Source organism: Pseudoalteromonas sp. ABV4_021, assembly GCF_056159365.1.
In genome coordinates this window covers 1,814,177-1,929,519 of sequence record NZ_JBSWVB010000001.1, presented here as the reverse complement: position 1 = coordinate 1,929,519, position 115,343 = coordinate 1,814,177, and the positions used below count along the sequence as shown (strand labels likewise).

Below are 115,343 nucleotides of genomic sequence, written 5' to 3'. Positions count from 1 at the left end.
CTCTAATGGGTCTATTAGGTACTGTTGTAGGTATGATCGAAACATTCCAGCAAATCACGTTATTCGGTACAGGTGATCCGAAGATCATGGCTGGTTCAATCTCAATGGCACTAGTAACTACAGCTCTAGGTCTAATTGCGGCACTACCGCTAATCCTAGTTCACGCTATCGTTGCAAGCCGTTCTAAGTCTGTACTACACATCCTAGATGAGCAAAGCGCTGGTATTATTGCTGCTCACGCGGAGAAGGAGAAAGCCTAATGCTAGTCCTGATGGAGATCTGGGAATCTGTCAGGGATTTTGTGGCTACAGGCGGCCAGGTACTATATGTGGTCGCAATAGCACTCTTTCTTATGTGGGTATTAATGATTGAGCGCTATTGGTTCCTGACCAGCGTGTTTCCTAAAATGAAAAAGGGAATCATCGCTAACTGGGACGCCCGCCAGGACACTACGTCTTGGTATGCACACAGAATCCGTGAAGCATGGATTTCTGAAGCGTCTGAGAAATTAGATGAGCGTATGTTGTTGATCAAAACATTAGTAGCTGTATGTCCACTTATCGGCTTATTAGGTACTGTTACGGGTATGATCGCGGTTTTCGAAACCATGGCTACCCAAGGTACTGGTAACGCACGCTTAATGGCATCAGGTATTTCAATGGCGACGATCCCAACAATGGCTGGAATGGTTGCAGCACTATCAGGTGTATTCTTTAGCACACGTCTAGAAGCGAAAGCGAAGATGGCTAAGAATAAACTTATCGATAGCTTGCCGCATCACTAGAGAGAGATTTGAATATGGCACGTAATAAACGTATTCGTGAAGAAGATGACGCAGCGGTAGATATGACACCGATGCTCGACATCGTTTTCATCATGCTTATCTTCTTTATCGTAACAACGTCATTCGTTAAAGAAGCCGGTATTGAAGTTAACAAACCAAAAGCAGCACAAGCTACCAAGAAGAAAAATGCAAATATCTTTATTGCAATTCGTGGTAACGGTGAAGTTTGGATGGATAAGCGCCAAGTAGATGTAGAACGTGTATCTGCGAACATCGAGCGTCTATTAGCTGAACAACCTACTGAAGTCGTGATTATCCAAGCGGATAAAGAAGCGAAGCACGGTGTGGTTATGAAAGTTATGGACCAGATCAAGGCTACTGGTGACTATCTGAAGATTTCAATCGCTGGAGAAAAGTAATGATTCGTTTTCTGTTTTCACTGATTGCAGGTGGGGCAGTTACTTTCGGCTTATTTTATTTCATGGCGTTCTTGATTTCTGGCGGCGATAAACGCGCCGCCAATGACCAAGAGCAGATTGTAGTCGAAATTATGACGAATCCGCCTGAATCAAAGGTGCAGGAGAGGAAGCGTGTACCGCCTCCGCCTCCGCCGCCACCTAAGCAGCCGCCTAAACCGCAGCCGCCACAACCTGATAACTCGAGTAATAACAACTCTGGGTTACAGTTTAATATGCCATCAATTGATGTTGGTGGTACGGCAGGTGGTCTAGATGGCCCAGGCGCATTTGGCCGAGATGGTGATGCTACACCAATCGTTCGAATTGAGCCTAAATATCCGCCACAAGCTGCACGTGATGGTAAAGAAGGTTGGGTACAACTTCGCTTTACAATCGATGAAGTAGGTGGTGTAACTGATATTGAAGTTATTAACGCTGAACCAAGACGTATTTTCGACCGTGAAGCAAAGCGTGCTCTACGTAAATGGAAATACAAGCCTAAGATTGTTGATGGTAAACCACAACGTCAAGCAGGCATCGAAGTTCAACTTGATTTCAAACTTGACCAAGGTTAGGAGGCAGTATGAAAACTTTATCTAAAGTGACCGCGCTTGCCTTATTAATTTCACTTGGTGGTGCAGTTTATTCTGCACCAACTTTGGCTAAAGCAGATCCTGCGAAGATTGAAGAGCGCAAGAAACGTAAAACCAAAGTTATGGGTGAACGCACTGGTAAAAAAGTTGTTAAAGCATTTGATGTTTACAATGGCGACCAGGAAAAAGGAATCGAGGGCGATGTAGCTGGTGCGCTTCAAATGATGAAGGAAATAGAGCCTTCAGACGAGTTTGATAGAGCACAAGTTAACTACTACATGGCGCAAATGAGCTACCAGCTTGAAAAGTTTGACGACGCAATTCGTCTTGCTAAAGCGGCAGCTAAGCCAGATGTTCTTAACTTTAAAGACCAAGCAACTGTAATGAAGCTTATTGCAGACTTACAGCGTCAAGAAAAACAGTATAAAGATGCTCGTGATTCTTACTACGCTTGGATGGACTTTACGGGTGAAGAAGATGCAAAAGTTTATTTAGCAATTGCATCTATTTACTACGAAACAAAAGAGTATAAGAATATTCTTGGTCCAGCTGACCGTGCAATTGAGCTATCTAAAAAAGAGCCTATAAAAAGTGCTTACGACTTAAAAGTTGGTGCGTACGTAGAGCTTAAGCAGTTCAATAATGCGGTTAAAACAAGTGAAGAGCAAATTAAGATTTGGCCAAAAGAGTACAAACTTTGGACTCGTTTAGCTTCTTTCTACATGACAGTTGAAGACTATAAAAAAGGTCTTGCAGCTGCGAAAGTAGCAGAGCGTAACAATGCGTTAGAAACAGCTAACCATTTTAAATTCCTTGCAAGTTTGTATTCACTTAACGAAATGCCTTACCAAGCAGGTGTTACACTTGAAAAAGCGGTAAAAGCAAAGAAAGTTAAGAAAGACAAATCTACGGTTTCGACACTAGGTGCATATTTCCATAATGCTAAGCATTATAACAAAGCAGCGAAGTTCTACATTGAAGCAGCTGATTTCGATAATGACTCTGAGTTATATCGTAAAGCAGGTTCAATGTTTGTAACGAGCGAAGATTATGCACTAGCGGTTAAAAACCTTAGCAAAGCACTTGAGCTTGGCAATAAAAAGAAAGGTCAGATCCACTTAGACCTTGCAGAAGCATACCTTCAGCAAGAAAAGTACAAGCTGGCTTATCAAAATGTTCGTAAAGCGATAGATTATCCGCAAACGAAGAAATTTGCTAAGAGCTGGTCTCAGTATATTAAAGACAAAGCGATCCGTAAGGGCGTTAAAATTTAATAGCTGAACGCGCACAAAAAGCCCCAACAGGGGCTTTTTTAATGCCTAAAATTTATCGTTTATTTTCGGCAATTAATTAGGGTCTGTTGACCTTTTAAGTTCGTTTTTGCTGTAGTTTGATTAGGTCTCATACAAGACATAGGCTGCGTGGCATACTTATTCTATGTGAGTCAGCCGATAACACAGTAGAAAACCCAATCAAGCGCTGCCGAACGGTTCTTTTGAGCGCAATCGGATTAATTCACATACTCGCCACATAAGATGCATCAGCCGCAGCAGCTTTAGTCGAATATCGACATCAATATCACACTTGTTCGCTACAACACGGCGCTCAGCGCTAAATCTACTCACTACAAAGTAGCGATGGTGCTACTCTCAAAATGCTGTTTTAAATGTTAGTGAATGGTATATGTTTCTAGTTGATACGCATTTACGCCATTTTGTTCTGCATAATGAAGGGCGGTGATTGTTTTTTCAAAAATCGCGCCGGGTTCAATAGTAAGCTCTGGCTTTACGTTTACCGCACCAATGCTTAAATTGCAGTGCAATAAGCCCAGCTTTTCTTGCTCTAATAACGCGTTTTGAATGCGCGAAACAATCACTTTAGTGCCTTCGGTATCGAGCCCAAATAGCCCCATTGCAAAGCAGTGTTCGTTAAAGCGACACGTAATATCGGTGCTGCGTAGTGTTTGCTCGGTCAGAATATTACCTACTTGAATTAGTTTTGCTTTTTCAGTCTCAGAAGTGGTTCTGATATGTGGATTAAATAACAGAATAGACAAACTATCGTTATCACGTATTAACCTATGCCATTCGCGGTTAAAAATTTCCATAAAGTATGCTTGGTTGTATAATCCAGTTTCCGTATCGCGAAATGAGGCGTTTTGAAAAGAAAAAATCATAAGCGCTCTCCAGATTACCATCTCTTTTAAGGTTAGATTAAATTGATTAAATTTACGCAATTATTACTACCAATTAGTTTCGCTTTTTTATTATTTGGCTGCGATGACGCCTCAAATAATCGCTCAGAGGCCGAGTTAGTAACGTCTTTAAAGCAGCTTAATACATTACTTTACGCGTCACAGAGCGAATCTAACGACCTTTTGTGGCCTATGAGTGACCGATATTTAACGCAAAGAGATAGCCTATTTAAACAATTATTGCGAGCATCGGAAAAACCTAGCCCAGAAGCTCAACTGTTAGCGATAGAGCAGCGCTTTACCGAACGTTTCTTTCCTTGGCCGTATAATGCTAATCCGGTATTAAACTACTTACAGAGCGCGTCTCATGTTGAAGATGCCGACCTCGCGGACTTTATTGCCTTTAGTCAGCAAAAAATGAGTAATGCCTATCAAGACAAAGTTCGCCTCAGTCGCTTTGAGCTAACCGCGCTGTTACGCCAAATAGCTAACGTAAAACAACAGCTAGAGACATTCACAGCAGCAAAAGCCGCATTGACTGAGTTTGAAAGTTATTTAAAAGATTACTCACCACGTAGAAGCCCAGGCGTTGGGGCCTTACCTAATGGTAAAGATTGGTATCAAGCACGTTTAAACTATTTTACTAATGCAGCGCAAAAACCGGCGGATGTATTAAATCGCTTGTTAATAATCAAGCAAAGTGTAAACAGTGAACCACAATTTATGATTTGTCTCACAAGCGCAAAATGCGCAAATAACTCAGGCTTAGATTGGCGTACCAAATACAGTGATCGCCGCGCGGAATTTGCAGTCGTTCCGTTTGGTAGAGAACAAGCGGTAATTGCAGAAGTTGATTTCGGTATTCATGCGCAGTCATGGAGTAGTGAGCATGCACTTACAGTGCTAACCAAGCAGTTAGGTATTGATGAAGAACGCGCTAATCGTGTACTAGCTAAAATATTACAAGAGCCAGCGCTTGCGATGGTAAATATCCCATTAGGCTAACGCCTAATGGGAACATGCTTTACAGCGTTGTGTTGCTGGGTCGTTATCGAGTAACTCTAATTCAATAGGTTCTTCACAGTCTGCACAATAGCCATATTGGCCAATTTCAAATTGTGCAATTGCCGCCTCCAACTGAATTAAACGACTCAGTTTAGGTTCATGATTTAATAGAAAGTGCTGTTCCAGAAAATCTGGCCAATCGCTATAGTTAATAGCATGTAAGTCATTAACAATTGCGGGCTGAACTTGTCCATAATGTTCAATTACCTCTTTGCGTAACGCTTCCAATTCTACTTCAAGCCTACGTTTGAATAACTCAAGTGACACGGTCATTCTCATTCCCCTTTTTATTCCTAGCACCTAAGGGTGCAATATTGAATTATAGGGACTTGATAAACGCGCGATATGATATGAATCAACAAGTAGTAACTTTGTTACTCGCCTGTAAAATTTTATCGAGCACTTCTTGACTCGATTTAAGGCGTTTTATTTCTTCAAAAAAGAGGTTTGCTTCGGTGTATTGCAGTTTTAAATAGCCAAGCCACTGTTTTGTGCGACTGGCGAAGTAACGTTCACTGTTACCGCCATCACAATGCATTGATGAGTCAATTATATGATGTAGTATTTGCTGCCACGATAATGCAGTGTAATGTTCGCCATTGCGCTTGCTGACAATTTCAGCTGCTAAATCGGGCTTTGCTAACGCACCACGACCTAGCATCACATCATCACAGCCACTGCGTTGTTGGCACAATATGTAATGTTCAAAATTCCATACCTCACCGTTGGCAACTACATTGATATCAGAGGTGACTTTGAGTGGTTTTATTTTTTCCCAATAGGCAGGTGGACGATAGCCGTCACGTTTTGTTCTTGCATGAATCGCGATGCTTGAGGCGCCGGCACTGCAAACAGCATCAAAAATTTCTTGGCTTTGAGAACAGTCATCAAAACCAAGGCGAACCTTAGCTGATACCTCATCATCCACAGGCACAGCATCTCGCACAGCTTTTACAATTTGATAAATCTGCTCGGGTTCTTTGAGTAATACTGCGCCGCCTTTACTTTTATTGACTGTTTTTGCGGGGCAGCCAAAATTCAAGTCAATACCGTGAGAACCAAGCTCAACCGCACGCTGTGCATTTTCTGCAAGCACATTTGCGTGTTGTCCAAGTAATTGAATACGCACAGGGGTGCCAGATTGGGTTTTTCCCTGATTGTTTAACTCAGGGCAGTATCGATGAAATACACGAGCAGGTAATAATGCATCAACTACACGGATAAACTCAGTAACACACAGGTCAAAGCCACCAATATCGGTGAGCAATTGTCGCATATGGAAGTCAACAACACCTTCCATCGGTGCCAAAATTAGTTTCATTGTAACCCGTGTAATAGCTATCTCGGCGGCGATTTTAACGAGCTTATGAGCTAAACACTATTATTTTTTTTATTACAAGGCTAAACTGATATTGCTCAATGGGTTAGCTGTACCATAATGAGATTTACAAAACGAATTGATCAAAAAATTTAAATTTGTTTGAAAGAATATTTTTAAAAGCTAGGTCATTTTAAACAATCAAGTAAACGTAAAACGAGACAACTATGAAAACACTTAATAAAAATTCAGTAGCTTTAACAGTAGGTGCAGCAGTAATTGGTGCATCAAGCCTAGTTTCTACAGCGGCAAACGCTAACCCTTTCCAAGTTACCGCAATGCAATCTGGCTATATGCTTGACGCTGGCGAAGGTAAATGTGGTGAAGGTAAATGCGGCGGCGACAAAAAAGCTGAAAAAGAAGGCAAGTGTGGCGAAGGCAAATGCGGCGGCGACAAAAAAGCCAAAAAAGAAGGCAAGTGTGGCGAAGGTAAATGCGGCGGCGACAAAAAAGCTAAAAAAGAAGGCAAGTGTGGCGAAGGTAAATGCGGCGGCGACAAAAAAGCTAAAAAAGAAGGTAAGTGCGGCGAAGGCAAATGCGGCGGCGACCACAAAGCTAAAAAAGAAGGCAAGTGTGGCGAAGGCAAATGCGGCGGCGACCACAAAGCTAAAAAAGAAGGCAAGTGCGGCGAAGGCAAATGTGGCGGCGACAAAAAAGCTAAAAAAGAAGGCAAGTGTGGCGAAGGCAAATGCGGTGGTCACAAGTAATTAGTTAACCCTATTTCAGGCTAACTAGTCAAAAGGCCAGCTTAGCTGGCCTTTTAGTTAATTAAAGAATAAATATGTTTGGAGGGGCGGTGAATAAACACAATTTTGGAATGGTAGGGCTTGGTCTAAGACGTGAAATGCTTGACCCATTAATCGAGGACTACCCAAAGCAAATCGATTTTTTAGAAGTCGCGCCTGAAAATTGGTTAATCTTAGGTGGCGCATTAGGCAAAAAGTTTAAGCAATTAACCGAACAACATAATTTTGTGTGCCACGGGTTATCTCTTTCAATCGGTTCACCTGAACCACTTGATATTGATTTTGTTAAAGATCTTAAAGTGTTCTTCAAACAACATAATATTAAAGCCTACAGCGAACACTTAAGTTATTGCTCGGGTACAGGGCATATGTACGACCTTATGCCAATTCCATTTAGTGAAGAAGCAGCACGTTATGTCGCAGAGCGCATTCGCACAGTGCAAGATATTCTTGAAATGCCTATCGCGATGGAAAACGTATCGTATTACGCAGCTCCAGGGCAGCAAATGTCAGAGCTAGACTTCACAAACTTGGTTTTAGAAGAGGCCAACTGCGAGTTATTACTCGATGTAAACAATATTTATGTTAACGCCGTTAATCATGGTTACAGTGCTAGCGAATTTTTAAAAGGACTTCCTACCAAACGCATTAGCTACGGTCATATCGCCGGGCACTATAATGAAGCGGATGATTTAATTGTTGATACCCATGGTGCCGATGTAATAGACCCTGTGTGGCAATTGCTACGTGAGGCATACCAAATTCATGGTGTATTCCCAACCTTGTTAGAGCGTGATTTTAATATTCCGGCGATGCCCGAATTATTAGGTGAAGTTGATACCATTGCCGCAATTCAGTCAGAGAACATTAAGCGAGAAACAGCTTAATGAGTTTTCAAGCTACCCAAAATGCCTTTATGCAGCATATTCGCGACCCTGAAAATCACCAGTTTCCTGATATCGAAGATCGCCGCTTAGCAATTTACCGAGAGCTTTTCTTTAACAATGTTGAAGGCTTTGTCAGTTCTGCGTTTCCAGTACTTCAGTCGCTTTATAGTGAACAAGATTGGCTTGTTTTAGTGCGAAAATTTTTTAGCCAACATGATTGTAAATCACCTTACTTTTTGCAAATTTCTGAAGAGTTTTTGGCGTTTATATCAAATGAATATACGCGTACAGCGGCCGACCCAGAATACATGCTGGAACTTGCACACTACGAGTGGGTCGAATTGGCACTTTCAATTGCAGATCAAGATCCAAATGAAAGGGCTGTTTCCGATATTCAAACGCAGCCACTTTATTTTTCATCGCTTGCGTGGCGCGTAAGTTATGCTTACCCGGTGCAATTCGCATCAAGCGAGAATTCTGAGCTATCAACGCTTGAAGAAGGTAATCATTTGGTTATTTATCGCGACGGTGATGATGATATTCAGTTTGTTGCCATCAATGCGATAACTGCGCACTTAGTACAGTTAATAGAGTCAACGCCAAGCATTAAATTTAGTGCAGTACGCGATACAATGCAGCAAATGTTGCCCCAGTTTGATCCAGCAACATTAGAAACGGGTTTAATTACGACACTTAACGATTTAGCGCAAAAAGCGGTATTGGTCACAAAATAACACTTTTGATCTAGATCAACTTCTACTATTATATGCGGCGATTTTTCGTGCTTAAGATGTAGAGGTAATGATGGCGCACAAAGGTGATTTTAAAGACCCGTTCAATGCAAAATACTTTATTGGTTTCCTAGTTGTATTTGCAGGCATTGGTTGTTTAAATGCAATTCTAGGTTGGGCGACGCTACTAAGCGCTTAATACCATACCTTCCACATAATTTGTGATTTTAGGCCGATTTATCGGCCTTTGTTGTTTCTGCAATACCCTGTTGTGCAATAGATAATCGAAAGGGCTCGATTAATTATGCGAAGCGGAGGTTTTTTGTTTCAAACTTTGTATAATGACCTGTAATTAAAATATTGGGGAAAACCATGACTTTGTCAGTTTCAGACCTAGAACTAGTAAAAAATAGCATTGCGACTGTGCCAGATTATCCAAAACCAGGCATTATGTTTCGCGATATTACTAGCTTATTAGCTGAGCCTAAAGCGTTCCAAACCGTGCAAAAAGCACTGGTAGAAAAATACAAAAACCAAGAATTTGATGTAATTATTGGTACTGAATCTCGCGGCTTTATTTTTGGTGCACCGCTTGCACTAGAATTAGGCATTCCATTTGTCCCTGTGCGTAAGCCGGGCAAATTGCCACGCGAAACGGTATCGCAGTCGTATCAACTTGAATACGGTGAAGATACCCTTGAAATTCATAAAGATGCAATTAAAGCGGGCGATAAAGTATTGCTAGTAGACGACTTATTAGCAACAGGCGGCACTATCGAAGCAACCGTTAAATTGGTTGAAAAACTTGGTGGTAACGCAACCGACGCAGCATTTGTTATTTCATTGCCAGAACTTGGCGGTGAAGCCCGTCTAGACGGCTTAGGTTTAAACATACTTAAATTAGTTGAGTTTGAAGGCGAGTAAATGAGCTATCAAGTTCTGGCAAGAAAGTGGCGTCCACAAAACTTTCATCAGTTAGTTGGGCAGCAACACGTTAAACAAGCATTAGTAAACGCGCTTGATCAAAACCGTTTGCACCATGCTTACTTATTTACCGGTACACGTGGTGTAGGTAAAACCACTATTGCCAGAATTTTTGCAAAAAGCTTAAACTGCGAATCAGGCATTACAAGTCAGCCTTGTGGCAGCTGTAATGCCTGCGTTGATATCGAACAGGGCCGTTTTATCGACCTAATTGAAATCGATGCAGCGTCGCGCACCAAAGTCGAAGATACGCGCGAAATTCTCGATAACGTGCAATACGCGCCCACTCGCGGCCGTTATAAAGTGTACCTTATTGATGAAGTGCACATGCTCTCTAAACACAGCTTTAATGCATTGTTAAAAACACTAGAAGAGCCACCAGAGCACGTTAAGTTTTTACTTGCTACGACCGATCCGCAAAAATTACCCGTCACTATTTTGTCGCGTTGTTTGCAATTTAATTTGGCTGCATTGTCGGAAAATGAAATTGAAACACAACTAACGCATATTTTGCAGCAAGAGCAACTGGGTTTTGAACCAGAAGCGCTTAAGCAACTGGCACAAAGTGCCAAAGGCAGTATGCGCGATGCACTGAGTTTAACTGACCAAGCCATCGCTCAAACCAATGGTAATATTAGCCACCAAGCAACCAAACAAATGCTTGGTTTAATGGATATTACTTGGGCACAAAGTTTATTGATTGCGGCCATGGCCAGCGATGGTGATAGCCTATTAGAGCTAAGCGCTAAATTGGGCTTACAAAATGGTAATTATGGTGCGGTACTCGATGACTTAATTAAGCTATGTCATTTAATACTAGTGTCTAAGTTGGTGCCAAGTGCTGCGCAACTGAGCGACCAATATGCCGATTTTATTAGTGAACTGGCAAATGAAGCAGATACCCGTGAAATTCAGGTGTACTATCAGCTACTGCTAAACGGTAAAAAAGATTTAATGCTTGCGCCAACCGAGCAACTTGGCTTTGAAATGGTGATGTTAAAGTTACTGGCGTTTGAACCTGCACAAATGCAGGCACAAGCACCGGCGCAGCAAAACCAAGCTGCGCAAACACAGCCACAAGCTCAACAAGCAACACCAAGCGCACGTGTTTCGTTAAAAGAGCAATTAAAAAAACAAAAAGAAGCACTCGATAATAAACAGGTAACGCAGCAACAACCTGAGCCTGTTCAACCTGTGGTAGAAAAACCAGCACCGCTTGTTCCTGTAACAGAAGCTCCTGCAACAGAAGCTCCCGCGCCGCAAGTGCAGGCTGCACCCGTGCAATCTCAAGAGCAGCCATCTCAAGAACAATTAGAGCAGCAAGTAAATCAGCAAATGGACGACGTACTTGCACAAGCTGAGCAGTTGACATCACAATCGCCAGCGCCTGAAATGTTTGAGCAACAGCAACAGCAACAGCAACAGCAACAGCAACAGCAACAGCAACAGCAACAGCAACAGCAACAGCAACAGTTCGATAGCGCACTAGAGCCACAGCAAATGCCTGAGCAGGTGGTAAATGAGCAGCCGCCAGCGGAAGAATCGCCTCAGCCAAGCTTCGAGCAAAACTTCAATAACGAAGCAGAAGCAATCGCGAAAATTTTAGCGCGTCGCAATGTATCGGGCTCGGGGTCACTTATTCAACCGGACGGTAGCGAAACGTCAATAAAAAAGACTGAACCCCAGCAAAGGGGCGAAAACTTTGCAAAACCAAAACAAAGCCCACTTGAAAAATACCGTGGTGAAACTCAGCATGTGGCGCCGGAATTAATTGAACAATTAACGCCAGAACCAAAGCAAGAGGCAGCATCTGCCCCTGAGCCGCAAGTTATTGAAGGCTTTGAAAGCCCAATTTCACAAGAACGTTTTGCTCATCAGCAAGACGATTGGGCAAATAAAATAGAAACCATGGGCCTAGGTGGTCGCGTGCGTCAATTTGCTCTGCACAGCATTTATCAGCAAAATGGTTCAGAAGTGAGCTTGCTGGTTGATAGTGAGCAAAGACACCTTGACTCACCTATGTTGCGTGAACAGTTGCAACAAGCGCTGTCACATTTACTGAATATGCACGTTGAATTACTTATTAATTTTAACGATGTAGTAGAACAAACACCGTTTAAAATTCAGCAAAAAATTGATGCGTTTCGTCATCAACAAGCGGTGCACACCATTAAAAACGACCCAATTATCACTCAGCTCATGACACACTTTGACGCAGAGCTAGATGAAGGTACAATAAAGGCATTATAATTCTGTTGGTAGCCTAGCTGCCATGCATTAAAAGAGAGAAAAATTATGTTTAAAGGCGGAATGGGTAACATGATGAAGCAAGCGCAGCAAATGCAAGAGCGCATGCAAAAAGCCCAAGAAGAAATTAAAAATATGGAAGTAGTTGGTGAAGCGGGCGCAGGCCTTGTGAAAGTAACTATGCTAGGTAGCCACAATGTGCGTCGCATCGACATTGATGAGTCATTAATGGAAGACGACAAAGAAATGATCGAAGATCTAGTTGCAGCTGCAATCAACGATGCAGTACGTCGCGTTGAAGAAGGCTCAGCTGAGAAAATGGCTTCTGTAACTGGCGGTATGCAAATGCCTCCTGGCTTCAAAATGCCGTTCTAATTTAAAACGCATTTTATGTTTTAAAAATAGCGCCTTTTGGCGCTATTTTTTTGTCTGAAATTTAGGGATACCAAATAGTATGATCAATGCCATCACCTGCGGACGTCACTCCATATGGGTTTCCATTGATATCAACACTCCCACACATAGGTGAACCATCAACATTTACGGATTGTTCGCTGGAATTACTTGCATCACTATCACCGAACAAAAAACTAAAAACCCCCATATCCAAGTTCCTTAAACTATTGTTTCTCAGTGACAAATGTTAATAATTCTGATAGGTTTTGAAAGAACTTTCGTTGGCGTTAGTCCCCTAAAGTTCTTAAGTGTGATTTTAGATAATTAATCACAGAAAAATAAGAATTCACACAAGAAGCAATAGGGAAATTAGCTCGTTAATTATTAAAATCTAATCATTTTCCACGCATCTGCTTGTGAATGTAATGGATAATTCAAGGTGTGTACGTGAGTCCTAAAAATTCTAAGTCAAAAAGGAATAGCAAATGCTTTCAATAGAAGGGAAGTCAGATTCGAATGTACATATTTTTGACGAAAATAAATTCACTTCTTTAGAGTTGAGACAAGAAGAATTTGAGAGTATTAAAAATTTATTAATAGCTTCACTACCAGATTATTATGTTGACCCACAATCAATAGCTGGAACTTTGGCACGTTTAGGTAAAAATGCAGCTGCTCAAAAGCTTTTAACTAAAATCCCTGAAGTTAAAAAGATTCGCTCAGGTGATTTAGGTGAAGTAATAACTACTGATTATATTGAAGAGTCTACGAATTACACAGTGCCCATTCGTAAACTACGTTGGCGAGATCATCGCAATATGGCAATGCGCGGTGACGATGTTATTGGTATTGCTGTTGATCTACAAAGGCAATCTATTAAATTTCTTAAAGCTGAAGCTAAAGCAAATAAGGCATTGAGTAGAAAAGTATTACAAGAAGCTCGCGCGGAACTAGATTTAAATGAAGGATTGCCAGCCCCACATGCTCTAGAGTTTGTTGCTGAAAGGCTAAGAGAGACTGGTAATCAGCCACTCGCTGATTTGATTGAGAAAGTTCAGTTAGTTGACGGTATTAGAACGAATCAAGTCGAACATTTACTATTTACATTTACTGCATCTAACCCTGCTACTTTGCAAAAAGAAGCTTTTGATAATTATGATGGAAATATAAAACAAAGTTCTGTTGGTTTTAGGGTTGTTAATCATCAAGAGTTAATTGAAGGTGTGTATCAAGGAGTGATAGATGGCCTCAACAATTGAAGAAATAGAATCGCTGATCAATGAAGCTATAACCTTAGGCTTTCGGGGGCGTTTATCAGAACGAGGCTTAGCGCGTTCAATGATTTGGAAAGAAGGAATATTACCTGAAGGTGCTCCTGGCTTTTCTGAAAAATTATCATATGACCTTTTATCTTACGGCTACTCGCTATTGTCACTAGCAATTCGTTTACGAGAACTTGGAGGTGATGAACAGTTATGCCGTGCTGCTTTCGAAAAGTCAGCCTCAGCAATATCAGATGTTATACATAATGGTAATCCTGAAGGTCCTGAAAGGGGATTTCATAGGGTATTAGCATCATCAGCTTTTCATTTGGGAAGATATTCTGCGAAGGCATACTCATTAATAAGCAGTAATTTAGAGCAACTTAATCTTAGCAATATAGAACGATTGCTTTCATTGTTAATGTTAAGGCAGTTTAATCAAATTGAAGCAATAGTATTGCAATGGAAAGAATCTGGCGAAGGTTCAGATGAGCAACTTGCTGATAGATTGGAAACAGAAATTAATCAAATAAGCCAGATGGTTAACACGGAAGATGAGCCAGAAGATTATGGTATCTCTTCTATTGAGTTACCCATTATTCAGCAAGCAATTACTGATAATTATTATTCATCTATTTTTGAGTTTTTATTTGCACTCGAAACAGGAAATTCAAATTTAATAGAACGTGCTATAAGTCGAATTGATGTGAGCTTGACAGTATGTGGAGAATTAAACTTATTGCCTCAGTGGTGGGTATTAAGAATAACAAAGCATTTACTAAAAGAACTCTGGGATTCTAGTTTTCATCAAATACTGCCTGGCCCACAAAATGATGGGCATGATACAGACTGGAATTTATTGCGCTGGCTATTTATAACGTCACTATTTAAAAGAAATAAAGCAGAAATTGATCTATGGCCTTCGCAAATAGAGGGTGCGAAAAGAGCGGTAGATGATAGCGATCATCTTGTTGTGTCGTTACCGACGAGTGCGGGTAAAACAAGGGTTGCAGAGCTATCAATTCTTCGATGTTTAGCTATTGGAAAGCGAGTATTATTCATTACCCCACTAAGGGCGCTTTCAGCGCAAACTGAAGCATCTCTTAGAAGAACATTTTTACCTTTAGGTAAAACAATCTCATCATTGTACGGGAGTATTGGGACTAGTGACTTCGAACAAGATGTTCTGCGAACACAAGATATTGTCGTAGGTACGCCAGAAAAGCTTGATTTTGCTTTAAGGAATGATGCATCACTAATTGATGATGTTGGGCTTGTGATTTTAGATGAAGGCCACATGATTGGCTTAAATGAGAGAGAGATAAATTACGAAGTTCAGATTCAGAGGCTACTTAAACGTCAAGATAGCAATGAGCGAAGAATAGTCTGCCTTTCTGCAATTTTACCTAGTGGCGACCAATTTGAAGACTTTGTGGGCTGGCTTAGGCAAGACAGTGAAGGTGATGCTATACAATCCAACTGGCGACCAACTGATCTAAGGTTTGGTGAAATAGTTTGGCGAGAGAACTCGGCACGGATTGACTTTACAATTGGAGGTGAGCAACCTTTCATTCCAAGTTTTATTACTCCTATCGTACCCCCTTTACCCAACCCTGGGTATAGACAAAGAGAATTTCCTAAAAATGCTCAAGAGTTAACTTTGGCCTCAGCTTGGAAGTTGGCTGAAGATAATCACACAGTCTTGATTTATTGTCCTCAGAGAAATTCTGTAGATGGATTTGCCGAAGCGATTGTAGATTTAAATAAACGAGGAGCCTTGGAGTCTGTTTTAAGTGTCCCTGAGTCAAAAATAGAGCTAGCTGATACACTGGGAAGTGAATGGCTAGGTGAAAACCATCCTATATTGGAATGCTTAAAAATTGGCGTTGCAGTTCATCATGGAGCACTGCCGACACCTTTTAGAAAGGAAATGGAAAACCTCCTGAGAGAGGGAGTCCTTAAAATAACCGTTTCATCACCTACGCTAGCTCAAGGATTGAATCTCGCAGCTACAGCGGTAATCGTTCATTCATTGTATCGAAGTGGAAAATTAATAGATGCTTCTGAATTTAAAAATGTGATTGGAAGAGCTGGCCGAGCATTTGTTGATACGCATGGAATCGTTCTTCACCCTGTTTTTGATCGACATGATTGGAGAAAACGAAAATGGAGGTCATTAGCTGGAAGTGCAACTGACCGAAACATGGAAAGTGGGCTATTTAGGTTGATAGCTTCCTTTATAGTTAGGATAGCCAGTAGTTTGCAAACTCAGTCCATTGAGGAAGTTACCGAATATTTGATGAATAATACAAGTGTTTGGGATTTTCCAGCTGTAATAAATGAGTCAGAAGAGCAAATTGACGAAAATAGAAATGCATGGAATAGGCACTTGGTCAATTTAGACACTGCATTATTAAGTATGCTTGGAAATGAAGAAGTAACGATTGAAGAAATTCCTGCTGTACTTGATGATCTGCTAGGTTCTTCTTTGTTACAAAGGAGACTTGCGAGACAAGAAAGTGAATTACAAGGGTTGTTTAAAGATTTTTTAGCTCAAAGAGGCAAGCATATTTGGAGTAATACTACTCCTCTACAAAGAAAAGGATATTTTCTAGCTGGTGTAGGTTTAGCTACTGGTCAAAAGCTAGATGAAATAGCGCCGCAAGCAAATGCGCTATTGGTAGAAGCCAATGCATATATTCTTGAAGGAAATGCTGAGGAAGCGGCGTCGGCAATAACTTCATTAGCTAGATTATTATTTGAAGTACCTCCTTTCACACCAAATATTTTACCAAATGATTGGCCTGCAATACTTGAAGCTTGGTTAAAAGGTGAAGCACTTAGAGATCGTGGCTTTGAAGATATTGATAATACTCTTAGCTTTATTGAAGATGGGCTGGTCTATCGTTTGCCTTGGGGATTAGAAGCTCTGAGGGTACGGGCAATTGCTAATAACGACATTATTTATGACGAAATGACAATTGAGGATTTCGAAGTAGGTTTAATTGTTCCCGCTGTTGAAAATGGAAGTTTGAATAGAAGTGCTGCGATGTTGATGCAAGCAGGTTTTAGTTCGAGACTAGAAGCTATAAATGCTATCCAAGTGACCAATGCATCTTTTTCGAACAGCCGTGAGTTAAAACAATGGCTTTCGTCTGATGGACTTAAAGCATACATATCAACAATAGAATTAATTAGTGAAAACACAGCCAAACTTTGGAAAGTATTTATTGGTGAATTCAAACCGAAATCCGATATTATTTGGAAAGGAACTGCTGTTAATATTTCAGTAAATTGGGAACAAGGCTCAACAGTTAATATTGGAGATTTAGTGAAGTTACACAATGAAGGTGTTGGTAACACGAAGGTACTAAATAGTGAAGGGGATATTATAGGCTCGCTTCGTGAACGGTACGTCTTGTTAGAGACTGGAGTTTATAGAACTGAAGTTAGAGACAATAACTTTTTACAAGTGACTTTTTGGGGAGCAGGTACATCGCCATTTGATAAAGAAGCTAATTAAGTCAGTTCATATGCTTAACTAGTGATATAAACTGAACCGATACTTTTGTATATTAACTAATGTACTAGATACCAAATAGATACCAAAAAATTAGAAATATGGGGTATTTATTAGTTATGAAAATTGTAAATTAATTGAAAGAATGCCGCTTTCATAACACATTAGCACTTATAAGCAGGCTATGGTCATTAGGCTTCAAAATGCCGTTCTAATTTAAAACGCATTTTATGTTTTAAAAATAGCGCCTTTTGGCGCTATTTTTATATGTATCAGAATTCAAAACTACTTTTGATATAGGGTAACAACCACAGCGCCACCTAAGCCAACATTATGCTGTAACGCAAGCCTTGCGCCCTCAACTTGCCTTTTGCCTGCTTGGCCGCGTAAATGCCAGCTTAATTCAACACATTGCGCTATGCCTGTTGCACCAATAGGATGACCTTTTGACATCAAACCACCGGATGGTCCAATAACAAACTTACCGCCGTAAGTATTATCACCGTCTGAAATCAGCTTAATTGCTTCGCCTTCTTCACATAATCCTAGCGCTTCATAATTAATTACTTCATTGGTGGTAAAGCAGTCATGTAATTCCACTACGTCAACATCTTTAGGTGAAACACCCGCGAGGTTAAAGGCTTTATTGGCAGCGCGTTTGGTCATATCGGCACCTACCGAAAGAATAGGGTCCTGCCATGACTCTTCAGTGTCGGTTGCCATTGCTTGGCCAATAATTTTCACCCCATGTGTAATTTTGTGTTTTTTAGCAAAAGCGTCGCTACACAGAATTGCGGCGGCAGCGCCACAGGTAGGCGGGCATGCCATAGTGCGCGTCATATAATCATCAAAAATTATTCTGTCATTAAGCACACTTTCTATGGTGAGTGGCGCAGAAAATAATGAATAAGGGTTGTGTATGGCGTGGCTTCGTGATTTTACGGCGACTTTTGCATAAAGCTCGCTGCTTACATTATATTTCTCCATATAATGTTTACCGGCTGCACCAAATGCGCGAAGAGCAATAGGCGCTTTTGCAGTACCAAATTTATCATACACCGCGTTTGCTCTATCAAATGGGTTTTCTCTGTCAGACCAATGTGACCCTAACGCACCGGGTTGCATTTCCTCAAAGCCAAACGCAACAACACATTCAACCTCGCCAGATAAAATAGCTTGCCTTGCAGCATAAAGCGCCGTAGACCCACTAGAGCAATTATTATTAACATTAATAATAGGAATACCGGTTTGCGCGACATCATAAAATGCATGTTGACCACAGGTACTATCGCCATAAATATAAGCTGCATAGCCTTGTTCTATTTGGCTTACATTAATTCCAGCGTCTGTGAGCGCCAACCGAATAGCGTTTGCAGCCATTACGCGATACGGCTCTTGTTGGCCCGGTTTACAAAATTGTGTCATACCGACGCCAGCAATAATTACATTTTTCATTTTCAGCCTATTGTTTTTATTTTCTGAAATTTAATACCAGTTAAGAGGTGATTTAAACCTTAACGCGAAAGCCCAGCTTTTAACACTTTGTTTGTGTAATACAACACATAAACGATAAAAATAACGCACTTGAAGGAATATAAAACCATGTTCTCGTCATTTGTTGAGGTACATAGCAAAACCCAAAAGCGCTAGTCTGCGTTGGCACATTCCTTGACTCATTAATAAATAGCTTATTAAAACGTTCAAAGGATGCATTAATATGGTGCAAGCACTCTCAGCCAAGTTTCTGACTAAATTTATAGAAAAACACTCGCTTTCTCAGGAAGTTAAAAAAACCATTAAAACTTGGTATGCACCAATCGCAGAGCAAATTGCACTGCACCAAAATAGAACAAAGCAAACATTAGTAATTGGTATTAACGGTTGTCAGGGATCAGGAAAAAGCACGCTAACGGATTTCTTGAATCAATATTTACGCATGTATTTTGGCTTAAATGTAGTGTCGATTTCGCTCGATGATTATTACTTATCAGCATCTGAGCGCGAAGAACTGGCAACAAACACTCATCCATTACTTGGTACACGTGGTGTTCCTGGTACCCACAAAATAGATCAGCTAGATCACGACTTAGCAGCGCTTACGGGCAAAACGCTTAAGCGCCCATTATTTATTCGCCGATTTAATAAAGCCACAGATAACCCATTCCCAGCCGACAAATGGACAAAAATTTCATCGCCGCCCGATGTGATTATTTTAGAAGGGTGGTGCGTAGGGCTTAACGCAGAGCCACTAAGCGCGCTTTTAACACCCATAAATCAGCTCGAACATACTGAAGACCAAAACGGTACATGGCGAAATTACGTTAATAATCAGCTAAGTGGCCCGTATCAAAAAGTATTCCAGCGAATAGACCGCGGGATTATGCTAAAGGCTCCAAGTTTTGATGTGGTGGCCAAATGGCGTAAAGAGCAAGAAACCAAACTACGCCAATCCCAAACCGCACTCGCAAACAATAAAATAATGAGCGAACAAGAAATTGATCGCTTCGTACTGTTTTTTGAAAGGCTTACACGCGTTGGTTTCGCAGAGTTTAGTGAAAATACAGATATTACCCTGCACCTAAATGAAGAGCGAAAAATTGTTGACGTAACCGGGCGTTTTAAGCAGTTATGTTTTCCTGAAAAGCTCGCAATATTTACCGATCTTGATGGTACCTTGCTCGACCATTACAGCTATGAATTTCAACCTGCAAAAGTCAGTGTGTTTTTGTGCCATGAGCTCGATTTTCCAATTATTCCATGCACCAGTAAAACCTATAAAGAAACAGTGGCTATTCGTGGTCAATTGGGGCTGGCTACCCCCTTTGTTGTGGAAAATGGCGCAGCGATATTTTTGCCAAAAAAATGGTTAAAAGAGAACATGATCACACCAACGAACTTGGTTGAGTTTGGTGAGTTTTACATAAAAGAGTTTGGCCAACCACGTAGCTTTTGGTTAAGCCAACTTAAACAGCATGCCAGCGACTTTTCACACCTTTACAAAGGTTTTTCGCAAATGAGCGATAGCCAATTAGCCGAGCTTACAGGCCTAAGCGAAAAAGACGCTGAAAAAGCCAAACTGCGTCACTACTCAGAGCCACTTCATTGGCTTGGTGATGCCTGTCAAAAAAAGGCATTTATAAAACGCATGCGCGAAAACGGCGCAACCATTATTGAAGGCGGGCGCTTTTTGCATGTGTGTGGCGACGAAAGCAAAGGCGTTGCATTGAATTGGTTGTTTAACCAAATAAAGCACGAACTGCCCGGAGACTGGCTGAGTGTGGCACTTGGCGACAGCGAAAACGACAGCGCCATGCTAGAGCAAGCCGACATTGCTGTGCAAATAAAATCAATGACACACCCATTTATTCAGCTACAGCGTGAAAAAGGGGTGATGCGCTCATCTATGCCAGGACCCACTGGCTGGCACGAAGTAATGATGCAGCTAATAAGCGAACTAGATAACCACCACATAGAACGTATTAAATCCATTCGCAATACCGCTCTAAAGGAGAAACACTATGGCTGATTTTTACCAAAATGGCATTGTAACAACCTTGCATAATCTAACGAACCGAGGAGTGGATGAGTTAGAAAGCGAACTTGTTGAGTTTTCTAAAACGCGGCCAATGGGTTTAATTTTACCGTCACTTTACAGCGAGTTAGAAGGCCAAGCGTTGCCTAAAATTGTTGAGCATTTAAGTGAGGTGCCATACCTATCGCAAATAATTATTGGCCTAGATAGAGCTAATGAAGCCGAATTTTGTAAAGCCATTGAGTTTTTTAAATACCTCGGCCAACCTCATCAAATTATGTGGCACGACGGCCCGCGTTTAAAACAATTAGATGCCGAATTACAAGCGCTTGGTGTTGCGCCAACCGAAATGGGTAAAGGGCGCAATGTGTGGTACTGCATGGGGTATGCACTTGCGACTAAAGAGGCGGAATCAATCGCATTGCACGATTGCGATATTTTAACCTACGACCGCAGCTTACTAGCGCGCTTAATTTACCCAGTAGCACACCCGCAATTTAACTATGAGTTTTGTAAAGGTTATTACGCCCGCTATTCTGACGGCAAACTCAATGGCCGAGTGGCACGCTTACTGGTTACGCCGCTTCTTAAGGCGTTAAAGCGTGTGATGGGCCATAACGACTACCTAGATTATATGGATAGCTACCGTTATTCACTTTCGGGCGAGTTTTCATTTAGGCAAGATGTGCTAAATGATATTCGCATTCCCAGTGATTGGGGGTTAGAAATTGGTGTGTTGTCTGAAATGCAGCGCAACTATGCCGCTAATCGCTTATGCCAAGTAGACATTGCCAACGTGTACGACCATAAACACCAAGACTTATCGCTACATAATAGCGAGGGCGGCTTGTCTAAAATGTCGATAGACATTACCAAAGCATTCTTCAGAAAACTTGCCACCCAAGGCTACACCCTAAACACCGAAACCATGCGCACCATAAAAGCCACGTATTTTCGTATCGCGCTCGATTACATCGAAACCTATAAAAATGATGCCATTATTAACGGCTTACAAGTGGATATTCACACTGAAGAAAAGTCAGTAGAAATGTTCGCTAAAAACATTATGGCAGCTGGGCAATCGTTTTTAGAAAAGCCTATGGAAACACCGTTTATTCCGTCTTGGAACCGCGTTATTAGCGCCATGCCAGATGTATTAACACGTTTAGAGCAAGCGGTAGAAGAAGACTTTTTAGAATACTCTGAAAAGTTGCGTAAAAAGGTAAGCTAATGACATACCCACTGACAGATAAACTGGTTATGCAACTGCAAGTGATATACCAAGGCATAACCTTAAAAACGCCGTTAGAGCAAATTGCCAGCAGGCTAATTGCAAAAATGGGGTTAGCTGAAAATACACACGGCCCCAAGCCGTTTCAAAATCGTTGGAACGAATCTGACATTGTGATGATCACCTACGGCGATAGCATAGTGAAAGACGGTGAAAAGCCACTTGTAACCTTAAAACACTTTATTGATACGCATTTAAGCGACGAACTAAGCGCGGTGCATATTTTACCGTTTTTTCCGTACAGCTCAGACGATGGCTTTTCAGTGCTTGATTACTCCAGTGTGAACGAGTCACTAGGCGATTGGTGCGACATTAGCGCAATTAGCAAAGAGTATAAATTAATGGCTGATTTAGTGATCAATCATTGCTCAGCGCGCTCTATTTGGTTTGAAAATTTTATTAAAGGCGAGGGCACAGGCCATGATTATTTTTATACCGCTTTGCCAAACGATCCGCTTGATAAAGTTGTGAGGCCACGCACTTCGCCGTTATTAAAGCCAGTAACAAGCCAAAATGGCGAGCAATTTGTATGGTGTACCTTTAGCCACGATCAGGTTGATTTAGACTTTTCAAATCCAGAGGTACTGATTACGTTTGTGGGCATTATTAAGCAATACCTTGATGCGGGGGTGCGTATTTTTCGCTTAGATGCCATTGCATTTTTATGGAAAGAAATAGGCACTAGCTGTATCAATTTACCACAAACCCATGAAGTGGTTAGGTTGCTTCGTACATTAATTGAATGCGCAAACGAAAACGCCATTATTATTACTGAAACCAACATACCCAATACGCAGAATCTGGCCTACTTTGGCAATGCTAACGAAGCGCATGCAATTTATAACTTTTCATTACCGCCTTTACTTATTTACAGCTTAATTTCGGGCGATTGTCAGGCGTTAAAAAACTGGTTAATGCGCATGCCGCCAGCGCAAAATGGCACATGCTATTTTAACTTTATTGCATCGCACGATGGCATAGGGCTGCGCCCGGCAGAAGGGCTATTAAGTGATGAAAACATTGCGAAAATGGTAAAAACAATGCAACAGTTTGGTGGCCTTATTTCGTGGCGCACCAGTGAAGATGGCAGCCAAAAACCATACGAGATGAACATTGCCCTGTTTGACGCGCTAAAAGGCACGGTTAATGGGCCCGATAAATATCAGTTTCAGCGATTTCTATGTGCTCATAGCATTATGATGAGCCTTGAAGGCATACCCGGAATTTATATTCACAGTTTATTGGCCACCGAGAATGACTATGAAAAATACGACAACACCCATCATAACCGGGCAATTAACCGCCACCGTTGGCAAAGCGAGTTACTAACAACACAACTAAACAATATTTACAGTCATCACAGTAAAGTATTAGGTGCACTTAAACGCTTACTTCAAATTAGAAAAGCACAGCCCGCTTTTCACCCAAATGCCACCCAATTTGTATTGCAACTTGGCCCCGAGTTATTTGGCGTTTGGCGACAATGCATTAATCGCAGTCAAAGTATTTTTAGTATTGCTAATATTACCAATACGCCAACGTCACTTAGACTTAATGAACTTAATTTAATTGAAACAGAAAATTGGTATGACTTACTTACAGGCCAGCATATAACCGATATAAATAGCGAACTTGCGTTGCTGCCGTATCAAACTATTTGGCTTACCAATAAAAATAAGGGAATATAAAATGAAAAAAGTAACCAAAGCAGTGATCCCTGTTGCAGGGTTAGGAACCCGCATGTTGCCGGCAACCAAAGCCATTCCCAAAGAAATGCTTACCTTAGTAGATAAGCCGCTAATTCAATACGTGGTAGAAGAAGCCGCAGCGGCGGGTATTAAAGAAATTGTACTGGTAACTCATGCCAGTAAAAACTCCATCGAAAACCATTTTGACACCAGTTTTGAACTAGAAGCCCAGCTAGAATCGCGAGTTAAGCGCTCGCTGTTGCAAGAGGTTAAAAGCATAAACCCCAAAGGCATAACCATGATTTCAGTGCGCCAAGCTGAGGCTAAAGGGTTAGGGCACGCCATTTTATGTGCACGCTCAGTGATTGGCGACGAACCATTTGCAGTAATATTGCCCGATGTAATTATTGATAAATACCACTCAGATTTAGGTGTAGAAAACCTCGCACAAATGGTTAACAACTATAACGAACACGGCATTAACCAAATAATGGTAAACCCGGTAGAGATGGCGCAAGTGCAAAGCTATGGCGTGGTTGATTTAGACAACCAAACCCTGTGTGCGGGCGAAACCGCTAAAATCATCGGCATGGTAGAAAAACCGCCACGCGAAGAAGCCCCTTCAAACCTTGCTATTACCGGACGCTATGTACTCTCAGAAAGTATTTGGCCAATTTTAGCCAAAACGCCACCGGGTGCAGGGGACGAAATTCAACTCACCGATGCGCTTTATACGTTATTAGACCAAACAGGATTAGAGGCGTACCAGCTGGTGGGTAAAACGCACGACTGCGGCAACAAACTGGGCTTTATAAAGGCCAATATTGAATACGCCATTCAACGAGCAGAGTTTAAAGGCGAGCTCACTCAATATATTGACGAAGTACTCGCTGAAAACCGTTATTGATATTAAATTCAGCTTATTTTAAAAATTAAATGACGCACTTTGGCAGTCAAGACTTTAGTATTTGCCGAGTGCTTCTATACATCACAAAGTTTGTTTAACTTCTTGCAAAAAGCGTTACTTACACACTATGCGTAACACAAGCTAGGTGCTGGCGCTTTTAGCTTTGTAAAAATCCCAATCTAAAAGCTGTGTTTATTGTCACACCGAATGTCACCGTAAAGCAAAAACAGTTTGGTGAGTGGCTATGTAATTTAGGTAATCATCTGTTATTTATGAATAAACTCTGGTAAATTTCGTTATAACTTGCGCCAGGCAATTAAGGAAGTAACGTCTGTGAGTCACCAAAATATCCAATACTATAATGCGCACGCAAAAGCGTTCTTTGATTCAACGATTAATGTTGATATGCAGCCTTTATATCAACTATTTTTACCTCATGTGAAAGTAGGTGGCCACATATTGGATGCAGGTTGTGGCAGTGGCAGAGATAGCAAAGCATTTGCCGCACAAGGTTTTATTGTAAGCGCAATGGACGCTAGCGAAGAACTCGTTAAACAAGCTAGCGAATTTTTAGGGTTTGCTGTAGAACATAAAACTTTCCAACAAATTAATGAACAAAACTGCTACGATGCAATTTGGTGTTGCGCAAGCTTATTACACGTCCCCTTTGTTGAGTTGAGTGATGTATTTTCCCGTTTAACTACCGCGTTAAAATCAGGCGGTGTAATGTATGTATCATTCAAACATGGTGAACCAAACTTAGCTCCAAGAGAGCACAACGGCCGAGCATTTACCGACTTCAATGAACAAGCACTACAAACTCTTCTAGCTGCCAACGCACAGCTCAAAATTACAAACACATGGATAACTGGTGATAGACGAGCAGGGCGCGAAAACGAGCAGTGGTTTAACGCCATTCTTACTAGAGTAGATTTAAATGAGTAAGGTGGATGGTGGAGTTCAATTATCAGCACAAAAATTGTTTGTTGGTGATGATGATCCGTTATTACCTCAGCTAGTTTATGCTATAAATCATGCAAGTGAAATTGAAATAGCTGTATCATTTATCCAACCTAGCGGTATAAATTTGCTTTTTAATCCATTATTGGAAGCCTTAGTAAGTGGTGCGTCAGTTACTATATTAACGTCAGACTATTTAGATATAACGCATCCAATCGCACTGAGACATTTAATGATACTTGCAGAGCAAGGAGCAAAAATTCTTATTTATTGCTCTAAGTCCCAGCAAAGTTTTCATTTAAAGTCATATATCTTTGTAAAAACAAATGATCAAAGCCAAGTTCAAGCTGGTTGTGCATTTATTGGTTCAAGCAATATAAGCAGGAGTGCGTTAACAAATGGTCACGAATGGAATGTCAGAGTTGATTATAGTGAAGCGTCGGTAAAAGAATTTGGGACTATTCGGAAAGCATTTGAAAAAATTATAAATCATTGTTTGGTAGAACCTTTAACACATAATTGGATCGACGAATACATAAAACGAAGAATGCCGCAAACCGTAGTTGGTATAAATGGAGAAACAACTGCTGAAGACGCTGAAATTACCCCTCGTAAAGAACAAATCGAAGCACTCGAAGCGTTAAATAAAACCAGAAAAAGTGGGTTCAAAAGGGGCTTGGTTGTACTTGCAACTGGCATGGGTAAAACGTGGCTTAGTGCGTTTGATGTGAAACAAATAGAAGCGAAGCGCGTATTGTTTGTTGCACATCGAGAGGAGATTTTAATACAAGCACAGTCTACCTACTCACAACTTTTACCACTTGAAACAGGTTATTACTCGGGCAAAATAAAAAATTACGAGGCAGATTGTATATTTGCCTCTGTGCAGACATTAGGGCGCCCTGAACACTTAGCTAAATTTAGTAAAAGACACTTCGATTATATTGTAATTGATGAGTTTCATCATGCCAGTTCACCTATGTATCGTAATTTATTATCGCACTTTGAGCCCCAGTTTTTATTGGGTCTTACTGCAACCCCTGAAAGAACAGACCAAGCTGATATTTTAAGCTTATGCGATAATAATTTAGTTTTTGAAAGAAATTTAGTGCAAGGGATCGATCAGGAAACTCTAGTGCCTTTTCACTATTACGGAATTTGGGATAGTAACGTTAACTATCAAGCTATCCCTTGGCGCAATGGACGGTTTGACCCCGCATCATTAGAAAATAAATTTGCTACTGAAAAACGAGCCAAGCATGCAATTGAGCATTGGCAAAAATATAAGCAGTCAAAAACGCTCGCATTTTGTATTTCAAAAAAACACGCAGACTTTATGGCTCATACGTTTAACATGAACGGTATAAATGCGTTATCAGTACATAGCGAATCATCTGTGCGCCGTAATGAAGCGCTTACTATGCTAGAAAATGGTCAAGTAGACGTTTTATTCTCTGTAGATTTGTTTAACGAAGGCACGGACTTACCCTGTATCGACACTATTTTATTTTTACGCCCTAGTGAATCGAAAATATTATTTCTCCAACAGTTAGGTCGAGGTCTTAGATTAAATGAAGGTAAAACTCATTTAGTTGTGCTTGATTTTATTGGCAACCACCATAGCTTTTTAAATAAACCTTTTGCCCTATTTAATGAGAGTACAGCTAAAGGTGTTGTAAATCAGTTAGGTGATCCAAACCTACCTGAAGGTTGTTTTATTAATATCGACCTTGAAGTAAGCGATTTTTGGCATAAGTTGGCTAGGATGCAGCGTACAACAGCGAGCGAAGATCTAGTGTGCTTAGCTGAGCAATTAGGGCACTTGCCGACAGTCACTGAGTTTTATTATCACTATGGCGACTTAAAAAAGGTTAACAAACAACATACAGGTTGGTTTGAATTAATTGCAAGTACATCAGACTTTGATGAAGAGGCGAGTGCTCAAGCGCTTACGCTTAAATCTTACTTTGAATTTTTGAAAGTTAGCATTCAAACAACCAGTATGACTAAAAGCTTCAAAGCAATTTTATTGCAAGCATTTGTCGCTTTAAATGGATTTGTTAACCCACCTAGCATAAAGCAATTATCGATTAGAAGTGGCGAAATATTAAAGCGTTATCCTAATTTAAGAGCCTATGATTTAAGTGATTCAGATAGAAATCAGAGTAGTGAGTCTGAGGCTTGGTTTAAATACTGGAGTAAAAATCCGATTAGAGCTTTTATAACGCCAAATAAACGTGGTGATGTATGGTTTAAACTTGAAAACGAAAAGTTTGTTGCAGATTTCGATGTACCCTCCGAAATTGTAGATAATTTAAATACTGCGGTTTTAGATCTTACGGATTATTTACTTGCGCAATATACAAAACGCATTAGACAATCGAAAGTAGATGAATTGACCATTAGTGAGCAAAATAGGCTACCCGTATCAAGCAGCGACCGCTTTGAAAAAGTAGCAGTGTTGCCATATTTCCCAAACTTAAAGATTGCATGTGGTCATTTCAAAAATGGTGATGAAAGTGATGTGGAGTATATGGAAATGCCAATGGGGTTTGGCAAGTTAGATCCTGAAAGACATTTTCTAGCACGTGCAAGTGGTAACTCGATGAATGGCGGTAAGTCACCGATAATTGATGAACAGTTGTTATTACTTGAGTGGGTCACTCCGACAAGTGCAGGCTCACTGCAACATGCAACTGTTGCGATAGAACGTCAAGATGGTGCCGGAGATAGTCAATATTTACTTCGAGACGTAAAAAAACAGATTAATGAGTATGGCGACGCGCAGTATGTACTTATGGCTAAAAACCCAGAATATGAACCAATGGTTGCAAATGAATACATGCGGTCTTTTGCAAAGCTAAAAGGAATTGTGGAGTAAGTAACGCGTGAATAAAGGGATTTTAACGTTTGTTTTATATTTTGTGGTTTGTGTGAGTTTCGCTAGTGAGCAATACAGTGAAGGCACCTGCATTTTATTGAAAAACCAAGTGAGAGAGTACAGTGCATATCCGCAATCCAATCAATACAAAACGGCAAAACGCTCTGTTGACAGGCACTGTGTTAACCCCGTCACGCTAACTAAGGCTAATCAAACAAATACTACAGCAACAAGCCCTGAAAAACTGACCCCGATTTATACAACTAAAAAGTTACACTCACAAAACCTTACAGAGTCAGCAAATCAAGCCGTTGTAACGAAACCACATCAAGCCAAAACATCAGTTCCAGTCAATAATATGCTTAGCTTAGTGCTTAAAATAGGTGCTTTGGTGTTAGTCATTATGTTTGTTTTAGCTGTTGTCAAAGCACTCATTCTAATGTTTGCCAAACGTGCCGCTAAATCATTACTTAATAAAGTATCGGGACGTATTGAACCTGTAGTGAGTAAGTTGCCTATACGAAAAGAGGAAAGGGAAGTCATTCACTTAAGGCGAGATGAAATTAAATTGAATACTGATACAAACGTTTCAGATAAGTCTTCCTCTGTACTAAAAGATACCATAGCCGAAATTGTTGCTAATGATGCAAACAGCTCAAGTGGCCTTCAAGGGGAGGCTATTGTAAATAATCTAATTGAAAAGGTTATTACCAACAAAGTGTTATCGGCGATGAGTAATGTGAGTCACTATACGAGTGTGCTGTTAACGAACGATAATGATGAGCTTACTGAAATTGATCATTTAATTGTTTCACCAGTTGGCGTATTTGTAATTGAGAGCAAAAATTACAGTGGTTATATATTCGGTAGTCAGCACCAAGCGAAATGGACGCAGACTCTAACAGGGCGTAAAACACAATTTATGAACCCACTAAGACAAAATTATAAGCATTGCTTAGCGGTTAGTCGGTTACTTGGTGTTGTTGACGGTGTCGAATCGTTAGTGCTGTTTCATGATAAAGCGAGTTTTAAAACAAAACTTCCACCGAATGTACGTTATGTTAGTGAGATGGAAGTGTTTTTATCTGGCTTTACCCACGTTAAATTTACCGATAGCCAGCTTGAAGAATTTAACACACGACTCACTAAAGTGATTTCGGTTACAACAAGTGAAGATTTTAAGCAGCACATTAACGAAGTTAAGGCGAAGCAATGCGATATATAGAGATTTGCACTGCTAAAATCTTAGTCAAATATTTTTACCTAACTCGCATTTGAGGCAACTATTTCACTTTTCACCTTTGAAAATTCTAGTCCTTTCTTTCAGAAATGATGAATATCTCGCTTTTTTAAATCGTTACTTTGCCGGTTTTGGGTTATTTTTGCGCGTATTGTCCCTACTTTTATTACAGATATTAGTCAAAACGTTTACTTAATTGTGAAAATTCGTAAATGCGCTAGAACATAAAGGTATATGTTAAATTGATTTGGTTATAAGTAAGTGGTCACGGCTCTTAAGCGGTTATAAATTAAATTTACTTGTAATTTACAAATGTACCCATTAGGGGTTCCTAATGATTCTGTCCTAGTTTGTTTTTCCTAGTAATAAGGTGTTTGTTTTTATTTAACTCATTGTAAATATTGATTTAATTGTCTTTTTGGTATTGTTTTCTAGTGTTGTTGCTCTAATTTCACTAATTGTTAATCATGTGTTATCTCTAAATGGTCGAATGACGTTAGCTAAATTCCATTAGGGGGAAGTATGAGTAACAAATTAATGGGCAAGCGCTTATTCAAAATGAGTGTGTTGTCGTTAGCTGTATCAGGGTGGGCAGCCCATGCAGCAGTGGACTGTACAAATATTGCCGAATGGCAATCAGGCGTGGCTTACACTGGCGGGCAGCAAGTGCAAAAAGCCAATATTGCTTATGAGGCGAAGTGGTGGACACAAGCCGATCCGGTAACCCATTCAGGTCAATACCAAGAATGGAAGAGTTTAGGCCAGTGCGGTAACGGTCAAGTAAATGAATTACCTTTAGCCGAAGTTTTATCACCTATGAGTGGTAGTTCTTTTACTGAGGGTGACAGCGTTGTCATTGAGGCGCAAGCTTCTGACAATGACGGTTCAGTCGTAAAAGTGGAAGTACTTGTTGATGGTGTTGCAATTGCAACGCTGAGTTCAGCGCCATATTCAACTACTTGGCCAGCGGTAAAAGGGCAGCATCAAATTTCTGTGCGTGCAACCGATGATAAAGGCGGTGAAGCCATCTCAGTTGCAAACAGCGTGACGGTGGCAGAAGTAGTGCCAGATAACTATGCGCCAACAGCAACGCTTACAAGTAACGCTAGTTCGAATACCTTGAATTTAAATGACAGCGTTGTCTTAAATTTTAGCGGAAGCGATCAAGATGGCACAGTAACAAGTCTTGAACTGTTTCAAGATGGCGCGTCTGTAGCGCAAATTTCTGGCGCAACAGGCAGTTTTAATTTTACCGCAACAAGCGCTGGTAATACGCAATTTAGCCTTGTTGCAACCGACGACAAAGGCGCAACGTCCGATGCGCAAACATTAAGTTTCCGCATTGTCGATGGCTCTACACAGCCGGGTGACCGCGATGCCTGTAAACCGGAAGGTTTATATCAAACTCCGGGCGTAAACACGCCGTATTGTACTATTTACGATACCGATGGCCGTGAAGATATGGGTGCCGATCACCCACGCCGTGTCATTGGTTATTTCACCAGTTGGCGTAATGGCGCTAATGGCCAGCCGTCTTACCTCGTTGATGATATTCCATGGGATAAAATCACTCATATTAACTACGCATTTGCCCATGTTGATGCCAATAACAAGGTTTCAATTGGCGATCCAAGTGCGGCGGGTAACCCTGCAACCAACATGGAATGGCCAGGTGTTGCAGGTGCTGAAATGGACCCAACACTGCCGTACACAGGTCACTTCAACCTATTGAATAAATATAAAAAACTACATCCAGACGTTAAAACACTGATTTCTGTTGGTGGTTGGGCTGAAACTGGCGGTTACTTTGACGCAAACGGCAACCGTGTTGCAAGCGGTGGTTTTTACACCATGACAACCAACGCAGACGGCTCAGTAAACACTGCGGGCATTAATGCATTTGCCAAAAGCGCGGTTGAGTTTATTGAAACGTACGGTTTCGATGGGGTAGATATTGACTATGAATACCCATCATCAATGAATGATTCGGGTCACCCTGATGATTTCCCAATTTCAAATGCACGCCGTGCGGGGCTAAATGCTTCTTACCAAGTGTTAATGAAAACCCTACGTGAAGAGCTTGATAAAGCGGGTGAATTAGCAGGTAAACACTACATGCTTACAATCGCATCGCCGTCATCAGGTTACTTATTACGTGGTATGGAAACCTTCCAAACAACTAAGTACCTCGATTATGTAAACATCATGTCTTACGACTTGCACGGTGCTTGGAACGATCACGTTGGTCATAACGCAGCTCTTTACGATACAGGGCTAGATTCAGAGCTTGCGCAGTGGAATGTGTATGGCACCAAAGAGTTTGAAGGCATTGGCTATTTAAATACCGACTGGGCAGTTACTTATTTCCGTGGTGGTTTAAGTGCAGGCCGCATTAACATTGGTGTGCCTTACTATACTCGTGGCTTTAAAGATGTATCGGGTGGCGAAAACGGTTTGTGGGGGCGTGCGGCGTTACCTAATCAAGCTGATTGTGCTAAAGGTACGGGCGTAGGCGAGAAAAACAAATGTGGTAACGGCGCGGTTGGCATCGACAACATGTGGCATGATCTTGACGAAAACGGTAACGAAATGCCAGCAGGTAGTAACCCGTTATGGCATGTTAAAAACCTACAAAACGGTATTTTGCCAAGCTACCTTGCAGATTACGGCTTAGATCCGGCGAATGATCCAACCGATCAACTTACCGGCACGTACACTCGTCATTACGACTCAGTAGCAGTAGCGCCTTGGCTTTGGAATGCCGACAAAAATGTGTTCTTGTCGATTGAAGATGAAGAGTCAATGGGCACTAAGCTCGATTACGTAATCAACAAAGGCCTTGGCGGTATTATGTTCTGGGAACTCGCTGGCGACTTTGACTACGACAGTGCGAAAAAAGAGTACTTTATGGGTTCTACCATGACCACGCTTGCCTACAACAAGTTTGCACAAGCGGGTTCTAAGTACGACATCAACAAAGGTGAAAAAACTCACCAAGTACCAGCAGAAGCAGTAGACGTAAGCTTTGAAGTGAAAGACTTCCCAATTGGTGACGACAACTACCCAATTGCGCCAACCTTTAGTTTTACCAATAACTCAAACATTGATTTGAGCGGTGCAAAAGTATCGTTTGATGTACCCGTGGCTACGTCGGCTATTTTTAAATCAAACTGGAATGCGCAAGAAAAACTCGGCATGGCCGTTGAGGTAAATCGTTCAAATGCTGCTGGCAACAACATTGGCGGATTTGAGAACGAGTTCCACCGTTTCTCAATTACTTTTGTTAATGAGTGGGGCGGCGCAGCTAAATCGTTCGCGCCGGGCGAAACCATTAATGCACAAGTGATGTACTACATGCCAATTACTGGGCCGGTAAACCTTGTGTTTGAAAAAGACGGTAAGCAATACGCCGCTAAATTTGAATACCCACATCTACCAGATGCAACCGCCGGTAACGGTGGTGGCAATGATGGCGGCGGCAACACCGACACATGTGAAGGTGTTGCAGTAGCTGACATTCCAGTTTATCCAAACTTCCCACAAACAGATTGGGCAGGCAACCCGTCACACGCTGCAGGCGGTGACTTAATGGTTGATGGCGCATCTACGGCGGTTTACAAAGCCAAGTGGTGGACCTCAACCGAGCCTGGCACCTCTGCCGACTGGGATAGTGTGTGTACTTTATAACGCAACCTAGGTGAGGCCTTGTGCCTCACAGTTTGGAGAAAATTATGAATACCAAATTTAACATCAGCGTGCTCTCTGGTTCAGTGCTACTAGCATGTATTGCAGCGCCGTTTAATGCCAGCGCACACGGCTATATGGATAGCCCTAAAGCACGACAAGCAATCTGCCAAGCGCAAGGTGGGTATTGGTGGCCAGAAGACGGCAGCAATATTCCAAACTTGGCATGTCGCGCAGCGTTTTTAGAATCGGGCCATGTGCAGTTTATTCAAGAACACGAATTCGCAGTTAATACGCCCGATTATTTAAACCAAGCAGCGGTTGAAGCAAATGTGCCCGACGGTACTTTGTGTGCAGGTGGCAGCCACGAAAAACGTGGTATGAATTTACCGTCAGCACATTGGCAAAAAACCGTGGTTACGCCAAACGCTAATGGTGAAATTCAAGTGCGTTATCGCGCAACCACACCGCACAACCCAAGCTTTTGGCAGTTTTATTTGACCAAGCCGGGTTTTAACCCTGCAACCGACACGTTAACTTGGCAAAATATTGAGCTTATTCAAAGCCACGACAATATTGAGTTTGTAAAAGATCCCGATGGTAAGCGTTACTACGAAATGAACGTCGCTATTCCTGCTGAGCGCAGCGGTGAAGCCGTGCTTTATAGCCGTTGGCAGCGTGTTGATGTGGTGGGTGAAGGCTTTTACAACTGTAGCGATATTATTATCGAGCGCGACACTGTTACACCAGTTGACTGGTTCCCACTAGGTTATTTTATTCGCCAAGGTCAAAGTGCCAATGTTGGCGACACAGTTCAAGTGCGTTTGTTTGACGCAACGGGTCTTGAAGTGGTTAATCAGTTGTTTGCGGTTAACGCTAGCAATCAAGCAACTTGGCAAAGTGAACTAGCAGCAAAGCTTAACTTAGATTACGCATCTGAATTGCAAATTGGTGTTAAAAACGCCAGTGGCGATATTGTGTTTGACGAGGCGAATTTAGCGTCGAATCAAGTGTATGCAACATCCAGTGACTACAGTTTTGCGCTGTCGGTTATTGCTGCATCAGAAAATACCGCGCCGAATGTTAATCCAGTAGCAGATGTGGTGATGGACGAAGGCTCACAAACTTTGGTGCATGTGCATGCTTTTGATGATGAAAATGATCCACTGAGCTATCAATTCACTGTGCCTAATGAGTTCACCTACAGTGTAGACGGACCAAACCTTACCCTTGATGCGCCTGAGGTTTCAGCGAACGTAAACTTTGTGATTCAGGTGTCAGTATCTGATGGCAAGTTAAGCACGCCAGCAAGTTTTACGGTAACGGTTAACGATACCGCAACGAACCCTGATGTACCTGCGTGGGATGCCGCCAAAGCATACAACGCTGGCGATAAAGTTACCTACCTAGGTACGGTTTATAAAGCCAAATGGTGGGTGCAAGGCGAAAAACCCAATAGCAGCGATGCGTGGCAATCGCTTTCACAGTCAACTGGCGATGCGTGGCTAAGCACCAAAGCGTATTCGGCGGGCGATATTGTTACCCATAACTCGCAAAAATACCAAGCACGCTGGTGGACCAAAGGCGAAGAGCCAGGTACTGCCTCAGTGTGGCAAACCCTTTAATTTAATCGGCTAAAGCGAGCCATAAGTTTGTTTTAGCTACTTTAGTTACCCCTTGCCGCAACGGCGGCTTGGTTTTGCGACGTTGCGGGTTTTTATAATTTAAAGAGAAACATTATGATTAAAAAATTATCTCTAGCAGTGGCAGTTGCACTTTGTTCTGGGCATGTAATTGCAGCGCCTTCTGAACCTAGTTTAAGTTGGGAAGACCAAAAATATTCATTTGTTGATGTAAATATTGATGGTCAAGGTTCGTATAAGTCATTAGTTACACGCAAAGATGTGGTTGATATTGCTATCAAATGGAATGCGTGGAGCGGTGAAGGTGGCGATAGCTACAAAGTAAAATTTGACGGTGTAGTTGTAAACGAAGGCACACTTGCTGCTGGCACTAAGTCGGGCACAATTACCTTTCCATACACGCAATCGGGCCGTCATCAGTTAACGGTTGAACTGTGCCAAGGCACAGTATGTGCGGCAAGCGCGCCAAAACCAATTGTAATTGCTGATACAGACGGTGGTCACCTAGATCCGTTACCAATGAATGTTGATCCAAATAACGGTAACTATGGCACCTCACCAGACACCGTTGTAGGTGCTTATTTTGTTGAGTGGGGCATTTATGGTCGCGACTTTGATGTAACCAAAGTGCCGGGTCAAAACCTAACGCACATTCTGTACGGTTTTATTCCAATTTGTGGTGCAAACGAATCACTGAAAGAAATTGAAAATGGTAACAGTTGGCGCGCATTACAAAAAGCGTGTGGCGACTCACAAGATTATGAAGTGGTGATTCACGACCCGTGGGCAGCGATTCAAAAGTCACTGCCGGGTGTAGATGCAAAAGACCCAATTCGCGGTACTTACTCACAGTTAATGGCGCTTAAGCAGCGTTACCCAGATTTAAAAATCTTACCATCGGTAGGTGGTTGGACACTGTCAGACCCATTCCATGGCTTTACTGAAAAAGCGAATCGCGATGTATTCGTAGCATCAATGAAAGACTTCTTAAAAACATGGAAATTCTACGATGGTGTAGATATTGACTGGGAATTTCCTGGTGGCGGCGGTCCAAACCCAAATCTTGGTGATCCAGCAAAAGACGGTCAAGCTTACATTGACCTGATGCGTGAATTGCGCGCCATGCTAGATGAGTTAGAAGCTGAAATTGGCAAACCGTACCAACTTACTTCTGCAATTGGCATGGGCTATGACAAAATTGAAGACGTTAACTATCCGCAAGCAGCGCAATATATGGATTACATCTTCGCCATGACGTATGACTTCTACGGCGGTTGGAACAATGTTACCGGTCACCAAACAGCGCTTTACTGTGGTAGTCATATGAGTACAGATGAGTGTAATGGTACAGGTCTTGATGATAAAGGCGAGCCGCGTAAAGGCCCTGCGTACACCACAGATAATGGTATTCAATTGTTGTTACAGCAAGGTTTAGATCCGGCGAAAATTGTATTAGGTACGGCGATGTATGGTCGTGGTTGGGAAGGTGTATACCCAGCAAATACAACAGACGGCGCAAACCCAATGACAGCACCGGGTAACGGTAAACTTACCGGCACTACTGCGCAAGGTGTGTGGGAAGCAGGCGTAATTGATTACAAAGGCATTAAAGCTCATATGATTGGCGCGGCAGAAACCGGCATTAACGGTTTTGAGGTTGGCTATGATGACGTGGCTGAAGGTGCCTATGTTTGGAATAAATCAAACGGTAAATTAATTACATACGATAGCCCGCGTTCAGTAAAAGCGAAAGGTCAGTATGTTCGCAACTTAGGCCTTGCTGGTTTATTTGCATGGGAAATTGATGCTGACAACGGCGATATTTTAAATGCAATGCACGAAGGCCTAGGCGTTGTGGGTGGTAACACTAAACCTGTGGTTTCTGTACCGGGTGTTACAACGGTTAAATCAGGTGAAAGTACTTCACTTTTCGCAACAGCCAGTGATCGTGATAACGACCCACTAACATACAGCTGGACAGGCGATGCAGCCTTAACGCTCTCAGGTGTAAACACAGATACGGTATCAATTACGGCACCAACGGTAACGCAAGATACTGATTACACAGTAACCGTTGCTGTATCAGACGGCACTGACACTGTAACTAAATCCGCGATTATTCGCGTGGTATCAGATACGGTAGTGATTAACGAACCGCCTGTGGTTTCGCCAATTGCAAATGTTAGCGTGGAAGAGGGTAAATCAGCTTCTGTCAGCGTTACCGCATCAGATGCGGATGGCGATACACTAAGCTATAGCTGGAATGTACCTGCGGGCTTAACACTTTCTGGCAGTGGCGCAAGTGTGACGCTTACAGCAGGCGAAGTTGCAACAGATACGAACTTGAGCGTATCAGTAACGGTATCAGACGGTACTGATGCTGTAACAGAAAGCTTCACAGTAACGGTAACTAATGTAGATGGCGGTGGCAGCACAACGTGGAATGCTGATGCAATTTACACCGGTGGCGATACGGTGCTTTACAATGGTGTGGAGTATAAAGCGAAGTGGTGGACTCAAGGCGACCGTCCAGATCTTGGCGGCCCGTGGGAAGAAGTTATTCCAAACGACGGTCAAGTTCGCGCATGGCGTGCTGACCTTGTTTACAACACAGGTGACAAGGTGACTCACAACAATGACACTTACACAGCAAAATGGTGGACTAAAGGCGAAGAGCCGGGCGTTGCCGATGTGTGGGCGAAATAAGTTTTCATTCTAGTTCAAAAGGCAGCTACCGCTGCCTTTTTTTGTATTTGTACTTTTCTGTTTTGGTAATAGTACAGCTCTTCGTGTAACCCCAATACGTAATCAATATAAAAGAGGAGGGGTTACCTTTTCTATTAAGTGTTCATGAAAATATCTTCAAAAATCAACAGGTCTTAATATTTAACGTCTATTATTGTTGTTAATAACTTTAAGTTTTGAAAGTGACATGAACCTGAGATTATCCGTATTTGTTATCTGGTTAGTATTCGCATTACTCGCACTTAGCGCGACTAATGCCTTGGCTAATGGGCAATCGTCGTCGCTAATTAACGAGTATGCGATTAAAAAACTGGGCACTGAAGATGGTTTTGTGTCTTCAGAAATTTATTCAATTGTTCAAGATAATCAGGGGTTTTTATGGTTTGGTACCGCTGAAAATGGGGTGATGCGATTTGATGGTCGCAAGGTTGTATTGTTTGAATTTAATAAAATGAACGAAAACGGCTTATCACATAATGATGCGGGAAATTTAATGCTCGATAACGACGGCAGAATTTGGATTGGCACGTGGGGCGGCGGCGCTAATCTGTACGACCCTAAAATTGGGCGATTTGAAAACTTTCTACACAGTGCATCGCAAGCAAACTCGGTATCTTCTAATCGCATTCAATCATTATTGCACGACCAAACAGGCATTATTTGGCTTGGCAGCTACGATGGTGGGCTAAATAAATATCTGGGCAATGGTCAATTTGAGCACATTACAAAAACCGGTGACTCGGAGCCGAGTTTATCTCACAACCGTATTTGGGATATTGCAGACAAAGACGACAATTTTCTGTGGGTAGCGACCAGCTATGGCTTAAACCTATTTAACAAAAACACTCAGCAGTTTAAGCACTTCTTTCCAAACCCAAATAATAAAACTCCAACTGGGGCCAACGAAATTAGAAGTATGCTAATAACCAAAAGCGGAACATTTTATGTCGCTACTCAACATGGTCCGTTTTTGTTTGAGCCAAATAGCGGTAGCTTCACCGCTATTTTAAATAGTGATCAGCAAGCACTTGGCCAAGTAAATTCGATGATTGAAGACCAAGACGGGTTTGTTTGGTTTGTTACAGCAACAGGCATTTATCGCTATGACAACGATATAGAGCAAATTGAACGGCTAGATTTAGGTTACAACAATGGTTTTCGCATTATTTTTGAGGACTCTTTTGGTGTTATTTGGATTACAAACGAAGTGCACGGCATTTTTAAACTGACACCACAGCGTAAATTTAAATCGATTAATAGCTCGCAACTAAGCGCGCCAAACGGCATAACAGTTGATGAAAACGGCGATGTGGTTATTGCTGCTTCCTCTTCTGCCTTATTTAAATGGCAAGTACGGGCGAAAAGCTTAGAACGTATTTCAGGTCCTCTTTTTACTAAAGAAAATGGCTTGGTGAATAGTGGTGCAGTAGAAAAACCCATTGTATTAAAACAAGGCACCAATTTACTTTGGGTTGCACAAGATCAAGGGCTTGCCAAATACAATCTAATAACTGGGCAAGTGGAAATAATTCGCTACCCTAAAACCGCTGAAAATTACCAAGAATTTAGAGAGCTAAGGGCGTTAGCGCTCGATGAACACGGCAACTTATGGATTGGTACCTACAAAAATGGTGTATACGTATACAACACAACGCATAAAACCTTTACACATCTAGACGAAAACAACGGCTTATCGCATCCTGAAGTACTAAAAATAATGCGCGATAACGACAACAACATGTGGGTTGGCACCGGCAATGGCGCAAACTTGTGGTTGGCCGATAAACAGCGTTTTCGCGTTTACAAAATGGATGAAGCCGACGAGCAAACTTTATTAGGTAGTATCGTACAAGATATTTACCAAGCCAAAAATGGCGCGATTTGGGTAGCAACGCAAAAAGGTCTCAACTTATATCAACCCAATAGCCAAAGCTTTAAGCATTACAGCGTGTTAAATGGCCTTGCTACATCGTTAATTCGTGCTGTGGTAGATGATCAAAACGGCAACTTATGGCTCACCACTAATAAGGGTATCTCTAGTTTAAACCCAAGTACTGATGAAGTCGTTAACTATGATGGCACTGAAGGGATTTTAGGGGCAAATTATTACGCAAACAGCTTGGTTGTGGGTGCCAACAATACGTTATTCACTAGCAGCCAACGTGGGGTTGAATACTTCAATACTGATGTTGAAGAAAACGAAGTTAAATCACCTAATGTGGTACTGACTGGGTTTAGCAAAATGGGCGAGCAGAAAAAGCTCGAAAAACCGTATTCTTATGTCAAAGAAATCGACTTATCGTACCAAGATTACTTTATTTCATTTGAGTTCTCGGTGTTAGATTTTACTGCACCCAGTAAAAATCAGTATGCCTATCGCCTTGAAGGGTACGATAATAACTGGATAGAGCTCGGTAACAATAATATTGCGTCATTTACCAATTTGGATGGCGGCAGCTACACCTTGCAAGTTAAAGCAACTAACAGCGCAGGCAAATGGAGTAACGAGCTGCTTTCAATCGACTTAAATGTGGCGCCTTCGCCTTTCAAAAGCTGGTGGGCTTATACGCTTTACACTTTATTTGCCGGTGCACTGGTTGTTTTAATGATATATCTGCGCACTCGCTTACAACAAGGTGAGATATCTCGGCAAAAGCAATTTGTAGTTGCGTTAGAAGAGCAAGTTGCTGAAAAAACGGCGTCGCTTGAGCAACAAGCCAAAGAGCTCAAACTCGCCGTACAAAAAGCAGAAACTGCAACGAAGTTAAAGTCTGAATTTTTAGCCAATATGAGTCATGAAATCCGCACGCCAATGAATGGCGTAATTGGTATGCTGCAACTGTTAAAAGACAGCAGACTATCAGACGAACAAGCGCACCGCGTGAGTATTGCCAGTTCAAGTGCAAAGTCGTTATTGACGCTGATTAACGATATTCTGGATTTTTCAAAAATAGAAGCAGATCGCATTGAGCTTGAATACATTGATTTTGACCTGCGTAACTTACTCGAAAAACTCGCAGAGTCTGTGGCCCTTGATGCACAGTTGAAAAATGTTGAGGTTATTTTAGACATCAACGCGATTTCGGTCAGTCATGTGAACTCTGATCCTGGGCGAATTCGCCAAATACTCACCAATATTTTAAGTAATGCCGTTAAGTTTACCGAGTCAGGTCAAATTGTGATCCGTGCGGAGCTTTGTGACTCTGAAAGAATTGGATTTAGTCAGTTTAATTGCGAGATTCAAGATACCGGCATTGGTATTGCCAAAGATAAAGTAACTTCGCTATTTGATGCATTCAGTCAAGGTGATGCATCGACCACACGAAAATACGGTGGCACTGGGCTTGGCCTCAGCATTACACGAAAACTCTGTAATCTGCTGCACGGCGATGTAACGGTTACAAGTAAATTAGGCGAGGGCAGCTGTTTTAACGTCACCTGCACCGTTAAAAACATCGCACAGCCAAGCAAGGTAAACGATGGCCTAACATTTAAGTTTTTAACGGTGCTGATTGCAGACGCTAATAAAACTAATTGCCAAGTGATAAAACAGATTTTAGAGAGCGGTTCAGCAAACACAATCGTTGCCAATTCAGCTGAGCAGGTAACGGCACATGTAAGCAATGATTTAGCAAATATCGACTTGATTTTAATGGATGCTAAGTTGTATGAAAATGGCCTATTAAAACAGCAATTAACGCGCTTAACGGAAACGAATAAAACACAGCTAGTTATGATGGCGCCAATTAATAAACAATTCGATAGTGATGCGTGTGAAGCGGGTAATATTAGCGCGATTTTAGCGAAGCCCGTAACACCAAAAGGCCTTATTAAAGTCCTTAAAAATACGCTGCAAAATTCATCTGAACACACTGATGATGCAAGTGAGCAGTCGACGAATTTAAATGATATAGACACCACTATGTTTAATGGCGTACATGTATTGCTAGTTGAGGACAACCCGGTAAATCAGATGGTCGCGTTGAGTGTTTTGAAAAACTTAGGGGTGAGTGCAGATGTTGCCTCAAATGGCTACGATGCGTTAGCAGCTCTTAAAGCCATGGATAAACCAAGCCAATATGCAGCAATTATTATGGACTGCCAAATGCCGGAAATGGACGGTTATGAAACTGCATCTAAAATTAAGTCGGGCGAGGCAGGGAAAAGTGCAGCAAACATTCCCATAATTGCGATGACCGCTAATGCAATGCAAGGTGATGAGCAGAAATGTTTGGCAGCTGGTATGGATGACTACATGACAAAACCGATTGAGAAGGAAACGGTATATCGTAAGTTAAAGCACTGGGTTGGTATAACAAAATTAATATAAAGTAGAGTGTATTCTGAACAAATAATCACTTTCTGGCATGCCACAATAGCAATGTATCAGATACTTAACTAGGCTCACTTACCTTGAATATTATTAGCATATTTGGTTCGGGCAAAGAAGCAGATGGATACATACGTTTGAGCGCTTTCATCTGCTTAAATCAACCACAGATTCTAATTAGTCACGTTTATTGCGAACTTATTTTTAGCAAATTAGCAGACCCTTAAGCTCATTCAGTTAAGGGATGCGAAGCGTAAATTTACGATGGCTTTATACATTAAAAAATCGTATGAAGTCGTTTTTAAAAATCTAGTTCTACACTTAATAAAAAAGGCCGCATGTGCGGCCTTTTGTTGTCTTCAGAGAGTTTTCTAAGGTCTGTATTGAGCGTCTACGGTTACGCCAGAGTATGCTCTGTAACCATATGCGCCAATGTGCCATGTACCTGCACCTGGGTTGTTAATAGTACAGGTTTCTGTGTTGCCGTCGTTCCATGAACGACAGTCGTATGATGACGTGTTTGGCTGGCTACCGTTGCGAATATAAAGATCCGCATCACCTGTGCCACCGGAAAGCGTTACTGTGAACGTTGACATACCTGCTGGTACGTCAATTGTGTAACGGCTCCAAGCGCCACGACTTGCTGATACGTTATCAACTGAACCGCCGCCACCATTTGTGCCACCTGTTGTTGATGATGTGATATCACCAGTTAGTGACGCGCCAGAGAACGCTGAGTACGCGTTTAGCATTACGTGATAAGTACCTGCTGTTGGGTTATCAATAGAACAGGTTTCACCGTTACCTGAGTTCCAAGAACGGCACTCATAGCTTGAGGTAGTTGGCTTGCTGCCAGCGCGTACGTAAAGGTCTGCATCACCCGAGCCACCTGCTAACGTGAAAGTTACGTTAGTTGCGCCAGATGGTACTTCCATGGTGAAGAACGACTGTGCGTTTTTAGCGCCAGCAAGACCAGTTTTAGCAACCTTATCTTCTAACACGTTATCGTCTGTTGGTGGTGTAGTAGTGTCGCCAGATGCCGCATTTACAGCAGCAAGTGCATCAACAATACCGGTACCACAGTTGTTACATGTAGCAGGGAATGAACGCGTTGTTGATTTTAGGATCTGTTCAATTTCATCAGGTGTAGCAGACGGTTTTGCTTGTTTGATTAACGCAGCAACACCGGCAACATGTGGCGCTGCCATTGATGTACCTTGCGAGTATGCATAACTGTCGCTACCTGGACCTGTTGAACCTGAGTTGTAAGTTGAAAGAACGCCTTCAGGATCGTTTGCAAAGCTCTGTGCGCCACCTGGTGCTGCAACATCAATATTTGCACCATAGTTTGAATAGTATGCACGGCCACCGTTACGACCAACTGATGCAACGTTTACTACGCCTGAACAGTTACCAGGGTTGTAGTTCGCAGAGTTATCGTTATCGTTACCTGCTGCAATAACAACTACCGCGCCATTTGCACGGGCGGTGTTAATTGCCGCTTGTGTAGTCGCGCTACATGCACCTGAACCACCTAAGCTCATATTAATAACAGATGCTGGGTTTGCATTCGTTGTGGTGCCAGAAACTGAGCCACCAGATGCCCAAATAATACCGTCAGCGATATCTGACGTTAAACCACCACATTTACCAAGTACACGCACTGGTACAACTTTTGCGTCGTATGCAACACCTGCAACACCTTCGCCGTTGTTTGCTACTGCTGCAACCGTACCCGCTACGTGAGTACCGTGCCAGCTTGAGCTTTGATCTGAACGTGGTACTGGTTGACCTGAGCTATCTGTACCACATTCACCCGTTGTAGTTGCATCACCAGGATCGCGAGCATCGTTATCACGACCACCGCCATCGTTTGCTACGAAAGTGTTTGAAATCATATCGTAACCAGGCAGTAGGTTTGCATTTAAATCTGCGTGTGGACGGTAACCAGTATCAAGTACCGCAACAGTTACGCCAGCACCTGTTGCTTTATCCCATGCGCTCGGTAAGTTAAGACCACCGTTTGCTTCATAGTAGTGCCACTGATCTGAATATTGCGGATCATTAGGCGTAGCAAATGGTTGTAACATTTGGTCGATTTCAATGTATTCAATATCACCAGATGCAATCATGTCTTGCATATATTGCTGTGTTTCTTGTGCAGATAGCTTGCCGTCTACTTTTACTACGTGAAGGCCTTGCATCGCCATAGGGCGCACGTAGCGAGATTGCTTTTTAAGCTTTGATTTGAAGTTTGATACAAACGACTGTGCTGAAGCGCGCGGTGCAAAAGATTGCGTATCTGCAGTATGTGCAAATTTTGCAGCGGTTTTCGTTTTGTATTTAATAATGAATTGTGTAGAAAGCTGAGCTTGACCCACTAATTTAGCTTGTACTTCAGCAAGTTGTGAAGGTTCGCTTAATGTATTTGCATTCGCGCTGATTGCGAGCGGTACTAGCGTTGCTAATAAGCTCTTTTTTAGTAATTTATTATTATTCATAGTATTCCCTAGAATTATTGTGATGTTGCCATTTTGGACCCAAATGAGGATCTATTGTTAATTTAATGTGAAACAAAAACTAATAAATTACTAAAAAGCTATAAGTTAATAGTAAATGGTTATAAGCAAGGTGATTGCTTGTCTGCCACCTAGGTTAGCTATGTAAATGGATGTTAATAGCTATATTTCAATGATTTACAATTATCATGACAGGACATTTGTCTGGTTTTTATGAAATTAATACAAAACCATGAGATCAAAAATGTGAATTATATTTGTTAATTTTTGCCCTAAATGCAATAGTAGGTGGTTTTTACGAAAATAGTCGTATTTATAGTGGGTGGTAACCAAACCAATTTGGTTTGATTGTTTGGCGCTCGCCTGAATAGCTTAATTTGATATAAAAACCATCAATTAAGTCGACAGATAACAAATCATCCACCGCCATTAAACGGTCTTTATGTGGTTTAGATAAATTGTTCGGCACACGCGAAAGCGCGATTTGTTTTGCTTGTTCGGGTGATTGCGCCACGATCAATTCAAAACTGTGTTGCTCCATAATGTGATCAGGGTAATACGCACCTAAGTTAACAAAAAACAGGGTGTGTTGATTTGGCTCTGGGTGCTCTAATAGCGAAATTTCAAAGCCGTCAATGTGTTTTATTTCACAGTAGCTGTCCATATGCACCTTGGCTTTATCGCCACACCATTGTTGCTTCAGCGCGTTAAACGTTTGTTCTATGGTGTCGCCTACGACAAAACGAATATCATGCATTTCGATATTGCAGCCGCTTACTTTACCGCCTAAACACACCATAAATAGTCGTTTCACAGTTAACCCCTTTGTTAGTTTTTAAAGGCTTTAGTCACGCATAAACGATACGCGTTTAATTAAACCGTCTTCAATTTGGTAGCTCGCAATCACCACTACATCGGTATCAATAATATTTGGGTCTTGTGATGCGCTAGAGGCACGCTCTTTATCGACTAAAAAACTACCATTCACAATACGGTTTAACGACGTGGCATTTAAATACACTAGCGAGGCAAATTTAGCACCATAACGTTTAATTAATTCGTCTTTGCCCTGATACTGCAATCCGCCAGGAAATGCATAAATTTCTACGTCATCGTGGTAGGTCGCGGAAAACGCATCAATATCACGGTTATTGTAGGCATCAAGTTGCTTATCAACGATGGCAATGGTTTGTTGTTCTATCTCTGAATAGGTCATTGTAAATTGCTTGTATTAGCTCAAAGAGCGCGATTGTAGTAAAGTTTTATCTTTCGCAACATGATTTTGCGATAAACTTGTACTTGCCAGCCCATTATTATTTTTCAGTGAGCCCAAATGAATCAAACACAGTTACAGCAAGCGCTAAAACACCACTTTAACTTTGATGCTTTTCGCGAAGGACAAGGACAAACCATTTCGCAGCTTTTAGCAGGCCATTCAAGCCTTGCTGTATTTCCAACCGGCTCAGGCAAGTCTTTGTGTTACCAACTTACCGCGCTGTTGTTACCGCATTTAACCTTAGTGGTATCGCCCTTGCTTGCACTGATGAAAGATCAGGTGGACTTTCTCAATAGCAAAGGCATTGCAGCCGCAAGTTTAGATTCTAGCCTTGATAAAGATAGTTACTTTGATGTTGTTAATCGCGTAAGGCAGGGCGAAATTAAAATTCTTATGGTGTCGGTAGAGCGCTTTAAAAACGAACGGTTTAGGCAGTTTATTAACTCGGTTGCGATTTCTATGCTGGTGGTCGATGAAGCCCACTGTATTTCGGAATGGGGTCACAATTTTAGACCTGATTACCTGAAGTTGCCGCAGTACCGTGAAGCATTGAATATTCCGCTGGTATTACTGTTAACGGCAACCGCAACAAAAAAAGTTAAACAGGATATGGCGGCTAAATTTCAAATCCAGCAACAGCATATAGTGCAAACGGGTTTTTATCGTCATAACCTCGATTTATCGGTGATCCCAGCAGTAGCGGGGCAAAAAACACAGCAACTATTTGATGTTGTAAAGTCACAACAGGGTTGTGGCATTGTGTATGTGACGTTGCAGCAAACCGCAGAGTCTGTGGCAACTATGCTTGCTAATCAGGGGATTAATGCGGTTGCGTATCATGCAGGCCTTGGTGCTGAGCAACGTCAAATGATTCAAAACCAATTTATGCAAAGCAACAATCAAGTGGTTGTTGCAACCATTGCCTTTGGTATGGGTATTGATAAAAGCGACATTCGCTTTGTGGTGCATTATGATTTACCGAAATCAATCGAAAACTATTCGCAAGAAATTGGCCGCGCGGGGCGTGACGGTAAGCCATCTAATTGCTTCGTATTGGGCAATCTAGATGATGTAACTACGCTTGAAAACTTTGTCTACGGCGATACGCCAGAAGCCACAAGTTTGCAGCGATTTTTTAACGACATTCGCGAGCAAAGCCAAGATAATTTATGGCAGTGCCAAATTTATTCACTGTCGCAGACGACCAATATTCGTCAGTTAACGTTAAAAACGGTGCTGGTGCAATGTGAGTTGTTAGGGTTACTAACCGCCAAGTACAGTTATTTTGCTGAGTACCGCTATTTTTTCAAATTGGATAAAGCAAGCGTATTAGCTAAATTTAATCCTGAGCGACAAGCATTTTTAAACCAGTTATTTGATGCAACTGACTTTAAGAAAAAGTGGGGCAGCATAGATGTTAGCGAGTTTGCGATGCAATCAGGGCTTGACCGCTCGCGGGTGTTGTCGGCACTTGAGTATTTACATGAGCAGGGCGATATTGAGCTGGAAAGCAAACAGCTTGTTGATGTTTATGCGGTTAATTCTAGTTTATTAGATAATAATGAGTTGCTTAGTCAGCTAACAGATTATTTTGCGAGTAATGAAAAAAGCGAAGTGGCGCGTATCAACACCATGTTGCGCTATTTTCAGTTAGACACGTGTTTAAGTTACAATTTGGCGCGCTATTTTGATGACCAAGGTGCACCAAACACCTGCGGGCACTGCAGTGTGTGCCGTGGGCAGACAGCTAAATTGAATTACATCGATACGCAAAAGCAGCTCGTAGAAAATCAAATTAACGATTATCTAGCACCGTTAGATATTGCCTTAAATGGGCAAGGGTTTGAATTAAGCGATACGTTAGCCGCACGATTCTTAACAGGCTTAACACAACCTGTGTTCACTAAAGTAAAAGCGTCGAAAATGGCAGGGTATGCGGTATACGATACCCTGCCATTTGAATTGGTGAAAAGCGCAGTAGCGCGAAATCGCTAGCCTACTTTTTCAATGTATTCTAGCGCCGTCATTTGGTGATAAATGACATCGCTATGTAATACATGAGCGGGATTGGGGTCAACTATTTCAATTGGAATAGCATTTTGACGTGCCACTTCGAGCGCCATTTGTGTAATGTTGACACTAAACGAGGTGCCGATAAACACCATTTTATCGGCGTTATACATGCGGTTTTGCGCCTCAGTGATTTGGTATAAATCGGTATAAAACTCATCAAACAGTAAAACATAAGGTTTTAGTGACACATCGAGCTCTGGCCCGTGTTTCGAAATCTTAAAAATATCGAGTAACGACGCTTTAAGATTTTGCTCGTCTACGTCATGCCATGGCGCGTTAAAACGTTCAACAACAGGCCCTTGTTCATGATAAAGCGTAACGTGATCAATGCGTCCATGAATTGAAATGTAATTTTGATTGCCCGCTTTACCATCAAGGCCGTCAATATTTTGCGTGATTAGGTTTTTGTCAGCTAGCCAATAGTGTGCCTTGTTAGGGCCGTGGTTGCGGTAAGTTACAAAACGCGTGTAATACCAAGCTAAAAATTCCGCCGGATTATGTTGATACATGGCGCGGGTTGCCATCTCTTGTGGCGTGTAATTATTACTGCCAATGGTCCAAAAACCGTCTTCGCCCCGAAAGGTCGGTATACCACTGGCACTGCTAACCCCTGCTCCTGTGATATATAAAGTATTAGTCATATCGCAACGCGCTTCTTTTTTTGCTTTTAAGTAGTTTATCGCCAAATTGAAATAAACCAAGACCAGTGACAATAATCACCGCGCCAATAATTAATGACAGGGACAGAGGTTCATTGTTTAACAGTGTACCCAGTGCAATGGCAAATCCCGGTGTAATAAGTGTGATCAAGGCAACCGTGCTGGCTTCTAACTTTTGTAACACATGAAAATACGCCAAAAAGCCAAGTAGCGAACCAAATACACCTAAATATAAAATTGAGGCGATGGCACGATGACTCCAGCTGCTTGGCGCAAAGGTACCATCCACCAGTAACCAAGTGATAAAAAATAAAGGCGTTGCAATAATAAGTGCGCCGAAGGTGGTTGCCATTGGATGAATAGCCAGTTTTACGGTTTTTACCATCACACCGCTTAAGCTAAAGAAACACACCGCAGCGAGTACACACAAAAGACCCACATTAAATACCGAACCGCCAGCGAGTTGACCTTTACACACTAAGGCTAAACCAAACACCGACAACATTAAGGCAATCATTTTTACTTTGCTAAACTTGGCTTCATTTAAAATACGCTGCGCCAGCAAGCCCGATAAAATCGGAGCAAGGCCAAACACCAGTGAGATAACACCAGAAGGCACTGACTGCGCTGCAAAGTAACTGAGCATCATGCCGCCATAAATGCCAAGTGCTGAATAGGCGTATAACTTTATCGCTCTGCCATGCCAGGGTAAGCGAATATTCGCAATCGCCATAACAAATGCACCGAGTACTAGGGCGATTAACATGCGCAAAAATACCGCCATGGTGGGTGGAATAGAATCACTGCTCCATACAATGCCAAGCGGTGTGGTTGACCAAATTAGCACGACAAAAAAATACGATACCTTAACAGGCATAATAGCGTTCCTAAATTTGGCAGATAAAAGAAGTGAGGGGGAGTGACTAACCGCTTTTACCTGCGGTTAAATCATTTAACCGCGTTAAGTACGACGTAGCAGGGCATTGACCGTGTTGGCCTGCCATGTATTCCATACTAGATGCGAGTTAAAGAGTGTCATTTGTTTTCAATGTAAGTATTCGTTTAAGAAGTTATAGAGTCGTTTGGAATGGGTATGAAGTCAAGCAGAAAAAAGGGTAATTAAATTACCCTTTATAAAACAAATGTAACAAGCTATGTAAGCGTTTAACTAAAACTTAGTTAATTGGCGCTAATAACGTCGGATTGGTTACTAACTGACGCACGCCATGCGCGTGATCTTCTTCAAATACATTCGCTTCACACCATTTACCTATAGTGTTGATGTTCAGCTTTGCACATTGTGGACGCACATTCCAAGTAACTTGAAGTGGTGAACATGACTTTTCGCTAAAGCTTGGGCCTGTAGTTGAACCTAAAAACTCAACTGGCGCACCCGTGTTATGTGGAATATGTTTAGCTTGGTGATAACCGTTAACGACATTGCCGTCGTAGCTTAAGTCGTTAAAATCTAGTGCATCGTCATCATTTACTAAGGTAAATACTTGAGTTTCTACGCGTAGGTCTGGGTTTGCACATTTTTCACTTAAACATGAACCTAAACCTTTACCCGGTTTAACATCACATGAGGTGTGTACCCAGTGCACTTCAATGGTGTCACCCGGTTTTAAGCCTTTACAAATTTTACCTTTTGGCGCTTTTAATTCAGCGGCACTAAGTGATTTTGATACATTACATTGGTAACCACCATATTTACCGTCTCCTGCAAATAAAGAAAAATCTTTTGCTTTGTGTTCGGCATTTTTATGGAAGTGGATATTACATAAGTTAAGCTGTTCTTTAGCTGGTGCTTTGCTGAAAATCACTTTATTTTCGCCAGCTAGGTTATCAATATCGCGTGGTGTTTGCGGACCAAAGCCCTCACAGGTATCGGCAAGTGTTGTCGTGGCGAAGCTTAATGCGATGGCTGAAAAAAGTGCTTTTTTTATCATTATGGTTTCCCTTAAAAAGTTGTGTCGGCATACGTAACGCACTTATACCGCTGCAAAAGCATTGGCTTTTGGCAAATAGGCGGTGGTGGCAACGTATGGTTCTTTTTCAGGGGAGCGCGAGTGTAGCACGGCGTTTATGGCTTTTTGTGAATTTAATGATTTTTTTAATTGTTTTTTATTTAACATTATCGCAACAATAAAAGCTTGATAAGAGGTTGCTTATTGACTTATGGAAGCTTATAATCCTCACCATATTTTTAGTCGTGCACTGCGTGACTAATTAAGTAGTCATTGGCGCGGGATGGAGCAGCCTGGTAGCTCGTCGGGCTCATAACCCGAAGGTCGTCGGTTCAAATCCGGCTCCCGCAACCAACTACCTGTTACTTTTGTAACTTGCGCGCATTACTTAATGCGCGTTTTGCGTTTAGGCAAAGAGTATTTGCCTAATTTGGTTTTCGACCCGCACCAAGCTTGGCCAACGGCCACACAGATTAGTTTTTGATGTGACGCCCCGCTTGGTTCGGGGCGTTGTTGTATCTGAAACGCTAGAAGTTGGGGCATATGCCCTTTTTTTGTTTGTACGGAGAGATGTTGTGACTAAACTCGAACAAGATTTAATAGCGATGTTTGAGCCTACCATTGAAGATATGGGCTTTGAATTATTGGGCTTAGAGTTGGCGCAAGCGGGCCGCAATTCGACGCTGCGCGTGTATATCGATCATGAAAACGGCGTAAATGTAGATAACTGTGCCGATGTCAGCAGACAAATTAGCGCTATCTTAGACGTTGAAGATCCGATAACGAATGAATTTAACTTGGAAGTATCTTCGCCAGGCATTGACAGACCATTATTTAAACCAGAACACTTTGTTAAAGCCACAGGTGAAGAAGTGCGCTTACGCACTAAGCTTCCACAAGACGGTCGCCGCAATTTTAAAGGCGACTTAACCCAGGTTAATGGCGATATGATTACGCTTAACATCGACGGTACGGATTGTATGATCATGTTATCGAATGTTGAAAAAGCGAACATCATCGCTAAGTTTTAATCGTGCGAAAGGAATAGGGCAAGCGAGGCAAGAAGATGGCAAAAGAAATACTTTTGGTGGCAGAAGCTGTTTCGAATGAAAAAGCAGTACCACGAGATAAAATTTTTGAAGCACTAGAGTTCGCACTAGCGACAGCGACAAAGAAAAAGCACGAAGGTGATATTGACGTACGTGTAAGTATCGACCAAAAAACAGGTGAATACGATACGTTCCGTCGTTGGATGGTGGTAGAGCCACAAGAAGACGGCAGTTTAGAGAATCCTTTCCGCGAGATTACGTTTGAAGCTGCGCAGGTTGATGAACCTGAAATCCAGCTTGGCGATTTTGTTGAAGAACAAATTGAATCAGTTAAGTTTGACCGTATTACAACACAAACAGCGAAGCAAGTAATCGTACAGAAAGTACGTGAAGCTGAGCGCGCACTAGTTGTTGAAGCATACAAAGATCAAGAAGGTGAGATGATCACCGGTGTTGTTAAAAAAGCAACGCGTGATGCAATCGTACTTGATTTAGGTAATAACGCGGAAGCGGTAATTTACCGTGATGACATGTTACCACGTGAAAACCACCGTCCGGGCGACCGTGTACGTGGTTTACTTTATGCAGTTAAGCCAGAAGCACGCGGCGCACAATTATTTGTAACGCGTTCTAAGCCTGACATGCTTATTGAACTTTTCCGCATCGAAGTGCCAGAAATTGGCGAAGAGATGATTGAAATTAAATCTGCAGCGCGCGATCCAGGTTCACGTGCCAAGATTGCGGTTAAGTCAAACGACAAGCGTATTGATCCAGTAGGTGCGTGTGTGGGTATGCGTGGTGCACGTGTACAAGCCGTCTCAACTGAGCTATCAAACGAACGAATTGATATTGTGCTTTATGATGATAACCCAGCGCAATACGTAATTAACGCAATGGCACCTGCAGAGGTAGCGTCAATTGTTGTTGATGAAGATTCGCGTTCAATGGATATCGCAGTAGAAGCCGATAATCTAGCGCAAGCGATTGGCCGTAATGGTCAAAACGTACGTTTAGCAAGCCAATTAACTGGCTGGGAACTAAACGTAATGACAGTTGAAGATATGCAGAAGAAAAATGAAGAAGAGTCAGACAAGCTGATCTCATTATTCACTGAAGGTCTGGATATCGATGATGATTTCGCACAGTTCTTAATTCAAGAAGGCTTCTCTTCACTTGAAGAAGTAGCGTATGTGCCAGTAGCTGAATTCCTTGAAATCCAAGGTTTAGATGAAGCAACGGTTGAAGAACTTCGTGAGCGCGCAAAGGCTGCGTTAACTACGCAAGCACTTAAAACAGAAGAGTCTCTAGAAGGTTCAGAGCCGGCAGAAGACTTATTGGGCTTAGAAGGCCTAGATCGTCACCTCGCATTCGTAATGGCGAGCAAAGGTGTAGTTACCCTTGAAGATCTTGCAGAGCAAGGTGTGGACGAACTTGTAGACATTACTGAACTAAGCGAAGAACAAGCGGGTGAGCTAATCATGGCTGCACGTAATATTTGCTGGTTTGGCGACGAATAATTATTGACGGAGGTAAAGTAAATAATGGCAGAAGTAAGTATTGATAAACTCGCCAGCGACATAGGTACAACTGTTGATAAACTAGTGCAACAGTTTAAAGACGCTGGAATTGAGAAATCTCCGTCAGATCAAGTTACTGAAGATGAAAAGAATCAGTTGCTAGATCATTTAAGCCGCGCACATGGTGGTGAAGGTACAAGTGCACCAACGCGCATGACGTTACAGCGTAAGAGCAAAAGTACATTAAGTGTGCCAAGTGGCTCAGGTAAAGCAAAGTCAGTGCAAGTAGAAGTACGTAAAAAGCGCACTTATGTTAAGAAGAGTGCACTAGAAGAGCAGGCGGCTGAGCAAGCAGCAGAGCAGGCACGTATCGAAGCTGAGCAACAAGCACAGCAAGAAGCAGAGTTAAAAGCAAAGCAAGAGGCTGAATTGAAAGCGAAGCAAGAAGCAGAACGCAAAGCAAAAGAAGAAGCTGAGCGTAAAGCAAAAGCAGAAGCGAATGCTGAGCCAAAAGCAAAAGCACCTGAAGCACCTAAGATGACCGCTGAAGAAAAAGCGGAAGAAGAGCGTCTTCAACGCGAAGCTGAAGAAGCGGCGAAGCGTAAAGTTGAAGAAGAAGCAAAGCGTGCTGAAGAAGAAGCAAAGCGTTTAGCAGAAGAAAACGAAGCGCGCTGGAAAGCGGAAGAAGAAGAGCGTAAACGTCGTGAAGAAACGGCGGATTACCACAGCACTTCATCTGAAGCAGCGCGTCTTGCTGAAGATGAGTCTGACATGAAAGAAGAGCAGACTGCACGTCGTTCAGGCAAGAAGAAAAAGAAAAAAGAAGATGCACCTGCACCACGTGGTAAAGGTAAAGCAGGTAAAAAAGGCAAGCTTAAAGCACCTCAGTCACTGCAGCACGGTTTCCAAAAGCCAACGCAAGAAGTAACGCGTGACGTTCGCATCAGCGAAACAATCACAGTAGCAGAACTTGCTTCTCGTATGGCGGTTAAAGGTACTGAAGTTATCAAGACCATGATGAAGATGGGCGAAATGGTAACAATTAACCAAGTACTAGACCAAGAAACAGCATCGCTTGTTGCTGAAGAAATGGGTCATAAAGTGGTATTGGTTAAAGAAAACGAACTGGAAGAAAAAGTACTTTCAGATCGTGGTGCAGACGGCGAACAAGCGCCACGTGCACCAGTTGTTACTGTTATGGGTCACGTTGACCATGGTAAAACATCAACACTTGACTACATCCGTTCTAAGAACGTAGTAGACGGTGAAGCCGGTGGTATTACACAGCACATTGGTGCATACCACGTTGAAACTGACAACGGCATGATCACCTTCCTAGATACTCCGGGTCACGCAGCGTTTACCTCAATGCGTGCACGTGGTGCGAAAGCAACGGATATCGTAGTACTTGTAGTTGCAGCAGACGATGGCGTAATGCCACAAACAATCGAAGCGGTACAGCACGCGAAAGCAGCTGAAGTACCACTGATTGTTGCAGTGAACAAAATCGATAAAGAAGGCGCTGATCCAGATCGCGTTAAAAATGAGCTTTCACAGCACGATGTAATCCCTGAAGACTGGGGTGGTGATGTACAGTTTGTTCATATCTCTGCGAAAGTAGGTACTGGTGTTGATGATTTATTAGAAGCAATTCTAATGCAATCAGAGCTACTTGAGCTAACAGCTGTTCATGAAGGCATGGCATCGGGTGTGGTGATTGAATCACGTCTAGATAAAGGTCGTGGTCCTGTTGCTTCTGTACTTGTTCAAGCGGGTACGCTTAAGCAAGGCGATATCGTACTGTGTGGTTTAGAGTACGGCCGTGTTCGTGCAATGCGCGACGAAGATGGTAAAGAAATTAAAGAAGCGGGTCCGTCAATCCCTGTTGAGATTTTAGGTCTTTCAGGTGTGCCAGCGGCTGGTGATGAAGCAACAGTTGTTAAAGACGAGCGTAAAGCACGTGAAGTTGCACTTTACCGTCAAGGTAAATTCCGTGATGTGAAACTTGCACGTCAGCAGAAAGCGAAGCTTGAAAACATGTTCTCTAACATGACCGAAGGTGATGTGTCTGAAGTGAACGTCGTACTTAAAGCAGACGTACAAGGTTCTGTAGAAGCAATCTCTGATGCACTTGTTAAGCTTTCTACAGATGAAGTTAAAGTGAAGATTGTTGGTACCGGTGTTGGTGGTATCACTGAAACTGATGCAACACTTGCAGCAGCGTCAAACGCAATCGTTGTTGGCTTTAACGTACGTGCCGATGTATCAGCACGTAAAGTAATCGATAGCGAAAACCTAGACTTACGTTACTACAGCGTAATCTATGACCTTATCGATGAAGTTAAGCAAGCAATGTCAGGTATGCTTGCACCAGAATTCAAGCAAGAGATCATTGGTCTTGCAGAAGTACGTGACGTGTTTAAGTCACCGAAAATTGGTGCAATCGCTGGTTGTATGGTTACTGAAGGTCTTGTTAAGCGCAATAACCCAATTCGTGTTCTACGTGATAACGTTGTTATCTACGAAGGTGAACTTGAATCACTACGCCGCTTTAAAGATGACGTTCAAGAAGTTCGTAACGGTATGGAATGTGGTATCGGTGTTAAGAACTACAACGACGTTAAAGTTGGTGACCAAATCGAAGTATTTGAAGTTGTTGAAGTTCAGCGTAGCCTGTAACTTTCACTTCAATAATTAGATAATTCTTTGGGGGCTTTATGCCCCCTTTATGCTATTTTCTCAAATAGTATTTAAGAGGAATAAGAAAAGTTTATGAGAGAATTTTCTCGTACAGATAGAGTGGGTCAACAGATCCAAAAAGAAGTGGCACTTATTTTACAACGTGAAATTAAAGATCCACGTCTTGGTATGATCACTGTGAGCGCAGTAGAAGTATCACGTGATTTATCGTACGCCAAAGTGTTTGTTACAACGCTTAATGATCACGACGAAGAAAAGTCAAAATTGATCATGAAAATTTTAGGCGAAGCACAGGGCTTTGTACGTTCATTACTTGGTAAACGTATTCGCGCACGTATTGTGCCTGAAATTAAGTTCGTAATGGATACTTCATTATTAGAAGGTATGCGCATTTCGAATTTAGTTGATCAAGTAATTCGCGACGACAACGAAAAGCGTGGCGATGAACCGCAAGAAGGTCAAGAAGACTAATGGGGCGTAGGCAAAAAGGTCGTGCTATTGACGGCATTTTACTGTTAAACAAACCAACTGGCATCTCATCAAGTAAAGCACTGCAAATTGCCAAGGGCATTTACTTTGCGCAAAAAGCAGGACATACCGGTGCACTTGATCCACTGGCAACAGGCATGTTGCCAATTTGTTTTGGTGAAGCGACCAAGTTTTCACAGTTTTTGTTAGACACTGACAAAACCTATGTAGTGCGTGCTAAGTTGGGCGAACGCACTGACACCTCAGACTCAGATGGCGAAATTGTTGAAACTAAGCCAGTTAATATCACTAAGCAGCAGTTAGTTGATGCGGTGAAATCGTTTGAAGGCGAATCAGACCAATACCCATCGATGTACTCGGCGCTGAAATATGAAGGCAAACCTTTATATTACTACGCAAGACAAGGCATCGAGGTTCCGCGTAAATGCCGTAAAATCAACGTGTTTAGTTTAGCCCTAGACGAAGTTGATTTTGACAATAATGAAATTCAAATGACCGCGCATGTGAGTAAAGGCACTTACATTCGCACTATTGTTGACGATTTAGGTGAAAAGCTTGGCTGTGGCGCACACGTTATTATGCTGCATCGCAGTGCCGTGGGTCATTATCCGGCTGAACAAATGATGACGCTTGACGAATTGCAGGCGATTCTTGATGACGCCAAAGCAAATGACATCACACCAAGCGAAAAGCTTGATCCATTATTGTTACCAATGGATACCGCATTACATGGTATGACAGAAGTGATGGTAACCGATGGTCAGGCGAAAGCGTTTAGTCATGGTCAAGCGGCAACTATGCCAAACCTACCCGACGGTGAGTTTAAAGTCATCCGTCAAAGCGACAACCGCTTTATGGGCATTGGTGAACGCAATAGTGACGGCCAACTTAAGTCTAAGCGTGGATTATCTAACGCTTAGCAATAAAGTATTTACTGCTACTTGTAGTAATTTTAAATGCTGGTAGAATACGCCAGCTTAAACGCTTTGGCTGAATTAGTGATCGGCTAAAGTAAATTCAATTAACTCACTAAATTTTGGAGTCTAACAATGCTAAGCATTCAAGAAAAAGCTGAAATCGTTGCTAAATTTGCACGCGCTGAAGGCGATACTGGTTCACCAGAAGTACAAGTTGCACTTTTAACTTTCGATATTAACAAGCTTCAAGGTCACTTCGCTGATCATAAGCACGATTTCCACTCACGTCGTGGTCTTCTTCGCAAAGTAAGTCAACGTCGTAACCTTCTTGACTACCTAAAGCGTAAAGACGTTGAGCGTTATTCAGCGCTAATCAAAGAGCTTGGCCTACGTCGCTAATCACTTTGATGCCAAAAAAGCAGCTTCGGCTGCTTTTTTTGTGTCTGAAATTCGTGTTTATACGTTTTAAAATAAAGCTTCATTCAAAGAAGTAAGAGTAGTGCTTGTAAGTCAACGTACTTTCATAAACCCGCTTCTTGACACCCTAAAGCGTAAAGACGTCCGGCGTTATTCAGCGCTAATCAAAGAGCTTGGCCTACGTCGCTAATCACTTTGATGCCAAAAAAGCAGCTTCGGCTGCTTTTTTTGTGTCTGAAATTTAACAATATATAAGATTAACGCCTTGCCATTTGGCATAAAAAAGCATGACATAGGCTGCTTTTTTACGCTGCGACACTACCATCTTTCGCGCTATGCAGTATACTAGCGCACAAGTGAAATGCTTGGTGCTAAACAACGCTAAATCATTCACTTAATAAACTGATGCCAATTGTAGTAGTTAATCGATTTTGCTCGCTTAATTTATCGTCAAATACGATTAACTACTGTAATTGGTGTTATTCAAATAGCTATACAAAATAAAGGATTTTTTAATGCAACCAATTATTAAAAAATTTCAGTTTGGTCAACATGAAGTGACCTTAGAGACGGGCGCAGTTGCTCGTCAGGCAGATGCAGCAGTTATCGCGAGCATCGGTGATACAGCAGTACTTGTATCAGTAGTAGGTAAGCGCGAAGCGGCACCTGGTCAAGATTTCTTCCCACTAACAGTTAACTACCAAGAGCGTATGTACGCTGCTGGTCGTATCCCTGGTGGTTTCCTTAAGCGTGAAGGTCGTCCGAGCGATGGCGAAACACTTACAGCACGTCTAATTGACCGTCCAATCCGTCCACTTTTCCCAGACGGTTTCGTAAACGAAGTACAAGTAATTGCAACGGTTGTTTCAATTGACCCAGAAATCAAGCCTGACATCGTAACGTTAATCGGTACTTCGGCAGCGCTAGCTATTTCAGGTATTCCATTCAATGGTCCACTTGGTGCAGCGCGCGTTGGTTATATCAATGACCAGTACGTACTTAACCCATCAGCAACTGAGCTAGTTGAAAGTAAACTAGACCTAGTTGTTGCAGGTACTGAAAACGCAGTGCTTATGGTTGAATCAGAAGCTGAAGTGCTTTCTGAAGACGTGATGCTTGGCGCGGTTGTTTACGGCCACGAGCAATCACAAGCGGCGATTCAAGCTATCAAAGAATTCCAAGCTGAAGCGGGTAAGCCAGCATGGGATTGGACAGCACCAGAGAAGAACGTAACACTTGCTGATAAGATTGCAGCAATTGCAGAAGAAAAAGTAGGTGCAGCTTACTTAATCACTGACAAAGTAGCGCGTAAAGAAGCGATTTCAGCTGCTAAAGCTGAAGTAGTTGAAAAATTAACTGCAGAATTAGCTGAAGACGAATCACTAGACGAACAAGAAGTTGGTAAACTATTCGGTTCTCTAGAGAAGAAAATCGTACGTGGCCGCATCATTGCTGGCGAAAAGCGTATCGATGGTCGTGAACCAGACATGGTTCGTGCACTAGACGTAATGACGGGTGTACTTCCACGTACTCACGGTTCAGCCATCTTCACTCGTGGTGAAACGCAAGCACTTGTAACAGCAACACTTGGTACAGAGCGTGACGCACAAATGATCGACGACCTAACAGGTACTAAGACTGATCGTTTCATGCTTCACTATAACTTCCCTCCATACTGTGTTGGTGAAACGGGTTTTGTAGGTTCTCCTAAGCGTCGTGAAATCGGTCACGGTAACCTAGCTAAGCGTGGTATTGCAGCAGTAATGCCAAGCCTTGAAGAATTCCCGTACTCAGTTCGTGTGGTTTCAGAAATCACTGAATCAAATGGTTCTTCTTCAATGGCATCAGTGTGTGGTACTTCACTTGCGCTTATGAATGCAGGTGTACCAACTAAAGCGTCTGTAGCTGGTATCGCAATGGGTCTAGTGAAAGAAGGCGACGACTTTGTTGTTCTTTCAGACATCTTAGGTGATGAAGATCACTTAGGTGATATGGACTTTAAAGTTGCGGGTTCATCAGAAGGTGTAACTGCACTACAAATGGATATCAAGATTGAAGGTATCAACAAAGAAATCATGCAAATCGCGCTTAACCAAGCAAAAGCGGCTCGTATGCACATTCTTTCTGTAATGGACCAAGCAATCGACAAGCCAAGCGAAGAACTTTCTGAGTTTGCACCGCGTATCTACGTTGTAAACATTCCGCCTAAGAAAATTGCTGATGTTATCGGTAAAGGTGGCGCAACAATCCGTGCACTTACTGAAGAAACGGGTACAACAATCGAAATCGAAGATGACGGTACAGTTAAAATTGCTGCAACGAATGGCGAAAGCGCACGCGCTGCAATTGCACGTGTTGAGCAATTAACTGCTGAACTAGAAGTAGGTACTATCTACTCTGGTAAAGTTGTTCGTATCGTGGACTTCGGTGCATTTGTTAATGTACTACCAGGTAAAGATGGACTAGTTCACATTTCACAAATCAGTGAAGAGCGTGTAAACAACGTTGCTGATCACCTAAAAGTAGGCGATGAAGTACAAGTTAAAGTACTTGAAGTTGACCGCCAAGGCCGTGTTCGTCTAAGCATTAAAGAAGCGCTTAAGAAAGACGATGCACCAGCTGAAGCAAACGCTGAAGAAAAAGCATCAGAAGAATAAGTCGACTAAATAAGACTTAGCGATAAAAAAGGGGCTGAATAGCCCCTTTTTTTATGCTCTAATAGCAGAGCAGTTAATTTTAAGGATAGATTTTAGTGAATAAATTGAAACGGCTTCTTGCAACTTTAGCGATAGGCGCGAGCCTAGTCGGCTGTCAGGCGACAAATGATGTTGAACAGGGCGACCACCCGGTTGTGAATGTGCCTTTTGCTGGTCCATTACAACACGACTTCCGTAAAGAGTTGGAAATTGCACGTATTAATCAAGCGCTAAATAGCCCTGAAATTACCACCGAGCAACGTGCTGCACTGCACCATAAACGCGGTGCACTCTACGATAGCGTTGGCTTATCAACACTTGCTCGCCTTGATTTTAACTATGCCTTAAAGCTAAAGCCTGATTTTGCTGAAGTGTATAATTTTACTGGAATTTACTACACCTTAGCGATGCAGTATGAACAAGCCTATGAAAGCTTTGATGCGGTAATCGAGCTATTACCAGAACATCAGTATGCTTATTTAAATCGTGGTATTGCACTTTACTACGGTTCGCGTCCTGATTTAGCAGAGCGCGACTTAAAAAAATTCTTAAATGCTGACGATAGCGATTCATATCGCGCTGTATGGGTTTATTTAGCAACGCGAGAAGTAGATGCAACGCGCGCGCTTACCGAGTTACAGCAACATGCTGAAAAACTCGATAAATCTCGTTGGTCGTATCAGCTTGTACAATACTTTTTAGGTGAGCTAAGCGAGCGCGATTTACTACTAAACGTGCAAAAAGACTTAACCAGTCACCGTGAGTACTTAGAGCGTTTATGTGAAGCCTATTTCTACCTGGCAAAAGATGCCGTAGCCGATAATAAACCGCTTAAAGCGGAAGATTATTTTAATTTGGCAATGGCTACTAATGTGTATGAATTTGTTGAATATAAATATGCTCGCTTAGAGCTACGTTTACTATATAGTGACGAGCAAACACCTGACGAAATACAGTGAAGTGGTTAATTGTCCTCTTTTTAAGTAGCTTACTTTCTTCAAGTTACTGTTATAACGAAAAACGCCTGCTACAGGCGTTTTCTGCTTTTCCTAACCCGCATTATGCAACCTTGGCAGAGCGCGCAATATTGCCAAATGTGCAAACGTATCACCATTCAATCGCTCATTTACGCGTTTACGCCAATAATCAAAATGCCGATGCGATGGCGCTGCTTGCCAACGAATTTTCAAGTAACCAACATTTGTACCAGTCGACTTTAATTAATGCGGCAAAGCAGGGCTCACTGATTGCAAGAGAACAATTAGCCGCGCATTATGAAAAAGCAGAGCAGTGGCAAGCGCTGCATGATTTCCCTTGGCCGCTAACATACAAACAACAGAATCGCGCTGCGATGGCACTTGGTTTACCGCTTGCGGCAGCAGCGCATCAATTAGCGCCGACTTATGAAAACGAGCAATGCACACAGAAGATAATGCTGGCGGTAACAGATTTAAAGGCTTACAACCAGGTCACTGAGCTAAAGCAACGCTTCGAAAATGCCTATTCGCTGCCTGTGTGTTTAAGTCAGCCTGTTTATTTTGATCGTTCTAAATTGCAATGTGATGGTACAGTCGGTCAGCGTATACGCTGTGAAATACGTGATAAAAACGCGTTTGCACAGCTTTCGTACGATAAAATCGCGTTTTTTAGTGAAATGGGTATTGCAAACGCGTCGGGTAACTTTGTTTTTATGCGTTCTCAACAATCAGAGCGCGTATTACTGCATGAATTAATGCACTTGTATGGTTTTATTGATGAATATCCACTTAAAAAACAACTGGCAAAACGACTGTGCAATGTGACGAAACCAACTCGCATTGCTAAAAACGTAATTGTTGTGCCAAAGAAAAAAGAAATTGCCAGCACACTAAAAGTTGAAGGGCACACTTGGTATTTAACCAACACCTGTAATCAGGCCGAAGGGCAGGCTTACAAGCCGGTTAAATCAACCTCAAACTTAGAGCTGCTTGACCTGCCACTACCAAATTTATACGAAACTTGGCTAAAACAAGCTATGAGCCAATTTAACAGCTTGTAGCTAAAAGATTTACATCCTTTTTCAATAGTCTTTATTTAGTATTTACACTATATTTATTAAAACTGCGAAATGGCTTGTTTTGTGTTCAATTACATACGCTTAATCTAGACACGATAGGCGTTTTTAACGTATAAATATAAAAATGTATGCATAGCGCAATCACGCGCGGCTACGCAACTTACTTGCTAGCATAACTCACGCTTTAACCTTGTTGTAAAAACAGGGAAAAGCCAAAGGATAAAACTATGTCATTAATGTGGATACCTGTGTTATCCCTATTAGGCAGCTTATTTGCAGCGACGACGAATAAACTTTCGCGTACCTACGCTGCATTATCAATTGCAATATTTCCGGTTGTAGCGCTTGCCATTGTTCTTTATCACACATCAGCTGTGCTCGATGGCAATGTGCTAAGAGAAAGTGTGCAATGGATCCCGCTGCTTGGAATTAATCTCAGTTTTCGACTTGATGGATTAGCGCTTCTTTTCTGCCTAATGATTTTAGGCATTGGTTTGCTAATTATTTTGTATGCGCGCTACTACCTCAGTAGTAAAGATAATATGGCGCGTTTCTATACTTTTCTAATGCTGTTTATGACAGCAATGCTTGGCATTGTGTTGTCTAACAACGTCATTCAAATGTGGGTGTTCTGGGAACTTACTAGTATTAGCTCATTTTTATTAATCAGTTATTGGTGGCATACATCCGAAGCGCGTCAAGGCGCGCGCATGGCACTTACCATAACTGGTGGCGGTGGTTTAGCCTTGCTAGCAGGTCTGATTTTAGTCGGTAATATTGTTGGCAGTTACAATCTTGATGATATTTTAAATAACGGCCACATAATTAAAGAACACGCGCTTTATCCTGTTACATTAATCTTGATTCTTCTAGGTGCCTTTACCAAATCGGCTCAGTTCCCATTCCATTTTTGGTTGCCACATGCGATGGCCGCACCGACTCCGGTTAGTGCGTATTTACACTCGGCGACTATGGTAAAAGCAGGTATCTTTTTACTTGCGCGTTTTTATCCAGCGCTTTCGGGTACTGAGCTGTGGTTTGCTATTGTCACTTTGACCGGTTTAGCGACCTTAATTGTCGGCGCTTACGTAGCGTTATTTAAACACGACTTAAAAGGTTTATTGGCGTATTCAACGATTTCGCATTTAGGCTTAATTACCTTATTACTTGGTTTAGATACTGAAATGGCGGCGGTTGCTGCGATTTTCCATATTATTAACCATGCAACCTTCAAAGCGTCTTTATTTATGGCAACCGGTATTATCGACCATGAAACTGGCTCTCGCGATATGCGTAAGCTAAATGGCTTATGGAAGTATTTACCTTATACCGCAACGCTCGCTATGGTTGCCGCAGCGTCAATGGCGGGTGTGCCGCTGCTAAACGGTTTCTTATCAAAAGAGATGTTCTTTGCTGAAACGCTGCATCAACACGTGCTTGGCTCTATGTCTTGGCTTATTCCGGTACTCGCAACCTTAGCAGGTGCGTTTTCGGTGGCGTATTCAATGCGCTTTATTCACGATGTATTCTTTAACGGTGAGCCGGTTGGTATTAGCAAAGAAATTCATGAGCCGCCACGCTACATGCGTGTGCCAGTAGAAGTACTTGTGGCACTGTGTATTATCGTTGGTATGTTCCCGAACTTTGTTGTCGATTCGCTTCTGGCGAGTGCATCGCTAGCGGTGATTGGCGACGGTAGTTTGCCACAATACAGCTTAGCAATTTGGCATGGTTTGAATTTACCACTGCTGATGAGTTTCCTTGCCGTAACCATTGGTTTATTAATTTATTGGCAGCGCAAGTATTTATTCCAATTTAACGCCTCGTTACCCGATGTGGACCCTAAATCGGCATTTTTAAATGCGCTAGATAGCATTGCGACAGTGTCTGAAAAAATAATGTACCGTATGGAAACGGGTTCACTACAGCGTTACATTGCTTGGTTGTTGGTGACCGTTTTGGTGTTTGCAGGTATTCCACTATTTGACATGTTGGAACTAGCAGGTGACCAAACGCCGCAACCAATCGACCCGCATAATGTGATTGGCGCAGGCTTACTTATTGTTGGTGCAGTTGCGACTGTAATTTGCCACCGTTCACGTATGACATCGTTATTAATGATTTCGATTGTAGGTTTAATGGTATCGGTAGCGTTTACACGTTTTTCTGCGCCTGATTTAGCACTGACGCAGTTAACGGTAGAAGTAGTGACAATTGTTCTGCTGATGTTGGCATTGTTTTTCTTGCCACATCGCACACCAAAAGAGTCAACGTCGCTGCGCCTTGTTCGTGATGTGGGTATCGCATCGGCGGTAGGTGTGATCATTGGTTCTATCTGTTATGCAATTATGACCCGTCCGCTTAATTCAATTTCACAGTTCTTCGTTGAAAACGCGAAAACCGGCGGCGGAGGTACTAACGTTGTAAACGTGATTCTGGTTGATTTTCGTGGTTTTGATACCTTAGGCGAAATTACCGTGTTAGGTATCGCAGCGTTGGGTATCTACAAATTGTTACTTAACTTACCACTCTTTATGCCAGCGAGTGATGGCGAAGGGCGTCCGTGGGCAATTGAGCGTTACCCAATGCTACTTGCCAGCATTTCTCAAGCATTATTGCCATTAGCACTTATGGTAAGTGTGTATATTTTCTTACGCGGTCATAACTTACCAGGTGGTGGATTTATCGCCGGCTTGATTACCGCGATAGCCATGATTTTACAATACATTGCACGTGGTTCAGATTGGATCTATGAGCGACTAGATATTAATTACCGTAAGATAATTGCATTCGGTATTGCGATTGCTTTTGTAACGGGTATTGGTAGCTGGTTCTTCGACAGACCATTCCTGACGTCTTGGTTCGATTACTTTGATATTCCGTTTATCGGCAAAATTGAACTAGCAAGTGCAATTGCATTTGATTTAGGTGTTTATTTAACGGTAGTAGGTGCAACCTTAATGATTCTAGCAAGCCTAGGTAAACTCACATTAGCTAGCCAACCGAAGGAGGCAAAATAATGGAAGTACTCTATGCAACGTGCGTTGGGGTGTTATTTGCCTGCGGTGTATTTTTAATTTTACGTGGCAGAACCTTTCCTGTGGTGTTAGGGCTTACTATGATGTCGTACGGAGTTAACCTGTTTCTTTTTGCATCAGGTCGAATTCACAGTAACAAGGCTGCAGTATTAGGTGAATCAGCGCAATATGCAGATCCTCTGCCACAAGCGCTGGTACTGACGGCCATTGTAATTGGCTTTGCGATGACGGCATTTGTGGTGATTCTTGCCATACGTGCACGCGCAGATTTAGGGCATGACCATGTACATGCGCGTTTCCCGAAGATTAAAGGCAAGGAGTAGTATACGTGCCACATTTTGTATCTTTGCCCGTTTTAGTGCCGATGCTGGCTGGTATTTTATTATTACTACCACCATCGGGGAAAAACTTACAAGCGCGACGCATTGTTTCAAGCATTATGGCACTGCTTACTCTTGCAGTAAGCGGTTATATGCTTAACAATGCGCTGTCAGGGGAAATATTTGTTTATGCTATCGGTAACTGGCAAGCGCCTTTTGGCATTGTATTAGTTGCCGATGTGATGTCATCTCTGTTAGTGACACTGACATCGTTTCTTGCACTGATTTGTGTACTTTATTCACTGTGTGGTGATGATGAAGCTGGTAGCTTTTTCCACCCACTATTACATTTTTTATTGTTAGGCGTGAACGGTGCATTTTTAACGGGTGACTTATTCAACCTCTTCGTATTCTTTGAAGTCTTACTGATTTCATCGTACGCATTATTGATGCACAGCTCCGATAAGCACAAAACGCAGTCTGCGTTACATTACGTGGTTTTAAACTTGGTAGGCTCAAGCGTATTCTTGGTTGCGCTCGGTATTTTATACGGTGTGTTAGGTACCTTGAATATTGCAGATATGGCGGCAAAAGCGGCGCAGTTATCGGGCGATGACCGAGCACTATTAAATATTGGTGGCATGCTGTTACTTATCGTGTTTGCACTTAAAGCAGCAGTGATCCCATTGCAATTTTGGCTACCAGCAACGTATGCATCGGCACTGCCAGTGGTTGCCGCGTTATTTGCGATTATGACCAAAGTTGGTATTTACGCGATTATTCGTGTTTATCCAACAATTTTTGTTGATCCAAATGATGCAAGCACCCATATCGCACAAGTGTGGTTATGGCCTGCGGCAATTATCACATTAGTTATCGGTATTTTGGGCGTACTTGCCAGTAAAGACCTTCGTATGATTGTGGCAAATCTTGTTATTGTATCGATAGGGACGTTAATTGCTGCTGTAGCATTTAATACGCCAGGCGCCATTGCGGCAGCACTGTATTATTTAGTGCATTCAACATTGGTGACAGCGGGCTTATTTTTACTAGCAGATGTAATTGGTAAACAGCGCGGTAAAGTTAGTGTACGTCTTGTACCAGCCAAACCAATTGGGCAACCTATTTTATTGGGTACCAGCTTTATTGTGTTTGTGCTTGCTGTGGTTGGTATGCCACCGTTTTCAGGATTTATTGGTAAAGTCTGGCTATTACAAGAAGCCCTCAAAGTTGATAAAGCAGCTTGGTTCTGGGCAGTTTATTTGGTGGTGTCTCTACTCGTATTGGTAACACTTACACGCGCAGGTTCGCAACTATTCTGGCGTCATAACGGGCAAGAGCCGTCAGAGACAAAGGCAACGAGCTGTCAGTTAGTGGGCGTCATTAGCTTACTGCTTTGCTCGCCACTATTGAGTATTTTTGCAGGGCCGATCAGCGAAATTACCACGCTTGCCGCAACACAAGTATTCGATACCCTTGGCTTGCAACAAGCTGTATTAGGAGGCAAGTAAGATGCGTTTTGAAGCTCGCTTTAGTCTTTTTCCAACACCATTTCGAAGCATTTTATTGTTTTTTGTCTGGTTACTGCTAAATAACAGCTATTCGCTCGGGCATATCGTGTTAGGAGCTATTCTAGCTACAGTTATTCCACTTGCAACGCTACGCTTTCGTGAACCTCAGCCGCTGATTATGCGCAAGTGGCTTGCGTTTAAGCACTTTTTATTGGTGTTATACGATATTGTTACCGCCAATGTGCAAGTCGCATTTTTGATTTTAGGGCCAATTAAAAAATTGCGTCCGGCGTTTGTAAAAGTACCGCTTGATTTAACTCATGAAATGCCAATCACCATATTAGCGAGCACCGTTTCCTTAACACCAGGTACTGTGAGCGCTGAGGTATACCCATTTCCTGAGTCGTTAGACGAGGGTGAAGAAGTGACACAGCGCTATTTGCTGATTCATGTTCTTGACTTAGATGACGAAGCAGAACTAATTGCGACGATTAAAAGCCGTTACGAAGCACCGCTTAAGGAGATTTTTCAATGTTAAGCACCGTTATATTAATTGTATCGGCAATGATTGGCGTGTCACTGTTACTTAATTTATGGCGCCTAATTCTTGGGCCATCTGTGCCAGATCGCATCTTAGCGCTTGATACCATGTATATAAACAGTATTGCGCTTATTGTATTGTACGGCATTAAAGTGGCGTCAGAGCTTTATTTTGAAGCAGCATTGTTGATTGCTATGCTCGGGTTTGTCAGTACGGTGGCAATTTGTAAGTTTCTTTTACGCGGCGATATTATAGAGTAATTATTATGGCAGAGATTATTGTTTCACTACTGTTGTTATTAGGCGGCGTGTTTATTCTAATCGGTTCAATTGGTATGAACCGGATGCCGGACTTCTTTATGCGTTTACATGGTCCAACTAAGGCAACTACGTTGGGCATGGCGGGTGTGCTGATTGCTTCTATTGTTTATTTTAGTGCAATCGTTAATGAGCCAAGCGCGAAAGAAATTTTGATATCGATCTTTTTACTGATCACGGCACCAATCAGTGGTTATATGCTAATTAAAACGGCAATTCACCACGGATTAAAAGCTCACAAAGGCACTAAAGGTGCAGAAAACATCGAAGAAGATTAACACCTTTACATACAAGGCATTAAAAAAGACGCATTATGCGTCTTTTTTATTGGGCAGATTAAACGTGAATAACCCACGTTTTAATTGTTGAGTTTCAGTAGCAGATTATTCGCAGTTTAACGCTTATTTTAAGCTGCTAAAAATCACTAAGTTTGCTTAAATTAAACAAACTCAATTTATGCATCTGGGTTGCATAAAAATCTAAGTTCTAAAATGCTACTTAAATGATTAAGGGGGAAAACTATAATTTGGTTGGCAGTTTTTCCTCTCGGAGCAAATAATAACCAAGTTGTTTGCCTTTTAAAAACGATGATTTATAATGCGTTCAGATAAAAAAAACTAATGAATACGTCATCAGGTTGTCATGTCGAGAAGATTGCCCCCGCTAAACTCACTCAAAGCGTTTGAAGCAGCCGCCCGTAATTTAAGCTTTACCAAAGCAGCAGACGAGCTGTTTGTTACGCAAGCCGCTGTAAGTCATCAAATTAAAACCTTAGAAGAACACCTAGGCTTAAAATTATTTTTAAGGCGAAATCGCTCACTGTTACTAACAGAAGAAGGGCAGGCATATTTTCTCGATATTAAAGAAATATTCACTCAATTGGTTGATGCAACAGAAAAACTATTGGCGCGCGGCGCAAAAGGGTCGGTTGCAGTAAGTTTAACCCCGAGTTTTGCGATTCAATGGTTGGTACCAAGGCTGCAAGCCTTTAATGAATTGCACCCTGAGATTGATATTCGTATTAAAGCGCAAGATTTAGATGAAAACTCTTTAACCGATGATGTTGACGTGGCGATTTATTATGGTCGTGGTCATTGGAGTGGCGTACAAAGTCACAAACTTCATACCGAATATTTAGTGCCATTATGCAGCCCGTTATTGTTAAACGGGCCCAAACCGCTGGCAGAGCCAAACGACTTACAACACCATACATTGCTCCATGATATGACACGTAAACCTTGGAAAAGTTGGTTCAAAACGTTGGGCGTTGCTAATTCGCGGGTAAATCAGGGGCCTATTTTTAGTCACTCTTCAATGGTATTGCAAGCCGCGGTGCACGGGCAGGGTATAGCACTGGTAAACAGTGTTTTAGCCAAGCCTGAAATCGATTCTGGGCGGTTGATAGTGCCATTTAGCCATCACTTAGAAAGTAAAAATGCCTTTTATTTAGTGCTGAGAGAGTCGCAGTCTGAATTAGGTAAAATTGTGGCATTTAAAGAGTGGATGCTCAGCATGGTAGAAAAAGAACAGATTGAGGCAGGTTTTAATGATTAATTGGGTAAATGCAGATAAACCTATCGCGCAATTGATTTTGGCGCACGGTGCTGGTGCAGGCATGGATTCAGAGTTTATGGTCACCATGGCCAGCAATTTAGTGAAATTAGGCGTCACTGTTGGCTTATTTGATTTTGAGTATATGCAGCAAGCCAAATTAGAGGGCAAAAAACGCCCGCCGCAACGTGCACCAAAACTATTAGCCTATTTTGAAAGCATACTTGCAGAGGTTGATGCTAACTTACCTTTATTTATTGGCGGTAAGTCAATGGGCGGACGAATGGCATCAATGTTGGCGTGTGAACAAAGCGTCAAGGGCGTTATAGCTTTTGGTTACCCGTTTCATCCACCGGGCAAACCAGAAAAGCTTCGAATCGAACATTTTCCTGATCTCAACGCGCCACTTGCAATAATTCAAGGTGAGCGTGATACCTTTGGTAAAAAAGATGAGGTAGAAAGTTATCCAGTATGCGATAATGTGCACACTTTTTGGGTCCCTGATGGGGATCATTCATTAGTACCACGAAAAGCGAGTGGTTTAACCCAACTGCAAAATTGGCAAACAGCAGCCGAAATTGCATCTCAGTTTATCGCAAAACAACTATGAACAGGTTTAGCTTAGCAGCAGGTGGCATTTTTTGTGCCCTCGCCGTGATGTTAGGTGCGTTTGCAGCACATGGATTAAAATCAATAATCAGCCCAGTGATGGTAGCGGTGTTTCAAACCGGTGTTGATTATCAGTTTATTCACGGTTTAGCGTTAATCTTGTTTGGATTGCTGGGAAACAGCGGGTACAAATTAAAGTGGGCCAGTATTTTTGCCATTGTAGGCATTGTGTTTTTTAGTGGCAGTCTATACTTGTTGGCAACAACGGGTATAAAGATTTTTGGCCCAATAACGCCACTTGGTGGCGTATGTTTTATTGTGAGTTGGTTATTGTTTACCGTTTCGGTTATTAAGCATAAACCAGCTCAAGTTAAGTAAGTGAGAGAAATGTCTGCGATTGTAATTTATTGTCGTCCGGGTTTTGAAAACGATTGTGCCGCCGAGATAAGCCACCATGCCGCACTGCGTGAAATTGGTGGATTTGTAAAAGCAAAAGATAACAGCGGTTATATCACCTTTAACTGCTACGACCCGTTAGAAGCCGAAGTAGTTGTGCGTAAGCTGCCATTTAAAGAAATGGTATTCGCGCGTCAGTGGTTTGTTGGTCAATTGGTTGACAAAATGCCGATTGAAGACCGCGTTTCAGCTATCAGCGAGGCGGTTAGCGAGTTTCCACTGTGTGGTGAGCTGCGGGTAGAAACGCCAGATACCAACGATGGAAAAGAGCTGCAAAAGTTTTGTAAAAAGTTATCCGTTCCACTACGCAAATCGTTAGTGGCGCAAGAAACCTTACTTGCAAATGAAGTGAAAAACCGCCCTGTTTTACACGTAATGTTTTTATCAAATAGCGCTGCATACGTTGGTTTTTCTTATAGCTATAACAATTCACCATTTTATATGGGTATTCCGCGTCTGCGTATGCCAAAAGATGCGCCAAGCCGCTCAACGCTTAAACTTGATGAAGCGTTTCATGTATTTGTACCAAAAGATGAGCATGAGTCACGTCTGCAACCGGGTATGCGTGGTGTTGACTTAGGTGCTTGCCCAGGTGGCTGGACGTATCAGTTAGTGCGCCGTGGCATGATGGTGCAAGCAATTGATAACGGCCCTATGGCTGAGTCATTAATGGAAACAGGCCAAGTTAAACATAAGCGTGAAGATGGCTTTAAATTCCGTCCGGATAAGCGCAATATTGATTGGCTAGTATGTGATATGGTTGAAAAACCAATTAAGGTCGCTAACTTAATGATTGATTGGGCGGTAAACGGCTTTGTAAAAGAGCAAATCTTTAACTTAAAGCTGCCAATGAAAAAACGTTTTGACGCGGTTTATCAGTGTTTAAACTTAATTCATGAAGAGCTGACTAAGTACAACATCAAGTATGAACTGCAAGCAAAGCAGCTATACCATGACCGTGAAGAAATCACAGTACATATTCAAATCTTAAAAGTACCGCAAAACGTTTATAGTTAATCGCTACGGGTACTTAAATCAAAAAAGGCTGCAATTGCAGCCTTTTTAGTGAGCGCTATATGCTACGCGCGGTAATTGATGCGATAGTTTTCAACAAATAAACGCGTTGCTCCACATACGGCTACCGGCATTACAATTAAGTTAACGATTGGCACCATACTAAAAATTAATACAGCACTGCCAAAACCGTAACTTAAGCCCTGTTTTTGCTTTAAGTGCTGACGCGCTTCAGTAAACGGTATTTTGTGATTATCAAACGGGTAATCAATGTATTGTACGGCAAACATCCACGCGCTAAATAAAAACCACATCACTTGACCAAACACCGGAATAAACAACAGTAAAATTAAAAATAACAAAGCTTTTGGTAAGTAGTACATCAGTTTTGCCAATTCACGGCCCAGCATACGTGGTACGTCTTTAAGTAAATCAGCTAACCCATCGTCGTTAACGCGTTGCCCTGTTAAATACAGCTCGACCTTTTCACTTAATAAGCCGTTAAATGGTGCGGCGATAAAGTTAGTGATAACTGTAAACACCATGGAGTAGATAAACAACACCAGCAATAGTGCAATAGGCCATATTATAAATTCTAACCAAGATAGAAAGTCAGGCAGGTAGCCATTGACGTAGTTAACGCCTTGTTCAATCCAACCAATAATAAAAAACAACGAGCTACCAAATAGCACCAAGTTAATTAGTAATGGGATCAGCACAAAGCGTTTTAATCCTTTTTGGCTGATTAAACTAAAGCCCGATAAAAAGTATTCGAACCCTTTTCCTAATTGCATGGAAAACTCCAATAAAACAATAACTCACCTTAGCGATTATAATAAGCCGTAGACTCCCTTTAAACCAGATTTTGTTGTTAAGCGTTACAAGTTGTTTCAATTAGGGTAAATCTGATAAAGTTGGCCTTTAATTTTCTTACTATTTAGACAATCAAATAAGAATAAAATGCGTCTAGCCTCAATTAAGCTCGCGGGTTTCAAATCGTTTGTAGAGCCAAGCAAAATTCCATTTCCTGATCAAATGACCTGTGTTGTTGGTCCAAATGGCTGTGGCAAATCAAACGTCATCGATGCTGTGCGATGGGTATTAGGCGAAAGCTCGGCTAAAAACCTGCGTGGCGACGCCATGACAGACGTCATTTTTAATGGCTCAACAGAGCGCAAACCAGTTTCACAAGCGTCTGTTGAATTATTATTTGATAATACTGAAGGACGTTTACCCGGCACGCTTGCTTCACGTAATCAAATAGCCATTAAACGTTTAGTTACCCGTGAAGGCGTATCACAATACTATCTAAATGGTGAAAAATGCCGTAAACGCGATATCACGGATATTTTCTTGGGTACCGGACTTGGCCCACGCAGTTATGCGATTATCGAACAGGGCATGATCTCGCGTTTAATTGAAAGTAAGCCACAGGATTTACGGATTTTCCTAGAGGAAGCGGCTGGCGTTTCTAAATACAAAGAAAGACGACGCGAAACACAAACGCGCTTAAACAGCACGCGTGATAACCTAGAGCGTTTGCTTGATTTACGCACCGAACTTGAAAATCAACTCAATGTGCTAACAGAGCAGGCAGAAAAAGCGCGCACTTACACCACGGCTAAAGCCAAAGAGCGTACCTTAAAAGCACAAATATGCGTGCTTAAATGGCAAGCACTGCAACAAAAACTACTCGAAAGCGAAGAAAAGCTGGCGCAAATTAATGAGCAAATTGCATTTCTTAGCGAAGCGCACAGCGGTCATGATGATGTGATTTCGGCATTAAAACTAGCAATCGAACAAGCTAATGACATGGTGAATGATGCGCAGCATCAAGAATATCAGCTGCGCAATAAGTTGGCGCGCGACGAACAAGATAAAGTGCATAAGCAAAGCCAAAAAACTCAGCTAAGCCAACGCATCGCGCAGTTACAAACACAGTATCAGCAAATCCAGCAAGAGCAGCAGCAAACAAAGCAACAGTTTGATGACATTAGCGAACAAGTTGCGTTTTCAAACGAAACGCTTGGAAGTACCGCAGAACAGTTAGAAATCAGCTTACACAAATACGAAGAACAAAAAGTACAGCAAGAAACCAGTTATAGCGCTTATCAAGCATCCTTGTTGGAAAACCAAACGATTATAAAAGAGCAAACTGAGCAGCAAAAAGCACTGTCTGCATTAAATGTTAAATACGCGCAACTGTCAGAGCAACAAAGCGCTTGCCAGCAGCGCCAAAGCCAACTGAAATCAGAGCGTGAAACACTTGAGCAGCAACTGGAAGCTATTGATTTAACACAAGCAAAAACCCTCGTACAACAAGCCGAAGCTGAATGTGAAAGCGCAAATATTCAGTTACAACAAGCGCAAGATGTGCTTGCTCACAAACATACAGCAGCGAGACAAAGCGAGCAAACCTGTAATGATTTAGCGGCAAAACAAGCGGCGCTTTTAACGGTTGTCGGTGAAAACACACAGAGCCAAGCAGGCTCGCCGACGCTAGTCTCTAAGCTTAGTGTCGATAAATCTTGGCAAGTGGCAGTTGAAGCAAGTTTGTTTAATTTAAGCCATGCGCATGTTAGCGCGCAGTTCGAAAATGAATGCAAAACCCCCAGTATTTGGCCGCAAACACACCATTGCGCAAATGGATCACTGGCTGAGAAAATCACCAACGGGCCTATCCCACAATACTTTAATGCGATTGCTGCCGTTGAAAATATCGATACGTTAGAAGATGATTTTTGGTCAGGGCCATTTTTATTTGCGGTGGATCGGCGCGGCGATTTACGCGGCGCTAACTGGTGTATTCCCTGTGAGTTTGATAGTGAAAGTTCACACATCGTAAAACACCAGTTATTAAAAGACATAGAAAAAGCGATACCCGCGGCACAAAGCGAACTCGAAAGTGCGCAAAAAGCGCTTACTGCAGAGCAAAAAAAGGTTGATGAGTTGCGTGTTGTTTCAACACAAAAGCAACACGCGTTATCATCATTAATGCAATCACTCACACAAAAACAAGCAGAACATAATTTTGCTAGCGAACGTTTAGCGGCTATTGCGAAGCAATGTGACGAAACACAAAATGAGCTAGCGGCATTGGTTACTCAACTTGAGGCTGTAGGTAATGAACAAGCGCCGTTGACTGCGCAATTAACTAAAGCCGAAACACGCCTCAGTGATTTAAAACAGCAACAAGAATCCTTAGAAGCGGATTATCATAATGCCAAACTGGTTACTAGGCAGCTTCAAAATGCCTATGAAAATGAGAAAAATCAGCATCATAAGCAACAATTACATTTAGAGAGTGTAAAAAACCAAGCAGCATTATGTGAGTCCAAATTAGGCCAGTTTTCATCACGCTTTAGTGAGCTTAACGAGCAACTTGAAGAAGCAAAGTTTACACTTGAAGACATTCAACCGCCGCTGGTTGAACTTGACGAAGCTATTGCGGAACAGCACCTTATGCTTGAGTCGCTTATCGAGCAAAAATCGCAAAAGCAGCGCAATCTAGATGATGCGAAAGAGAAATTAAAGCAAGCCGAGTCGGGCATTGGTACTGAGCAGCAAAAGCTCGACAACCTGAAACAACAAAAACAAAACATTATACTTGAACAACAAGGGTTTCAGCTAAAATCGGAAGCGGCACTGTCACCGCTTGCAGAATTAAACACACAGTTAAAAGACGTGATTGCAACGCTTCCTGAAGATGCCAAACTTAATAGTTTACAAAGCCAATTGAACAAGGTGTCGAGCGATATTGCTGGATTAGGTGCAATTAACCTAGCGGCGATAGAAGAATTTGATAAAGCATTTGAGCGTAAAAATTATCTTGACCAACAATATGATGATTTAATCAGCGCGCTTGATACATTAGAAACGGCAATCGTTAAAATAGACCGAGAAACCAAACAGCGCTTTAAAGCGACATTTGACCAAGTGAACAATGGTTTGCAGAACTTATTTCCAAAAGTATTTGGCGGTGGTTCAGCGTATTTAGAGCTGACATCAGACGATTTACTTGAAACGGGGGTGGCAATCATGGCGCGTCCTCCAGGTAAGAAAAATGCGACGATTCATTTACTCAGTGGTGGTGAAAAAGCACTGACAGCATTGTCGTTGGTTTTTTCTATTTTTCAGTTAAATCCAGCACCATTTTGTATGTTAGATGAGGTAGATGCGCCGCTCGATGATGCCAACGTTGGGCGTTTTTGTCGTTTAGTGGAAGAAATGTCACAAGACGTGCAATTTGTGTATATTAGTCACAATAAAATCGCCATGGAAATGGCCGCGCGCTTAACCGGTGTCACCATGGCTGAGCCAGGTGTTTCTCGCGTGGTTGCAGTGGATATTGAAAAAGCGTTAGAAATGTCAGAATCCGCTTAGCTTTCGGTATAAATTATCAGCAACTAGTCTTATCTGTGCACTTTGCATAAGATAAGCGGTTGAAATTAAGTGCCGCTTGCTTAATAATTTTGTAAATCGGAAAAAAATATAAATTTAAGGGTACTTGAATGAGTGACGAACTAAGGTGGGTGTTAATTATTGGTGGTGCGTTAGTAATTGGCGGCGTACTGCTTCATGGCCTTTGGTCAATCCGTAAAAATGACAGCCGCACACTTGTTCAAGAACCAAGTGCCGCTCCAGACAAAAAAGAAGCAGCACCCGAAAGCGAAAAAGCATCTGTGGTTGAACCACAAATGAGCGCAAAATTAAATGTGAACGATGAACCAGAACTAGGCGATTTATCGATTAGCATTGATGACGATGAGCCAAGCACACAAGTTAGTGACGAGCCAGAACAAGCGCCTGAAGGTAAGACAGCAGTTCAAGACTACATCATCATTCATATTCAAACCGAAGAAGGTTTGCCGATGCAAGGCTCTTCGCTACTGCCGTTATTACTTACATTAGGTTTTAAGTATTCAGAGGATGGCTTCTTTAATCGTCATGAAGATGCATCAGGGCAGGGCCCAGTGCTATTTCGTTTAGCAAATATGTTTAACCCAGGCACGTTCGATATTGATAATATGGAACAACTTCAAACTGAAGGCGTAAGCTTGTTTATGACACTGCCTTGTGCAGGTGACAGTTTACCGTCGTTTAATATGCTTCACAGCGCGGCTAAGAAAATTGCCGATGAGTTTAGCGCGACAATTCTCGACCATAACCGCGAAGAGCTGGATGTTTCCACTGTTAGGCAATATGTTGAAAAAATCAGAGAATTTGACGAACTGTAACGTCACAACCAGATTTAAACAAAAGCCACCCTCGCGGTGGCTTTTTTAACGAATATAGAGGAAGTCTCCGTGAGCGCGGCTGAACAAATAAACCAACTTAAAGCACAAATTGAAAATTACAATTATCAATACTATGTGCTAGATAATCCGACGGTACCGGATGCTGAGTATGACCGCTTAATGCGTGATCTGATTGCGTTAGAAGAAGCAAATCCAGCGCTTAAATCAGCAGATTCGCCAAGTCAGAAAGTCGGCGGTATGGCGCTTGCTGCATTTGAAAAAGTAAACCACGAAGTACCGATGTTGTCGCTTGATAATGCGTTTGATGAAAGTGAGTTTTACGCATTTGATAAACGTATGAAAGACAGATTAAAAGATGCTAGTGATTTAGCGTTTTGCTGTGAGCCAAAGCTCGACGGTTTAGCCGTGTCTATCTTGTATGAAAATGGTGTGCTGGTGCGCGCTGCAACACGCGGTGATGGTCAAGTTGGCGAGAACATTACCGAAAATGTGAAAACCATTCGCAACGTGCCACTACGTTTGCGTGGTGAGTCAATTCCAGCGCGTTTAGAAGTACGCGGAGAAGTGTTTATTGACGATAAAGGGTTTGCCAAACTTAACCAAACGCAGCAAGAAAAAGGGGATAAAACCTTTGCTAACCCGCGTAATGCGGCTGCAGGTAGTTTACGTCAATTAGACCCTAAAATTACCGCATCTCGCCCACTGATGCTTTATGCTTACAGCACAGGCGTAGTTGAAGGGTTTGAGCTGGCAGCAACCCATTATGAGCAATTAATGCAGCTAAAAGTGTGGGGCTTACCAGTATGCCCTGAGATTCGCACTGCAGACAATGCCAAAGACGCCTTTGCCTATTATTCAGATATTCTTGCTCGTCGTGCCGCGCTAGGCTATGAAATTGACGGCGTAGTCATCAAAGTTAACGATAAAGCGATTCAGCAAACTTTAGGTTTTGTCGCCCGCGCGCCGCGTTGGGCAATAGCTTGTAAGTTTCCAGCGCAGGAAGAATTAACTACTTTGTTAGATGTTGAGTTTCAAGTGGGTCGCACCGGCGCAATTACACCGGTTGCCCGCTTGGAGCCTGTCTATGTTGGCGGTGTCACCGTATCTAATGCCACTTTACATAATGCCGATGAAATTGAACGCCTAGGCGTACACATTGGTGATACTGTAATTATTCGCCGCGCAGGTGATGTGATCCCGCAAGTCGCAAGTGTTGTGCTTGAACGTCGCCCAGAAAATAGTAAAGAAATAGTATTTCCGATAGCGTGCCCTGTGTGTGAATCGCATGTTGAACGCATTGATGGTGAAGCTGTTGCCCGTTGTAGCGGTGGCTTGGTGTGTGAAGCGCAGCGCAAAGAAGCGATTAAGCACTTTGCTTCACGTAAAGCGCTCGATGTGGATGGCTTAGGCGATAAAGTAGTGGAGCAGTTAGTTGATCGCAAGCTGATCCAAACACCAGCTGACCTATTTAGTTTAAGCCAAGGCCATATTGAGTCGCTCGAGCGTATGGGGCCAAAGTCGGCCGAAAATTTAGTTGCGGCACTTGAAAAAGCCAAACAAACTACACTTGCTAAGTTTTTATATTCACTCGGTATTCGCGAAGTAGGTGAGGCGACAGCGCAAAACTTAGCGAATCATTACAAAACCCTTGATGCATTACAAAACGCCTCAATAGAGGGCTTACAAGACGTTTCAGACGTAGGTGAGATTGTTGCTAAGCACGTTTATTACTTCTTTAAAGAAGAACATAACCAAGAGGTGATTGACGCATTAATCGCTGCTGGCTTGCACTGGCCAGATATCGCTGAAAAGTCACAAGATGAAATGCCGTTGGATGGTTTAACTTATGTGTTAACAGGTACACTTAATCAAATGGGGCGCAGCGAAGCAAAAGCTAAACTTCAAGCACTCGGTGCAAAAGTGTCGGGTAGTGTCTCCGCTAAAACACACGCGTTAGTCGCTGGTGAAAAAGCTGGTTCTAAGCTCACTAAAGCACAAGATTTAGGCATTGAAATCTTAACTGAAGACGATATGTTAGCGTTATTTGCAAAGTACGAGTAATCCATGTCTGAATTCGTGAATATGCTCAGTTCATTCAATAGCCAAGTTGCGACTTGGCTTGCACCGTATTTGAGTCAAATAGTATTGATAGCGCTTATTTGTTTAACGTCGGTGTATGGCGCAAGTTTAAATAAAGCGGTAAAACGATTAATCGGTCAGCAAAACTTTGTTGCGCGTACGTTCGTATTCATTTTAGTAACGGGTGTTGGGATCGGTAGTTTAATTGTATTTGTTAGCCCTTATTTGGTGAGCATGATTAAACAAATTGATCGCAGTTACTTACCGTTAACAGTATTGCTGTTGTTTGTGGTGCTAGGTGTGTTAGCTGATAGGAAAAATCAAGTATGACACGCTTTGGCCCAGAGTATTGGGACAAAAACGGATACTTTAGAGCACCAATTGGCTTTGTGCTAGTGTTAGTGCTCCTTTTAAGGCCTTATATTTTATGGCTGTTTGCTGCTGCATCAAGGCGAGAAGATTTAAACCTAATGGCCATTTTCTACCCGCAAAAGCAACAATTTTTTGTTGCACTTGCTATCGCTGGGCTTAGCATCATAGTCACCTTTTGCTATTTATTTAGGCGCCCCAATGCTATGCAGTGGCCCAAATATATTTGGCGATACGCGCGCTGGCTGTTACTTGCCAATGTGGTAATGGATTTAACTTGGTCACTACTACAAGCAAAAAGCCAATATTACAGCTTCTCAATAGGTTTAGCAGTGCAACTGGTGTTACTTAGTTGGGCAGGACTTTATTTACTTAAAAGTCGTTATTTAAGCGTTTATTTTAACGAGTGGCCTGAGCCGGAAACAAAAGAGAAAGATTAGCAAGTTATAAAACCGATTGAATCATCGGTTTTAATTTATCGAGTCTAGCCTGTTGCTCCGCGTCGAGTTTGGCGCTATTTATGGTATCCATGCAGCGAGAAATCATTGCTTTATTGAGACTTTGGCTGCTAGGGTGTTTCGTATCTAACATCACCTGTAACAAGTTTAATGCGATGTTGGGATTTTTTGGCATAATGCGAAACGCTTGAGTAAAGTAATTAAGCGCTTCTTCGTATTTGCCTTTTTCGTAGCTATGCACCGCATTATTGTTTAATTCTTTTGGTGAATAGCGAATTTCATCACGTTCTTGTTGCTCTTGTTTAAGATAGGCATTCAGAGCTGCGTTATCACTTTGGTATTTGCCACAATGCTCGGTTAACTTGGCAAACAATTGATTCGCTTTGTGGTGCATACCTAATTCATGAAACGCTTTGGCTTTATCGAGGGTATCATCTACTGAGCGGATGATAGGCTGGTCTTCTAGTTGTTCAACGAGCGCAATGGCTTTTGAGCGTTCATCTTTTAAATAGTGAATACGCGCATTGATCACATCAATTTGTTCTTGTGCTTTGCTGTCTGGGAACTGTTTGCGTAATTCAGATAAACACTCGTTACTTTGTCGAGTAAGACGATTTACAATATCGGCTTGGTCGAGCGTGAGGGCATAATCAATACCTGCGCGGGCCAAATTAAGGTATATGTCCGGCTTATCGTGCATTGAGTGCTTAGCGTATTTCACAAGCTCTTTATTAACGCGGAAATGCTTTTCATGATCGTGATTGTATTTGCTTAAAATAATCAGATCTTCTTGGCGTTCAATATTGCGCGGCGCTAGCTTAGAGGCCAGCGACAAATAATGTTGCGCCTGTTGATAGTTTTCTAAAAACAGCTCTAACTTACCCAGTAAATGATAACCCACTAAGCGGGTTTCAGGTTTGGTTAGCATAACCTCTAAGATATTTTTAGCTTGGGTAAATTCACTGTTTTGAATGTAGGCTTCAACTAAACCAACACGTGCCCACGTAAATTTTTGAATATTCAGCACAGATTTAAAGAAGTCGATGGCTTCTGCGGTGCGTTTTAAACGCAGCAATAGTTCACCACGCAACTTTAAAAGAATAGGGGATAGGTGATTTTTACTGCTGTCTGCCAGCATTTCATTAACGTAGCGTAGCGCTTTTGAGTCATTGCCAACATCAATAAAATCGTAAATTTGCGCCAATGCTTGTTTGCGCTTTAGTAGTTTAATAATGCGCTCACCAAATACTTTCAATGAAAAAGGCTTTGCTAAAAAGTCATCGGGTTGAAGCTCAATAACACTGTGTACTAGGCTAGTGTCGGTTTCTGCACTAATAAAAATAAAGCCACAAATGTTTTTAATTAAACGCTTGGTTTTTAGTTCTTCGTATAGTTGGTAGCCGTCTTTGAGTTTACCAAGGTTAAATGAGCATAAAACCAAATTAAAGGTATGCTCTTGGCAAAGGCCCAACGCCATTTTTGCATTTTCAGCAATTGAAATATCACTAAAGCCTAAGCTTTCAAGCGATTGTTTCATATAGCTTAATGCCAATGGTTGATCATCTATGAGTAAGATACTGGATTCGTATAAGCGTTTATTTTTCATCGCATTTCTATCTGCGCGGTCATAGTTAAACTATATAAAACAGTGGCAATAGTAGCAATAAATTAACGTTGAAATAGTGAATTAGTTTTGATTTTAAAGGGGTTTTTAATAAGAGGTAGGTTCAATATGGTGGGTCGTACTGGACTTGAACCAGTGACCCTCGCCTTGTAAGGGCGATGCTCTCCCAACTGAGCTAACGACCCATATTGATATTCTATAATGGTGGGTCGTACTGGACTTGAACCAGTGACCCTCGCCTTGTAAGGGCGATGCTCTCCCAACTGAGCTAACGACCCATTATAGATTTTTAATTTAGTGGTGGGTCGTACTGGACTTGAACCAGTGACCCTCGCCTTGTAAGGGCGATGCTCTCCCAACTGAGCTAACGACCCGCTAAATTAAAGTGTTTTGCAATGGTGGGTCGTACTGGACTTGAACCAGTGACCCTCGCCTTGTAAGGGCGATGCTCTCCCAACTGAGCTAACGACCCATGCAAAACTGTGACTAAATGGTGGGTCGTACTGGACTTGAACCAGTGACCCTCGCCTTGTAAGGGCGATGCTCTCCCAACTGAGCTAACGACCCCAAATAGTCATTTCTAAAGTGGTGGGTCGTACTGGACTTGAACCAGTGACCCTCGCCTTGTAAGGGCGATGCTCTCCCAACTGAGCTAACGACCCGCTTTAGAATCACAACACATTGCTGCGTTGTTGTGGGGCGCTATTATAGATTTAGTTCAACTATAGTCAATACTTGTTTTCACAAAAATGTGTTAAGTGGCCTTAAAATGAACAACTTGGATAAATGTCAAACGCCTTGAGTGCTTTTAGAGCAAGTGTTAGCGCTTAAATTACGTTTTTTGGCTGTTTTTTGTACGCCTAACGCGTGAAATTCTATTGGCACTCGACAAAAAAGTGAGTTCTTACTGCAATCGCGATGAATTTATTAGTTTAGCTGCGCTTTGGTAGCCTTCTTTTTCAAGATATTGCGCGATTTCTGTTATTGATTCTGCTGCACTTGAGTAATGAGCAATTAAATAATCATTGATTTTGGTGACTTCTTGGCCATTATTATTTACTGCGAAATAGGCGAGTAAGCGAATAAGGTCATCTTGGATGGGTAATACTTGAAAACCGAACTCCTTTTGTAGCGCACTATAGTGTGCGAGTAACGGCGCTAATCCAGCAGTTTTTGTTTCATAACTGGCTTGCCAATGTGAAAAGCGTGTATGAAATGCGTTTACTAGGGCGATTACCTTACTCGATTGGTGGCTATATTGAGGGTATTTTTCGTTGTAGAGCGACAAAGATGGATGTATTTCTAACATAGTAACCAATGAATTAAATGGTTGTTGCATATGTTCGCCTTCATTTGCAATGCTTAAAAACAGGTGTGCTTTTAATTCTGTTACCGATTGAGCAAGTGAAACAATATAACCATCGTCAAGTGAAGGACTGAAGACAAAGTAGTCATTAAATAGTGGGCTTTTTGTTAAAAACTGTTCCATCGCAAAGCGCCCTGCATTTGAATGGCCAATTAATATTGAATAATTCGCGGTTCGGTAATTGTTCTTTATATACGGGATCAGCTCAGACGTGAAGTGTTGCCTAAATAAGCATGCATTTTCATTTATGTTAGCGTCATTAGGTTGCAATTGCGCACCTTTGCCAATGACTTGCACAATTATAAACTCGGGTATTTCATTTTTTAATGTATCGCTGATGGATTGAACAAGCGTAAAATCCCATTGCCCATGCAATACGTAAATTACTGGGTAGGACTGGTTCAGGCGTGTGCCATATGATGTGGGAACACTTACCTTAAAAGTAACCTGTGTATTTAGTGCCTTTGAGGTGAAAGATTCGTTATTCACTTCTGCAAAAGTGCTTATGCTTAAAAGCAATAGGAAACAATAAAGCGCAGTTTTCATTGGATTGTCCTTGTGTGTTAAAGTCGAACAACTTTGTCAGTTGAACAAAAAAACACAAGGATTCAGGCCTTTAGAATAGCTTAAGTTTTACTTAGGGCAGGGCAGCACCGTATTATGCACGATTCTCAGCAGTATAGATACCAAACCTTTCAGTTTGATTTTTCTCGCTGTGAGGTTGTTACAACAAGTGGAATAAGTGAACTCGAACCTAAAGTAATGGCGGTGCTTGAGTTGCTTTACAATAATCAAGGTAAAGTAGTAAGCAGCGAGGATATTTTTAACCAGGTATGGCCGGGGCGAGTTTTTAACGCTAGCTTGATACAAAGAGCGATTGCACTTATTCGCAAAGCCCTTAATGAACAGGCCGCAACTGCGAACTATTTAATTACCTATCCTAAAAAAGGCTATTGCTTAAAAGAAGACGCCGCAAAATTTAGTGGGAATCGGATAAAACTATTTCTTTTGGCGATAAGTGTTTTAGTGTTTTTTGTTGTGGGGGTTGTCGCTCATGTATATAAAAAGCAACATTTAGCACCTATGCACTTCACATCATTATCACCACTGACACACAAACAACAGAATGCGTTTGCGTTTTCACAAAATAGAAATGCCAATGAAATGCTATTTGTTAAAGAGGGCGACTTAGGATCAGCGTTATGGTTAAAAAATGGCGTGAATGAAAGTGAAATTTTTAATACGCCGCAAAAAATAACTCATACATTTTGGTTTAAAGGTCAACCTGCATTTACAGCGCGCAACAATCATCAAGGTACTGATGTCTTTGTGTTAAATCATTTGGGACAAGCAAACCAGTTATTTAGTGTTGAGCATTTAATGAATGTAGCGCCTAAAAGTGTTGGGCAGCGCATTTATATTGCCCATTTGAATCATATAACCGTATTTGATGATAAAGCTGCTAAGTTGCAAGTGTTTTCGGTATTTGAAAATGCGAAAGGTGTGATTAGTTTTTCAGTCTCGCAAGATCTAGAAAAGGTTGCGGTATTGACCGATGAAGGGCAAATGCGCAAAGCGGTTTCAATTATCAATATTAAAACCAAAAACAAAGAGCGTATTTTTCAAGATGTGGGTAATTACACATCACTTGATTGGCATGCAAGCGGCTTACAACTATTAGTCGCTAAGAATACCCAACTTATACTTTTGGATGTTGAGCGTGGCAAAACTGAAGTATTACCATATGCAACGAACAAAACGATTACCCAAGCACAGTTTGATAAACACGGTGACGCAATCTTAATTGAACACACACATTTAAACCTAGTGCTTGCGCTTAAATCAGTTAACGAAAACTCTACTACGTTTAAAAGAATTGATTTGGCTGGTGCGAATTTAATGCCAATATCAAATAGCAGTGGGGATATACTTTTTTCATCAGACTTCTCTGGTGAGCAGGCGCTGTATCGATCTCGCAATAATGAGTTGATGGTTCTAGCCGAGCTTAATAAAGGTCAGCATTTAAACGGTTTTACCTGGTTATCTGATAACGGAACATTTATCTACTCGTTAGGCAAGCAGTTAGTTATTAATCACGGTAACTCGGTAAAACAAATACGCACGCTTTCGCATTCAGTGTTTATTAGGCAATTTTTACCTCAACAAAACACACTATTGGTTCACCAGTTGATTAATGGAAAAACGTACCCTAGTGCACTTTCATTAGATACATTTGAACCTACTCTGTTGGCTAATGAGCAAGCGAGTTGTGTTACGGGTGATGATAATGGCAATATTTACTTTGTTGAAAATAACAACACCATTAAACAGCGAAATAAAGATGGGCGAGTCAATACACTGTTAACGATTTCTGATAATAGGGTGGATGATCTTTTTAGTGATGGCAAAGATTTGTTTGCCAGTATTAAAAAGTAAGAAGGCTACATTGTAATTCGTATAAACCCACGCACAGCAGAATTTGAAACTATCTCGGCAGATGAAAGCGCGATATTGGCAGGTGTAGAAAAACAAGGGAAATTTTGGTTTTATCAGGATATCGCCGTTAAATCTACTTTGATGCGACTATACTAGTGTCAATTATATGTATAAATATTGATAGCTAGGCTGTTGAAACAGGTCGAAAAATCACAATCTTGGTGAACAAGTGTGCATCTTGATTAAAAATGGTGCGAACAATGCACTATGCTTAAAAAAATGTTGACTTTGTTTTGCTAGCTCCATAAAATGCGCCCCGTCTTCAGCGATACACGAGTTATCTCTTGAAGATGCAGTTTGGGGCTATAGCTCAGCTGGGAGAGCGCCTCGCTGGCAGCGAGGAGGTCTGCGGTTCGATCCCGCATAGCTCCACCAATAACTCTTATGGTTTGAGTATAAATAACCAGTCCTAGTGACAACACCATGTTGTCCCCTTCGTCTAGAGGCCTAGGACACCGCCCTTTCACGGCGGTAACAGGGGTTCGAATCCCCTAGGGGACGCCACTTACTTTAAGCTTAGCTTTAAAAGAGTGGGGTGAGTCAATAAAAGCTCGTATGGTAAGAGCAAAAATAACCAGTCCTAGTGACAACACCATGTTGTCCCCTTCGTCTAGAGGCCTAGGACACCGCCCTTTCACGGCGGTAACAGGGGTTCGAATCCCCTAGGGGACGCCACTTACTTTAAGCTTAGCTTTAAAAGAGTGGGGTGAGTCAATAAAAGCTCGTATGGTAAGAGTGAAAATAACCAGTCCTAGTGACAACACCATGTTGTCCCCTTCGTCTAGAGGCCTAGGACACCGCCCTTTCACGGCGGTAACAGGGGTTCGAATCCCCTAGGGGACGCCACTTACTTTAAGCTTAGCTTTAAAAGAGTGGGGTGAGTCATTAAAAGCTCGTATGGTAAGAGCAAAAATAACCAGTCCTAGTGACAACACCATGTTGTCCCCTTCGTCTAGAGGCCTAGGACACCGCCCTTTCACGGCGGTAACAGGGGTTCGAATCCCCTAGGGGACGCCACTTACTTTAAGCTTAGCTTTAAAAGAGTGGGGTGAGTCAATAAAAGCTCGTATGGTAAGAGTGAAAATAACCAGTCCTAGTGACAACACCATGTTGTCCCCTTCGTCTAGAGGCCTAGGACACCGCCCTTTCACGGCGGTAACAGGGGTTCGAATCCCCTAGGGGAGCCACTTACTTTAAGCTTAGCTTTAAAAGAGTGGGGTGAGTCATTAAAAGCTCGTATGGTAAGAGCAAAAATAACCAGTCCTAGTGACAACACCATGTTGTCCCCTTCGTCTAGAGGCCTAGACACCGCCCTTTCACGGCGGTAACAGGGGTTCGAATCCCCCTCTAGAGGGGACGCCACTTACTTTAAGCTTAGCTTTAAAAGAGTGGGGTGAGTCATTAAAAGCTCGTATGGTAAGACAGTCCTAGTGACAACACCATGTTGTCCCCTTCGTCTAGAGGCCTAGGACACCGCCCTTTCACGGCGGTAACAGGGGTTCGAATCCCCTAGGGGACGCCACTTACTTTAAAACTTAGTTTTAAAACAGTGGGGTGAGTCATTAAAACTCGTATGGTAAGAGTTAAAATAACCAGTCCTAGTGACACATTATCTTAAAGATACTGCGTCCCCTTCGTCTAGAGGCCTAGGACACCGCCCTTTCACGGCGGTAACAGGGGTTCGAATCCCCTAGGGGACGCCACTTATTCTTAATATACTCTTCTAAATATCTCTGTGTCTAAATCAAGTAACCACCTCATTTAATTTCGAATTATTAGATAATTGCTATATTATAAACGTCCAAGTTCTTATTGATTTAACGCTGTTATGAAATCACGTGGGTTTACGCTTATAGAATTGATTATTGTCATTGTAATACTCGGTGTATTAGCTGTTACTGCTATACCAAGGTTTATGGGGCTATCGAGCGATGCGCGCGGTGAAGTGATTAATCAAATCCAAGTAAGCGTTGAACAAGCCAATGATCTTGTTCACTACAAATCTCTAATGAAAAGCTACTCAACACAAGCCGTTCCCGGACGACCTGATCTCTTTGATGTTGACCTTGATAATAATGGTTCATTTGAAACGCGACTTATGTGGGGCTACTTGGATAACACAGATATTGAGAAGCGCATTAATTTATCTGACGATTTGAAGATCCAATATCAAGGTATTAGATTCACTTATATTGGTTGGGATTTTGATGGGGATACGCAAATAAGCGATGATAATTGCTATTTTCGTTATACCCAAGCCGCATCAGCCAGCACGCCACCTGTATATCAACAAGTACTTACTGGTTGTTAATAGCTAAATAAAGCTATTCGTTAATTAATTTATGGCCTTTATACCTTATTGACGTGTGTAATACTAACTCACTTAAATCGCTGAACATTCTAACTATGTTAAAATTTATCAATGTAGAACAACTACATAAGAAAAACTCTGCCTTGTTATCATTGTATTCATCCAGCGCTATCTCTGATCACATACTTAACAGAATTGGTATAACACAAAACTATATTACCTGGGTGGTTAGCTCAGCGATTATCATGAGCTAACCGATTGCCAATTGGTTGCTAGTTAAATTTATTTTGTATTAGCTCAATAGAGTAACCATCAGGGTCTTTGACAAAGGCAATTTCGGTTGTGCCGCCCTTTACTGGGCCTGGCTCGCGCGATACAACACCACCTAGCGCTTTGATTTCTTCGCACGCAGCGTAAATGTCATCATATTCAATGGCTAAGTGACCAAATGCATTGCCGTGATCGTAACTGTCTGTATCCCAGTTGTAGGTTAACTCAATAACCGCATTGTCTTTTTCGTCGCCATAACCAACAAATGCCAATGTATAACGGTACTCAGTATTTTCAGACCGTCGCAGCTCTTTCATACCGAGTACTTTGGTATAAAACTCAACAGACTTATCTAAATCCGCAACACGGATCATGGTGTGTAACAAACGCATATGTGCCCCTATAAACAGGTTTATATTTTTATGCCTAAAAAAATTGTTGATTATCGCTAGGCGTGAAAAAGGTAATTTACTGTTATAGATTATTGGGCTCAGTAAAGTATTTTTAAAGGCTTTGCTAACAAAGCCTTTAAATAAATTGCTAGCGCCTAATTGAGGCTAGTTTATTTGGTTGCTTTCGGATTATTCACAATAAAATCGCGCAATGCTTTTATTTTGTTGTTTTCTGCATTTTCTTGCTCGCTCACGCTCAAGGCTTTGTTAATGGTTTCAAGCGCTTTTTCATCTTGATTCGTTGAGTGATAGACATATGCTAAACGAAAGTATGCGTCTGAGATATAAGGAAACTGCTTAATTGCCGCACGGTAAATATCGATTGTGTTTGCTGTAGCACCACTTTTTTGCGCCGCATGAGCTGCATTGCTGTAAGCTGTGTAATTTGGTTGTAGTTGTGCATCGTAACGCTGAGATAGTTCTGAAAAACAACTCTTTATAGCGTCGATACCGTTGGCTAGAGTTTCATTTTCGCATTGTAACAGGCGGTACAAGTTTGTCAGTGCGATATTATTGCCTACCATTGCTGAAGTGCTGTGGTTTTCACGCGTATTAATATCGCTATGATAGTCAAAGCCTTTCGGTTTATGTTGTTCAATAATCGTTAAATATTCTTGGTATGAAGTCAGCATTTGGCCGTCTTCATCGGCTAAATTAAGGTACAAATAGCGATTTAAATTGTTGTTATTGGTATAAAACTGTTTAGCCGATTGAACCACGACACCATTATGCCACCATAAGCTTGGGCTAAAGGCAAAGTATGCTTGGAATAATTGCGGCTTAGTATGCAGTGCATAAATAGAAAATAACCCACCAAGCGAGTGGCCAGAGAGTACTCTAAAGTTGCTGGTACGATACTGTTTATCAATATGTGGAATAAGCTCTTTTTCGATAAAGTTGAGGAATTTGTCGGCACCGCCGGAAATGCCCCATTGGTTAAAACCTTCATTGTAAGTTGGTGTTAAATCACGAGTGCGATGTGTATTTTTAATAGCCACCACAATCATTTCTTGTGCTTCGTGAGATTGATTGAGTAGATCAAGCGTGCCAGAGACATGGTTAAAGTTTCGCAGCCCGTCGGTTAAAAAAAGTACGGGATAACGTTGTGTTGAATTTAACCCATAACTATTTGGTAGATGGACTAATAACTCTCGCTGTTCAGATAAAATCGTTGAATAAAGGCCGTCGAGCTTGGCTTCACCTCTTACTTTTGCGCAAATGTTTGTTGTAAATAAAATCATTAAAGCGCAGATAAAAAAGATTGGGTTACGCATAAGTATTTTCCTAACGTGGTTTTTAAAATTTCCTGTAGCATGGCGTAGTGATTGAATTAAAGAATGAAATTGTTAGGAAAAAAGGTGACGAAAAAGTGAATTTACTCGTTTTTTCAATGTTTTATAGTCTAATAGTATTTATTTGTATCACCGCTATGATAGAGTTGTTAGCCGTTATTTTTCTCTAGTTTTAAAAGGTTATGATCCAATTTGGCGAGTTTATTTTTGATGCTAAACAGGCACGTTTATTAACATTAAACGGTCAGTCAGATGTGACGTTAGAACCTAAACTGTTTGAGTTACTTGCATTATTTATTGCAAAACCGAATGAAATTTTAACCCGAGACGATCTGCTTAACCATTTATGGGCTGGTTCGTTAGTGACAGATAATGCAATAAATAAGCTTATTGGTAACTTGCGAAAGGTGTTGGGTGATAACGCGAAAAGCCCACGATATATTCAAACAGTTCCTAAAAGGGGCTATCGCTTTGTTTGTGATGTGTCACTTTATCAGCCAATGCATAATCAAAACGTACTAAGCAACTCGACTTTACCAAGTGTTATTGCTTCACATACTAATCGACGGCTTTTTGTGAGTGCAAGTGTGGTGCTTTTTGTGGCAATAATCATTATTTTATGGTCAACAATATGGCCTAAAAATGAGGGCTCATTGCGCGCGGCGATGCCGCTTACTCGTGTGCCGGGAATTGAACAATCCCATTATATGCATGCCAATAACCGTCAGCTTTTCTTTATTAAACAAAACGATGACCGCAGCCAATCGCAATTGTGGTTTAAAGATACCGAATCCTTGTTAACACAGCGGGTTAAATTAGATACATCGATAAGTGAGATAATCTCGGTAATCGATACAAATACGGCGGATAATGCCAAAATTATTTACTTGGATAAGACGCAAAGCCAGTGTGGTGTCTATCAAGCGACTGTATCGATAGCGCCAAATAAGTCGGCATTCAGCAAACAAACAGAGCAGCTATTTGATTGCAGTGATAAGCGCATTAAAGATCTGGATTATCACCATCAGCACAATGCGATTTATTATACCGCTCAGCCCCAAAATTTTTGGCCCAATCAAATATACTCATTTGATATAAAAACTAAAACACACCAAATTTTACCGCAGCCAGAGCCAAAAGGTTGGGGACATCACCACATTGATATTTCACCGAATGGCGAAAAGCTCTTAATTATGAGCACCGATAATGATCATAAAACGCAACTTTTAGCGCTTAACTTAACCACCCACAAAACCGAGGTTGGCATTAAGTTTAATCGACCAGCCTATGAAGCAATTTGGCATCATGATTCAAGTAAACTTTATTATTTTTCAGACGCCAATACACAGCAAATAGTACAAAGTGATTTTAACGGAAATAATATTAAACGTGTTGTCGATAGCAATGAGGCGCTGTCATATCGCATCAAGCGCTTACCCAATAATAACTTACTATTTGCTACGAGCTTAAACGCGGCTAACCTGCGTTGGCTTGGGGGCGTAAAGGAAAGTGCATTATACAACTCTACGGTCGCTGATTTTGCGCCTGCGCTACTTCATGTTAGTGATCATTATTTATTTGCATCAAAGCGAAGTGGGCGTATGCAAATCTATCGAGTAAATCCAGACTCTCAAATGGTCGAGCCCGTTTCAAACTTTAATGTCAACTATTCAATTAATAGTATGGCAACTTCAACCGATGACCAGCAGTTAGCATTGGGTGTTAATAATCAGGTCTATTACTTACCATTAGATTTGCTTAATGGCGAAACGTTAACATCGCTATCGCATTCATTTTTACTTCATGAAAGTGAGCATCCATTTATTGCTATGGATTGGCATAGCGACGGCCAACTTGGTTTAACAATAGTGAAAAATGGCATACCTGAATTGCTGTTACTGGATTTAAGTAAAGAGGGTAAAAGTAACCGATCTGAACGTTGGACATATAGTTTACACGACAGCGAAAACCCGCATTTAAACTATTTAATCGAGCATAACAGTAATCTTATTTATCGTGTTGATACCAATTTAGCGTTACATGAGACGCAACTAACAAGTACTGAATTTGCATTACCGAATGAGTTCTATCATGCAAAAATTGACAACGGTATTGTTTATTTTGTGACGATAGAGGAAAGTGGTGAATATTTAAATATTAGGCCATTAGATAACACTCAGCCGGTTAATAAGCTACGTTTACATCAATTTAAGAGCTTTGATGTGAGTAAAGGCTCAATCTTATTGAGCGATATGGCAAGTAGGGAAGGCGATATTTATCGCACACTTTAATTAAATAGGGTTCTGCAAATAACGCTAAATAGCAGTTCCCTTAATTAAACCGCGTTAAATGTTACTACGCGCGAAGCATTACGATTGATCGTTACTTTTCATAAAACTTCATAGTTAATTGATATTTATAGCTTTAATTCAATTTTAACTATTTTTATTAAATTTTTATAAAAAAAGATTGCATCTAAAAAAATCTGATTTATTATTCGCACGCTTCTTGTTGATAGCCAATCCGAGTACATTGCAATTTATTGCAGCAAGGCGATAGAGCAACTATCCAAGAGTGAACTTGAATGTTTAAGTATGTTTAACTCGCTCGAACTCATAATGAGTTTATTTGATTAGTTTAGTTTTATTGACACTGCTCGGAGAATCGCTATGTCTTTAACACCTGTAATGGCCTCTATTACCAATGTTGATGCTTGTCACGGTTTAGTAATTGAAAAACCACAAGCTGAACAATTAGTTGCTCAATTTGGTTCACCACTTATGGTGCTAGATTGTGATCTGATCAGAGCCCAATATCGTGCGTTACAGGCCGCATTACCCAATGTTGATTTACACTATGCGCTAAAGCCATTACCACACACAGCGGCAGTAACTACGTTACTTGCAGAAGGTGCGTATTTTGATTTAGCAACTAATGGTGAAGTCGACCTGGTACAATTGGTCGGTGTACCGAGCGAGCGTACAATTCAAACGCACCCAATTAAGCGTGATATTGATATTTCACATGCACTTGCGTATGGCTGCAATGTGTTTGTGGTTGATAACGTCAACGAAATTGATAAGTTTGAAAAATACAAAGATCAGGTTGAGTTATTGGTGCGCGTTAGCTTTCCAAACCCTGAGGTATTGGCAGACTTATCGAAAAAATTCGGTTGCTTACCTGAAGATGCTATAACACTAATTCAACATGCATTTGATTTAGGTATTCGCATAAAAGGGCTATCGTTCCATGTTGGCTCACAAACCAAAAGTGGTGTGAAATACGCCGATGCGATTACCAAATGCCATCACATTATGTTGGCGGTAATTGATGCGGGTTTACCTGCACTGAGTACACTTGATATTGGTGGTGGTTTCCCTGTGAAATACACACCAGAAGTGCCAAATATTGCTGACTTTTGTGCGCCTATTCGTGATGCATTAGCACAATTACCAGAAACAGTACGCGTGATAGCCGAACCTGGGCGTTTTATTGTGGCAACTGCAGTAACCAATATTGCTTCGGTAATGGGGCAAGCGGTGCGTAGCGGCAAAACTTGGTATTACTTGGATGACGGCTTATACGGCTCGTTTAGCGGTTTAATGTTTGACGAAGCTAAGTATCAAATTGATTCAGCGCAAACAACTGGTGAGCGTTTTATGTCGGTACTTGCAGGCCCAACATGCGACAGCATTGATGTGATCCGCGAAGAAATTATGTTACCTAAACTGGAAAATGGCGACCTTATTATCTCAACTATGATGGGCGCGTATACTTCATGTACGGCAACAGATTTTAACTTCTTTAAGCGCGCCGCTACAGTGGTATTAAATGAAGTTGAGAGCACCAACCTAGTTGTAAGTGCTTAATCACTTTGTTTACGTGAAATACTCGCAAAAAAGGGCATTTTAAATGCCCTTTTATTTTATGAATTAGACGTATGCTACAAATCAAGCTTATCTTTAATACCAATTCTGTTAAGTATGTGATCAAGGATAGCGCTGGATAAATGAAATGCTAACAAGGCGGAATTTTTCTTATGTAGTTGTTCTACATTGATAAATTCTAACGCAGTTAGCATGATATTTAGCCCGCTAGGGTGATTAGCTACTTAAGTGAATTGGTATAAACTCACACAAGTCTTCAATTAAACAGCTGCCGCATTTAGGTTTACGCGCAACACACACGTATCGGCCATGTAGAATAAGCCAGTGGTGTACGTCTACTTTAAATTCGGCGGGCACTACTTTTTCTAGTTTTGCTTCTACTTTATCAACGTCTTTACCCATGGCGAATTTAGTACGGTTTGATACGCGGAAAATGTGAGTATCGACGGCAATAGTGGGCCAGCTGAAAGAGGCACTATCGCAGTAGATAAATTTTTTATTAATATTCAAATTGAATCGACGACAATATAAACCTTTTATCAACTACCAAAGTTAGGAAATTGAACATAGTCAATATCAATAGTACCAGTATTTGACAAGTTAAATACCAGATAGCCTAAGAAATCAGGCCAATCATTTAATGTAAAGTTTGAATTATTGATGCGAGATGCTAGGGTGGCTAAAATGGTGTCATGCGTAACCCAAAGATGTGTACCAAATTCTGAATTGTTCAATAGCTCTTTAATCATATTGAATATATCATTAGATACATGGTCTAAATCGTGAAAACCAGCCCACTTTTCTTTGCCAGAAATTAAATGCTTATTCACAGCATCATGTCCTTTGTTTTGCCAATGTTGCCAGGCTACTTCACCGTCTTCGATAATAAAACCTGGATCACCAAGGGTTTTACATTGCTCAATATTTTCTACTTTATAATCTAATGATTGAGCAATTTCACTGGCTGTATGGATACAGCGGCCTATTGGACTAGATTTCACACTACGAAGGGGTAAGTCGATTAAAGATGCAAATAGTTTACTCTGTTCAATGCCTTTTTCAGTTAACATTATTTCATTACCGACTCTATTAGCGGGTATTTCAGGCCGCTCAGCATGTCTTGCAATTATTAATTTTTTCATATCATTTTGCGCTTTAACTTCATTACTGTAATTAAACTGTTTTGGTTAAATTCAGTATCAATATATAGATCTGCTTTATCAAACAAAGCTTCAAATTGAGCTTTTGTTCTTTCTTTTCCGCCTGTAACAGTGAGTAGATGTAAATCACATAAAGATCCGCTAAAGCCATTCTCTTCTCTGATCATCTCAAAAATATAAATAGCGCCATTAGAAAGGAGAGAATTACTTGAATTCGACAAAATTTTAATTGCGTCGCTGTCGCTCCAATCGTGAAGAACCCTAGCTAACAGAATTTTGTCTGCTTTTACAGGCCAATTATTAAACAAATTAAATGATGTCTTATTTGTAAATTCGCTCGACTTAACTACAGAGGCTAAGTCACCCAAAATTACATTACTTTTTGGGAACTGGTTTTGAACCAGCTGAGATAACATCCCATCCCCACCTGCGGCATCGAAAACGGTGTCATTGCAATCAATATCAAGATTAGAGACTAATTTTTGATAATCCTCTAATGCATAGCTTCTAAGCATTCTATGGTGCTTTTTAATATGCTCTTCATTGTTTGCAACTTTCTGAAAGATGTCTGAAGTATTTACATCTTGCTTCATCAATGTAACTAAGTCATACCACCTTTGCAGTAACTCATCTCGATACTCAGTAGCTGCGGTTACAAGAGATTTTGGGTGTTTTGAAGTTAAGTATTGAGCTTTAGGTAGTAACTCCCAATTTTCGCCTTTAAGATCAACAAGGCTCAATTCACCCAACGCCTTTAAGAGGCGACACAGGCGAGCTTCAATTGTATTTGTCTTTTGTGAAAGTGATTCGATTGTTGCAGGCAAATAGTCAAAAATCTTCAGCTCAGCAGCCGCAGCTATTGTAAACGTTCGCCAGTAACCCACCATATCAGCAGATAAACCAGCAAAATCATCAGACTGACTAGTTCTTAACTCTCGTGTTAACCTGCCAGCCTCATCAATGATTTGTAAAGAGCCATTAAATGTTTCAACCCGTGCAAACCCATTATAAAAAGGTTCAATACTAGCATAGTGTTGCTGATAAATCGGTTTACCATCTCTATCAATATGTTGCCAACCAACCTTGGTTTTAGCTCGTGCGAAGCCTTTATGGAATACATCAAGATCTAAAAACCACTGGGAGTGAATGAAATCGCCGTTACTATTAATATGTGTACTAAGTCCATTACTGTGCTGAACAACTGCAATACCCTCTCTAAAATCACCACAATAATGCCACTTGTGTTTGTAGATTGGTTTACCACTTTTATCAATATGGTAGTAAAAGCCTTCTTTATCGCATACCACTGCTATATCTTGTTGGAAATTACCAACGAAGTCATAACGTTCACTATAAGCTGCTTTACCTTTGGGTGTAATATGAAACCAATGGTCGCCATCTACAACAGCAGCCAAATTACAATAAAAACCAAAAGTTCTATCGAAAGTAGAATTATAAATCGCGTGCCCATCATCCCCTATATGCCATGCATTATTTCCTTTTGAAGCAGGTGCAACTTGGTATTCATTTTCAACTAAATGATATGATAAAACTTCATCAAACCTCGAACTATATGCTTCAGTTCCATCTGATAAGATATGATGTCGCCCGTCCTCTGAAATAAATAACTTTCTTAGAACAATCATTATTAACGCCTCATTGTACATTGCTTACAAAGGCTATTGTCTTTGTAACTACTCATTAATTGATTGTATTTTTCACTCTCAGCTAATTCAGAAAGGGAGTTGGTAGAAACTGACCCAAAGTCTCCTAAATTCTTTCGCTCTTGATCTGGAGCACAGCAAACATTAAAGCGTCCGGTAGGGTCTATCCAAATTTCTTTGCCTAAAAAAGGACAGCTTCCATTTGGAGCAATATCATCTAAATTATCTAAGTAAAGTTCAGAAAAATTATCTAATATGAATGGACGCAATGCGGTTTCATTGTGCCTTGCTACACGTTCTTTACAGTATTTGACAACTTGGTTCCATCTATCCGCAAATACAATATCATTTCTTAAATTGTCATTAGCTATCTCATCAAAGTGTGCCCATAGTTGATGGCCTTTTATTCGGTCAAAACCTAATTTGATAGCTAAGTCAAGCATATCGGGAATTTCTTCTAAATTACTTCTGAGAAACGTTAGCTGCATTGTCATTGAACAATAATGTTGTTCAGCCAACTCATCCCTTACAGCAATAAATCGTTTTGCATTTTCGATATGCTCAGATAATTTAGCGCCCAACATAATTTGGCTATGAGTGTGTTCACTCGCTCCATTCCATGATATTTTTACGTCACTACCAATTGGAACAATCCGGTTTGCCCAATATTCAACATTTTGGTGCTTATCAGGGCTTGGAAAGGTACCATTAGTAGTAAGGTTTAATGACAAATTAAGTTCATGACATAAATCTAGAAACACATCAAAATGAGGATAAAGTAGAGGTTCGCCCATAGTAGATGGTATAACTTCCTTAATGCCCATCTTAGCTGCATCTCTAATAACTCGTTCAAGCATATCCCTATCCATATTTGGGCGTAATCTTCCTTGCTGCTTTCTGACTTTAGGGCTATCAGAATATGGAGAGTGATCTTCACACATAATACAGTTTAAGTTGCAGGTATCAGGGTTGGTATCAAGTGTTATACGCCAGAAATCTATCTCACTCACTTTAATAGCTCCCTGTAGCACGCCTCTAAATCAGCGATGTGCTGATCAATGCATGGTATTTCACCGTCATCGCTATAAGCATACCCTTTAGCACCTAGCTTTTTGGCAAATTCTGGGTTGTCAACAAATAACTGCATTTTTTTTGCAAGATCATCAATGTTTCTATGCTCATAAGTAAGACCGTTCAACCCATTTACAACATATTCTCCCATTCCACCAGTGTTAGCAGTTATTACAGGCACTCTAGACTGTTGTGCTTCATGGATAACTAGCGGGGAGTTCTCTACCCAAACTGAAGGCGTCACAATAGCATCTGTTTTGCTAAATACGTCCGTTGCAATATGTTGATTTTTATACTCTTGCATCCATTGAATGTTGTTTTTCTTTTCATCTGGTAATGTATCAGCAATTGCCCTGAGCGCACGAGAGTCCTGCCCCCGATCTCTGCCCCAAATCCTTAGAACAGCATCACCTTTCAATTGACCAAAAGCCAGAATTAACTGGTGGATACCTTTTGCCGGAATATGCGTACCAATATAGCCAAACGTAAATGGTTCATCATTGTTACGCTTTCTGCCAGACATACGTGAACGATCAAAACCATAATCTAGATAAATACTTTTTTCTTTGGGTAAGCCAAAATCTTTCTCGTATCGATTTTTAAGGTATTTGGCGGGTGAAATAAACAAATCTACTTGTGAAACAATTTCTTTTACATGCCTCATACGTCGCTCAACCCAATTCTCCCAGTACGCAAGATCTAAATCTCGCTCATCATCATCACCCGAAAAATATCGAGCATAACATTGGCGTGCGCATTTCTTATTTTCCTGTCCATCACATGCCGCCCATAAATTATCGTCGGCAGAATGCATTTGCATAAATTGCCCTCTAGGACACATCAACCAATAATCGTGGAGCGTATATACGATAGGAATATTACGTTTTTTTGCTTCAAAAACGAGGGACGTTGAAAGGTGATTTAAATGTCCAATGTGAACAATATCAGGTTGTAGCTCATCGAGTAGTTCGGCAAATTTCTCATCAATAATAGTTAGACGATATCTATCTCTATGACGAGGATTGTTAACTAAATGGAGTTTAATTTCAGGCACATCAGTATCATGGCTAATACGAATATCCCCATCAGGTCTAAAGGCATCCTCTTCACGAGTGAATACATGAACCTCATGGCCTTGTTTAACAAGTCCATGACAAATAGTTTGTGAGTAAACCTCAGAGCCTGCGTTATATAGCATTGGATAGCCGTGTATTACTTTTAATATTTTCATGCTACTACTCCTAAACTTAACTTTTCTTTGAAAGCTTCGACCAATAAAGCAATACCTTTCTCAGGCATTACATTTGCTTGCCATCCGAGTAGATATTTAGCACGAGAAGGGTCACCGATAAACTTCGCAACATCATATGAACGCGAAGTAGCCTCTATGATTTTTGATTTACTACCTGCTGCGGAAATGGCAAGATCAGCAGCCTGTTTTAGCGTTGTTCCATGCCCAGGTAATAAATGTATAGGTGGTAAATTTCGCTCGCCAGCGGTTAGTAGCTCGATAATTTTTGCAATACCATTCACTGTGTCGCTGATATGTGTAAAATCAAAAAGATTGTCAAATCCATCTACTCTTAGATTTACTCCTGAAGCAGCATTCCTACTGAATGCAGGCAAAACACGATCTTCATGATCTAATGTACACCCATAAACATTCGCTAATCGTACAATAGCGGTATTTAAACCTGCTGTTCTCGCTTTTAGCGCCGCATCTTCCATATATAATTTAGAGCGTCCATAAATATTCACAGGTGATAGTGTCATACTTTCAGAAACTGGTAGAGAGTTTGGTTCTCCATACACTTCACGACTGCTAGCAACGAGTACCCAAGGTTTTTTATGATGCTCAACTGCCAGCTTCAGTAATTGTTCACTTGCAATTGCGTTGGTTTGCCAGCACTTTTCAGGGTTGTTTTGGCCCCAAACCACTCGTGATACAGCCGCTAAATGAATAACACCACTGCATTGGCGAAGTGCTCTTTTTAGTTCGAACGTGTTACAGATATCGCCAGAATTGTTAGCAATATCAAACCCTACAACCTCATAACCTTGTTGTGTTAAAAGAGGTGATAAATGACGGCCTATAAGGCCCATATGTCCGGTTATTAGAATTTTTTTCATTGAACATCGTCCGTTGAAATAAGTTGAGATTTACTAATTCCTATTAGCGTTTTTAGATATCAGATTAAGGTGAATAAAGGGTTATTCATCTGGTTAGTATCTTGATCATGGCGTTGTAGTTAACTGTTCCTTCTTAAGCTCTTTTTAATGTACATACAGGCTATTGATTTATTTTACTTAAACTCTATGTAAATAGTTTGAATTAGTATTATTCAGTCTTATCCTTAAACTCGCACAAATCTTCAATAATACAGCTGCCGCACTTTGGTTTTCGGGCAACACATACATATCGGCCGTGCAGAATAAGCCAGTGGTGCACGTCTACTTTAAATTCGGCGGGCACTACTTTTTCAAGTTTAGCTTCGACTTTATCAACGTCTTTACCCATGGCGAATTTAGTGCGGTTTGATACACGGAATATATGCGTATCGACTGCAATTGTTGGCCAGCCAAAAGCACAGTTTAAAACAACATTAGCGGTTTTGCGGCCAACACCGGGTAGGGCAACTAAGGCCTCTAAACTTTCAGGCACTTGGCTGTTGTGTTTTTCAATTAGTATTAGGCTAAGTTTATAAACATTGTTAGCTTTTGAGTTATAAAGGCCTATGGTTTTTATGTATTCTTTGAGGCCATCAACACCTAATGCCACAATTGCTTCTGGCGTATTAGCTACTGGAAACAGTTTGCGTGTAGCTTTGTTTACGCCAACGTCCGTCGCCTGTGCTGACAACGTAACTGCAACCAATAATTCAAACGGATTTGAATATTCTAATTCAGATTTAGGCTCTGGGTTATCGGCGCGTAAACGCTCTAATATTTCGCGGCGTTTTGTTTTATTCATTTACTTAGTCCAGGCTTGTGACACGTGCGCGTGGCGCTTTTTCAGTAATTGGTTCGTCTTGTTGTGTTTGCTGTTTGGCGTCAATGTAATTTTTTAACGCAATAAGCAAGCCCATGCCTAAGAAAGCACCTGGCGAGAGAATCGCAAGTAAAAACTTTGTTTCGGTTTGCATTATTTCAATGCGTAACACTTTTGCCCAATCACCCAGCAGTAAATGTGCACCATCAAACAAAGTACCTTGTCCTAATAATTCACGCATAGCGCCCAATAGCACTAACACAGCAAGAAAACCGAGTCCCATCATCAAACCATCAAATGCTGCAAGTGGTACTGAATTTTTAGAGGCGAATGCCTCGGCACGACCAATAATGGCGCAGTTGGTAACGATTAATGGAATGAAAATACCCAGTGATAAATACAGCTCGTGACTAAAGGCATTCATTAATAACTCAATCATTGTAACAAATGCGGCGATGATCATCACAAATACTGGAATACGGATTTCTTTCGGTACCCATTCACGGACTATTGCTACGGTGACGTTTGAGCCTAACAATACAAACAAGGTGGCTAATCCTAAACCAAGGGCATTGGTTACGGTCGCTGATACTGCCAGTAATGGGCATAAACCGAGCAGTTGTACCAGTGCTGGGTTATTTTTCCACAGTCCTTGGTTAATTATATCGCGCAGTTGTTCAGTCATTATTTACTCCGCATAAATTATCTTGATTAAACAGTGCTTGATGCTGATTTTGGGTATAAAGACTTGCACGTTTAACGGCATTAATCACGGCGCGAGGCGTTATGGTTGCACCTGTAAATGCATCAAATTGACCACCATCCTTTTTTACTGCCCATGACGTATCTTTAATTGAAGTAGGGCGTTTGCCATCAAAACTGGTTATCCAGTCTGAGCGACGAATTTCTACCTTATCACCAAGCCCTGGCGTTTCCTTGTGTTCAATAACACGTACACCAGCTATTGTGCCATCAATATAAATGGCAGAAAGAATTTCAATATTACCACTATAACCATCTGGTGCCGTTGATTGCAGGACCACCGCAACTGGCTTATCACCATTTTTAGCGCGATACACTTTGGTAACACTCGCGTGATTTAAATAATCTTCTTTAATCTGCGCACAGTCTAAATAAAGTGTGTTGTCGTAGTCATTTTCGCTAATAACTTGGCCTAAAGTAGTCATTAGTTTTTGCTGTTTATTGTGTTCAATCGCAGGCTTAGTTGCGATGTAAGTTAGGGTTACTACCGCAGTGCTGGCAATTGCAAACGCGCCTAAAATCAGTGCGTTTTTAGAAATTGATTTAGATAACATTATTGCTCCTTAGCGCCATACACTTTTGGCTGCGTGTAGAAGTCAATTAAAGGCACCGCCATATTGAGTAACAATACTGAGAATGCAACAGCGTCAGGGTATCCACCATAAGTACGAATAAGGTAAACCAACAGGCCAATTAAGGCGCCGTAAATTAAACGGCCTTTATTCGTTGTTGATGCAGACACCGGGTCGGTGGCAATAAAAAATGCCGCTAACATGGTTGCGCCACTAAATAAATGAAGCACAGGACCAGTACTAACACCTGGGTGAAACATCACACCGATGCTCGCACAAATCGCAAGGCTAGCTATAAAGCTTACTGGAATATGCCAGTTAATAACGCGCGCTTTTAATAAATAAATGCCGCCTAATAGGTATGCTAGATTAACCCATTGCCAACCAATACCAGCAAGTTCGCCAAAAATTGGGTTTTGCAGACTTTCTGAAGTAGTGAGCCCTTTGCTAAGACTCGTTTTTAGCGTATCGAGCGGGGTTGCCATAGACACGCCATCCACGCCGAGTCTTAACTGCTCGGTTGTTAGGCCGCTTTGGGTTATGCCGGTAAAGATCACGCTAATCTCATCTAACAAGGTATGTTGATTGAATGCAAGTTCAATGGGAGGTGACCATGTGGTCATTTGCACCGGAAATGAAATTAACAACAGCACATAGCCTGCCATAGCTGGGTTAAATAAATTAAAACCAAGGCCACCATACAGTTGTTTAACGAAAATAATGGCAAATGCGGTACCAATAACAATCACCCACCAAGGCGCAAGCGGCGGTATACTGATAGCAAGTAACACGGCAGTAAGTACCGCGCTATAATCGCTTAACGCGGATTTTATATTACGCTTGCGTAGTTTTAGCACAAAAGCTTCGGCGGCAATTGCCGTGATAATTGCTAGCAATAATTGAATAATTACACCAAAGCCAAAAAAGTAAGCCTGACAGGCAACGCCTAGGCTTGCTGCAAAGGCAACTTTGAGCATAAGCGCACCGAGCGACTTATGGCTGTGTTTGTGTGGCGAGCTGCTTAAGGATAATTGCACGTTATTCCGATCCTTTATCTTGTTGCGCTTTTTTGGCTTTAGCCTTTGCGATTGCAGCGGCTATCGCTGCCTTTTTCTTCGCTTCAGCATCGAGTTTTGGTTTCTCAGTTGTCTCAACTGCAGCTAGGTTATCTTGTTGCTCAACATCGTTATCGTTCGATTGTGGCAAGTCGTTTTGCTCAGCCGCTTGCTTGGCTGCTTTTTTGGCTTTCGCACGAGCAATCGCAGCAGCGACTGCGGCTTTACGCGGATCATCATCGGCGCTTTCGTCAGCGTCTTGAGCCTTGGTTTCATTTAGCGTTTCAGTGGATGATTGTTCAGCCTGCTTTGCAGCCTTCTTGGCTTTTGCACGAGCGATAGCTGCGGCAACAGCGGCTTTACGCGGATCATCACTGGCGCTTTCGTCAGCGTCTTGAATTTCCGTTTCATCTAGCTCTTTTACTGATGATTCTTCAGCCTGCTTTGCAGCTTTTTTGGCTTTTGCACGAGCAATAGCGGCAGCGACTGCGGCTTTACGCGGATCATCATCGGTGCTCTCGTTTGCGTCTTGAGCCTTGGTTTCATTTAGCGTTTCAGTTGATGATTGTTCAGCCTGCTTTGCAGCCTTTTTGGCCTTTGCACGAGCGATAGCCGCGGCTACAGCGGCTTTACGCGGATCGTCAGTGGTGCTTTCATCTGCGTCTTGAGCTTTGGCTTCATCTAACGCTTCTGTTGATGGTTCTTCAGCTTGCTGTGCAGCCTTTTTAGCCTTTGCACGAGCGATAGCAGCGGCAACAGCGGCTTTACGTGGATCGTTATCGCTTGATGTGTCCGTGTCATTAGTAGCGCTATTATTGGCAGCGTCATCGGAACCTTTCGCTTCTTTTTTTGCTTTGGCACGGGCTATTGCAGCGGCGACGGCAGCTTTACGCGGGTCGCTCGTATCATCTTTTACATCTTGTTCGTTTGTTTGCTCAGCTTTTTTCGCTTTTGCACGCGCTATTGCAGCTGCAACGGCATCTTTTTTACTGTCATTACTTGTCGCTGCTGGTTTTTCTTCTTTATATGCGCGAGCTTGTGCTTTTCGCTCTTCACGCAGCTTTGCCATTTCAGAATTATCTGGCTCACCATTTTCTGAACGTTTTGCTTTAGCACGCGCTAAAGCTGCTTGAACGGCTGCACTTTTATCATTTGACGAAACTCGTTTAGAGGCTTCTTCAACTTTCGACTTAGCTTCATCGTTCGTTCGCTTTGCCGCGCGTTTATGTCGGTTTTGGCGTTCTTCTTGTTCGCGCTTCAAACGCTCATTACGTGCTTCAAAACGCTCTTTGGCGCGTTCTGCTTTAATCTTATCTTCGCGCTCTTGGCGAATTTCTGCCTTGGCAACACGGTAATATTGCACCAGTGGAATTTCACTTGGACACACATAGGCACATGCACCGCATTCAATGCAGTCGAACAAGTTATGCTCTTCTAACTTATCGTACTCTTTACTTTTGGCAAACCATTGTAGCTGCTGTGGTAGTAGCGTAGCAGGGCAGGCGTCGGCGCACGCACTGCAGCGAATGCAGGCTTTTTCTTCACCGGGCATCGGCATTTCACGTTCGCTCGGCGCGAGCACGCAGTTACTGGTTTTTATGATTGGAAGGCGTACGCTCGGTAAGGTAAAGCCCATCATTGGACCGCCCATAATCACACGTTGCCACTGCTGTGGCTGAAAACCGCTTTGTTCGAGCAAGAACTTGATTGGTGTACCGAGCAGGCTCCAGACATTCCCAGGTGTTGAAATTGTTTCACCTGTTACTGTTACAACACGCTCAATAAGCGGTTTGCCTTCATATATGGCCTGATAAATAGCGAAAATCGTACCGACATTATGTACTACCATGCCAATATCAGATGGGATCCCACCTTGTGGTACGTGTTTTGACGTTAACAGTTGAATAAGTTGCTTTTCACCGCCCGATGGGTATTTAGTTGGCACCGGACATACTTGTGTATAGTGGTCATTTTCGCAGGCTTTTTTCAGTGCAGCGATCGCTTCTGGCTTATCGTCTTCAATACCAATTAAAATCTTGGTTGGCTGATAAAGCTTGCGCAGTACCTCTATGCCTTTAATTAATTCGCTAGCATGCTCACGCATTAACATATCATCGGCGCTGATATATGGCTCGCATTCAACACCGTTAATAATTAGAAATTCAATTGCATTTTTAGGCTGGGCTTTAACATACGCAGGAAAGCCCGCACCGCCCATACCACTAATACCGGCATTGTGAATACGCGTTACAATCTCTTGGTCAGATTTGGCATAAAAGTCAGGCCATGGAGATAGTTCACACCATGTGTCTTGGCCATCTGGCAGTAATACGACACTCGGCTCAGGCAATGCACTTGGGTGTGTCGTTGGCTTCATTGCGATTTCGCTGATAGTACCAGAGGTTGGCGCGTGCACAGGTACGCTCCAGTGGCCTGCGGGTTCGGTTAAGGCTTGACCTTTTAATACACTATCACCCGTTTTAACGAGCAAACGCCCGTTATCGCCAATGTGCTGCTTAAGCGGAATAGTTAAACTTTCAGGTAACGGTAAGCGCTTAATTGGTTGTTGTGTTGAACTCGCTTTATTCGGGGCAGGGTGTACACCGCCCGGAATCGACCAAAGCTTACCACGTTCAATTTGTTCTAAAATAGATTCCACCAACAACCTCTAATCGATATTTGTTACTGGAATGGCTTGTAGGTCCCATTTCCAGTTCTTACTTGTGGTTTTAACGGGCACCATGTCGATGCAGTCTACCGGACAAGGTTCAACGCACAGATCGCACCCTGTACATTCGTCAATTAATACCGTGTGCATTTGGCGTGTTGCGCCGACAATGGCATCAACAGGACACGCTTGAATGCATTTCGTACAGCCAATACATTCATCTTCTCGAATGTAGGCAACCGTTTTAATCGGCTCTTTTTCTTCGCCGCCAGCAAGCGGTTTGGCTTCTACTCCCATTAAATCCGCGAGCTTTTGTACCGTTGCTTCGCCTCCCGGAGGGCACTTGTTAACGTCATCACCGTTAGCAATGGCTTCTGCATAAGGGCGACAGCCAGGGTAGCCGCACTGACCGCATTGCGTTTGCGGTAATATTTCATCGATTTGTTCGACGATAGGGTTGCCTTCAATTTTATAGCGAATTGCTGCAAAGCCAAGAATTGCGCCAAATAACAGCGCTAAACCGCCTAAGGCGAGTAGGGCGTAGAATAAAGTCATTTACAGTTTTACCAGTCCGGTGAAGCCAAGAAATGCCAAAGACATTAAACCGGCTGTGATCATGGCGATAGACGCGCCTTTAAATGGGGCTGGTACGTCTGCTGCCGCTAAACGCTCGCGCATTGCGGCAAATAAAACAAGTACCAATGAAAAACCGACTGCGGCGCCAAAGCCGTAAATTGCCGATTGTAAAAATGAGTGCTGCTCACGAGTGTTTAATAGCGCTACGCCAAGTACCGCACAGTTGGTGGTGATAAGTGGTAAAAATATACCCAGTAAGCGATACAGTGTCGGGCTGGTTTTACGTACCACCATTTCGGTAAATTGCACAACCACAGCGATCACTAGAATAAAGCTCATAGTGCGCAGAAAGGTGAGCTCGAGCGGTATAAGAATATATTGATTTACGAGGTAACTGGTGACTGATGCCAAAGTGAGTACAAAAGTGGTCGCAAGAGACATACCAATTGCGGTATCCAGCTTGCCAGACACACCCATAAACGGGCACAGGCCTAAAAATTGTACCAAAACAAAGTTGTTTACTAATACTGTGGCAATGAGTAACAGTAGGTATTCGGTCATTGAAATCTTATATGCGCTACATTTGACGCTTATTATCCAAATTTTCGGATTAAAGCTCAACTTATTCCGTTAAACAAATCTCATTCAGTTTCAATTGTTAAGGTAGTGTGGGGTGTTTAGTGTGAAATTTAAACAAAAGGTAATTATGGCGTTAAAAAGGGGCGATTAAGCCCCTTTTTAAATGGTATAAATTAAATCTCTTTGGGCTTTTCGATGTAGTAGCCCTGTGCACCATCTAAACACAGTTGTTCAATAATGTGTTTTTCTTCTTGGCTTTCGACCCCTTCGGCAAGTACGGTCACGCCAATGCGGTGGGCCAAATCAACCATTAAACGCATAAAGTACTGGTTATTTTTATCTTCCTCTAAGCCGCGCGTATAGGTTGCATCCATTTTAATAAAATCAGGTTTTAAATCGCGGAAAAATTTAAATGAGGTTAAGCCAACACCAAAACGTTCAACGGTAATACGCGCACCTACACGGTGGATCATATCAATAAAGCGTTTTGATGCTTTTACATTCTGCTGTAAGCCGAATTCACTCACTTCAAAAATTAACTTGGCGGCAATGGCATTATCTTTTAACAAGCGACGCTCAAGCCAAATAGAAAACTGCTCGTCGTGGGCGCTTTTAGCCGATACATTTACACCGAAAAACTGGTCGTTCAAGTTACGTGTTTTAATAGCATTAATCGCTTCTTCGATAACAAGGCGGTCAACGTGTGCGTGTTGATTGAGTTTTTCACTCATTGCTAAGAAAGAAGAGGTTGGCAAAATGTGTTCATCAGACGTTTTAAAACGCGCGAAAATCTCAGAGTAAGCCTTCGCACTACGACTAGTCGGCATAATGGTTTGGATCATTAACTGAATGCGATTGTTGTTTAATACGTCATCAATCACTTGACGCCAATTTTGATTACCAAAACTTGCTGAAACGTTATCAATAATGTCGCTTTCTTTTTGAATATGGTAGCCATTTGTGGTTTTACTTTGTGCAAGGCTAAGAGCAGTATCTACTTGCGCCAATAGTGGGCTTAGGGGCTTGCCTGTTTCAAATGACACAATACCGGTATTTGCAACACTGGTAAGTTCAACATGTTGCTGAAATTCAGTAAATTTACTTTGCAGTACTTCGCCAAGTTTTTCTGCTTCTTTAATTGGTACGTTGATTAACAGTACCGCGAAGTCTGAGCTATTTAAGCGGTAACAGGTGCTGCCAGAGTAAGTGCCAATAGCTTGGGTGATGAGATCTGACACATCTTTAATGTATTCATCGCCTTGCTGATAACCGCGCGTTTGGTTTATCAAGTTCAATTCAGTACAGCGAATAACGGCAAGGGTACCGAAACATGGTTTGTCGGCGTTTTCAATTTGGTGTTCGTAGTGCTCAATAAATAAATTACGGTTACCTAGTCCTGTTACAGTGTCTTTGTAGGCTTCGCGTTTAATATCAAGGGCAGAGGATTCAATGTCTTTTTGCTTGCGCTTTAAAAAGCCATTTAAACGAACAATGCTCGGAAAAATATTACTTACAGCGTTATCAGCAAGCGATGAATCGAGTTTGCCATCTTTACTGTCATTTTCAATGTACTTATCGACCATATTTGAAATAGCGTCGCCCATGCGATTTGACGCTTGCATTAACGTTAGCTTTAACGTGATAAAAGGCACAAGGGTGAGTACTAAAATGATCAGAAATAAAATCAAAAAAGCGTTTTGTACGATCTCAGCGGTTTGCTGTAGGCGTAACGTAAATTCGATTTTAAGACCCAAATCGCTTCCCGCGCCATGTTGAGAGCGGATAAACGGTTTGTAGTTTTGTAGGTGTTTTACTAAAAAGGGCAGATAGTTTAAGTTGCCTTGATTGCTGAAAATAGTTTCATTTTCTTTGTCTTTAATAACTAATTTATCAAGGTTGTACTGCAATTTTATACTTTTTGCGAATGCTTCGATATCTTGATCTGTTGTTACTTGAGAGAGTTCAAGATCGATTGCTCTTTGCACTTTTAGCTGTTGCGAGTTTGCATATTGATGCAACGCTGAATTAAGCATATATCCAGTAAGTGCTGTTGCAAGCAAGCAAAAAAATACTTGGATTGTAATAAAGCGAGTTAATCCTGCCATGGTTTTTCTTATCTCACGCTGTATTAATTGGTAGATTGTATTAAATGAAATAGGGGACAACGATAGATCGGCATACTTGTCAGCTATGCAAGACCAAGACTCTGTCACTAATACAAAAAATCACTTATGAAATGGTAAGTTATATTCTAAGAAAAGTCTAATAAAGGTAATAAAATGTTATATATAAAGGTAAGGGTTGGCTCCCCCTCCCCGACTCGAACGGGGGACCTGCGGATTAACAGTCCGTCGCTCTAACCAACTGAGCTAAGGGGGAACAACAATAGGGCAGTGTGCTTTGGCTCCCCCTCCCCGACTCGAACGGGGGACCTGCGGATTAACAGTCCGTCGCTCTAACCAACTGAGCTAAGGGGGAACAAGCATACTTAAAGTAGATTAACGATTGGCTCCCCCTCCCCGACTCGAACGGGGGACCTGCGGATTAACAGTCCGTCGCTCTAACCAACTGAGCTAAGGGGGAATCGTTAAATGCTAAGAACTTGGCTCCCCCTCCCCGACTCGAACGGGGGACCTGCGGATTAACAGTCCGTCGCTCTAACCAACTGAGCTAAGGGGGAATGGCGTTGTTCTCAACGGGGCGAAATATTAATGACAGCATGGGGAAGTGTCAACAACTATTAATTAAGAAAGTTAAAAAAGTGGTTTGAATGCATATTTGTTGTGCAACTTGCTAGTTTTTTAACTGCTTTCGTGTGTTATTTGTTCATTAGCGTTTTAAAAACGATGGAAATTACATATTAAAATGAAGTATCTAAAGTTAGAAATTAGACACTCGTTACCTTGGTATTCATGTTATTCCCTTAAAATTGTGCTTACGGATGAAATAAACACTGAGATTGGTTTTTACTTTTAACAGTTTTAAATAATTAGCGTTTATCAGTAAAAATCTAAACGCTATTTATGACTGAGCTAAATTCTAATTTGAACGCAGACTTAAGTTCACATACTTCTAACTGTGCTTTTAGATTTAAATGCTAAAGCGAGCATTTATGATTATTTTGTGACTTAGGCGTTTCACTGAACTGACAGTTTAATGCAAAACTGTGGCGATATACCCCCAATTCGAGTTTATGAAGAAGCAAAGAGGCACTAATACTCATGATACTTAGGATTTAGAGCGAACAATTAAACTAGTGAAAACGTGTAATGCTAAAAAGCAATGCGCTATGCCTAGTTCAACTATAAGTATTATTGGGAACTTAAAAAGTATGTTTCTCGATTATCAGACACTTGTAACTAACGTTTCTAAATGATAATCGGGGAGTAGATAAGAAAATATGGGATTAAGTGAGATAACATGAGCAATTGGAAGAAATTTTGGTCAAAATTAAGTGTGAAAAAGTAAAGTGTGAAATATGATAAAACTTTAAGTGTGAAGTATGAAAAACACGCCGTCGAAAGATAAATAACAGCTAACAAAACGCCAAAGCACTACTTTCCTTACTTTTTATCATTTCTACCCGTGACGTTTATCATTTTGAAGCGTCGGTTACACTAATAATAACTATTTTAATTTACCTAACGTTTAATGAATTAATCACTAGTGAAAAAGTATCAATATTTTTCTAGGCAATTTTTTTGATACTGATATTAGCGCACTCTATGACATATTTATTTTTGTAATCGCTGATTAATAAAGGGCTACATTTAGTTATCCACTAAATCTGTGGATAACTCTGTTTATGAATCTTTGAGAACATAATCAAGCCCTTTATTTATCGGTTGTAAGAGAAATGCAATAGTTTTCAAATAAAAAATATTTACCAATAAATTCAATTGGTTAATCTGTTTGGTGGTTTTTGGTTGAAAATTGTTCGAAATATAATCTCGGTATATTTATTGCGCAAGTTGTTGTGTAAAAACTAGTCGGAGTAGTGGTTGTTAGCTGTTACTAACTGAATATCTATCGGAATATCAGTGTGTTTATATAAATCAAATGTAAATCCAGAATTCTTTTGGTTTACTTTTTGTTTACATTGGCGCAGCAGGTTTGTAAAAAGTTAATTTGCGATGGTATCAACGCGCTCATTTCATTAGAATGTTGCCGTGCTTATATAAGGGTCCTCATGCAACAGTCTAAATCGCAATCAGCAAACAGCGCCGCATCGCTTCTCGAAGCGCCGATTGAAAAAACACTTGTTAAAATGACCGTGCCAATGATTTTCGGCATGATCACCTTAATGTTGTTTAATATTGTCGATACTTTTTTTGTCAGTATGTTGGGCACAGAACAACTTGCTGCAATTAGTTTTACCTTTCCGGTTACATTTACGGTTATCAGCCTTGCAATAGGCCTGAGTATCGCCACATCGGCAATTATCGCTAAAGCACTTGGCGCAAATAATCACGCTGAAGCGCGTTTTGATGGTGCAGTTGCATTAATTGTATCTGCATTGTTAGTGGTTGTGACGTCATTTATTGGCTATTTACTGATTACACCAATTTTTACATTACTTGGCGCGACACCAGAGCTGCTGGCTTATATTCGTGATTATATGACGGTATGGTTTATCGGCAGCGCGCTACTTATTACACCAATGATTGGTAACGCCGTTTTAAGAGCCAGCGGTGATACTAAAACACCCAGCATTATTATGGGCGGGGCGGGGGTAATAAACGCAATTCTAGACCCTATTTTAATTTTTGGCTTTGGACCAGTGCCTGCTATGGGTATTAAAGGTGCTGCGATTGCAAGTGTTATTGCGTGGTCATTTGGTGTCGCCTTTATTCTTTATTTACTGATTATTAAACGTAAACTTGTTGCTTGGGAAAAGTGCCAGCAAAGCTTTATGGTTGCAACGTTAAAAATGCTAAAAATTGGCGTGCCAGCAGCCAGTGCAAATATGCTAACGCCGATAGCAATGGCTATTATGACTGCAATTGTCGCAAGCTATGGCGCGCATGCGGTTGCGGCATTTGGTGTGGGAAGTCGCATTGAATCAATCGCCAGTATTGTGGTGTTAGCACTTTCTATGACATTACCACCTTTTATTAGCCAAAATTTCGGTGCAAATCGTTATGACCGTGTTGAGGCAGCTTACATGGCGAGCCTGAAGTTTGTACTCGTATGGCAGTTCGTTATTTACCTAGTGCTTATCGCGTTAAGTGGTGTGATAAGCCATATATTTGCTGAAGAGCAAAGTGTTATCGATGTGATAAAACTGTTTATCTACATTTTACCGTTAGGCTACGGCTTGCAGGGTATTATTATTTTAACTAATTCATCATTAAACGCATTACACAAGCCAATGCACGCGCTGGTGCTTAGTATTGTACGCTTATTTGTGTTTTATTTGCCATTTGCCTATTTCGGTAGCTTAGTAGGTGACTTACAAGGGCTATTTATCGGTGCGTTAGTGGGTAACTTATTCACAGCATGTGTTTCATACACATGGTTTAAAAAGCAGTTAACCAAATGCCATAATAGTATTGTGCCACACACTGTTTAGAGGGAAATATGAGTAAAGAAAATGTTTCAGATTTCAAATTGGTATCGCCCTTTAAACCCAATGGCGACCAACCAACTGCGATCGCGCAACTAGTTGATGGACTCGAAGCAGGATTGGCCCACCAAACCTTACTGGGAGCTACAGGTACAGGTAAAACCTTTACCATGGCGAATGTTATTGCTGAGCTAAATCGTCCAACCATTATTTTGGCGCATAACAAAACCCTAGCAGCTCAGCTATACGGTGAGATGAAAGAGTTCTTTCCTGAAAATGCGGTGGAATACTTTGTTTCTTACTATGACTATTACCAGCCAGAAGCATACGTAGTTGCGAGCGATACCTTTATTGAGAAAGACGCTTCAATAAATGACCACATCGAACAAATGCGTTTATCTGCAACCAAAGCCTTACTTGAGCGACAAGACGTTATTATTGTTGCGTCAGTCTCGGCTATTTACGGTTTGGGTGACCCCGACTCTTATTTGAAAATGATGTTACTGATAAAACAAGGTGACACCATAGATCAGCGCGACTTACTACGTCGACTTGCTGAACTGCAGTACACCCGTAATGACATTGATTTTCAACGTGGTACATATCGTGTGCGCGGCGAAGTAATAGATATTTTCCCTGCTGAATCTGAAACCATGGCTATTCGCGTTGAAATGTTTGACGACGAAGTGGATCGCTTAAGTATTTTTGATCCACTTACTGGCGCTGTGGAAAGGCATATTATTCGCGCCACAATTTACCCGAAAACCCACTATGTGACGCCGCGTGAGAAAATTCTTGCTGCCATTGTTAACATTAAAGAAGAACTTAAACTTCGTCGTAAACAGTTACTTGATAATAACCGTTTAGTCGAGGAGCAACGCGTTGCACAGCGCACCCAATACGATATTGAAATGATGAGTGAGCTGGGATATTGCTCAGGCATTGAAAACTACTCGCGTTATTTATCGGGTCGGGCGCCTGGCGAGCCGCCACCGACATTGCTTGATTACTTGCCAGATGAAGCGTTAATGATCATTGATGAATCACACGTAACTGTGTCGCAAGTAGGTGCAATGTATCGTGGTGATCGCAGTCGTAAAGAAAACCTTGTGGAGTATGGCTTTCGTTTACCATCGGCACTTGATAATCGTCCGTTAAAGTTTGAAGAATTCGAAGCGATTTCGCCACAAACGATTTATGTGTCGGCAACGCCTGGGGATTATGAATTAGAACGCTCTAATAACGAAGTAGCCGAGCAGGTTATTCGTCCAACAGGCTTATTAGACCCCGAACTTGAAATTCGTCCAGTCGGAACGCAAGTTGATGATTTATTGTCTGAAATTTATAAACGTGTCGAGCTTAACGAGCGTGTATTAGTTACCACACTGACCAAACGCATGGCTGAGGATTTGTCTGATTATTTAAATGATCACGATGTAAAAGTGCGTTACCTTCACTCTGATATCGATACCGTTGAACGTGTTGAAATTATTCGCGATTTACGTGCAGGTGTATTTGATGTACTGGTCGGAATTAACTTGCTTCGTGAAGGGTTAGATATGCCAGAAGTGTCTTTGGTGGCGATTTTAGATGCTGACAAGGAAGGCTTCTTGCGTTCAACCCGTTCCCTTATCCAGACCATAGGTCGTGCTGCGCGTCACATTAACGGCCGCGCAATTTTATATGCTGATCGCATAACCGATTCAATGAAGCGCGCAATTGACGAAACAGAACGTAGGCGTAGTATTCAGCACCAATACAACGTAGACAACGGCATTACACCACAAGCCTTGAATAAGAAAATCACCGACATTATGGACGTGGGTGAGCAAGTTGATGATACGCCCAAAGCAAGTAAGAGAACGGTTAGTAAAGCGACTGCTGAAATTTTATCAGCCGATGAAATTAACAAAAAAATCAAACAGCTTGAATCTGAAATGCTGGCGTTTGCCCGTGACCTTGAATTTGAAAAGGCAGCAAGCGTACGAGATCAAATTCAACAATTACATCAAGAATTAATAAATGCCTAATATCGATTTAACCAATTTACTAAGCGCTATTGCCAAAGGCGCACCGTTTAACGATGAAGTGTGCCGTGTTTATCATGGCCGTGGTGATAGCCAAGGTGAAACTAATTTCATCAATTTAGATTGGTACCCGCCGTATTTATTTCTTGCGTGCTACAACCCAATTAATGAAGCAACGCAAAACGCACTAACTGAAGCAGTTTGGCAAGCGCAGCAAGCTACCGGATTTAACGCAAAAGGGCTTGTGTTTCAGTATCGTGCCGGACGTGATACGCAAGTGTCTGTGCCGTTTGGTGAGGTGCAAGACCGATTTGAAGTTGTAGAGCTTGGCGCCAAATATTGGGTACATCTAACCAAAACGCAAAATACGGGTATTTTTCCTGATATGCGTGAGGGCAGGGCGTTTGTTAAAAATAATAGCCACGAGGCAAAAGTGCTTAACTTATTTTCATATACCTGTGCGTTTTCGGTTATCGCTAAATTAGGTGGCGCTCAACAAGTTATTAATATGGATATGAATAAGTCTGTGTTAAGAACCGGTGCTGATAATCATCGACTAAATAACGTGGCGGAAAATATCAGTTATTTGCCTCACGATATTTTGAAGTCATTTGGTAAATTAAAAAAGGCCGCGCCGTTTGATTTAATTGTGGTTGATCCGCCGAGTTTTCAAAAAGGCAGTTTCGTACTAACCAAAGATTATCAAAAAATCTTACGCCGTTTGCCAGATCTATGTCACAGCAATACGCAGCTATTGTTATGTGCTAACAGCCCCGATGTTTCAGAAAACCAGTTTATTGAGATGATCAGTGACGCCACTGAAGGACGACTGAGCTTTGTTGAAAGACTGCCAGCGGCTCCACGTTTTGAAGAGCCAGATGGCGCAAATCTAAAAGCGCTGGTTTATCGCCTAGCGTAAAATAAGTAGATTTATGCGAAACAAAAAAAGCGCTA

86 protein-coding genes, 20 tRNA genes and 2 pseudogenes (1 of these 108 cut by a window edge) are annotated in these 115,343 nt (G+C 41.7%); 69 read left to right on the top strand and 39 right to left on the bottom strand.

Annotation, left to right across the window (positions count from 1 at the left end; all coding sequences use genetic code 11):
• The 5 genes in view from ACXAFE_RS09055 to ACXAFE_RS09035 are tightly spaced (at most 14 nt apart) and all read left to right on the top strand, a layout consistent with a single transcriptional unit that may run on beyond the window.
• A protein-coding gene (locus tag ACXAFE_RS09055) for a MotA/TolQ/ExbB proton channel family protein (protein ID WP_475151526.1) crosses the window boundary here: on the top strand, positions 1-260 show its end. 1,105 nt of this gene lie to the left of the window's left edge; the window shows 260 of its 1,365 coding nt (coding positions 1,106-1,365); its start codon lies beyond the left edge, outside the window; its stop codon occupies positions 258-260.
• Positions 260-784, top strand: coding sequence for a MotA/TolQ/ExbB proton channel family protein (locus tag ACXAFE_RS09050; protein ID WP_010559752.1), 525 nt, complete (start codon positions 260-262; stop codon positions 782-784). Before ACXAFE_RS09055 ends, ACXAFE_RS09050 begins: the two co-directional genes overlap by 1 nt.
• A 14-nt stretch (positions 785-798) precedes the next feature.
• Positions 799-1,203: an ExbD/TolR family protein gene (locus tag ACXAFE_RS09045; RefSeq protein ID WP_010559753.1), complete on the top strand. Its 405-nt coding sequence runs from the start codon at positions 799-801 to the stop codon at positions 1,201-1,203.
• Complete coding sequence (locus ACXAFE_RS09040; RefSeq protein WP_054979837.1) at positions 1,203-1,817, top strand: energy transducer TonB; 615 nt, start codon at positions 1,203-1,205, stop codon at positions 1,815-1,817. The genes ACXAFE_RS09045 and ACXAFE_RS09040 overlap by 1 nt, the downstream gene beginning before the upstream one ends.
• 8 nt (positions 1,818-1,825) lie before the next feature.
• Positions 1,826-3,109, top strand: coding sequence for a tetratricopeptide repeat protein (locus tag ACXAFE_RS09035; protein WP_475151523.1), 1,284 nt, complete (start codon positions 1,826-1,828; stop codon positions 3,107-3,109).
• A 395-nt stretch (positions 3,110-3,504) separates the two neighbouring features.
• Here the strand turns inward: ACXAFE_RS09035 and ACXAFE_RS09030 are convergent, their stop codons facing one another.
• Positions 3,505-4,011 (bottom strand): nucleotidyl cyclase domain-containing protein, encoded by a 507-nt coding sequence (locus ACXAFE_RS09030; protein WP_475151521.1) that lies wholly within the window; start codon positions 4,009-4,011, stop codon positions 3,505-3,507.
• 42 nt (positions 4,012-4,053) lie between these two features.
• Here ACXAFE_RS09030 and ACXAFE_RS09025 point away from each other — a divergent pair, with 42 nt between their 5' ends.
• Positions 4,054-5,034 (top strand): hypothetical protein, encoded by a 981-nt coding sequence (locus ACXAFE_RS09025; RefSeq protein ID WP_475151518.1) that lies wholly within the window; start codon positions 4,054-4,056, stop codon positions 5,032-5,034.
• A 3-nt stretch (positions 5,035-5,037) separates the two neighbouring features.
• On the opposite strand, the gene ACXAFE_RS09020 is transcribed toward ACXAFE_RS09025, so the two are convergent.
• Both ACXAFE_RS09020 and ACXAFE_RS09015 read right to left on the bottom strand, forming a co-directional pair.
• Positions 5,038-5,367 (bottom strand): TraR/DksA family transcriptional regulator, encoded by a 330-nt coding sequence (locus ACXAFE_RS09020; protein ID WP_010559758.1) that lies wholly within the window; start codon positions 5,365-5,367, stop codon positions 5,038-5,040.
• Positions 5,368-5,449: 82 nt separating this feature from the next.
• Positions 5,450-6,415: a tRNA-dihydrouridine synthase gene (locus ACXAFE_RS09015; protein ID WP_475151513.1), complete on the bottom strand. Its 966-nt coding sequence runs from the start codon at positions 6,413-6,415 to the stop codon at positions 5,450-5,452.
• Between the two features lie 224 nt (positions 6,416-6,639).
• Here ACXAFE_RS09015 and ACXAFE_RS09010 point away from each other — a divergent pair, with 224 nt between their 5' ends.
• The 9 genes from ACXAFE_RS09010 to ACXAFE_RS08970 all read left to right on the top strand — a co-directional run bounded on the left by ACXAFE_RS09010 (position 6,640) and on the right by ACXAFE_RS08970 (position 17,248).
• Complete coding sequence (locus ACXAFE_RS09010; protein ID WP_475151510.1) at positions 6,640-7,179, top strand: HvfA family oxazolone/thioamide-modified RiPP metallophore; 540 nt, start codon at positions 6,640-6,642, stop codon at positions 7,177-7,179.
• 74 nt (positions 7,180-7,253) lie between these two features.
• Positions 7,254-8,105, top strand: coding sequence for an HvfB family MNIO-type RiPP peptide maturase (locus ACXAFE_RS09005; RefSeq protein WP_475151507.1), 852 nt, complete (start codon positions 7,254-7,256; stop codon positions 8,103-8,105).
• Complete coding sequence (locus ACXAFE_RS09000; RefSeq protein WP_475151505.1) at positions 8,105-8,839, top strand: HvfC family RiPP maturation protein; 735 nt, start codon at positions 8,105-8,107, stop codon at positions 8,837-8,839. Before ACXAFE_RS09005 ends, ACXAFE_RS09000 begins: the two co-directional genes overlap by 1 nt.
• A gap of 67 nt (positions 8,840-8,906) precedes the next feature.
• The gene (locus tag ACXAFE_RS08995; protein ID WP_021033034.1) at positions 8,907-9,035 is read left to right on the top strand and encodes a hypothetical protein; all 129 of its coding nucleotides are present in this window, start codon (positions 8,907-8,909) and stop codon (positions 9,033-9,035) included.
• A gap of 173 nt (positions 9,036-9,208) precedes the next feature.
• The gene (apt, locus tag ACXAFE_RS08990) at positions 9,209-9,760 is read left to right on the top strand and encodes an adenine phosphoribosyltransferase (protein WP_010559764.1); all 552 of its coding nucleotides are present in this window, start codon (positions 9,209-9,211) and stop codon (positions 9,758-9,760) included.
• The gene (gene dnaX, locus ACXAFE_RS08985; protein ID WP_475151501.1) at positions 9,761-12,070 is read left to right on the top strand and encodes a DNA polymerase III subunit gamma/tau; all 2,310 of its coding nucleotides are present in this window, start codon (positions 9,761-9,763) and stop codon (positions 12,068-12,070) included.
• A 45-nt stretch (positions 12,071-12,115) separates the two neighbouring features.
• Positions 12,116-12,442: a YbaB/EbfC family nucleoid-associated protein gene (locus ACXAFE_RS08980; RefSeq protein ID WP_054980044.1), complete on the top strand. Its 327-nt coding sequence runs from the start codon at positions 12,116-12,118 to the stop codon at positions 12,440-12,442.
• A gap of 506 nt (positions 12,443-12,948) precedes the next feature.
• Positions 12,949-13,722: a Hachiman antiphage defense system protein HamA gene (locus ACXAFE_RS08975; protein ID WP_475151497.1), complete on the top strand. Its 774-nt coding sequence runs from the start codon at positions 12,949-12,951 to the stop codon at positions 13,720-13,722.
• Positions 13,706-17,248, top strand: a complete 3,543-nt coding sequence (locus ACXAFE_RS08970; RefSeq protein WP_475151494.1) for a DEAD/DEAH box helicase — start codon at positions 13,706-13,708, stop codon at positions 17,246-17,248. Before ACXAFE_RS08975 ends, ACXAFE_RS08970 begins: the two co-directional genes overlap by 17 nt.
• Positions 17,249-17,530: 282 nt before the next feature.
• Here the strand turns inward: ACXAFE_RS08970 and ACXAFE_RS08965 are convergent, their stop codons facing one another.
• Positions 17,531-18,700: a lipid-transfer protein gene (locus ACXAFE_RS08965; protein ID WP_475151492.1), complete on the bottom strand. Its 1,170-nt coding sequence runs from the start codon at positions 18,698-18,700 to the stop codon at positions 17,531-17,533.
• A 262-nt stretch (positions 18,701-18,962) separates the two neighbouring features.
• Here ACXAFE_RS08965 and ACXAFE_RS08960 point away from each other — a divergent pair, with 262 nt between their 5' ends.
• The 11 genes from ACXAFE_RS08960 (at position 18,963) to ACXAFE_RS08910 (ending at position 42,146) form a co-directional block, all read left to right on the top strand.
• Positions 18,963-20,771: an HAD-IIB family hydrolase gene (locus ACXAFE_RS08960; protein ID WP_475151490.1), complete on the top strand. Its 1,809-nt coding sequence runs from the start codon at positions 18,963-18,965 to the stop codon at positions 20,769-20,771.
• Positions 20,764-22,008, top strand: coding sequence for a glycosyltransferase family protein (locus tag ACXAFE_RS08955; RefSeq protein ID WP_054980050.1), 1,245 nt, complete (start codon positions 20,764-20,766; stop codon positions 22,006-22,008). Before ACXAFE_RS08960 ends, ACXAFE_RS08955 begins: the two co-directional genes overlap by 8 nt.
• Positions 22,008-23,756: a sugar phosphorylase gene (locus ACXAFE_RS08950; RefSeq protein ID WP_475151487.1), complete on the top strand. Its 1,749-nt coding sequence runs from the start codon at positions 22,008-22,010 to the stop codon at positions 23,754-23,756. The genes ACXAFE_RS08955 and ACXAFE_RS08950 overlap by 1 nt, the downstream gene beginning before the upstream one ends.
• 1 nt (position 23,757) lies before the next feature.
• Positions 23,758-24,663 (top strand): UTP--glucose-1-phosphate uridylyltransferase GalU, encoded by a 906-nt coding sequence (gene galU / locus ACXAFE_RS08945; protein ID WP_475151482.1) that lies wholly within the window; start codon positions 23,758-23,760, stop codon positions 24,661-24,663.
• Between the two features lie 333 nt (positions 24,664-24,996).
• The gene (locus tag ACXAFE_RS08940) at positions 24,997-25,608 is read left to right on the top strand and encodes a class I SAM-dependent methyltransferase (RefSeq protein ID WP_475151479.1); all 612 of its coding nucleotides are present in this window, start codon (positions 24,997-24,999) and stop codon (positions 25,606-25,608) included.
• Positions 25,601-28,504, top strand: coding sequence for a DEAD/DEAH box helicase family protein (locus ACXAFE_RS08935; protein ID WP_475151475.1), 2,904 nt, complete (start codon positions 25,601-25,603; stop codon positions 28,502-28,504). The genes ACXAFE_RS08940 and ACXAFE_RS08935 overlap by 8 nt, the downstream gene beginning before the upstream one ends.
• Before the next feature lie 52 nt (positions 28,505-28,556).
• The gene (locus ACXAFE_RS08930) at positions 28,557-29,729 is read left to right on the top strand and encodes a nuclease-related domain-containing protein (protein WP_475151473.1); all 1,173 of its coding nucleotides are present in this window, start codon (positions 28,557-28,559) and stop codon (positions 29,727-29,729) included.
• Between the two features lie 537 nt (positions 29,730-30,266).
• Positions 30,267-33,431, top strand: a complete 3,165-nt coding sequence (locus ACXAFE_RS08925) for a glycosyl hydrolase family 18 protein (RefSeq protein ID WP_475151471.1) — start codon at positions 30,267-30,269, stop codon at positions 33,429-33,431.
• Between the two features lie 44 nt (positions 33,432-33,475).
• On the top strand, positions 33,476-35,053 hold the full coding sequence (locus ACXAFE_RS08920; protein WP_475151469.1) for a lytic polysaccharide monooxygenase: 1,578 nt from the start codon (positions 33,476-33,478) through the stop codon (positions 35,051-35,053).
• 114 nt (positions 35,054-35,167) lie between these two features.
• On the top strand, positions 35,168-37,777 hold the full coding sequence (locus tag ACXAFE_RS08915; RefSeq protein ID WP_475151466.1) for a glycosyl hydrolase family 18 protein: 2,610 nt from the start codon (positions 35,168-35,170) through the stop codon (positions 37,775-37,777).
• A 226-nt stretch (positions 37,778-38,003) separates the two neighbouring features.
• Complete coding sequence (locus ACXAFE_RS08910; protein ID WP_475151461.1) at positions 38,004-42,146, top strand: two-component regulator propeller domain-containing protein; 4,143 nt, start codon at positions 38,004-38,006, stop codon at positions 42,144-42,146.
• 371 nt (positions 42,147-42,517) lie between these two features.
• On the opposite strand, the gene ACXAFE_RS08905 is transcribed toward ACXAFE_RS08910, so the two are convergent.
• The 3 genes from ACXAFE_RS08905 to ACXAFE_RS08895 all read right to left on the bottom strand — a co-directional run bounded on the left by ACXAFE_RS08905 (position 42,518) and on the right by ACXAFE_RS08895 (position 45,881).
• On the bottom strand, positions 42,518-44,647 hold the full coding sequence (locus tag ACXAFE_RS08905) for a S8 family peptidase (RefSeq protein WP_475151459.1): 2,130 nt from the start codon (positions 44,645-44,647) through the stop codon (positions 42,518-42,520).
• Positions 44,648-44,978: 331 nt separating this feature from the next.
• Positions 44,979-45,464: a DUF1543 domain-containing protein gene (locus ACXAFE_RS08900; protein WP_475153601.1), complete on the bottom strand. Its 486-nt coding sequence runs from the start codon at positions 45,462-45,464 to the stop codon at positions 44,979-44,981.
• 45 nt (positions 45,465-45,509) lie between these two features.
• Positions 45,510-45,881: a nuclear transport factor 2 family protein gene (locus ACXAFE_RS08895; protein ID WP_475151455.1), complete on the bottom strand. Its 372-nt coding sequence runs from the start codon at positions 45,879-45,881 to the stop codon at positions 45,510-45,512.
• Positions 45,882-45,998: 117 nt separating this feature from the next.
• Here ACXAFE_RS08895 and ACXAFE_RS08890 point away from each other — a divergent pair, with 117 nt between their 5' ends.
• Positions 45,999-47,936, top strand: a complete 1,938-nt coding sequence (locus ACXAFE_RS08890; protein WP_475151452.1) for a RecQ family ATP-dependent DNA helicase — start codon at positions 45,999-46,001, stop codon at positions 47,934-47,936.
• Here the strand turns inward: ACXAFE_RS08890 and ACXAFE_RS08885 are convergent.
• The 3 genes from ACXAFE_RS08885 to ACXAFE_RS08875 all read right to left on the bottom strand — a co-directional run bounded on the left by ACXAFE_RS08885 (position 47,933) and on the right by ACXAFE_RS08875 (position 50,622).
• Complete coding sequence (locus ACXAFE_RS08885; RefSeq protein WP_475151450.1) at positions 47,933-48,655, bottom strand: SIR2 family NAD-dependent protein deacylase; 723 nt, start codon at positions 48,653-48,655, stop codon at positions 47,933-47,935. The two genes, ACXAFE_RS08890 and ACXAFE_RS08885, sit on opposite strands and share 4 nt — an antisense overlap.
• Positions 48,648-49,550: a DMT family transporter gene (locus ACXAFE_RS08880; RefSeq protein ID WP_475151448.1), complete on the bottom strand. Its 903-nt coding sequence runs from the start codon at positions 49,548-49,550 to the stop codon at positions 48,648-48,650. Before ACXAFE_RS08880 ends, ACXAFE_RS08885 begins: the two co-directional genes overlap by 8 nt.
• A 298-nt stretch (positions 49,551-49,848) precedes the next feature.
• Entirely contained in the window at positions 49,849-50,622 is a 774-nt protein-coding gene (locus ACXAFE_RS08875; protein ID WP_475151445.1) for a delta-class carbonic anhydrase, read from the bottom strand.
• Positions 50,623-50,917: 295 nt separating this feature from the next.
• On the opposite strand from ACXAFE_RS08875, the gene ACXAFE_RS08870 reads away from it, so the two are divergent.
• The 21 genes and pseudogenes from ACXAFE_RS08870 to rlmM all read left to right on the top strand — a co-directional run bounded on the left by ACXAFE_RS08870 (position 50,918) and on the right by rlmM (position 71,841).
• Positions 50,918-50,994 (top strand) — tRNA-Met (locus ACXAFE_RS08870).
• 221 nt (positions 50,995-51,215) lie between these two features.
• Positions 51,216-51,671, top strand: a complete 456-nt coding sequence (rimP, locus tag ACXAFE_RS08865; RefSeq protein WP_010559786.1) for a ribosome maturation factor RimP — start codon at positions 51,216-51,218, stop codon at positions 51,669-51,671.
• Positions 51,672-51,706: 35 nt separating this feature from the next.
• A complete protein-coding gene (gene nusA / locus ACXAFE_RS08860; RefSeq protein ID WP_475151443.1) occupies positions 51,707-53,206 on the top strand; it encodes a transcription termination factor NusA in 1,500 nt (499 codons plus the stop codon).
• A 24-nt stretch (positions 53,207-53,230) separates the two neighbouring features.
• The gene (gene infB, locus ACXAFE_RS08855) at positions 53,231-55,885 is read left to right on the top strand and encodes a translation initiation factor IF-2 (RefSeq protein ID WP_475151440.1); all 2,655 of its coding nucleotides are present in this window, start codon (positions 53,231-53,233) and stop codon (positions 55,883-55,885) included.
• A 93-nt stretch (positions 55,886-55,978) separates the two neighbouring features.
• Positions 55,979-56,377, top strand: coding sequence for a 30S ribosome-binding factor RbfA (rbfA, locus tag ACXAFE_RS08850; RefSeq protein ID WP_010559789.1), 399 nt, complete (start codon positions 55,979-55,981; stop codon positions 56,375-56,377).
• Entirely contained in the window at positions 56,377-57,315 is a 939-nt protein-coding gene (gene truB / locus ACXAFE_RS08845; RefSeq protein WP_475151436.1) for a tRNA pseudouridine(55) synthase TruB, read from the top strand. The genes rbfA and truB overlap by 1 nt, the downstream gene beginning before the upstream one ends.
• Before the next feature lie 129 nt (positions 57,316-57,444).
• Positions 57,445-57,711 carry a 30S ribosomal protein S15 gene (rpsO, locus tag ACXAFE_RS08840; protein ID WP_010559791.1) on the top strand — a complete coding sequence of 89 codons (267 nt, stop codon included), beginning with the start codon at positions 57,445-57,447 and terminating at the stop codon, positions 57,709-57,711.
• 103 nt (positions 57,712-57,814) lie between these two features.
• A pseudogene (locus ACXAFE_RS08835) lies at positions 57,815-57,919 on the top strand (30S ribosomal protein S15); the annotation flags it as partial.
• A 325-nt stretch (positions 57,920-58,244) separates the two neighbouring features.
• Positions 58,245-60,386, top strand: coding sequence for a polyribonucleotide nucleotidyltransferase (gene pnp / locus ACXAFE_RS08830; RefSeq protein ID WP_475151430.1), 2,142 nt, complete (start codon positions 58,245-58,247; stop codon positions 60,384-60,386).
• Positions 60,387-60,481: 95 nt separating this feature from the next.
• The gene (gene nlpI / locus ACXAFE_RS08825; protein WP_010559793.1) at positions 60,482-61,384 is read left to right on the top strand and encodes a lipoprotein NlpI; all 903 of its coding nucleotides are present in this window, start codon (positions 60,482-60,484) and stop codon (positions 61,382-61,384) included.
• Positions 61,381-62,463, top strand: a complete 1,083-nt coding sequence (locus ACXAFE_RS08820) for a hypothetical protein (RefSeq protein WP_475151426.1) — start codon at positions 61,381-61,383, stop codon at positions 62,461-62,463. Before nlpI ends, ACXAFE_RS08820 begins: the two co-directional genes overlap by 4 nt.
• 245 nt (positions 62,464-62,708) lie before the next feature.
• Complete coding sequence (locus ACXAFE_RS08815; protein ID WP_237129434.1) at positions 62,709-65,501, top strand: monovalent cation/H+ antiporter subunit A; 2,793 nt, start codon at positions 62,709-62,711, stop codon at positions 65,499-65,501.
• A complete protein-coding gene (locus ACXAFE_RS08810) occupies positions 65,501-65,842 on the top strand; it encodes a Na+/H+ antiporter subunit C (RefSeq protein WP_010559796.1) in 342 nt (113 codons plus the stop codon). The genes ACXAFE_RS08815 and ACXAFE_RS08810 overlap by 1 nt, the downstream gene beginning before the upstream one ends.
• 5 nt (positions 65,843-65,847) lie before the next feature.
• The gene (locus ACXAFE_RS08805) at positions 65,848-67,350 is read left to right on the top strand and encodes a monovalent cation/H+ antiporter subunit D (RefSeq protein ID WP_475151422.1); all 1,503 of its coding nucleotides are present in this window, start codon (positions 65,848-65,850) and stop codon (positions 67,348-67,350) included.
• A gap of 1 nt (position 67,351) precedes the next feature.
• Positions 67,352-67,888, top strand: coding sequence for a Na+/H+ antiporter subunit E (locus ACXAFE_RS08800; protein WP_010559798.1), 537 nt, complete (start codon positions 67,352-67,354; stop codon positions 67,886-67,888).
• On the top strand, positions 67,882-68,151 hold the full coding sequence (locus ACXAFE_RS08795) for a K+/H+ antiporter subunit F (RefSeq protein WP_010559799.1): 270 nt from the start codon (positions 67,882-67,884) through the stop codon (positions 68,149-68,151). The genes ACXAFE_RS08800 and ACXAFE_RS08795 overlap by 7 nt, the downstream gene beginning before the upstream one ends.
• Before the next feature lie 2 nt (positions 68,152-68,153).
• A complete protein-coding gene (locus ACXAFE_RS08790) occupies positions 68,154-68,486 on the top strand; it encodes a Na+/H+ antiporter subunit G (protein WP_475153600.1) in 333 nt (110 codons plus the stop codon).
• Between the two features lie 364 nt (positions 68,487-68,850).
• Complete coding sequence (locus ACXAFE_RS08785) at positions 68,851-69,762, top strand: transcriptional regulator GcvA (RefSeq protein WP_010559801.1); 912 nt, start codon at positions 68,851-68,853, stop codon at positions 69,760-69,762.
• Entirely contained in the window at positions 69,755-70,369 is a 615-nt protein-coding gene (locus tag ACXAFE_RS08780; RefSeq protein WP_475151418.1) for an alpha/beta family hydrolase, read from the top strand. The genes ACXAFE_RS08785 and ACXAFE_RS08780 overlap by 8 nt, the downstream gene beginning before the upstream one ends.
• On the top strand, positions 70,366-70,746 hold the full coding sequence (locus tag ACXAFE_RS08775; RefSeq protein WP_475151416.1) for a DUF423 domain-containing protein: 381 nt from the start codon (positions 70,366-70,368) through the stop codon (positions 70,744-70,746). Before ACXAFE_RS08780 ends, ACXAFE_RS08775 begins: the two co-directional genes overlap by 4 nt.
• 9 nt (positions 70,747-70,755) lie before the next feature.
• The gene (rlmM, locus tag ACXAFE_RS08770; protein WP_054980080.1) at positions 70,756-71,841 is read left to right on the top strand and encodes a 23S rRNA (cytidine(2498)-2'-O)-methyltransferase RlmM; all 1,086 of its coding nucleotides are present in this window, start codon (positions 70,756-70,758) and stop codon (positions 71,839-71,841) included.
• A 62-nt stretch (positions 71,842-71,903) separates the two neighbouring features.
• Here the strand turns inward: rlmM and cysZ are convergent, their stop codons facing one another.
• Positions 71,904-72,632 (bottom strand): sulfate transporter CysZ, encoded by a 729-nt coding sequence (gene cysZ, locus ACXAFE_RS08765; RefSeq protein WP_475151413.1) that lies wholly within the window; start codon positions 72,630-72,632, stop codon positions 71,904-71,906.
• Positions 72,633-72,798: 166 nt separating this feature from the next.
• Between cysZ and ACXAFE_RS08760 the strand changes: the two genes are divergently transcribed.
• The 5 genes from ACXAFE_RS08760 to ACXAFE_RS08740 all read left to right on the top strand — a co-directional run bounded on the left by ACXAFE_RS08760 (position 72,799) and on the right by ACXAFE_RS08740 (position 79,984).
• Positions 72,799-76,221 carry an AAA family ATPase gene (locus ACXAFE_RS08760; protein WP_475151409.1) on the top strand — a complete coding sequence of 1,141 codons (3,423 nt, stop codon included), beginning with the start codon at positions 72,799-72,801 and terminating at the stop codon, positions 76,219-76,221.
• 128 nt (positions 76,222-76,349) lie between these two features.
• A complete protein-coding gene (zipA, locus tag ACXAFE_RS08755) occupies positions 76,350-77,075 on the top strand; it encodes a cell division protein ZipA (protein WP_475151405.1) in 726 nt (241 codons plus the stop codon).
• A 69-nt stretch (positions 77,076-77,144) separates the two neighbouring features.
• Entirely contained in the window at positions 77,145-79,157 is a 2,013-nt protein-coding gene (gene ligA / locus ACXAFE_RS08750) for an NAD-dependent DNA ligase LigA (protein WP_475151403.1), read from the top strand.
• Between the two features lie 3 nt (positions 79,158-79,160).
• Positions 79,161-79,505: a DUF3392 family protein gene (locus tag ACXAFE_RS08745; RefSeq protein ID WP_054980084.1), complete on the top strand. Its 345-nt coding sequence runs from the start codon at positions 79,161-79,163 to the stop codon at positions 79,503-79,505.
• The gene (locus tag ACXAFE_RS08740) at positions 79,502-79,984 is read left to right on the top strand and encodes a DUF2919 domain-containing protein (RefSeq protein WP_394227827.1); all 483 of its coding nucleotides are present in this window, start codon (positions 79,502-79,504) and stop codon (positions 79,982-79,984) included. Before ACXAFE_RS08745 ends, ACXAFE_RS08740 begins: the two co-directional genes overlap by 4 nt.
• A 4-nt stretch (positions 79,985-79,988) precedes the next feature.
• On the opposite strand, the gene ACXAFE_RS08735 is transcribed toward ACXAFE_RS08740, so the two are convergent.
• From ACXAFE_RS08735 to ACXAFE_RS08700, 8 genes are all read right to left on the bottom strand, one after another.
• A complete protein-coding gene (locus ACXAFE_RS08735) occupies positions 79,989-81,608 on the bottom strand; it encodes a response regulator (protein WP_475151400.1) in 1,620 nt (539 codons plus the stop codon).
• A gap of 127 nt (positions 81,609-81,735) precedes the next feature.
• Positions 81,736-81,811: transfer RNA gene (locus ACXAFE_RS08730), tRNA-Val, on the bottom strand.
• 17 nt (positions 81,812-81,828) lie between these two features.
• A tRNA-Val gene (locus tag ACXAFE_RS08725) sits at positions 81,829-81,904 on the bottom strand.
• Positions 81,905-81,924: 20 nt separating this feature from the next.
• Positions 81,925-82,000, bottom strand: a tRNA-Val gene (locus ACXAFE_RS08720).
• Positions 82,001-82,022: 22 nt separating this feature from the next.
• Positions 82,023-82,098: transfer RNA gene (locus tag ACXAFE_RS08715), tRNA-Val, on the bottom strand.
• Between the two features lie 19 nt (positions 82,099-82,117).
• Positions 82,118-82,193, bottom strand: a tRNA-Val gene (locus ACXAFE_RS08710).
• A 19-nt stretch (positions 82,194-82,212) separates the two neighbouring features.
• Positions 82,213-82,288: transfer RNA gene (locus ACXAFE_RS08705), tRNA-Val, on the bottom strand.
• 242 nt (positions 82,289-82,530) lie between these two features.
• Positions 82,531-83,538 carry an alpha/beta hydrolase gene (locus tag ACXAFE_RS08700; protein ID WP_475151393.1) on the bottom strand — a complete coding sequence of 336 codons (1,008 nt, stop codon included), beginning with the start codon at positions 83,536-83,538 and terminating at the stop codon, positions 82,531-82,533.
• Positions 83,539-83,652: 114 nt separating this feature from the next.
• Between ACXAFE_RS08700 and ACXAFE_RS08695 the strand changes: the two genes are divergently transcribed.
• The 11 genes from ACXAFE_RS08695 (at position 83,653) to ACXAFE_RS08645 (ending at position 87,799) form a co-directional block, all read left to right on the top strand.
• A complete protein-coding gene (locus ACXAFE_RS08695; RefSeq protein ID WP_475151391.1) occupies positions 83,653-85,428 on the top strand; it encodes a winged helix-turn-helix domain-containing protein in 1,776 nt (591 codons plus the stop codon).
• 359 nt (positions 85,429-85,787) lie between these two features.
• Positions 85,788-85,863, top strand: a tRNA-Ala gene (locus tag ACXAFE_RS08690).
• A 53-nt stretch (positions 85,864-85,916) separates the two neighbouring features.
• A tRNA-Glu gene (locus ACXAFE_RS08685) sits at positions 85,917-85,992 on the top strand.
• 95 nt (positions 85,993-86,087) lie between these two features.
• Positions 86,088-86,163, top strand: a tRNA-Glu gene (locus tag ACXAFE_RS08680).
• Between the two features lie 95 nt (positions 86,164-86,258).
• Positions 86,259-86,334: transfer RNA gene (locus ACXAFE_RS08675), tRNA-Glu, on the top strand.
• Between the two features lie 95 nt (positions 86,335-86,429).
• Positions 86,430-86,505, top strand: a tRNA-Glu gene (locus tag ACXAFE_RS08670).
• A 96-nt stretch (positions 86,506-86,601) separates the two neighbouring features.
• Positions 86,602-86,675: transfer RNA gene (locus tag ACXAFE_RS08665), tRNA-Glu, on the top strand.
• A 95-nt stretch (positions 86,676-86,770) separates the two neighbouring features.
• A tRNA-Glu gene (locus ACXAFE_RS08660) sits at positions 86,771-86,850 on the top strand.
• Between the two features lie 84 nt (positions 86,851-86,934).
• Positions 86,935-87,010 (top strand) — tRNA-Glu (locus ACXAFE_RS08655).
• A 105-nt stretch (positions 87,011-87,115) separates the two neighbouring features.
• Positions 87,116-87,191: transfer RNA gene (locus tag ACXAFE_RS08650), tRNA-Glu, on the top strand.
• Positions 87,192-87,316: 125 nt separating this feature from the next.
• Positions 87,317-87,799 (top strand): prepilin-type N-terminal cleavage/methylation domain-containing protein, encoded by a 483-nt coding sequence (locus ACXAFE_RS08645; RefSeq protein ID WP_475151388.1) that lies wholly within the window; start codon positions 87,317-87,319, stop codon positions 87,797-87,799.
• A 272-nt stretch (positions 87,800-88,071) separates the two neighbouring features.
• On the opposite strand, the gene gloA is transcribed toward ACXAFE_RS08645, so the two are convergent.
• A complete protein-coding gene (gene gloA, locus ACXAFE_RS08640; RefSeq protein WP_054980450.1) occupies positions 88,072-88,461 on the bottom strand; it encodes a lactoylglutathione lyase in 390 nt (129 codons plus the stop codon).
• Between the two features lie 170 nt (positions 88,462-88,631).
• Complete coding sequence (locus tag ACXAFE_RS08635) at positions 88,632-89,795, bottom strand: alpha/beta hydrolase (protein ID WP_475151383.1); 1,164 nt, start codon at positions 89,793-89,795, stop codon at positions 88,632-88,634.
• A gap of 200 nt (positions 89,796-89,995) precedes the next feature.
• Between ACXAFE_RS08635 and ACXAFE_RS08630 the strand changes: the two genes are divergently transcribed.
• Both ACXAFE_RS08630 and ACXAFE_RS08625 read left to right on the top strand, forming a co-directional pair.
• Complete coding sequence (locus ACXAFE_RS08630) at positions 89,996-92,104, top strand: winged helix-turn-helix domain-containing protein (RefSeq protein ID WP_475151379.1); 2,109 nt, start codon at positions 89,996-89,998, stop codon at positions 92,102-92,104.
• Between the two features lie 378 nt (positions 92,105-92,482).
• On the top strand, positions 92,483-93,682 hold the full coding sequence (locus tag ACXAFE_RS08625) for a type III PLP-dependent enzyme (RefSeq protein ID WP_475151375.1): 1,200 nt from the start codon (positions 92,483-92,485) through the stop codon (positions 93,680-93,682).
• 234 nt (positions 93,683-93,916) lie between these two features.
• On the opposite strand, the pseudogene ACXAFE_RS08620 reads toward ACXAFE_RS08625, so the two are convergent.
• From ACXAFE_RS08620 to ACXAFE_RS08535, 18 genes and pseudogenes are all read right to left on the bottom strand, one after another.
• Positions 93,917-94,177, bottom strand: a pseudogene (locus ACXAFE_RS08620) (endonuclease III); the annotation flags it as partial.
• A 62-nt stretch (positions 94,178-94,239) separates the two neighbouring features.
• A complete protein-coding gene (locus tag ACXAFE_RS08615; RefSeq protein WP_475151373.1) occupies positions 94,240-94,842 on the bottom strand; it encodes a histidine phosphatase family protein in 603 nt (200 codons plus the stop codon).
• The gene (locus tag ACXAFE_RS08610) at positions 94,839-96,506 is read right to left on the bottom strand and encodes a methyltransferase (protein ID WP_475151371.1); all 1,668 of its coding nucleotides are present in this window, start codon (positions 96,504-96,506) and stop codon (positions 94,839-94,841) included. The genes ACXAFE_RS08615 and ACXAFE_RS08610 overlap by 4 nt, the downstream gene beginning before the upstream one ends.
• A 2-nt stretch (positions 96,507-96,508) precedes the next feature.
• Positions 96,509-97,534 (bottom strand): radical SAM protein, encoded by a 1,026-nt coding sequence (locus tag ACXAFE_RS08605; protein WP_475151368.1) that lies wholly within the window; start codon positions 97,532-97,534, stop codon positions 96,509-96,511.
• Positions 97,531-98,826, bottom strand: coding sequence for a glycosyltransferase (locus tag ACXAFE_RS08600; protein WP_475151365.1), 1,296 nt, complete (start codon positions 98,824-98,826; stop codon positions 97,531-97,533). The genes ACXAFE_RS08605 and ACXAFE_RS08600 overlap by 4 nt, the downstream gene beginning before the upstream one ends.
• Positions 98,823-99,725, bottom strand: coding sequence for an NAD-dependent epimerase/dehydratase family protein (locus tag ACXAFE_RS08595; protein WP_475151362.1), 903 nt, complete (start codon positions 99,723-99,725; stop codon positions 98,823-98,825). The genes ACXAFE_RS08600 and ACXAFE_RS08595 overlap by 4 nt, the downstream gene beginning before the upstream one ends.
• 208 nt (positions 99,726-99,933) lie before the next feature.
• A complete protein-coding gene (gene nth / locus ACXAFE_RS08590) occupies positions 99,934-100,566 on the bottom strand; it encodes an endonuclease III (RefSeq protein ID WP_475151359.1) in 633 nt (210 codons plus the stop codon).
• 4 nt (positions 100,567-100,570) lie between these two features.
• Entirely contained in the window at positions 100,571-101,269 is a 699-nt protein-coding gene (locus tag ACXAFE_RS08585) for an electron transport complex subunit E (protein WP_475151354.1), read from the bottom strand.
• Entirely contained in the window at positions 101,262-101,900 is a 639-nt protein-coding gene (gene rsxG / locus ACXAFE_RS08580; protein ID WP_475151351.1) for an electron transport complex subunit RsxG, read from the bottom strand. Before rsxG ends, ACXAFE_RS08585 begins: the two co-directional genes overlap by 8 nt.
• Positions 101,900-102,955, bottom strand: a complete 1,056-nt coding sequence (gene rsxD, locus ACXAFE_RS08575; RefSeq protein WP_475151349.1) for an electron transport complex subunit RsxD — start codon at positions 102,953-102,955, stop codon at positions 101,900-101,902. The genes rsxG and rsxD overlap by 1 nt, the downstream gene beginning before the upstream one ends.
• A 1-nt stretch (position 102,956) precedes the next feature.
• Complete coding sequence (gene rsxC, locus ACXAFE_RS08570) at positions 102,957-105,632, bottom strand: electron transport complex subunit RsxC (RefSeq protein ID WP_475151346.1); 2,676 nt, start codon at positions 105,630-105,632, stop codon at positions 102,957-102,959.
• Between the two features lie 9 nt (positions 105,633-105,641).
• Positions 105,642-106,196 carry an electron transport complex subunit RsxB gene (rsxB, locus tag ACXAFE_RS08565; protein ID WP_054980443.1) on the bottom strand — a complete coding sequence of 185 codons (555 nt, stop codon included), beginning with the start codon at positions 106,194-106,196 and terminating at the stop codon, positions 105,642-105,644.
• Positions 106,197-106,778, bottom strand: a complete 582-nt coding sequence (rsxA, locus tag ACXAFE_RS08560) for an electron transport complex subunit RsxA (protein ID WP_010559829.1) — start codon at positions 106,776-106,778, stop codon at positions 106,197-106,199.
• Positions 106,779-106,969: 191 nt separating this feature from the next.
• Positions 106,970-108,901 carry an EAL domain-containing protein gene (locus ACXAFE_RS08555; RefSeq protein ID WP_475151337.1) on the bottom strand — a complete coding sequence of 644 codons (1,932 nt, stop codon included), beginning with the start codon at positions 108,899-108,901 and terminating at the stop codon, positions 106,970-106,972.
• A gap of 197 nt (positions 108,902-109,098) precedes the next feature.
• Positions 109,099-109,175 (bottom strand) — tRNA-Asn (locus ACXAFE_RS08550).
• A gap of 22 nt (positions 109,176-109,197) precedes the next feature.
• Positions 109,198-109,274, bottom strand: a tRNA-Asn gene (locus ACXAFE_RS08545).
• Between the two features lie 28 nt (positions 109,275-109,302).
• A tRNA-Asn gene (locus ACXAFE_RS08540) sits at positions 109,303-109,379 on the bottom strand.
• A 20-nt stretch (positions 109,380-109,399) separates the two neighbouring features.
• A tRNA-Asn gene (locus ACXAFE_RS08535) sits at positions 109,400-109,476 on the bottom strand.
• 1,509 nt (positions 109,477-110,985) lie between these two features.
• Here ACXAFE_RS08535 and ACXAFE_RS08530 point away from each other — a divergent pair.
• Genes ACXAFE_RS08530 through ACXAFE_RS08520 form a run of 3 tightly spaced genes read left to right on the top strand, consistent with a single transcriptional unit; the run spans position 110,986 to position 115,308 of the window.
• Positions 110,986-112,368: an MATE family efflux transporter gene (locus ACXAFE_RS08530; protein WP_475151333.1), complete on the top strand. Its 1,383-nt coding sequence runs from the start codon at positions 110,986-110,988 to the stop codon at positions 112,366-112,368.
• Positions 112,369-112,376: 8 nt separating this feature from the next.
• Positions 112,377-114,392 (top strand): excinuclease ABC subunit UvrB, encoded by a 2,016-nt coding sequence (gene uvrB, locus ACXAFE_RS08525; RefSeq protein ID WP_475151330.1) that lies wholly within the window; start codon positions 112,377-112,379, stop codon positions 114,390-114,392.
• Positions 114,385-115,308 (top strand): class I SAM-dependent methyltransferase, encoded by a 924-nt coding sequence (locus tag ACXAFE_RS08520; RefSeq protein WP_475151326.1) that lies wholly within the window; start codon positions 114,385-114,387, stop codon positions 115,306-115,308. Before uvrB ends, ACXAFE_RS08520 begins: the two co-directional genes overlap by 8 nt.
• Positions 115,309-115,343 lie beyond the last annotated feature (35 nt).

Coding starts and splice junctions, on each gene's coding strand:
- ACXAFE_RS08815 (WP_237129434.1), top strand. CDS start 62,709: ATGTCATTAATGTGGATACCTGTGTTATCCCTATTAGGCAGCTTATTT.
- ACXAFE_RS09005 (WP_475151507.1), top strand. CDS start 7,254: ATGTTTGGAGGGGCGGTGAATAAACACAATTTTGGAATGGTAGGGCTT.
- infB (WP_475151440.1), top strand. CDS start 53,231: ATGGCAGAAGTAAGTATTGATAAACTCGCCAGCGACATAGGTACAACT.
- rsxG (WP_475151351.1), bottom strand. CDS start 101,900: ATGTTATCTAAATCAATTTCTAAAAACGCACTGATTTTAGGCGCGTTT.
- ACXAFE_RS08910 (WP_475151461.1), top strand. CDS start 38,004: ATGAACCTGAGATTATCCGTATTTGTTATCTGGTTAGTATTCGCATTA.
- ACXAFE_RS08615 (WP_475151373.1), bottom strand. CDS start 94,842: ATGAAAAAATTAATAATTGCAAGACATGCTGAGCGGCCTGAAATACCC.
- ACXAFE_RS08585 (WP_475151354.1), bottom strand. CDS start 101,269: ATGACTGAACAACTGCGCGATATAATTAACCAAGGACTGTGGAAAAAT.
- ACXAFE_RS08760 (WP_475151409.1), top strand. CDS start 72,799: ATGCGTCTAGCCTCAATTAAGCTCGCGGGTTTCAAATCGTTTGTAGAG.
- nusA (WP_475151443.1), top strand. CDS start 51,707: ATGGCAAAAGAAATACTTTTGGTGGCAGAAGCTGTTTCGAATGAAAAA.
- nth (WP_475151359.1), bottom strand. CDS start 100,566: ATGAATAAAACAAAACGCCGCGAAATATTAGAGCGTTTACGCGCCGAT.
- ACXAFE_RS08970 (WP_475151494.1), top strand. CDS start 13,706: ATGGCCTCAACAATTGAAGAAATAGAATCGCTGATCAATGAAGCTATA.
- ACXAFE_RS09030 (WP_475151521.1), bottom strand. CDS start 4,011: ATGATTTTTTCTTTTCAAAACGCCTCATTTCGCGATACGGAAACTGGA.
- dnaX (WP_475151501.1), top strand. CDS start 9,761: ATGAGCTATCAAGTTCTGGCAAGAAAGTGGCGTCCACAAAACTTTCAT.
- ACXAFE_RS08935 (WP_475151475.1), top strand. CDS start 25,601: ATGAGTAAGGTGGATGGTGGAGTTCAATTATCAGCACAAAAATTGTTT.
- ACXAFE_RS08955 (WP_054980050.1), top strand. CDS start 20,764: ATGGCTGATTTTTACCAAAATGGCATTGTAACAACCTTGCATAATCTA.
- ACXAFE_RS08960 (WP_475151490.1), top strand. CDS start 18,963: ATGGTGCAAGCACTCTCAGCCAAGTTTCTGACTAAATTTATAGAAAAA.
- ACXAFE_RS08900 (WP_475153601.1), bottom strand. CDS start 45,464: ATGGTGTGTTTAGGCGGTAAAGTAAGCGGCTGCAATATCGAAATGCAT.
- ACXAFE_RS08610 (WP_475151371.1), bottom strand. CDS start 96,506: ATGATTGTTCTAAGAAAGTTATTTATTTCAGAGGACGGGCGACATCAT.
- ACXAFE_RS08975 (WP_475151497.1), top strand. CDS start 12,949: ATGCTTTCAATAGAAGGGAAGTCAGATTCGAATGTACATATTTTTGAC.
- ACXAFE_RS08735 (WP_475151400.1), bottom strand. CDS start 81,608: ATGAAAAATAAACGCTTATACGAATCCAGTATCTTACTCATAGATGAT.
- ACXAFE_RS08980 (WP_054980044.1), top strand. CDS start 12,116: ATGTTTAAAGGCGGAATGGGTAACATGATGAAGCAAGCGCAGCAAATG.
- ACXAFE_RS08890 (WP_475151452.1), top strand. CDS start 45,999: ATGAATCAAACACAGTTACAGCAAGCGCTAAAACACCACTTTAACTTT.
- rbfA (WP_010559789.1), top strand. CDS start 55,979: ATGAGAGAATTTTCTCGTACAGATAGAGTGGGTCAACAGATCCAAAAA.
- rpsO (WP_010559791.1), top strand. CDS start 57,445: ATGCTAAGCATTCAAGAAAAAGCTGAAATCGTTGCTAAATTTGCACGC.
- ACXAFE_RS08555 (WP_475151337.1), bottom strand. CDS start 108,901: ATGGCAGGATTAACTCGCTTTATTACAATCCAAGTATTTTTTTGCTTG.
- ACXAFE_RS08885 (WP_475151450.1), bottom strand. CDS start 48,655: ATGACTAATACTTTATATATCACAGGAGCAGGGGTTAGCAGTGCCAGT.
- ACXAFE_RS08645 (WP_475151388.1), top strand. CDS start 87,317: ATGAAATCACGTGGGTTTACGCTTATAGAATTGATTATTGTCATTGTA.
- ACXAFE_RS08920 (WP_475151469.1), top strand. CDS start 33,476: ATGAATACCAAATTTAACATCAGCGTGCTCTCTGGTTCAGTGCTACTA.
- ACXAFE_RS08595 (WP_475151362.1), bottom strand. CDS start 99,725: ATGAAAAAAATTCTAATAACCGGACATATGGGCCTTATAGGCCGTCAT.
- truB (WP_475151436.1), top strand. CDS start 56,377: ATGGGGCGTAGGCAAAAAGGTCGTGCTATTGACGGCATTTTACTGTTA.
- ACXAFE_RS08635 (WP_475151383.1), bottom strand. CDS start 89,795: ATGCGTAACCCAATCTTTTTTATCTGCGCTTTAATGATTTTATTTACA.
- ACXAFE_RS09045 (WP_010559753.1), top strand. CDS start 799: ATGGCACGTAATAAACGTATTCGTGAAGAAGATGACGCAGCGGTAGAT.
- ACXAFE_RS08995 (WP_021033034.1), top strand. CDS start 8,907: ATGATGGCGCACAAAGGTGATTTTAAAGACCCGTTCAATGCAAAATAC.
- rsxA (WP_010559829.1), bottom strand. CDS start 106,778: ATGACCGAATACCTACTGTTACTCATTGCCACAGTATTAGTAAACAAC.
- ACXAFE_RS09015 (WP_475151513.1), bottom strand. CDS start 6,415: ATGAAACTAATTTTGGCACCGATGGAAGGTGTTGTTGACTTCCATATG.
- ACXAFE_RS08785 (WP_010559801.1), top strand. CDS start 68,851: ATGTCGAGAAGATTGCCCCCGCTAAACTCACTCAAAGCGTTTGAAGCA.
- ACXAFE_RS09000 (WP_475151505.1), top strand. CDS start 8,105: ATGAGTTTTCAAGCTACCCAAAATGCCTTTATGCAGCATATTCGCGAC.
- ACXAFE_RS08600 (WP_475151365.1), bottom strand. CDS start 98,826: ATGAAAATATTAAAAGTAATACACGGCTATCCAATGCTATATAACGCA.
- ACXAFE_RS08800 (WP_010559798.1), top strand. CDS start 67,352: ATGCGTTTTGAAGCTCGCTTTAGTCTTTTTCCAACACCATTTCGAAGC.
- ACXAFE_RS09035 (WP_475151523.1), top strand. CDS start 1,826: ATGAAAACTTTATCTAAAGTGACCGCGCTTGCCTTATTAATTTCACTT.
- ACXAFE_RS08915 (WP_475151466.1), top strand. CDS start 35,168: ATGATTAAAAAATTATCTCTAGCAGTGGCAGTTGCACTTTGTTCTGGG.
- galU (WP_475151482.1), top strand. CDS start 23,758: ATGAAAAAAGTAACCAAAGCAGTGATCCCTGTTGCAGGGTTAGGAACC.
- ACXAFE_RS08775 (WP_475151416.1), top strand. CDS start 70,366: ATGAACAGGTTTAGCTTAGCAGCAGGTGGCATTTTTTGTGCCCTCGCC.
- ACXAFE_RS08950 (WP_475151487.1), top strand. CDS start 22,008: ATGACATACCCACTGACAGATAAACTGGTTATGCAACTGCAAGTGATA.
- ACXAFE_RS08695 (WP_475151391.1), top strand. CDS start 83,653: ATGCACGATTCTCAGCAGTATAGATACCAAACCTTTCAGTTTGATTTT.
- ACXAFE_RS08700 (WP_475151393.1), bottom strand. CDS start 83,538: ATGAAAACTGCGCTTTATTGTTTCCTATTGCTTTTAAGCATAAGCACT.
- gloA (WP_054980450.1), bottom strand. CDS start 88,461: ATGCGTTTGTTACACACCATGATCCGTGTTGCGGATTTAGATAAGTCT.
- ACXAFE_RS08530 (WP_475151333.1), top strand. CDS start 110,986: ATGCAACAGTCTAAATCGCAATCAGCAAACAGCGCCGCATCGCTTCTC.
- zipA (WP_475151405.1), top strand. CDS start 76,350: ATGAGTGACGAACTAAGGTGGGTGTTAATTATTGGTGGTGCGTTAGTA.
- ACXAFE_RS09040 (WP_054979837.1), top strand. CDS start 1,203: ATGATTCGTTTTCTGTTTTCACTGATTGCAGGTGGGGCAGTTACTTTC.
- ACXAFE_RS09050 (WP_010559752.1), top strand. CDS start 260: ATGCTAGTCCTGATGGAGATCTGGGAATCTGTCAGGGATTTTGTGGCT.
- ACXAFE_RS08895 (WP_475151455.1), bottom strand. CDS start 45,881: ATGACCTATTCAGAGATAGAACAACAAACCATTGCCATCGTTGATAAG.
- ACXAFE_RS08880 (WP_475151448.1), bottom strand. CDS start 49,550: ATGCCTGTTAAGGTATCGTATTTTTTTGTCGTGCTAATTTGGTCAACC.
- ACXAFE_RS09010 (WP_475151510.1), top strand. CDS start 6,640: ATGAAAACACTTAATAAAAATTCAGTAGCTTTAACAGTAGGTGCAGCA.
- ACXAFE_RS08740 (WP_394227827.1), top strand. CDS start 79,502: ATGACACGCTTTGGCCCAGAGTATTGGGACAAAAACGGATACTTTAGA.
- apt (WP_010559764.1), top strand. CDS start 9,209: ATGACTTTGTCAGTTTCAGACCTAGAACTAGTAAAAAATAGCATTGCG.
- rsxB (WP_054980443.1), bottom strand. CDS start 106,196: ATGACTTTATTCTACGCCCTACTCGCCTTAGGCGGTTTAGCGCTGTTA.
- rlmM (WP_054980080.1), top strand. CDS start 70,756: ATGTCTGCGATTGTAATTTATTGTCGTCCGGGTTTTGAAAACGATTGT.
- ACXAFE_RS08905 (WP_475151459.1), bottom strand. CDS start 44,647: ATGAATAATAATAAATTACTAAAAAAGAGCTTATTAGCAACGCTAGTA.
- ACXAFE_RS09020 (WP_010559758.1), bottom strand. CDS start 5,367: ATGACCGTGTCACTTGAGTTATTCAAACGTAGGCTTGAAGTAGAATTG.
- ACXAFE_RS08810 (WP_010559796.1), top strand. CDS start 65,501: ATGGAAGTACTCTATGCAACGTGCGTTGGGGTGTTATTTGCCTGCGGT.
- ACXAFE_RS08630 (WP_475151379.1), top strand. CDS start 89,996: ATGATCCAATTTGGCGAGTTTATTTTTGATGCTAAACAGGCACGTTTA.
- ACXAFE_RS08625 (WP_475151375.1), top strand. CDS start 92,483: ATGTCTTTAACACCTGTAATGGCCTCTATTACCAATGTTGATGCTTGT.
- ACXAFE_RS08745 (WP_054980084.1), top strand. CDS start 79,161: ATGTCTGAATTCGTGAATATGCTCAGTTCATTCAATAGCCAAGTTGCG.
- ACXAFE_RS08925 (WP_475151471.1), top strand. CDS start 30,267: ATGAGTAACAAATTAATGGGCAAGCGCTTATTCAAAATGAGTGTGTTG.
- uvrB (WP_475151330.1), top strand. CDS start 112,377: ATGAGTAAAGAAAATGTTTCAGATTTCAAATTGGTATCGCCCTTTAAA.
- ACXAFE_RS08795 (WP_010559799.1), top strand. CDS start 67,882: ATGTTAAGCACCGTTATATTAATTGTATCGGCAATGATTGGCGTGTCA.
- cysZ (WP_475151413.1), bottom strand. CDS start 72,632: ATGCAATTAGGAAAAGGGTTCGAATACTTTTTATCGGGCTTTAGTTTA.
- ACXAFE_RS08520 (WP_475151326.1), top strand. CDS start 114,385: ATGCCTAATATCGATTTAACCAATTTACTAAGCGCTATTGCCAAAGGC.
- ACXAFE_RS08875 (WP_475151445.1), bottom strand. CDS start 50,622: ATGATAAAAAAAGCACTTTTTTCAGCCATCGCATTAAGCTTCGCCACG.
- ACXAFE_RS08780 (WP_475151418.1), top strand. CDS start 69,755: ATGATTAATTGGGTAAATGCAGATAAACCTATCGCGCAATTGATTTTG.
- ACXAFE_RS08965 (WP_475151492.1), bottom strand. CDS start 18,700: ATGAAAAATGTAATTATTGCTGGCGTCGGTATGACACAATTTTGTAAA.
- pnp (WP_475151430.1), top strand. CDS start 58,245: ATGCAACCAATTATTAAAAAATTTCAGTTTGGTCAACATGAAGTGACC.